Raw genomic sequence first — 115,343 nt, 5'->3', positions numbered from 1 at the left:
TCTATTACGCAGCAGGCTCCAGATTTAAAAGGAAAATGGGGAGTATTTTTATTACCTTCGTTTGAAGAAGGAGGCAACCGTGCTTCTAACTTAGGCGGAAGCAACTATGTGATTTCAGCAAATAGCCAAAAAGCAGATGAAGCGTACAAATTTATGGAATATTTCTCAACAACAGATAAAGTTCAAGAAGAAGCGATGAAGGGCGGACTATTCCCATCATTAAATACCGTATATTCTTCAAAATTATTCACTGCACAAGATGAGTACTTTAACAATCAGACGATTTGGAAAACATTCGCAGATGAAATGAAAGATATTAAGCCGGTTAATTTTACAGGCAATTACTCAGTTGCAAACAGTGAAGCAGTCAAAGCTGTGTCAGAGGTAACAAATGGTAAGGGCGTTACAGACTCGCTTGAAGCAGCTCAAAAACGCTTAGAAAACCGAATTCAAAAATAATCAAGAAGCATAGAAGGTGATTTCTAGAAAATGGCCTTCTATCTCTTCTTCTTGCGGTACTAGGAGGTCATCATGAAGACAAATAAATCATTGCCTTACTTATTTATTGCTCCAGCACTTTTGCTGTTCGCGCTGTTTACCGTCTATCCTATTTTTTCATCGTTTATTCTAAGCTTTCAGAGTATGGAAGGCGGAAAGTATGTATTTACCGGTTTATCAAACTATACACGTTTGCTCGGAGATGATATTTTCTGGAAAGCGCTTGGAAATACGGGGATTATTTTAATCGTTCAAGTACCCGTCATGATTTTATTAGCGCTTGTACTAGCTAACGCGTTAAACAGTCAGCTTTTAAGACTAAAAGGTTTTTTCCGAGTTTCATTTTTCTTGCCCGCAGTAACGTCGCTAGTTGCCTATTCTATTTTGTTTTCAATCATTCTTCAAGATGAAGGAATTATGAATACTATTTTAGGGTTTTTCGGTATCGATGCCATTCAGTGGCTGGGAGATCCTTTCTGGGCTAAAGTCTCAATCATCGTTGCGATGACTTGGAGATGGACAGGTTATAATATGGTTATTTTTCTAGCAGCTCTTCAAAGTTTATCTCATGAAGTTTACGAAGCAGCTGATTTAGACGGGGCAAATCGTATTCAAAAGTTTTTCCACGTAACGGTTCCACAATTAAAACCCGTTATCTTGTTTGCTACTATTTTATCAACAATTGGCACGCTTCAATTGTTTGACGAACCTTTTAACTTAACAAAAGGCGGCCCTGCTGATTCCACGATGACGCTAGGCTTATATATTTATCAAAATGGCTTTAAATATTTTGATTTTGGATATGCTTCAGCCATTGCGTACGTTGTTGTATTATTAGTCGGTATTTTAACGTTCTTCCAATTTAAATTTACGGGTGATAAATCATGAGTGTATTAGAGAGAGTAGAAGCAACCGCAGTAGCTACCGTGCCTAAGGTTAAAAAGAAAAGCAACATCATGCGTAAAATAGGATTATACAGCATGCTTGGGCTGTTCACGATTATCTCTATTTTTCCGTTTTACTGGATGATTATCGGCGCTACGAATGAATCGGGAAAAATGTTTACAAACCCTCCAACGCTGAAGCCTGGCGATCAATTTATGACAAATCTACAAAATTTAAATGCTTCAATTGATTTAGGGCGCGTCTTTTTTAACTCAGTATTTGTTTCAGTAGTGTATGTGATTGTAGCTTTAATGGTTTGTTCTACAGCTGCATATGCGCTATCTAAATTTGAATTTAAAGGACGAAACGCAATTTTTACGACGCTTTTATTGTCCATGATGATTCCATATCAAGCAACGCTCATTCCGCTTTTTCAGCTGATGTCGAATTTTAATTTGCTTGATACGTATTTTGCTCTTATTGTTCCGCAGCTGTGCTTTCCGTTCGCTATCTTTTTATTACGTCAGAACTTTTTAGCTTTTCCAACGGAACTGATTGAAGCAGCACGTTTGGACGGTGCTGGAGAGATGAGAATCTTTTTAACCATTGTGCTTCCTTCTATGAAGCCTGCGATGGCTGCAGCAGCTATTTTCTTATTTATGACACAGTGGAATAACTTTATGTGGCCTTTAGTTGCGACTACATCAAACGAAATGGCTACATTGCCAGTTGCTCTTTCAAGCTTAATTGGATTATCGATTATTGATTACGGTCAAGTAATGATGGGGGTAACGATTGCAACCATTCCAATCATTGTCTTCTTCCTAGCACTTCAGCGTCATTTTATTTCAGGAATGCTTGGAAGTGCAGTAAAATAAAAAGCAGCAGATGTTGAGAAAAAAGTATGTTAGTTAAAGGAGGATCCGAAAGAATCTGATTGTTGATCGAGAATCAAATTCGTTCGGATTTTTTCCTTTCTAGGATGAACGTAGATTTAATTGTAGTTAATTGCTTCTAGGTGTTGATTGGAGGGCAAGACGAAGACTCCTGCGGGAAAAGCGGAACAGGTGAGACCCCGCAGGAGCGTAAGCGACGAGGAGGCTCACCGGCCGCTCGCGGAAAGCGAAGTCTTGCACGGAAATCAACAGCTGTGTAACGAGTAATTCATACTAGTTCAATTTGTTCGTCTTTAGATTGGGTTGATTTAGCCATAGTTCAATCACTTTCTTAATGAACAGGGGGAGAGAAGATGGGAGAAATACCTGTAGGAGTACAGCTTTATACGCTGCGTGAAGAAACGAAAAAAGACTTTAAAGGAACTCTTCAAAAAGTAGCTGCTTTAGGATATCAAGGGGTAGAGTTTGCAGGGTACGAAGGATATACAGCGCAAGAAGTAAGAGCGTGGTTAATGGATTTGCAGCTGAAGGCAGCTTCTAGTCACGTGCCGCTTGAACAATTAGAAGCAAATTTAGAGCAAGTGATTCACTTTGAGCAGCAAGTTGGAAATTCACATATTGTTTGTCCTTATTTAATGCCTGAACGACAAACTGAAAAAGGATATTTCGAACTTATTGATTCTTTAAATTACATTGATGCTTATTGTAAAAAAGAAGGCATGTCGTTTAGCTATCACCATCATGATTTTGAGCTAAAAAAATTATCAACTGGAAAGTCAGCTCTCCAAACGATTCTAGAAGAAACTGGGGTAAATGTAGAGCTGGACATTTATTGGCTCACTAAAGCAGGCGAAGATCCAGTTGAGTGGATGAAGCACTATCGAAATCGTACGCCTTTTATCCATTTAAAAGATATGACAACAGACGGCGAGCAATTCTTTGCTCCTCTTGGTACCGGAGGGGTAAATGTAAAGGCTGTCATGAAAGAAGGCAATAAAGCAGGCGTAAAATGGTGGATCGTTGAACAAGATCAGTGCATAGAAAATCCTCTTAGCAGTATTAAAAAAAGCTTAGCATATATCAAATAAAAAAAACGAACAGACGCTGTCTGTTCGTTTTTTATTGATAAGCTGGAGTCCATTCAATTTCTCCGCACTTATTCGTATAATCAATATTTACTTCAAAGTTATGTTTTTCATAAAAATGAATTAATCTTTCGAGATGATCCCAGTCGCGCTCAGCGATATCTCCTTTAATGACATGAACATTTTGATCAACCGCTACTTCTTTTAAATAATTCATACATACAGAGCCATATCCCTTATTAGCGGGACCTTTAATATCACCAATAAAAATCGTGTGATTATCTTCATATACGCCATCGATGGCAAAATCCCAAGCCCCTCTATAGGCTTTTGTGCATTCATTTAGCATAATTTTACATGCGTTTCCGTCATTTTGTGCCGATACAATAACTAACTGATTATCTTCAGGCTGATCGACACCGATAACTTCGTACTTTTTAGCAATTTCTTTTAAATTATCCTGCATGCGAAATAGCTGAAACTCTAAATCATCAAGTGTTTCTTTTAGTTCTTCTGCATTCTGGTTTTTTTCTGTAAGCTGAGTAAACATTTTATACTCCTTTCCGTCTGTTTTCGGTCTAAACGCGCCTATGACAAAGAGAACACGGTGTATAAAGCGAAACTTTATTTAGCAAAGTATCTGCCTTAGTAAAAATATAAAAAGGAAAGAACCTGATTTGATTGATCGTTCATCAAAACGGCTGCTTTCCTTAACATTCACTTTTAAATTTTTCACAACGTGTATAAGGGTAACAAAGACTCATTAATTTTGTCAATAAGGTTGCAGGTCTATTTGTAAAGAAGATAACAGGACATTTTACTTATCTGGAAAGAAAAATAATGAGTGAAAAAAGAATCATTTTAAAGTAAAATCATTGGAGGAAAAGTATGGTTAAAAAGGAATTGCTTTTCATTTGGAAAAAACATACTTAAAATAAAAGTAAGAAAATATTTCATTTACTTACAAAATATTATAGAAAAATGGATGGAGTAATATGGGGTAAGTGTTAACTATATCGAACAAAGGGTGTATAAGATGGATAAATATCAAATTGCATTATTAGCTAATGTGCGTAAGCAGCTGCAAGAGTGGACTGATCAAAATAAAGAAATACCTCATGAAGAGGTGTACCGCTTTTTGCATTCAATTTCTGGAACGTCTGCGACTATTGGACTGCATTATTTAGGAGATCGTTCCCGCGCGTTAATGGAAGCTGTTGAAAAAAAACAGAAAAAAATCTGGGATTACGCGGAGTTGAATACTTTTTTATTAGATATTATTAAAATTTGTTATCAAGATGAAATTCAATCCGCAGAAGATATAAATAAACCGATAGAAATCAGTGAACAAACAGCTAGCATTTTACTTGTGGACGACGATCTTTCAATGCTGATGTATTTAAAAGAACAGTTTGAAAAGCAGGGATGGTACGTATTAGCAACTGCATCTAAAGAAAAAGCTATTACGGCTTTTTACGAATTAAAGCCGGATTGTTTTGTTGTTGATGTACATATGAAAGACTGTACAGGCTTTGACATTCTTTCATTTTTACGTGATAAAACAAAGCAACTGTTCGTCCCGATTGTCATGATGAGCGTTGATAATCAAAGAGAGACGCGTTTGAAGGCTTTTAAATTAGGGGCTGATGACTTCCTTGTTAAACCTTTCGATCTGGAAGAAAGTCTACTTCGAATTGGTCACCATATTGAACGAAAGCAAATGTTTAACTCCTATTTAATGTTTGATGAATTAACAGGAGCCTATAACCGAACGTATTTAAAAGAAATCTATAGTCAGCAGCTGTCGAGCTACGACCGCTTAAAAGATCCTTTTTGTTTAGCGATTTTAGATTTAGATTTCTTTAAAAGAATAAATGATCAGTATGGACATCTTATGGGAGACCGCGTACTGCAAGCATTTGTAGAGTATATGAAGCATGAAATTCGTCCAACAGATCACATTTTTAGATATGGAGGCGAAGAATTTATTCTTTTACTGCCAAAAACCAATATAAAAGAGGCAGAAACAGTATTAAATAGACTGTTGGATTCCTTTGTGAAAAAAGTGTTCACACATCAAAGCAATTCGTTTTATTGCAGCTTTTCCGGCGGAGTTGTAGAAGTTCATAACAATGAATGGCCGTTAGAAAAAGCGCTTCATCAAGCTGATGAAGCATTATATATAGCGAAGGAATCAGGACGTCAAAAAATTGTAGCTTCTTCTCAAAGCAAGCTGGTTAAAAAGCGAACGCTTCGTATGGCTATTATTGATGATGATTCTATCATTCGAACGATGCTGAAAGAGCTTTTAAGTAAGATTGATGTAGGAGATCGTTATGAAGTGAAAATAGAAGTGTTTAAAGACGGCATCGAGTTTTTTGAGTCCCAATGGATTCACTCTAGCGATCACTACTTTGTTATTTTAGATGGAATGATGCCTAAGATGGATGGCTTAGAAGTGCTGCAAAAATTAAGGCAGCAGAAACGTCACGATCAGTACACGGTTATTATGCTTACATCACGAAACAGCGAACAAGATATTCAAAGAGCATTAGAACTTGGGGCAGACGATTACATGACAAAGCCATTTAAGTTAATGGAGCTTGAAGCGCGCGTACGTCATTTAATGAAGAAGGTGAAATAAATGGGGATGTCAATTCAAGTGGTATATATCTTATTTGGCGGATTGCTATTGCTGTTGGTTTGTTTTCTAAGTTATTTACTTATTCAAAAAGCGCGTTTAAACGCTTTCCGGGCAAAAGTAGAATTCTATAAAGATAGTATAAAAGAATCTCTTTTTATTTATTTATACAGAAAAGATGAAGAACATCGGATAGAGCCTAAAAATAAAATAGAGCTGGCGGGTGTAGAGGAACTATTGAGCGGTTTTTCTGCAGCTGTGCAAGGTGATGACATTCGAAATAACATCACGCTCTATGCGGAGAAGGTTTTTACACCCAAATATAAAAAAGAGCTGCATCATTCTAGGTGGAGTGTCAGAATGAATGCCCTTTATGCTATTGAAGATTTTGGTCTTACTACGCTAACAGACCAATTAGTAGAAATGTATGAGAAAAAAAATAGTACAGCGGCTGAAAAAAATCAAATTTTAAAGATTTTAGTTAAGCTAAACCGTCCTGAGTTTGTTATATACATGACGAATGCCTCTAAACCGCTGTCTGAATTTATGTACCGCTCTTTGTTTGGAACTATGAACAGTGAGCAGTTTCAGCAATTTATTAATAAATTTGAAGACCTGCAAGAAGAAATTCAGCTACCACTTATCGATATGGTCGGTATCAATCATAAGTTAGAGTATATCGATTTCTTAAAAATGCACATGAAAAGTTCATCAGAAGAACTGCGAATTCGTTCGTTGAAATCACTTAACGCTTTATCTTTTCCATTAAAAGTAGAGGAGCTCACGAAACATCTTCAATCAGATATGTGGCAAGAGAGAATGATGGCTACCAAACTAGTAGGCAAAACGAGAGATGAGAAGGGATTGTCACTTCTCGAGCAGTCGCTGAAAGATTCTCATTTTCTTGTGCGCTCGAATGCTGCTCAGTCAATGATGAAAATCCCAACGGGTACAGAATACTTAGTTCATGTATATGAAACGACTGATGACAAGTTTTCGAAAGATATGGCAGCAGAATGGCTTGAAAAGGGAGGAATTACGGTTGTGGAATAGTGTTTGGCATCTTTTTTTGTCCGTTTGCGGATGGGCTGTATTTGCTTATATGATTTTTGTGCTTTGTTTTTATTTTATGATGTTTATCATCTCTGCTTTTCAACTGCGAAAGCAATATCAATTAAATGATGAAGAACCTTATGAAGATTTGCTTGCGGTTAGCTATACAACGCCGTTATCTATATTAGTTCCCGCTTATAACGAATCTGTCGGGATTATTGGAAGCGTGCGTTCGCTGCTTGGAATTGAATATCCGGAATATGAAGTAATTGTAGTAAATGACGGAATCTCAGATGATACGTTAGAAAAGCTCATCGAAGAGTTTTCTCTTGTGAAAATGAATCGAGTTGTGAGAAAGCAAGTGGAGACGAAAGAAGTAAAAGCTGTATATCGTTCTAAATTATACGATTATTTATATGTAGTCGATAAACAAAATGGAGGAAAGTCAGATGCATTAAATGCAGGAATTAATTTATCCAACTATCCTTATTTTTGTTCGATCGATGGTGATTCAGTGTTGGAAAGAGACGCTTTTTTAAAAGTTATGAAGCCAATTATTGATTCAGACGGAGAAGTAATTGCTTCAGGAGGAAGTATTCGAATTGCAAACGGATGTAAAATCGAAAACGGTGCGGTCGTATCGATTGGACTTGATACGCAGCCGCTTGTTGTGATGCAGATTATTGAATATTTACGTGCCTTTCTTATGGGGCGCATTGGTCTCAGTCGCCATAATTTATTACTTATTGTGTCAGGAGCATTTGGCGTATTTTCTAAACGCTGGGTGATTGAAGCTGGGGGTTATTCTCATACAGTCGGCGAAGACATGGAGCTTGTTGTTCGCCTCCACCGACTGATTAAACAGAAAAAAGCCAACAATCAAATTGTTTATATTCCAGATCCTGTATGCTGGACAGAGGCACCTGATGAAATCAAATATTTGCGAAGACAGCGAAACCGCTGGCACCGCGGTTTATTTGATAGTCTTTGGAAGCATAAAGAGATGCTGTTTAATCCGAAATACGGAAGTATCGGAATGATTTCTATGCCTTATTTTGTGTTTATTGAACTAATCGGGCCGGTCATGGAAATGTTAGGCTATTTGTTTATTGTTATTTCTCTAGTTGTAGGCGGGATTTATGTAGAATTTGCGTATTTGCTTTTTCTCTTAATGGTTGTATATGGTTCTCTTTATTCGATGGCGGCTGTTTTGCTAGAAGAGTGGAGCCTTCGCAAATATCCAAAAGTATCTGATATCGCTAAGCTGTTTGTCTTTTCCCTGACTGAATCCTTTTGGTATCGCCCTCTAACTGTTATATGGCGCTGTCATGGATTGTTGGACGTTATTCGCAATAAAAAAGGCTGGGGAGACATGCAGCGAAAAGGAGTTTCACAATGAAAAAATGGTTATTAATCGGCGGCATTATTTTGGTTATGGCAGTAACGGCTTCGCCATTTCTTATTTGGCAGCTAAAGAAACCAACTGATTTGAATATGCTTGTCATTGATAAAACAGTGCCAGATCAAACGTTTCGAGAGCATCAGGGCTTAATGTGGATGCTGAATCAAGCGAAAGTACGCAAAGACGGGAAGCCTTATGAAATCTCAAAAGATTATGCAGGGTTTTATCCGAATGGAGATAAAACATACAGCATTAAATCTCTGCCAAAAACAAACTCTGCAGATATGATTTATATCACGGACACGTATGGCGTATACAAAGAAGATTTAGGCGTAAAAGCTAAAAGAGGAGATCGTTCTCAGCTGGTGTATGGCGGCATGACTTCTGAAGACGTGAGCTACGTTAAGAAAGCACTGAATGGACGTACAAAAACGCTGATTGGAGAGTTTAATACATTTGGAAGTCCTACTTCTCTAGACGTTCGCAAAGAACTGTATGAATTGTACAATGTTACGTGGTCCGGCTGGATTGGTCGCTATTTTGATGAATTCGGCAGTGAAGAAGTTCCTGCTTGGGTGAAAAGTGCTTACAAAAAGCAGTACAACAAAGAGTGGAACCTTACGGGCAAAGGCTTACTGTTTGTTAATGAATCCAATAAGCTCGTTATTATAACGGAAAAAGAATTAAAAGAAAATCCAGTATGGTTTCAATATACAAAACAAGGAAAAAAAACATTTAATTTACAGGATGAATCTGCTTATCAATATTGGTTTGACGTAATTACACCCCAGCAAAAAAGTGATGTGCAGGCTCAGTTTGTCTTTCACTTGGATTCTGAAGGAAAAAACAAGCTAAAGGAAAATGGTATTCCTTTGTCCATACCAGCAGTCGTTCATCATAATAAAGAGCGATATGATACTTATTACTTTGCAGGAGATTTTGCAGATCAAGGAGAAGTACCTTCCATTTATCAAACCTCTTTTTACCCGGTGTGGAAGAAATGGACAGAGAAAATCGGAAAAGAAGATGAGTCTTCTTTTTACTGGACTGTTTATCTGCCTCTTATGAATAAGATTATAGATCAACAGCAAAATGCATCGCAGCCTGCTTCTGTTACTTTTAATGAAAATATGGAAATCTATGAAGATGCTGACCGTAAAGTAGCAGGGAAAGTAGGAAAAGATTATTTGCAAGTTTATCAAAACGGCAAGTGGAAAGATTTGCTGATTAAAGGAGTAAATATGGGCATTAGTAAGCCAGGCCATTTCCCTGGTGAGACCGCTATTTCGAAAGAAGAATATTTACGCTGGTTTAAAGAAATTGGCAAGATGAATGCAAACTCAATCCGCGTATACACTATTCACCCTCCCGGCTTTTATGAAGCGCTTGCTGAGTATAACCAAAAAGCCAAAGAACCCATTTATCTTTTTCATGGAGTATGGGTGAATGAAGAAGTTTTCTATGATTCACAAGATGCTTTTGCAAAGGAAAATACAAAAGAATTTGAAGCTGAAATGAAAAGGATTGTAAACGTTATTCATGGAAATGCAACACTGCCAAAACGGACGGGACATGCAAGCGGAACGTATACAGCAGACGTGTCTCCTTATGTTTTAGGCTGGATTATAGGAGTTGAATGGGATCCCACGGTAGCCCTTTCGACAAATGAAAAACATAAAGGAATGAAAGATTTTAAAGGGAAGTACATCTATACGGAAAAAGGCAATCCCTTTGAAATTTGGCTTGCGCAGCTTATGGAAAAAACAATTTCCTATGAGCAGGATAAATATGATTGGCAGCGGCCTATGAGCTTTACGAACTGGGTGACGACGGATTTATTGACTCATCCATATGAGCCTTCTGAAGACGAAGATAAAGTGTCTGTTAATCCTAATTTAATTCACACAACTAAAAAATTTGAGCCGGGATTATTTGCTTCTTATCATATTTATCCTTACTATCCTGATTTCTTAAACTATGAACCTCGTTATCTCGCTTATCGCGATCATCGAGGAGAGAAAAATAACTACGCAGGTTATTTGCAAAATATGAAAGAAGTTCATCATATGCCCGTGCTTGTTGCTGAATTTGGCATTCCGGCTTCGCGAGGACTCACCCATAGAAACGTATACGGATGGGATCAAGGCTTTCATACGGAACAAGAACAAGGAAAGATTCTGTCACGCTTGTACGAAGATATTGTTGAAGAAAAAATGGCTGGCGGTATGGTCTTTACATGGCAAGATGAATGGTTTAAGCGAACGTGGAATACGATGGAGTACGACAATCCGAACCGCAGGCCATTTTGGACGAATTTGCAAACGGGAGAACAGCATTTTGGCCTGTTGAGTTTTGATCCAGGAACAAAGCTGAAAGTCAAAGTAGACGGCAAATCAGATGATTGGAAAAAGCTGAACAGCAAGTCGGTATATAAGCCGTCTAAGAAGTTAAAAGCATTGAACATTACAAGTGATGAAGGTTATCTATATCTACACGTGAGTGCAAAAGAGCTGGAAGATCAAAAGCTTTATTTCTTGTTTAACACAATTAACAATCAGGGACAGTCAAAGATTCCTCAAATTCCTTCTTTAAAAACAAAAGGAATTGATTTTGTAGCAGAATTAAACGGGAAAGAAGACAGTCACTTGTGGATAGACAGCTATTACGATACGTATTATTTTTCGTATGCCCATCAGCTTCAAATGATTCCATCTGTAAAAGGAACCGATACAAAAGATAACGGCATGTTTAATCCAATCAGGCTCGCCCTTAACAAAGAGTTAGCGATTGGAGAGGGGAAAAACAAGAGAACCATTCCTTTTGACGCCTATGAAACTGGGAAGCTCCAAGAAGGAAACAGCGATCCTAATTCTTCTTCATTTGATTCGCTAGCAGATTTTAAAGTGAATGAATCAAATGGAATTGCTGAACTTCGCATTCCTTGGGCGCTTTTAAATGTAAAAGACCCGAGTCAAAAAGAAATAATGGGAGATATTTGGTCCAAAAAAGGACTGGAATCCAGCGAGAAAATGAAAGGAATTCAAGTGGGGGTCGTAGCTGTTAATAAGAAGAGCAATGACGTGGAAGATACGTTTCCGACTCAGAAAAAAGGAGAACTTTTATTAAAAGATTTTTACTTATACAAGTGGAAAAATTGGGAGTATCCAACTTTTTACGAACGAATAAAGCCGTCCTACTTCATATTGCAAAAAACGTATGGACGACTACAAGCGGAGGAATAACAATGGCAAAAATTTTATTAGCGGAAGATGAAGAAGTGCTTCGTATGTTAGTGGTAGATACGCTTGAAGATGAAGGACATGAAGTGACGGAAGCAGAAAACGGCGAAGAAGCGTTGGAATTTATTAAAGAACGTGATTTTGACTTAATTATTTTGGATTATATGATGCCCGTGTTCACCGGGCTTGAAGTCATTCAGCAGCTAAAAGAAATGAAAGATAAGCGCCATACAAAAGTATTGATGCTTTCAGCTAAGAATCAAGCTGCTGATCAAAGCCGGGTGTTAGAAGCAGGGGCTGCGTATTTTATGTCTAAACCGTTTAGTCCCCTATTGCTAGCCGAACGTGTTGAGGAAATTTTAGATGAACAATAAACTAAAACGAAAAAGTATCTCAATCCAGTTCATCTTCTTAGCAAGTATCCTTTTACTTGCTTTTGCGGCGGGTTCAACTGTACTTGTTGTACGGCAAAAAGAAATTACAGCTGATTATGCCCAGTATAGGGCACAAGTACGGGAAAAGGCACAGCTGCTATCTACAATTGATAAATCAATGAACAGAGCTTTTTTGCAGGCTCGTGGGTTTATTGCATTTGATTCAGAGGATATGTATAACGAGGCTGCAAGTCAGCAAAAAAGTATCGAAGAAAATCTTGATCGACTTTCAGGTCTAGCGGCAGATAGACGTGAACGTACGTTTGTAAATGAAGCGACGGTGATGCTAAACACGTATTTTAATCAAACGCTTCCTTATTTTAAAGATATTTACGACAAAAAAGGCATTGAAGGAGTCCGCTCTAGTCCTGAGCGGAAGGCTGCTTCTAAATCAATAGAACAAATGCAAAAAGAACTTGATGACTACCAAAATGAATTAACTAAAGACTTAAATACACAGTACGATGACACGTCGAGTGACATGCAGAAAAGTCAAACGTTCTTTATTTTATTTTTAGCGTTTACAGTGGTCATTTTATTATTGCTTACACGGGTATTGCTAAATAAGTTTGTAAAGCCGCTGAGTCAGCTAGCATATACGGCAAGCGAAATTGCTGCGGGAAAAGAAATGCCTATGACATTTGATGAACATAGAAGAGATGAAATCGGTATGCTATCTCAGGCCTTTTACAAAATGGTATCGACTTTGCAAAATAACGAACAGGAGTTAACGGCTCAAAATGAAGAGCTGATTGCACAGCAAGATGAGTTGCACAGTCAGCAAGATGAACTTCAGCACGCATTGGAATTGACAAAGGAACGAGAAGGCGAGTTAGAATTGCGCAATTTATTTGTGCATGGACTAACAAATTCTCTTCAAAAGCAAGAAGTTCTCACGAGTGCTGTCACAAACATGAGCCGAGTAATGAAAGCTGATCACGGTTTTATTATGCTAACCGATGAAAAGACACATGCTTCATTTGGTCTATCTTCATCAAGTGTTCAACAGATGATGAAAAACCTTCATAATAATTACATTGATCATGTGCAAAAGACGAAAAAATGTATGGTAGTAAAAAGAGAGTGTATAGAACATGAGCGCCTATATCATCGGCAAACGTTTTATTTGTATGATGTTATCGTACCGGTGCTGTCTTCACAGGGAGATATGCTAGCCTATATGTTTTACAGCCGCTACGCGGATGAATACACAGAACATGAATTACAGACATTTGAAATATTGGCCAAACAAATTACGATTGCTCTTGAAAAAATTTATATTTACGAAGAGTCTGAGCATGACAGACTGCTATCTCAAGATATTTTAAATTCGATTCAAGAAGGAATGCAGCTTGTAGATACAAGCGGTACGATTCTACAAGTGAATACGAAGACTAGCGAATTGTTTCAATATGAGCATCAAAGCGGGCTTCTTCAGCTTTCTCGCGATCAATGGCTAGATGCTCTCTCTCAAAAAGTCGAAAATATAGAGGAGCTAAGACAATACGTTAAAGCCATTTGTAAGGGAGAGCAAGTAGAAAAGTCTTTTGTTTATTATCTGCACACGGAAGGTAAGCGAAAAGTTATAAAAGTTTATAGCGAATACGTATATCGAAACCGTCAGATGTTTGGCGTATTGTTCGTTCATCGTGATATTACGAAAGAATTTGAAGTTGATCAGATGAAGTCGGAATTTGTAAGCACTGTGAGTCACGAGCTGCGCACACCTTTAGCAAGTGTATTAGGGTTCACTGAGCTTATGCTAAACAAAACATTAAAAGAAGAAAGACAGAAGAAGTATTTAACTACTATTTATCAGGAAGCACAGCGGTTAACTTCTTTAATCAACGATTTTTTGGATGTCCAAAGAATGGAAGCGGGGAAACAAACCTACGATAAAAAGTATCAAGACATTCTGCCGCTTATTAAGCAGGTGATTGAGGTCCAGAACATACAAACAAGTAAGCATGAATTTGATATGATTTCCGATCAAGAGCATTTTACAGTAATGGGAGATAAAGATAAGCTTCTGCAATTGTTTAATAACGTAATTAGCAATGCAGTAAAATATTCGCCCGATGGAGGGAACGTTACAGTTAAAGTGTATCAAAAGGAACACGCTGTTTATATTGATATTCAAGATGAAGGAATTGGTATACCAAGTGAAGCGCTAGGACATTTGTTTACCAAATTCTACAGAGTAGATAACTCCGATATGCGCAAAATTGGCGGAACGGGTCTAGGGTTAGCAATTGTAAAAGAAATTGTAAAAGCTCATGGTGGAGACATTACTGTACAATCAGAATGGAAAAAAGGAACAACATTCACGGTTGTTCTCCCGCTTCTACATGAAGTTCAGTACGATGAAGAAATGATGATAAGTGCGAATGATAACCGTAAAAGCGTAGTGATTGTAGAAGATGATAAAAGTTTAGCGACACTTTTACAGGTAGAATTAAAAGAAAGCGGCTTTCACGTTCGGTATTTTAATAACGGAGAAGACGCATTAAACTCTATTCATCAGCAAAAGCCTGAAGTGGTTGTTCTAGATATCATGCTAGGAGAAAATAAGTTAGACGGCTGGGATGTTTTAAGGCATCTCAAAGAAAATACAGAGACAGAAAAAATTCCTATCTTAATCTCATCTGCTTTAGACGAAAGAAGCAAAGGATTAGAGCTTGGAGTGTGTGAGTTTCTGATTAAACCCTATCAGCCTAGTAAATTATCTAAAACGATTCTCCAGCTTCTTTTGAAAAAACAAGAGCATGAAGGAGAAATTATGATTCCATCAGATAAAGAAGAGTAGAAATTTGGTGAGGCTTCGTTATATGTACGGAGTCTCATTAAACGAAAAGAAAATTAGTAAAGTAATAAAAAAACATTGAAAACGCTATCAAAATGTGGTTTTATAGAAAGTAGGCATAACATGATGACCTTAGAATTACCTTTTTCCACCTCCTTACATGCGTAAGGAGGCTTTTTTGTATAAATATAGTAAGATAAGATAACAAAACCTCATGCAGAATCGTTTATTGAATTTCAGCTCGTTAACAAACTGCTCAAGAAAGTTCGTTAGTGAAAGGAGTGAAGCTCTAGAAACGATTTCACAAAGGGAGGATAGTCTCTCCAAGAAGTGAAGGTAGTTCAATTTTTATAATCATAGTATAATAAAAAATACGGTTATAAAAGCTGTGTTTTTTATACATCTTTTATATAGAAGGCAAGATTGAATTTTATATTTTCTTAAAGGAGGTCTTTCCTTGGATATTGCGTATATAATTGCTGAAGAAAGAATTAGACAAGCAATAAAAGACGGTGACTTTGATAAGCTGCCTGGGGAAGGAAAACCATTAAAGTTAGAAGATTTATCACATATACCTGAAGAACTGCGCCAAGCGTATAGGATGTTAAAAAATGCAAATATGATAAGTGATGAACAAGAGCTAAAACGAGATATGGCTACAATAGAAGAATTGATTTCTATATGCACGGATGCTAATGAAGAACAAAGGCTAACAGAGATGCTTACGGAAAAGCGTTTGCGCTTTGAGCAGCTCGTTGACAAGAAAAAGATGACAAGTTCTGCAGCTTACAGGACGTATCAGAATAAAATTTACTCCAAATTTTTTTATTAATGAGTGTAATAGACGAGACAATTGGAGGGTGAGAACTTGCGGCTGTTAATTTTATTGATTAGTATCATATTATTTATTTCGCTTTGTTTTTATATTTTTGCCCCACAAATAAAACGAGGCGCCCAATCGAAAAATGTGCCGGTTTTATTTATTCATGGCTATTTAGGCAGTCAAAAAAGCTTAGGGAAAATGATTAAACGATTTGAACAAAACGGATGGGGAACTAAAGTAGCTTACTGCGTCGTTCAAAAAGATGGAGCTATTCAGTGGAAGCACATTATGAAAGCAAAAGAGGGAAAACTCCCGCTTATTCATATCGTCTTTAAAAAGCCAGATGCCAGTATTGCACAGCAGCAAAAATGGATTGAAGCTATTATGCAAGATGTACGTGATACATATAAAGCATCTTCTGTTGATTTAGTTGGACATAGTATGGGAGGAGTAACAGCAGCAGCAGTTAGTTTGGCTAACCCTCAATATATTCAAAAGTTAGTTACGTTAGGATCGCCGATTCAAGGATTAGATTATCAGGAATTAATGGAGATGTATCCTCATGCACGCAATCATATTGAATCTATGGGGGCTCGTGATTTAGCTTTTCACTCTATGGCGTTAAACAAGCTATACGAAAGTCGTCAAGATTTCTCAAAAGAGATCGACGTTTTTTCAGGAGCAGGAGATGTGGGAGATAAGACAGATGGAGTGGTAACAGTAGAAAGTGCATACGGACTGCAAGAGTTTACCGAACACATTCATCTCCAAACGTTTCATGAAGCACATTCGGATTTACATGAAAGCTCAGAGGTTGATAAAGCTGTTTATCAATTTTTAAAACGAGATTAAAGGGGGATTACGATGCTTTACTTAATTAGACACGGCCAAACAGATTGGAATAAAAACAAACTTATTCAAGGGCATGCTGATATTCCGCTCAACGAAACAGGAAAGCAACAAGCCAAACGCGTAGCGGAACGTTTTAAAGATATCCATATTGATGTAGTCTACACAAGCGATTTGCTTCGTGCGCAGGAGACGGCTAGGAAAATTGCAGCAGCTGCTAAAGTAGAGAAAGTCGAGGTTTGTGAGCAGCTGCGCGAGCGCTCTTTTGGAGAATTAGAATCAAAGAACGTAGAAGTTCTGCATGATCTTTTGCCAAACTATGCGACAAATTGGGGAGAAGAACCTTTATATAATATTGAAACACTCGAAGCCGCTCAAGAACGGATGGTTCGGCGTTTAACGGAAATTATGAAGGAGTCTATTGGAAAGAAAGTAGCAGTTGTTAGTCACGGGGCGGCAATTAATACATTCATTCATCATGTAACAAGCGGAGAACAAGGAACAGGGACTACTATTTTACAAAATACATCGATTACAACTTTTGCTTATGAAAGTGGAAAATGGCGTCTTGAAACAATCAATGATGCCAAACATCTTGAATAAATATACTTAAAGAGGCTGTGACAGTAGTATTTTAGTTGAGGGAGGATCCAACGATTAATCGTTCGGATTTTTTTATGGTGATGGTGAACGCAGGTTTCATATATGTAAGTACTTCTGGCTGTTGATTGGAGGGAAAGGCGAAGACTCCTATGGGAAAAGCGGAAGGGGTGAGACTCCGCATATTAATTTTATATATAAATATTTATACAATTGATTTTAATAAAAATGCATAGTAAAATAAGTTTTATTACTATTCTATTAAAGCGTTTAGTATAACTGGATTTCCTAATATTGTTTAATAAGTAACTATATTTCGGAATAAGATTAATTGATTTGTATAATTTCAAGGAGGATGTAGTATGTCTAAAGATTGGAGTCACTTATTTGAAAGAATGCCTGAATTGCTAGCACCGACAATGGCTAAAGATCATCCGAATTTGCCCGTTGTGAAAGAAGAAGGATGCTATTATTATGGATTGGATGGTAAAGAATATCTCGATTTTACTTCTGGAATCGCTACGACAAATGTAGGACACAGACATCCGAAAGTAGTAAAAGCAATTAAAGACGGAGCAGATCAATTATTGCACGGTCCTTCAGGTGTGATTATGTACGAATCGATATTAAAATTAGCCGATGAGTTAGGAAAAGTAACGCCGGGCAATTTAGACTGCTTTTTCTTTGGAAATAGTGGCACAGAAGCAATTGAAGGAGCCTTAAAATTAGCGAGGCATGTTACAAAGCGTCCGTATGTTATTTCTTTTTTAGGGTGTTTTCATGGCCGCTCGATGGGAGCTTTAAGTGTTACAACATCGAAAAGCAAATATAGACAATTTCAGCAGCCTTCGGGACTGACATATCAAATTCCATATGCCAATCCAAAAGAGTGCCCTGCGGAGCTAGACAGCGATGTATACTTTACTGAAAAGCTTGAAAAAGATTTTGAAATACTGTTTAAGCACCAAGTCACGCCTGAAGAAGTGGCGGCCGTTATTTTGGAACCAGTATTAGGAGAAGGCGGCTATATTATCCCTCCGAAAAGCTGGATGAAGAAGTTAAGAGAGATTTGTGATCGTCACGGAATATTACTTATTTTCGATGAAGTGCAAACAGGGTTTGGCCGTACCGGCGAATGGTTTGCTGGCCAAACGTTTGATGTTGTACCAGATATTATGGCTATAGCAAAAGGAATTGCTTCTGGAATTCCGCTTAGCGCAACGGTAGCTTCTCAAGAATTAATGAAGCAGTGGCCTCTTGGCACACATAGTACAACATTTGGTGGGAATCCTATCGGATGTTCAGCAGCTCTTGCAACTCTTGAAGTGATGAAAGAAGAACAGCTGCTGGATAACACGAAAAAAATGGGCGCTTATGCATTAGAAAAGCTGCATCTTTTAAAGGAAAAACATTCAGTTATTGGAGATATCCGTGGTTTAGGACTTATGATTGGAATTGAAATTGTTAATCCGCATACGGGAGAAGGAGATGGAGACGCTTTATTCGAGATTTTGGACTTAGCTTTAGAAAAAGGCGTGTTATTTTATTTTTGCGGAAATGCAAGTGAAGTTATTCGCATGGTACCTCCGCTTACTGTGACAAAAGAACAGATAGATGACGGCATTCGTATGCTAGATGAGGCTATTACTTCTTTTGAGAAAAAGTCAGCTGTAAAAGCGTAATAAAAAAATATAAAAAATTTATATATTTGTAACCTAGTTGTCATAGTAATGGTAGCGATATCATAGTTTTAGAGGGAAAACAATTTTCTGAAAAGTAGTTGACATCTGTTTGTGCAGCATGTAACATAATATTTATCTTATCAACAATTATCAACAAAATTCGACAAACTTCTTATCAAGAGAGGCGGAGGGATAGGCCCTGTGAAACCTCGGCAACGGACTTTATAGAACCGTGCCAACTCCCACAAGCAGTGCTTGAAAGATGAGAAGAGACCAGGCTTACTAACAATTGTGATCCCAACCTCTTCTTACAGGCACTTAGACACTGTAAGTGGAGGTTTTAATTTTATGACAAGAATATAACATTTAGATAAAAAACAGCAGGTGAAATTACCTGCTGTTTTTATATGCTGTAAAATGATAAATAACCTACCAGAATTCCTAGTAAAAGCATCCCGGCCGTAATACCAATAATCCACCACATCATTTTTTTCATCGTTTATTCCTCATTATCAATGGATTGTAGCTGTAGATCCGCCAGAAGCGCCGGAAGCCGTACCATAAGCGGTTTGTCTTTTGATTCCAGCATTTTTAGCTGCAACTTTCCACTGCCAGTCAATTCGCCCGTAGGCTCGATTATTTTGCACCCAAGATTTTGAGCTCTTTTTTGAAATAGACACAAGGGGGTTTACGTTTTTTGTGACCACACCTCGTACACTTTTGACTGAAGTTACTGAGGAGCTTTTTGTGTAATAATCTACATACACCGTTAGTTTTGTTGTTGTAAATCCAGCTGCTTTATAAGAAGCCGTATAAGCTGCTGTTTTGAATAAAGGTGAAGCCGTTTTTGCTCCGTATGCTGCTGTACTTGCAGCTTCGACCGTGCCGCTGCTCTCTTCAATATCCATTTTGAACAGAGATGGATCCCTTAGTGATTGTACAACTTTTTGTTTTTGTTGACGCGACAGTTTTGAAAATTCATACAGTGAACTTTTATCACCTTGCCCTTTCAAGAACTGCGTGTAAGAAGCAACCGTTAAATGAGCAGGTTTTTCACTAGCCTGAACAGAGTTTGGTACGACTAATAGACATAATAATGCACCTATCAGGGAAAAAGCAAAAAACGTTCTTTTTGTAGCCATATTCATATAAATCCTTTCTAGTACTCTATCTTTATAAATAGATAAGAAGTAATTTATCGTTTTGAAGAAGGGCTGTGTGCTGACATATTAACTGTCATCACGACACGAGCTTGCTGTACAGATTTCATAAAGCATTCGTATAGAGAAGCGAATACTTTGTCCACATCTCCTTCTAAAGCTGTTGCAAAAGGCACGGTTTCGGCAAATACTCCCTGTTGTTTAACTGCGCCAATTCCGCTTTTGATGATGTCTACATAATGCGGCGTATCTAATGGATACAAAGAAAATTGAGTGGATACAGGGAACGAAGCACAAAGCTGTTGGTTTAAAGGCATGTTTTCTTTTGAGTTTATTTTTCTTTCTTCGAAATATTCTTCGTGACGCCCTGTTGAAAACGTGGCATTCAGCACAATATGCTTTTCTGATTTTCCAGCACTTTTATAAATGGCCTGTACAACTTCAAATACGTCTTTGGCAGTTCCTTCAATAAACGTACTAACACGGTCCGTTTTTCGCTGAACTTTAGACATATCCACTTCGTTTAGTGCGCTTAAAATAATATCGATGAAGTTATCGCTCATAACGGAAAGCGTAAAACGACAGCCAACATTTATTTTTTCCAAGTTAATCACCCCTAAAATATAGATTTGTAGTTTTTTAATCATACAAATCATAAAATAACTTTTCTGTTTTGTATAGAAACAGAAGATAGATTCTTTATTTTTAGTAAATATTACATAGAAGAAACGAGAATAAATTGCATAACATGAAAATTAAGGGTGTCAAGAAAAGTCACATAGTGAAAAAGAATAAAAAAACAATGTTAGAACTTCTGACAAAAAGCTGGTATATAGACTGAAAACACCATATTATAAATACAAGATCACATTATTCTCCTGCGATTTCGTATAACCTCTTGAAAAAGGGACTTGGGATTTTATCATAAATCCAACCTCCTAGCTGTATAATCAGCTAGGAATTTTTTTTACCCAAAGTCTCTATCGCCCATGAGGTTACCTGCACTTATTCAACTCAGAGCATGCACCATATATATTTAAGACCAGTGTAAGAAAGATTGCTTGAAGATGTTAGTGTTCGGTTTGAGCTAGAAATAGATAGATGTTACGAAAGAGGGGAAAGAAGGTATGACGCACACATTAATTAAAAATGCAGAGATTATTACGATGAATGAGAAGAATGATATTATTTACGGTGACCTTTATATTGTTGGAAATCGTATTGCAGCCATCGGGAAAAATCTGCATCCGGAAAAGGTAGATAAAGTCATTGACGCAGCAAATAAAACGATTGTGCCGGGCTTTATACATACTCATATTCATTTATGTCAAACGCTTTTTAGAGGGCAAGCAGATGATTTAGAGCTGCTAGACTGGCTAAAGAAGAAAATATGGCCGCTTGAAGCTTCGCATGATGAAGAATCTATCTATTATTCAGCACTGTTAGGGGTCGGTGAACTCATTCAAAGCGGGACTACAACAATTGTCGATATGGAAACTGTTCATCATACGGACTCTGCTTTTCAAGCTATATCTAAGAGTGGAATCCGAGCTCTTGCTGGAAAAGTAATGATGGATAAAAAAGGCGACGATCTGCCAAAAGCTCTGCAGGAGACAACGGCTGACTCGATTAAAGAAAGCGTAGAGCTGCTTGAAAAATGGCATAATTCAAATAACGGTCGTATTCGATACGCATTCTCCCCAAGATTTGTGCTGTCGTGTACGGAAGATTTGCTGCGTGAAGTGAGCCATTTATCAGCTGCCTATAATGTTCATGTCCATACTCATGCTTCTGAGAATCAAGAAGAAATTCGCATTGTAGAAGCTGAAACAGGTATGAGAAATATCATGTACTTAGACCATTTAGGATTAGCCAATGAGCGCCTTATTTTAGCGCACTGTGTGTGGCTAAACGATCAAGAAAAGCAAATTATTAAGAATCAAGGAGTAAAAGTCAGTCATTGCCCAGGCTCAAACTTAAAACTTGCATCGGGAATCGCAGATGTGCCCAGTTTATTAGAGCAAGGTGTATTTTTAAGCCTTGGCGCTGATGGTGCTCCTTGTAATAATAATTTGGATATGTTCAACGAAATGAGGCTGGCCGCTACGATTCATAAACCCTCTTACGGACCAACAGCCATGAATGCAAAGCACGTGCTCGAAATGGCTACAATCGGCGGAGCGAAAGCAGTTGGGCTTGAAAAAGAAATTGGAAGTTTAGAGGTTGGGAAAAAAGCGGATCTTGCCATTTTAAATTTAAATCAGCTTCATACTTTTCCATCTTACGGCGTAGACCCTATTTCCAGAGTTGTGTATTCAGCAACGCGAGGAGATGTAGAACTAACAATGGTTGACGGTGAAATTGTGATGGAGAATCGCCAGTTAAAAACCATTGACCAAGGAATTGTGCTGAAAGAGGCAAATCATTCGATAGATCGTCTTTTAAAAAGAATTCCACTTTTAATTTCGTAAGATGTAAAACGAAGAAGAGGCTGGGATAAAAGTATTTTAACAAAAGTAAAACTCGAATTATTAATCGGAGTTATTGATTAATAATTTGAGTTTTTTGTTGTCAAGGTGAACGTAGGTTTCATCTGTTTAGTTGCTTCTAGCTGTTGATTGGAGGACAAGGCGTAGACTTCTGCGGTTATTCCATTTATTTGTCTTTAGAATGGATTTATTTAGTTATGTCTCAATCTCTTTTTTGTATAAATGAGTAAAAAGAGTACTCTTGCAACAGACTAAAAAGATAAGAGAAATAAATTTTCAAAATTCCAAACTAACGGAAGATAAAAATTTTTATAATGATAGCGTTTTCCACCTTTGCATATCTACAAATTAAGACTATAATAGGACAAAAGATTTTACTTTGAAACGTAAAATCCTCCTAAATCGTGTCCTTTTTAGGACATTTGAATAGGTAGGATTTTTTATTTTTTTTTAGAAGTAGGGAGGCGCGCGTGTTGGAGCGTAACGGAATATTAGAGCGCTTGTTTAAACTATCAGAGCGCAACACAACACCAAAACAAGAAATACTAGCAGGACTTACAACTTTTATGACGGTCAGTTATATGGTAATCGTCAATCCCATTATCATGTCTGACGCGGGTATCCCTCGAGAAGCGGCTCTTGCAGCTACCATTTATGCCATTGTATTTAGTACGTTACTGATGGCTCTATGGGCAAACTTCCCGATTGTAACCGGTCCAGGGATGGGTTTAAATGCGTTTTTTACGTATTCAGTAGTATTAGGACAAGGATTGTCATGGCAAACGGCACTTGGAGCAGTTTTTATATCCGGGGTCTTATTTTTTGTTTTAACGGTAACAGGAATACGCGGAAAGATTATTGATGCCATTCCGAACGTATTAAAGTCTTCAATAGCAGTTGGAATTGGTCTTTTTGTTGCGTTTATCGGTTTGAAAAACGCTGGATTAGTTGTGGCAAACGAGTCTACTTTTGTAGGGCTTGGAAATGTCATGGATAAAGGCCCGTTACTTGCTATTTTTGGGCTGATATTAGCAGCTGTACTGATGGCTAAAAATGTAAAAGGTGCTCTTATTATAAGTATTTTTGCTACGACAATATTAGCAATGATTGTAGGAGTACAAGCAGTTCCTCATTCTCTGAAAGACGTCTTTTCAGCTACGCCGCCAAGCGTTGGAGAAACATTCTTTCAAATGGATTTAAAGGGTGCAGTTGCCTACGGCATTTTTTCAGTTGTATTTTCTTTCACCATCGTAGAATTATTTGATACGCTAGCGACATTGATTGGACTATCTAAAAAAGCAAACTTAGTAGATAAAAACGGTAAAATTCCAGGTTTAAATCGCGCGCTTGCAGCAGATTCAATTGGTACAATGGCGAGTGCTATTTTTGGAAGTACTGCGTTAAATACGTATATTGAAAATGCAACAGGTATTGCAGAAGGAGGGCGTACCGGCTTAAAGGCATTAACGGTTGCCATCTTATTTATATTTACCTTGTTTTTTGCACCGCTTATTCAATTTATCCCAAGCGTTGCTACTGCTCCAGCACTCATTATTATTGGTTCGCTTATGCTAAGTGACATTCGAAACGTTAACTTCGACGATTTCACTGAAGTTGTTCCCGCTTTCTTAACAATTGTCATGATGCCGTTAACCTACAGCATTGCAGAAGGGTTAGCATTCGGCTTCATTTCATACACAGCGATTAAACTGTTTACAGGACGCCATCGCGAAATTCATTGGATGATGTATGTAATCACCATTGCCTTTTTTATCAATTTTTATATGAGTTCCCATTAGGAATGAAAAAAGACGTAGCATTAAGCTACGTCTTTTTTTGTAAAGGCTTGTTAAGGGAACAAACCTTTATTTCATTAAGGTTGATAAATATCCCAAGCTGTTTTTAATGAATCAACGATATAGTTAGCTACTTCTTCGATATCCAAATTATCAGTTTCAACTTTTGAATGGTGGTTTGAGTAGATAGCTTGACGGTCGTAAAATAGCTTTTCAATATCTTCTAAGCTTCTTCCTTGTAAAACAGGACGGCTATCAATGATCAAACTAATGCGTTCTTTCCAAGAATCCCAAGACAAATCTAAAAAGAATACGATGCAGTTGGATAAACAAATCTCTTGAATTTCTTCTTGTAAAAAAGCGCCTCCCCCTAAAGAAATGATTTTTAAGCGCTGCTGTGAAAGTCGACTTATTACTTCTTTTTCTTTTTGTCTGAAGAAAGTTTCACCGTGCTCTTTAAAAATCTGAGAAGTAGGCATATTAAATTCTTTTTCGATTTCTTGATCTATATCAACAAAATCTCTATACAATTTTTTGGCAACCATTTCTCCAATAGTTGTTTTTCCTACCCCCATAAAGCCGATAAACACAATACTTTTCTCTCTAAGAGATATGTCGTTATATGCCATTTTTAAGCCTCTTTCTGATTTTTAAATACAAATCGGATGTTATAGTAAATACTGAAATTATAATATAAATCCTTTAGTTTGTAAAAGCTACTATTCTTCTCTGAAATAAAGCAGAAATTATTTTTTAGGATGCATAGAAAGATACACCCGAGTATCTTTTTTGTGCTCATATTTTGGATTAGCGCTTCGCGTATATTCTTTTGACTGATGTTCTATATGGTAGTTCTGTTCAAATTGTTTGATTACTTCATTAATTTCTTCTTGTGTTCCCATTAATCTTACTTGCAGCATTGTAATGTCTCCTTCCATACACTTTGCTTTTTGACTATATCATGAAATGAAAAAGAAGTAATTTTATTTTTGTTGACGAACTTGTATATACAGGTTAGAATAAAAACATAAAACTTGTATATACAGGTTTGTGGTGAGATTTATATGGGGGATAGGAGATACAGGAGTGAAATGAAAGCGGAAACAAGGGGGAAAAGACATGAATCGAGAATCTGTTGAACGCATTGTAGAAGCCGTTGGCGGAAAAGAAAATATCTCTGCTGCAACGCACTGTGTAACGCGCCTTCGACTTGTTTTAAAAGATGAAGGTAAAGTCAATCAACGTATGCTAGATGAGCACGAATTAGTAAAAGGATCTTTTTCTACAAACGGCCAGTTTCAAGTTGTCATTGGTCAAGGCACGGTGGATAAAGTATATAAAGAAATGGTGGCGCTTACAGGTATAGGCGAGCTATCAAAAGAAGAAGTGAAAAACGAAGCGGCTAAAAACTTAAATCCGCTGCAGCGCGCAATAAAAACATTAGCTGACATTTTTATTCCTATTTTACCGGCCATCGTAACCGCGGGTTTATTGATGGGAATCAATAATGTACTAACAGGAGCCGGAATTTTTTACGATGATAAATCAATCGTAGATGTTCATACACAGTGGAAAGACTTCGCAAGCATGATTAATTTAATTGCGAATACGGCTTTTGCCTTTTTGCCAGCTCTTATTGGGTGGTCAGCTGTTACGCGTTTTGGAGGAAGTCCTTTATTTGGAATTGTCCTTGGGCTCATGCTTGTACATCCTGACTTGCTAAATGCTTGGTCTTACGGAGAAGCATTAAAAAAAGGAAGTATTGATACGTGGAATTTATTTGGCCTGCATGTTGAGAAAGTAGGCTATCAAGGACAGGTTTTACCCGTGTTAGTTGCTTCATTCGTCTTGGCAAAAATCGAATTATTCTTACGAAAACGCATACCGGATGGATTTCAACTTTTGATTGTAGCACCTGTAGCTCTTTTAGTAACAGGGTTTCTCGCTTTTATTGTAATTGGTCCAATTACATTTGCAATAGGAAATGTTATTACAGATGCAGTTGTATGGCTGTTTAAAACGGCTCCATTTATTGGAGGGCTTGTATATGGAGGTTTATACGCTCCTCTTGTTATTACAGGGATGCACCATACATTTTTGGCCGTAGATTTACAGCTGATTGGAAGCGTAGGGAGTACGTTCTTATGGCCAATGGTAGCATTATCGAATATTGCACAGGGCTCTGCGGCTTTCGCGGTAATGGTTCTTTCAAAAGATGATGAGAAATTAAAAGGATTATCTTTAACGTCAGGGGTTTCAGCGTGGCTTGGCATTACGGAACCTGCAATGTTTGGTGTGAATTTGCGTTTTAGATTTGCTTTTATTTCTGCAGTGATTGGTTCAGCTATTGCCGGTGTTGTCATATCTGTAGCCGGAGTGAAAGCAGCGTCGGTAGGAATTGGGGGTATACCAGCTCCGTTATCAATTGTTCCACAGAGCTGGCCGCCTTTTATTATTGGAATGGTTATCGTAATCGTTGTGCCGTTTCTTTTAACGTTAACGCTCGGAAAGCTTCAGAAAAAATCAACCGTTACATCAACGGTTGTGGGTACAGACTCATTTCAACATAATTCTAAGAATTAAATGGTGGTGTTAAAGATGCAAGAACCTTGGTGGAAAAAATCGGTTGTTTATCAAATTTATCCAAAAAGTTTTTATGATACGACTGGAAACGGCGTGGGTGATATAGCTGGCATTATTGAAAAGTTAGATTATTTGAAAAAGCTCGGGGTAGATGTTCTGTGGCTAACGCCAATTTATAAATCACCACAGCGGGATAATGGATATGATATAAGTGATTATTTTGTTATTCAAGAAGAATACGGAACAATGGAGGATTTTGATCTTTTAGTAACAGAAGCGCATAAGCGGGGTCTTAAAGTCATCATGGATATTGTCGTTAATCATACATCAACTGAACATGAATGGTTTCAAGAAGCTAAAAAATCGAAAGATAACCCGTACCGAGATTTTTATATTTGGAAAGATCAAAAAGAAGATGGAAGTGCTCCGACGAATTGGGTTTCAAAATTTGGGGATCCGCGTGGGAGCATGATAACCTCACAGAACAATCGTATCTGCATTTGTTTGATGTTACGCAAGCGGATTTGAACTGGGAAAACGAGCGTGTGCGCCGCAGCGTGTATGATATGATGACGTTTTGGTTTGAAAAAGGAGTAGATGGATTTCGTCTGGACGTTATTAATTTAATTTCAAAAGATCAGCGTTTTTTAGATGATGACGGTTCCGTTGCACCAGGAGATGGCCGGAAATTCTACACCGACGGTCCTCGCGTGCACGAATATATGCGGGAAATGAATCAAGAAGTTTTTTCAAAATATGATAGTATGACCGTTGGAGAAATGTCGTCCACAACCGTTGACCACTGTATTCAGTACTCTCATCCGGACCGACGCGAGCTTAGTATGACGTTTAATTTTCATCATTTGAAAGTCGATTACCCGGATGGAGAAAAGTGGGCCCTAGCAGATTTTGATTTTATTAAATTAAAAGAGATTCTATCAACTTGGCAAACGGAAATGAATAAAGGTGGGGGATGGAATGCATTATTTTGGTGCAACCATGATCAGCCTCGCGTTGTTTCACGCTATGGAGACGACGAACTCTATCATAATAAATCTGCTAAAATGCTCGCTACAACGATTCATTTGATGCAGGGAACGCCTTATATCTATCAAGGCGAAGAAATAGGTATGACAAACCCGAAGTTTTCCTCTATTGATGAATATAGAGATGTGGAGTCATTAAATGTGTATGAAATAAAACGTGCACAAGGAATGGACGAAAATGAAATTTTGGAAATTTTAAAACATAAATCAAGAGATAATTCCCGTACACCGGTGCAATGGAACGATAAGCCGAATGCAGGTTTTACAAAAGGAAAGCCATGGATTCATCCGGCCGATAACTACCGTAAAATTAATGTAGAAAAAGCGTTAGAGGATAAAGATTCAATCTTTTATTTTTATCAAAAGCTTATTGCACTGCGCAAGCAGTACGAGATTATCACCTATGGAAACTATGAATTGATTCTTGGAGAAGACGAGCAGATTTTCGCTTATATCCGAAATGGAGCAGATGAAAAGCTGCTCGTGATAAATAATTTCTACGGCAGCGAGAAAATTTTTGAACTGCCAGAAGATATAACTTTTGAAGGATATCATAGTGAAATATTGCTGTCTAACTACGAAGATTCATCAAAGGAATTCAAGCGAGTCTTACTTCGGCCGTATGAATCAATCGTGTATCATTTAAAAAAATAGAGAAAAAGTGAAAAGAACGATGGGTGACAATCTATCGTTCTTTTTATACAATTGGGTATATATAGAAAGTAAAATAGGTGATGGCAATTGAAAGAAAATAAATTTATCAGCATTTACGAACAGTTAGTCGATAAAATTAAACGCGGTGACTGGCGTCCTAATACAAAACTTCCTTCTGAAAATGAGCTTGTTGAACAGTATCAAACGTCTCGTGAAACGATACGGAAAGCGTTAAATTTACTCTCGCAAAATGGGTACATTCAAAAAATGAAAGGAAAAGGTTCTTTTGTATTAGACGTATCACGCTTTGATTTTCCAGTATCAGGACTTGTTAGCTTCAAAGAAGTCGCGGAAAAGCTAGGACATACGTCGACTACTATTGTAAAAGAGTTTGAATTAATCAAGGCTGATCAAGATTTGTGCACACAGCTTGGCGCAACGAAAAAAGATCTCATATGGAAAGTAGTTCGAGCACGTGAAATCGATGGAGAAAAAATTATTTTAGATAAAGATTTTTTTCATAAAAAATATGTTCCTCACCTCACAAAAGACATATGCAAAGGCTCTATTTATGAATACTTAGAAAAAGATCTTGGGCTGAAAATCAGCTTTGCTAAAAAAGAAATTTCCGTTGACGAGCTGACGGACGAAGATAAATGTTACTTAGATTTGAAAGACTATGAACATATTGTGGTAGTAAGAAACTATGTGTATCTAGAAGATGCAAGCCTTTTTCAGTATACGGAATCACGTCATCGTCTTGACAAGTTTCGTTTTGTGGATTTTGCTCGCAGAGGTATATAATGGTTCACTGCCCATGAGTTTTTCCTTTTTGTAGATGTTTACAAAAAACTGCTTTGGTATAAAAAACAAAGCAGTTTTCTTATGAGGAAAACTGAAAAAACGTGATCCTTTTGACGATAAAATTCTAAAAAGGTTGAATTTTTATTTAGAGTTTGTTTTAGTAGAACATAAGATTATTTTATATTTGTATAATGTTATTCATACGGTATACAGATTTATTGATTTTTTTTTATTAGATATATAAGAAAATGTTATTTGAAAATGGTAACTTCATTAGTAATTCTAATAAATCTGTCTAACTACAGCATTAAAGGGAGCTGCTCAAACAATACTAAGTAAAAAGGAGGAGACGGAATGAGTAACGATTATCGACTTTATCCTCTTGGTGATAGCGGCATTGTCGTTTCATTTGGAGACGAAATTAATTTCGGTATACATAAACGTATTCAGCAATTTACTGAGGTGCTAGAGCAATCATTATGTAAGGGAATGATTGAATATGTGCCGGCTTTTACGACGGTTACAATCTATTATGATCCTTGGATAATGAGTGAAAAAGGAAGAAGAAATCCTTACACAGCAATATCTACATATATTGAAGAACTGCTTTTCCACCAGGAAGAAAAATCTGAAGCGGTCGCTAGACAAATTGACATTCCGGTGTGTTACGGAGGAAAGTACGGCCCGGACTTAGAGAGAGTAGCTGCTTTTCATTCATTAACGCCTGATGAAGTTATCTCCATTCATACAAATGGAGAATATTTGGTGTATATGATAGGCTTTGCTCCTGGTTTTCCTTACTTAGGAGGGATGAGTGAAAAAATTGCGACTCCAAGGAAAGAATCACCGAGAAACAGCATCCCAAAAGGGTCAGTTGGCATCGCAGGAATGCAAACCGGCGTGTACCCAATTGAAACACCTGGAGGATGGCAGTTAATCGGGCGTACTCCTCTTACACTATTTAACCCAGAAAAAGACTCGCCAAGCTTACTTCAAGCAGGTGATCGTATCCGATTTGTTTCCATTTCTGAAACGGAATATGAAGCACAAAAGGAGGTGGATGAAGATGAGTATTAAAGTGATGCGTCCTGGTTTATTAACAACGATTCAAGATATCGGCAGACATGGATATCAAAAGGACGGCATGATTGTCAGCGGGGCAATGGACAAAGTTGCTTTAAGGATTGCCAACTTATTAGTAGGAAATCAAGAAAATCAGCCGGTTATTGAAATTACGTTAATGGGACCAAAAATTGAATTTCAGCAAGATGCTTTAATTGCCCTGACAGGAGGGGATTTATCGCCAACTGTTAATGGTGAAGCCGTAAAGATGTGGCGGCCTTTATATGTAAAAAAAGGGAGCGTGCTGCAGTTTGGTGTTCCGACTTTAGGTTGCCGTTCTTATTTATCGGTTTCCGGTGCCTTTAACGTTCCTGCAGTTATGGGAAGTACATCTACTTCGCTTCGCGCTCGGATAGGAGGGCTACACGGTAAAGCATTACAGTCAGGAGACGAAGTATTAAGCCATCCTCCTACAGAAATAGGGGAAGCAATTATAAAGAAACTGGTGAAAAAGCAAACGGACCGCTCTTTTCAGCAGGCTTTTTGGACCATTCATCCTAAACTTCTTCCTTCATACGAGACGCCTATTATCCGCACAATGAAAGGTGCGGAATTTGATTGGTTTACGAAAGAAAGTCAACAACATTTCTTTAATCAAGAATTTGACGTTACGCCGCAATCTGACCGAATGGGCTATAGGCTAAAAGGGAAGAAACTAGTCCTTCAGCAGGAAAAGGAACTGCTTTCTAGCGCTGTGACGTTTGGTACAATTCAAGTACCAAAAGAAGGACAGCCCATTGTTTTATTAGCAGATCATCAAACGACAGGAGGATACCCTAGAATCGGGCAGGTAGCAACTGCCGATTTTTCGGCGCTGGCACAAGTTTCTCCAGGGCAAAAGGTTTCTTTTCAATTCGTTTCACTGGATGAAGCGCAGCATTTATATATGGAGCAGGAAAAGAAAATCAATCATATTAAAAGAGCACTTCGAATGAAAATATAAGGGGGAAGAAAATGGCTACCGTTGATTTGAACTGTGACTTAGGGGAGAGCTTTGGGAACTATAGCTTAGGAAATGATAAAGAAATTTTACGCTATGTAACGTCAGCAAACATTGCCTGTGGCTTTCATGCCGGAGATCCTTCTGTTATGAGAGAAACAGTAAAGCTGGCTTTGAGTGAAAATGTGGCGATCGGCGCGCACCCCGGATTGCAAGATTTAGCTGGATTTGGACGTAGATATATGAAAATTACGCCTCGAGAAGCTTATGATTTGATGGTGTATCAAATGGGGGCTCTTTCAGCTTTTATACGTGCAGAAGGAGGGGCCCTTCATCATGTGAAACCTCATGGCGCTTTATATAATATGGCTGCAGGGGATCGAGATATAGCTAAAGCTATTGCTGAAGCTGTTTATAATGTTAGTGAGGAAGCTATTCTATATGGTCTTGCTGGAAGTGAATCGATTAAAGCTGGAAACGAAATCGGCTTGCTTACGTCTCAGGAAGTATTTGCAGATCGAACCTATCAACAGAACGGCATGCTGACGCCGAGAAACGTTGAAAACGCCGTGATTCAAGATGAGGAAGCAGCTATTTCTCAAGTAATTAAAATGGTCAAAGAAAAGAAAGTATTCACTGTGCAAAATGAAGAGATTCCGATTCAGGCAGATACCGTCTGTATTCATGGAGACGGTGCACATGCTGTTGAATTTGCCAAAGCTATTTGTGACAAGCTAAAAGAAGAACAAATCATTATTCAACCACAATGAGGTGACATCATGAAAAAAGAACGCAACTGGAGCGTGCTCCTCGGAGCAGCATTTTTAATGGCTACTTCAGCAGTGGGTCCAGGTTTTTTAACTCAAACAACGGTCTTTACACAAGCTCTCGCCGCAAGTTTTGGTTTTGTCATTTTACTGTCGATTTTATTAGACATTGGCGTTCAGCTAAACGTATGGCGTATTATTGCCGTCTCAGAAAAAAGAGCACAGGATATTGCTAACAGTGTTTTCCCAGGTCTCGGTTTATTTATTGCTATTTTAATTGTAATCGGAGGCTTAGCATTTAATATTGGAAATGTAGGAGGAGCGGGTCTTGGCTTCAATGCGCTATTTGGTATTTCTCCTAAAGTTGGTGCAGTCATTACAGCCATTGTTTCTATTGCCATCTTTTTAGTCAAAGAAGCCGGAAAATTAATGGATCGTTTTGCTCAATTAATGGGCGGAATATTAATTATTTTAATGGTGTATGTTGCGGTTTCTTCCGCTCCGCCAGTAGGAGAAGCGGTATCTAAAACATTTTGGCCGGATCACATTGACGTAATGGCGATTGTTACTCTTGTAGGAGGAACGGTAGGAGGATATATTACATTTGCAGGAGGTCACCGTTTATTAGATGCAGGAATCAAAGGAAAAGCCGCGATTCCGGAAGTAACAAGAGGAGCAGTATCCGGCATTACGATCGCTTCGATCATTCGAATTTTTCTATTTTTGGCGACATTAGGTGTGTTGAGTCAAGGGTTAAAACTGAATCCCGATAATCCACCAGCCTCTGTTTTTCAGTTAGCCGCAGGGGATATTGGCTATAAATTATTCGGTGTCGTCATGGCAGCAGCGGCTATCACTTCAGTTATTGGTTCGGCATATACATCGGTTTCCTTTATTAAATCCTTCAGCAAAAGGATTGAGAAATATGAAAACTGGATTATCATTGCATTTATTACGATTTCAACCCTGGTTTTCTTAACGATTGGTCAGCCGGTCACGCTACTCATTTTAGCTGGAGCATTAAATGGGTTAATCTTACCTATTACACTCGGTACGATGCTTATAGCGGCGTATAAAAAGAAGATAGTAGGGGATTACAAGCATCCGACTTGGCTTACCGTTTTTGGCGGTTTTGTGGTCGTTATTATGGCTGTGCTAGGAGTCTATACGCTTGTGACTCAAATGGCAAAACTGTGGTAAGAAATTCTATAACCAATTAAAAAAGGGCCTTCTGGCCCTTTTTTAATTGGTTATAGGCAATACATATAAAATGATTGCTAAAAAGTGAAGTACGGTTCCGCCAAGAACAAACATATGCCAAATCATATGGTGAAAACGAAATCCTCGCCATACGTAAAAAACGGCTCCGATTGTATACAACACGCCTCCAACTACAAGAAGGACAATTCCTTGATGGGCAATGTTTTGAGTTAACGAATCCCACGCAAACACAATCATCCATCCCATAAATACGTAAAGAATGGTGGAAATAAAAAGGAATTTCTTCACAAAAAAAGCTTTGAATACAATTCCTGCAAGAGCGATGCCCCATACAATTCCAAAAAGTGTCCAGCCGGTGGTTCCTTTTACTGCGATAAATAAAAATGGAGTGTACGTACCGGCAATAAACAAATAAATAGAAGAGTGGTCAAATATCTCAAAAAGATCTTTTACCTTACCTTCCGGAAAGCTATGGACAAGCGTAGAGGAGACATAGAGAAGCAGCATGGTTACTCCGTAAATAGTAAAACTGATAACATGCCAAGGCGTTCCTTCTAACGAAGAAAGTACGATTAAAAGCGTTAATCCCACAATGCTGAGTACGGCTCCAACGCCGTGTGTAATCGCATTTGCAATTTCTTCTCCTCTTGTAAATGTGTGTGTAGTAGCCATTTACAAAATCCTTTCTTTACACAAATTTATCTTCTATTTTCTCAGAGGATCAGTTTTGAACATACCTGCTGAGAAAAAATCCGTAACGGTCAAAAACATGAGTGAAAAGTTCATTGGTTATTTCTTTATTATAGACCATTCTTTTGATTTTATCTATTTTGACTGGAGGTCCGAAAAGAGGAAAGATGTATATGTGAATGTTCACTAGCTGTAAAAAGCATGTATAGAAGAAAAAAATGCTTTTTGAAAAAATGGCAGAAAAGTTGTCATGAAGGCATGATTTTGAAATACATATAAAATAAAACTTTTAACAGTCAAGGTTACGATTACTGCTTAGCTCATTTGCAATAGATAAGTAACAAGATTGTAAGAAGGCAGGGGGATGGAAGCAGTGAAAAAAGAAGTTATTTTTGATGAAACAGGCACATACAAATATTCTCTATTATGCAAATGGAGTGAAGTAAACGAACGTAAACTTACGTTTATCTTGTCCTTTCCAGAAAATACGTATGAATACAGCGATGATACAGCTGTATCCAAATGCATAGAACTGGCGCAAAAGTGGGGATTTGGAGTTTTAGAAATCGTTTATTTATTCAGCTATCAAACCGATCATGTTTCGTTTTTACGCATGCTTTCAAAAGAAGAAGCTGTTGGAACAAGAACAGGTGAATATATTCAAAAGGCTGTGGAAGATGCTGAACTAGTTGTGGTAGCTTGGGGTGATCATGGAAGCATTTATAACCGACAAGAGGAAGTAGAACGCTTTTTGAAACACAAGCCGGTATACTGTTTTGGAAAAACGAAGCAGCAATTTCCTCGCCATATTTTATCCGTCGTGCACCGTACAGAATTACAGAAATACGAAGTGCCGGCTAATCGTGAAGAGTCAGAAGAAGTTTCTTCGTTTATTGAAGACATAGATCAAAGTTTTGGTGGAGAGGATTATTCTCCAATTAAACAACTAACAGAAGAAGAACCGCTTATGTTTATTGAAGACATTGCCAGTATGTATCGATAAAAAGGAAAAGCGAGGTTTATATTCCTCGCTTTTTCGTTAGTATAAAACACCAAGTTTTGTCATATGGTTGTATCAAGAAGCGTGTGTGAAGGGGGAACTTTATGAAGTTGAATGAAGTACTGCACCGCATCACAACTATTTACAATGAGTTAGAAGAAGAGTGCTTTCAATATATAGGGACTGTGATCAATGAAAATGCAGAGCTGGATATTTCTCGTCTAGAAGAATTAAGTACGCTGTTAAACTTCGTATATGAATGCTCGCAGGATGTATTAGTAGGTTCTATTTTAACAAAATTGGATTATGGACAACCCATTTATCAATTTGCTATGTTAAAGCCTATTTCCCTTGAAGGAAATGAAGATAAGTTAGATATTTTATATGAAGAAAAGGTAAAAGTAGAAAGAGCGATTCTAGATGTGTATACAGCTCAGCGAAAGAAGTTATTGACTCAAGCAGCTGAAAAGAACTGCACTACGAGCTGCAGACCTACGTGTATGCTTGCAACATATAAGTGAATCTGTTGAAATAGCAAGGCATATATACAAATAAAAAGGAACATGTTAGGATAAGTAAAAAGAACTCCTAATCAAAGAGTTCTTTTTATTGTAAAATATATGATTTTGAACTAGTCAAGCATAAAGACGGTGGTAATGGCAGTTACCCTTTTCTTTGTGCTTTTTTTATCCGATTGTGTTGATGATGCTGCTTACTGCGTTAAAAAAGTTCATAAGTACCTCGTTTAGCATGTAATATGCCTCCTCTCTTACTCAATATGTACAATCAAATTATCCAATTGTGTTAATGATGCTGCTTACTGCGTTAAATAAGTTCATTAAAACGTCGTTGAACATGTTTGCAACCTCCTTTATGATAGATTCATATAGTAATACGAGAAAACATAAAGTTTGGATCACATTTTTTTAATGTTTTTTTAGAAAAATAGTTAAAAAAAGAGTTTAATGGAGGTTGAAAAAGATGAATTCGTTTACAAACGACGAAAAGCAAGCGGTATACAAAGCGATTTACGGAAGAAGAGATGTACGCACATTTTTGTCTGATGAGATTCCGAATGAAACGGTTTATAACATTCTACAGGCTGCTCACAGCGGACCTTCCGTCGGGTTTATGCAGCCTTGGAATTTTATATTAGTATCTGATACAGAAGTGAAAAATAAACTTGCCTGGGCAGCAGATAAAGAGAGAAGAGCACTGGCTATTCATTATGAAGGTGAAAAGAAAGAAGATTTTTTAGAGCTAAAGATTCAAGGATTAAAAGAAGCGCCGTTAACTATTTGCGTAACGTGTGATCCAACAAGAGGGGGCTCTCATGTTCTCGGAAGAAACTCAATTCCAGAAACTGATATGATGTCAACTGCGTGTGCGATTCAAAATATGTGGCTTGCTTCATATGCAGAAGGACTGGCAATGGGATGGGTAAGTTTTTATAAAAAAAATGATGTACGTGACATTTTACATATTCCTCCTCATATTGATCCTGTAGCGCTCATGTCAATTGGCTATACAGATAAATACCCTGAGAAACCAATCTTAGAACAAGCTAACTGGGAAAAAAGAAGGGATTTAGACAAGCTAATTTATCATAATGTATGGGAAAATGAAAAAGAATAGCGGAGAGAAAATAAAGACATACTAAAAAGCACCGAAATATAGTAAAATTTGAATATTAAATGATACACTATATATAGCGAAAGCGGATATGAGCGTCTAGCGTATCCGTTTTATTTATATGTATACAAATGACTTGGGAAAAAGAGAGATAGGAGAATTGAAGGTTTCATGAATATTGCAAGAAGTTGGCTTCACAACAAACTTACTGTTCGCATCATTACGCTTATTATTATTACAGTTTTACTTGTCAGCATTAGAAGTATGCTTCAGCTGCTGTTATTTACGTTTATTTTTACCTTTTTAATTGGTCGTCTTCAACAAACGTTAAGAAGAAAGCTTCCGCTTAATTCAACGCTTATACTCATCGTCATCTATATCGCACTGATTGGTGCTCTCGGTATTGTAGGATATGTATATATCCCGGTTATTATGACGCAAGTTACTGAGCTTGTACAGAAGCTGATGTATTTTTACAAGCACCCCCCTGATAATACATTCGTCACCTATATTATCGATAATCTAAAGAGATTTAAATCACCAGAAAATATTCAGCAGAATATTGATTTAGTATACAGCTATTTATCTAATATTGGAAAAGTAAGTGCACAAGTTTTCTTAGCACTCTTGTTAAGCCTATTCTTTTTACTTGAAAAGTCGCGGATTCACCGATTATTTGTCCAACTGGAACAATCTAGGCTGGGCTGGTTTTTCAAAGAAGCTGGCTATTTGGGGAGAAAATTTGTTAATTCCTTCGGCAAGGTAATAGAAGTTCAGTTTATTATCGCTTTTGTGAACAGCATTTTATCCGTTATTGCCCTGTGGGTGTTAGGGTTTCCTAATTTGCTTGCGCTTGGCGTTATGGTCTTTCTACTAGGGCTAGTGCCGGTTCTTGGGGTATTTGTTTCACTCATTCCGCTTTGTACAATCGCTTACAGTTTAGGAGGCGGTGTAAAAGTACTATCTGTGTTAATTATGGTGGTAGTACTTCACGCACTTGAAAGCTATGTATTAAATCCAAAGCTTATGTCATCTAAAACAAACTTGCCAACATTCATTACGTTTATCATTTTAGTATTTGGTGAACATTTCTTGGGCGTATGGGGGCTGATTCTTGGTATTCCTATTTTTATTTTCTTTTTAGATCTCGTAGGAGTAGATTCAGCACAGCAACTGTCAAAAAAAGAAGAGACTGGGACAAAATGATTTTAGACGAGGTGAAAAACGAACCATTAATCAAGATGTTTGATTAGTGGTTCGTTTCTTTTTTTAACGAGTGTATCGTTTTTTGAATGACTGGATGATCTCGATGCTTAAGTTTATAAGCAAGAAAGATCTGATTTTTTACCGCTAAATGTTCAAGTTCGATTTTCACCTTTTTTTCTTGGAGCGCTTCTTGAATCAAATAGCGGGGAAGCAGGCTGATTCCCATGTGATGCTGAATGGCTTTTAACACCGTTTGAAGATTTGGAATCACATGATGAGGCTGAATTTCAGGCCGTTTTTTAAAATGCTGTCGCCAAAAACGCCTGATAATAGGAAGTTCAAGGCCATAGCTAATCCACCGCTGATTGTATAAAAAATCCTCTATGTCTTCATTGGGTGTCATTTCAAAAGAAGGAGGGACGGTTAAGACAAACTCTTCTTCTTCAATGACCGTATATTCGACTCCTGGTATTTGCAATCTTTGGGTTGTAATCGCAATATCAATTTCGTCGCTTTGTATCTTTTCAAGTAAAACAGAAGCAATACCAAACTGGCTGTAGCAGCGGATACCTGCATCTTTTATTCTTTCTAAAGCTTGTTCGGTAAAATACTCTACGGGAGAACCAATTTTTACGACCGGCAGCGCGTCGGGAGATGAAGCGGTCATTTTTAATTCAATTGAAGCAGCTTCTAGACTTTCAATTAACGGGACAATACGCGTGTACAGTTCTTTACCTTTTTCTGTTGGAATCATCTTTCTTGGTGCACGGATAAATAAACCTTCGCCTATTTCAGCTTCTAAAGCAGCTAAGTGCTGACTCATGGCCGGCTGCGTTAATATCCTCGCTCTGGCTGCTTCAGAAACGGATCGATATTTGTAAATGCTAATAAAGCTGCGATACCATTCAAAATCAATCATTTATGCTATCCTTTCTTATAAATTTATTTATGGATATCTATTTATTTTCTAATTTGTATTATAGACAAGCTCTCTTTAAAATAAAAATAGTAAGCAAATCATTTTTAGATAAAATAATAAAAGTAACGCTAAGCAAATGATTTAAAAAGGAGAGTTAGACTGTGAAAGCATTATTATTGCAAGATAAAAATAAATGGACAGAAATGAAAGTAGAAGAAATAGAAAAACCTCTTCCAAATAAAGGAGAAGTAGTAGTTGAAGTTCACGCAGTGGGACTTAATCCAGTGGATTATAAAACGGCTACTAATGGAAATCCTCATTGGACATATCCTCACATTCTAGGTTTGGATGTAGCTGGGACAATTGATGAAGTTGGAGAAGGAGTAGTTGACTGGAAAAAAGGAGACCGCGTTGTCTATCACGGGGACTTTATGAAAAAAGGCGGATATGCTGAGTATGCGGTCACAACTGCTCATTCAATTTCGCGCATTCCTGATGCTGTTACATTTGAAGAAGCTGCTGCATTGCCTACGGCAGGTTACACGGCGTATGAAGCACTATTTCGTAAACTTCCAATGAACCATATTCAAACCATCTTAATTCACGGAGGAGCTGGAGGCGTAGGGGGCTTTGGCGTGCAGCTTGCTAAAAACGCTGGAAAAACCGTTTTCTCAACAGCTTCAGCACATAATCATGAGTATGTGAAGTCGTTAGGAGCTGATTATGTAATGGATTATCGCGAGGAAAACGTCGTAGAAAAAGTATTGGAGCTGACAAATGGTCGCGGCGTAGATGCTGTGCTTGATACGGTGAGCGCAAAGAACGCAACGGATTCTTTAGATATGATTGCCTATAGAGGACATTTAGCACATATTGCTGGTGCACCTGATTATACAAAAGTAAAGCCTTTTACAAAGGTGATTTCTTATCATGAAGTAGCTTTAAATGCTGCACACCACATTGATGACATGATGGCGCAAGCGGATTTAGCAAAAATGGGAGATGAGCTTTTAGCATTAGTAGCAGAGAAGAAAGTAGCTCCGATGATTGAGCGCATCATCTCGTTAAAAGAAGTGCCAAGTGCATTAGAAGAGCTTTCAAAACGCCATGTGAAAGGGAAAATTATTGCTAAAGTTAAATAAATAGCAGGACAGAAAAGACTCTTTTATTACAACTAATAAAAGAGTTTTTTTTCTGCTATTTTCTTTTTTTGCGTTACTTCACTTATGAACTGCATATGATAGAAGATAATCAAATATAGCAAACGGGTGCGTATAAGCTTTTTTTACTAGTAAAATTGCTTTGAAATCGTGAAATTTTGAATAGTTTGAGTTATGATGAAAGAACGTGAAATTTGTATGATTGAAAGGAGAAAAAAGGTGCAAGGGTTTATTGATTTTGTACAAAACTTAGGCATAGTGGGCATCTTTATTGCTACAGCAATCGAAGCTGCGGCAATTCCTTTTCCGTGTACGTTATCGATTTTGCTCATTGGCTCGGTTCTGCAGCTCTCAATATGGAAAATCCTTATGGTTTCAGCTGTCAATACCGTTATTTATATCGCATTCAACTATATTCCGTTCGTGATGGGATACAGGTTTGAATCTATTACCAAGCGCTGGTTTGGTGAAAAAAATATAAAGCGTGCCCAAAAGTGGTTTCATAAGTATGGAAAATGGAGTATTACGATTTCTCGGCCCATCAGTATCGCAAACTATATAACCTATTTGGCAGGCCTTAGTAAAATTAAATCTAAGGACTTTGTTTTATACAGCACATTAGGTATTTTTCCATGGTTTGTTTTTTTGCTCTATGTAGGAGGACTTGGAGATATTGAAAAAATCCAAAAATATTTGCATGATGTAGACCGTTTAATATTTGTTATTCTTATAATCGGAGTGATAGTTGGTGCAGGCTGGTGGATGAAAAAGAGAAAAAGTACATAAAAAAGACCGGACCAAATAAGTGATTCCTTAAAATAAGAGCGCTTTTATAGTAAGGTTTTTATAACTCAAAAGAGCCGCCTCTAAGTCGAAACCCTGACTTAGAGGCAGCTCTTTTATTCAACTATAAACAGCCCGCCAGCTTCTATAAGACGTAATATCCTCCGCATCTTCTGTCGCATGAGCTTCACAAAGAAAACCCGCTACTTCACTGCCGTCTTCGAGAGTGATTTTGCCTAGTCCAAGAGGAGAAGGGATAGAATCGGCAAAAGAGCCGAGTAGTGATAAGGGCATTTCCCAAAGTTCAACTTCAATTTTTTCTCCTTGTTGATGCGTTCGCAGCAGCCCCGGTTTTGCTGGAGAAGTAGGCAGTTTAAAAAGCTGGTAATAAGGAGCGGTTTGGTCTTTTCGTACGAATGAAGCTCCGTGTTCACGCATTTGAAATTCAAGTGGAAACCCGCGCATATGCAAACCGCAAACAGCTACTAAGGTTGTATCTTTTCTTGAATCAACCGTTCGTTCACCATTTAAAAACACTTCGCTAAGCCCGCAAATGAATTGTTCGCCGTCAAATGTAGAGAAAAATGAAATGCCAAACGGTAAATCAAAATATGCATCTTGAGATGGAAGAGAGACAGCGCATAAGTCGAGCAAGTTACAATGGTTTGTAAAACGCCCCATGTCACTGTTTGTTTCAATTGGATTTTCTCTTACTTGTTCCCGCGTCCACGTTCCGCCTGCTGTCGGCATAACAAGAACAGCATTTTTAAGCTGATGATATGCTTTATGTTTAAAGGATTGAAGCTTATGTGAAGCTTGAAATAAAGCAGCAGCATCATATTCTGATTTAGCTCCTGAACGAAGGACTTGCTCGGTTACAGGAAATGCTGTTTCTTCATGAGAAGTAATAAATTCTCCTAAGTCAGCCCAGCGCTCCGCTACGTATGGGCCGTCATACAATAAAGCAGCTGCTTCGCTTAAATACGAGCCGTCAATGTATTCAATGGGAATAGATAAACCTTCAATCTTTTTCACTGCTTGCTTCCAAGCTTCCTCGTACTGCTCAGCAAACGGTCCGTAAAATGAGAGCGGTTCTTTTACCATACAAATTTTTTCAGGGAGAGCCGAAGAAGCCCGAACAACAGAGCGTGACCATGGATCTTGATCGTCTACTCCTCTAATAATAGAATCTACAAGCAGTACGTCACTCCATTCATGAGCAAAAGCAGTGACGCAGTCTAAGCTTTTACACGCCGGAACTACACCTGCAGATGGCCACGCTCCGAGAGAAGGTTTATAGCCAATTAAACGGTTTAAACCGGCTGGGACGCGCCCTGAACCTGCTGTATCGGTGCCTAAAGAAAAAGCAGCATGCCCGCGAGCTACGGATACAGCTGACCCTGAGCTCGATCCGCCGCTAATGAGCTCGGACTTTAACGCATTGTGCGTTTCGCCGTAAGGGCTTCGTGTACCGACCAGCCCTGTAGCAAATTGGTCCAAGTTGGTCTTTCCAAGAGGAATAGCACCTGCATCGATAAGACGTTGAACAACCGTAGCATGTGCAGAAGGGATATACGTATATTCTTTACATCCGGCTGTCGTTGGTACATGTGCTATATCAATATTATCTTTAACGGCGAATGGAATTCCCCATAAAGGTAACGCTTCAGGGCTTAGGGTAGCTAAGCGATCGAGATAAGGTTTTAACTCACAGAGTGTAGGAGGGGTAATCCAAATGTTCATGTCTTTATCAGCTTCTACACGCGTAAGAATTTGATGTACTACATCTTCCGGAGTTAATTCTTTTTTGATATACATATCACGTAACCATTGAACCGAAAATGTTTTAGGCAAGCTCACTGTTTTCATTGTATCCACCGTCCTTAATGAGTAATTGGAGCAAAGGCTTTTATACCGGCAATCAGCTGTCCAGCTTGTACTTCATCGCCGGGTTTTACATGAATAGAACTGATATATCCATCCATAGGTGCTAGCTGTGGAAACTCCATTTTCATACTTTCTTCGATAATTAATGTATCGCCTTTTTCAACTTTTTGTCCTTCTTCAACAAGAACTTTCCATACGCTTCCCGGCATTGTACAGCGCGCGGCTTCCGTACCTTCGGGCAGTTCTTGTTCCGTAATTTCAGCCGTTTCATGTTCAGAGACGTACTCAGCTAAGCCAAGTGCTTTCCAATCTTCTCGTTCTGTTTGAAAAGCAGCCTGCTGGGTGTGACGAAAAGCAGCCGTGCTTTCTTCAATAGATGAAAGAAAATCTAAATATTCTCTAAGTTTAAACGTTGTCTCCGTAATATCTGCTTCAAATCTCCCGCGAAGAAAATCTTCGCGCAGTTTTAAAAGCTCATCTGCTTCTACTGGGTAAAATTGAATTTGATCAAAGAAACGAAGAAGCCACGGTTTTCCTGCTTCAAAACTTTCCGTTTGACGAAGTCGGTTCCACATTTGAATCGTGCGTCCCACAAATTGATAGCCGCCAGGACCTTCCATTCCGTATACGCACATATACGCACCGCCAATACCAACAGCATTTTCAGGTGTCCATGTACGAGCGGGATTATATTTCGTTGTAACTAAACGGTGACGAGGGTCTAGAGGCGTAGCAACAGGTGCGCCTAAATATACATCTCCAAGCCCCATTACAAGATAATTAGCGTCAAATACAACTCGTTTCACATCTTCAATGTGATCCAGACCGTTTACTCGGCGAATAAACTCTAGATTGCTTGGACACCAGGGAGCATCTGGGCGAACGTTTTGCTGATAGCGTTCAATAGCTAATTGAGTCGCAGGATCATCCCATGAAAGTGGAAGTTTTACAATACGAGAGGGAACTTCCATTTCTTCAAGAGGAGGAAGTGCGCGATCTATAGCTGAAATGTGCTGGCAAAGTTCAAGAATAGACATCTTTGTTGCATCAATATGAATTTGAAGAGAACGGATACCAGGCGTTAAATCTAGAACTGGTAAATCCTTACGCTTTTGAATAGCTTCCATTAAAGCATGCACTTGGAAGCGAAGCAGCAGATCCAGCTCCATTTCTCCGTACTCCACAAGTATATTTGCATCGCCTGAGCAGCGGACGGAAAATGGGAAGCGTCTATTTTCCGTTTCGTTAATCAGCAGCGGATAATCGCTTTTGAGCGGCTGTGCTACTGGATTTGTAAACACAGGAAGTGATGCAGATGTTCCGATACGCTGTAAAAAGTCTTCCTGCGTACATTTGAGTTTTTCAGCTTGTTCAAGATCAATTAATTTAAACGAAATTTTATCTCCGGGGTGAAGCTGTCCTATTTTCCAAAACTCTGCTGAAGCAGTCGTAACAGGGCAAACAAAGCCCCCGAGGCTCGGGCCGTCTGGGCCAAGTAAAATAGGCATATCTCCAGTTAAGTCTAAGGTGCCGATGGCATAGGCATTATCATGAATATTTGATGGGTGCAAACCGGCTTCTCCTCCATCTTCACGCGTCCAAAAAGGAGCGGGACCTATTAACCTAACGCCTGTTCTAGAGCTGTTAAAATGAACTTCCCATTTTGTATTTGTTAGCTGCTGCAAGTACTCTGGCTGCAAAAACTCTTCTGTACAATGAGGGCCGGGAATCACTCCGATTGTCCATTCTTTAGACATGGTTGGCTGGTAGGAAAGAGCAAGTTCATTTTCAACGTGAGCGTAGTCAGAAACACGCAGTACATCTCCCGTGCGAAGTGCTCTTCCGCCGTGTCCTCCGAAACTTCCTAGTGTAAAAGTAGAAGAACTGCCTAATATTTTAGGCATATCAAGTCCGCCGCCAATCAGTAAATACGTGCGCATTCCTTCGGTTGCTTCACCAAATGAAAGAATTTGCCCTGGCTTTGCTTGAATGGTTTTATACATGGGAATTTCAGCGCCGTCTAATGTAGCCTGCATGTTGGCACCTGTAATACAAAAAGATACATTGGCTCTAAATTTATAAGAGCCGCCTCGGAGAGTCATTTCAATTCCCGGGGCATCCGGTGAATTTCCGAGAAGTTTGTTTCCTATGCGAAAAGCAAAAGGATCCATTGGACCGCACGGTGGAACTCCTACATTCCAGTGCCCGGTGCGTCCCGGGTAATCTTGAACAGTGGACTGAACGCCGCCGTCTAATACTTCAATTGCTTGTTCGCTCGGAGTATATGAGTTAAGCATTTGAGTATACACATCGCCTGTTTTACACGCTTTTTCTTCTAACAGTCCCTGCAAGTATTGAAGATTAGTAGTAACGCCGTATAATCTTGTCTCTTTTAAAGCAGCGCTCAATTTTAGAAGAGCTTCTTCTCGTGTTTTTCCATGAACGATAATTTTAGCGAGCATAGGATCATAAAGTGATGTTACAGTAATGCCGTCTCGCATCCATGTTTCAACTCGAGCACTTTTAGAGAAAATGGCTTGGTCGATTTGCCCGCCGCTTGGACGAAAATCATTTAAGCAATCTTCGGCATAAATACGCGCTTGGATACTGTGACCTGAAGGAACAGGAAGCAAAGAAGGAAGGTTTACCAGCTCATCGCATGCTTCTTTAAGCATCCATTCTACTAAATCGATGTTTAACACTTCTTCTGTAACGCCGTGTTCTACTTGAAGACGAGTATTTACTTCTAAAAAATAAAACTTCTCCGCTTCGGCGTCATATAAAAATTCTACTGTTCCTGCACTTCGGTATCCCACTTCTTTAGCTAGTCGAGTAGCTGCTTGCAGCATATTTTCCCGTATATATGAAGGGAAGTTTGGAGCTGGACTTTCTTCAATTACTTTTTGATTTCTTCGCTGAATAGAGCAGTCGCGTTCTCCTAAAGCCACTACTTCTCCAAAAGAATTCCCGAAGATTTGAACTTCCACATGGCGAGCTTTTTGAATGTATTTCTCTAAAAAAACACCGCTGTTTTTAAAGTTTGTTTGTGCTAAATGGCAAACTGAGTCAAAAGCGGCTTGAAGCGCTTTTTCATCCTGGCAAACACGCATTCCAATTCCGCCGCCGCCAGCTGTACTTTTTAACATAACGGGATAGCCAATCTCTTCAGCAGCACGTACAGCTTCTGATACATCTGTAATAAGAGGTGTACCAGGAAGCAAAGGCACGTCCGCTTTTTGCGCAATTTCCCGAGCTGAATGTTTCAATCCGAATATTTCCATTTGCTGAGGTGTAGGACCAATAAATACAATTCCTTCAGCTCGACAGCGACGAGCAAATTCCGCGTTTTCGCTTAAAAAACCGTAGCCTGGATGAATAGCTTCCGCTCCTGTTTTCTTTGCGATATCCAGAATAAGGTCTTCGTTTAAATAACTTTCTTTGACCGGGCCGCTGCCAATTAAAATGGCTTCATCTGCTTCATCAACGTGCAGGCTGTCTTGATCAGCTTCTGTATAAACAGCCACAGATTTCACTCCAAAATGTCGTAATGTTCGCTCAATTCTAACGGCAATTGCTCCTCGGTTCGCAATTAATACTTTTGTAAACATAGATGAACACTCCTTTTTATAATGAATCCCAAATAACTAAGCGAATAGGGGTAGGGTTATAATCGTTGCACGGATTATTAAGCTGAGGGCAGTTGCTGATCAATACAAGTGTAGGATTGATCGCTTCCATTTCTACATAGTATCCAGGTGCAGACACTCCGTCATTAAACGTTAATCCGCCGCTTGGCGTCACAGGTACATTCATAAAAAAGTTTACGTTCGGTGCTAAATCTCTTTTGGTGTAGCGACTATCATATTTTGATAGCTGTAGCATAAATGTATCTCGGCAGTTATGCATCGGAAGCGTGTCATGTGCATAACGTACGGTGTTGCTTTGTGCCGAACAAGCTCCCCCTAAAGTATCGTGGCGTCCGCACGTGTCAGCTACAATTTTGACTAGTTCTTTTCCAGATTGAGAGAGCAGCACCGTGCCGGTGGATAAATAAATATTTCCTTGATTAGCAATCGTAGATACTGCACTGTAATGATCTTCTGGATTTTCTGCATCAAAGAATAACGTATCCGCTGCTTGATTTCCTTTTACATCTATTATTCTAAGCGTTTGTCCTGGTTTAAGTTCGTGCATCCAGCCATCCCCAGCCAGTACCGTTTCATCATAAATTGCGTTCTCTATTTTTCTGCTACTTTCCACTCGATTAAATACAGCCATTATAGAAGCCTCCTTCATTTTTAAATCGTTGATAATGTTTTATTTCCAAGCAATAGGTCATAAGACCATGTGTTTTCAAACGCTCGTTTATTTTCAGGTCTAAAATTTAAACAGTAGTCGTCTGAGCTTACAGGAGCTGCTTCATCTACGGTTATTTCAATCGGAACAGAAGGATACGTTTTACTTGGGTCTAAAGGGTTAGGGGTATTAGACAGTACAAAAAGCAAATCCATTTCTGTTCTAAGCGTAATAAAATCTCCTTTTTTACAATGAGAAGAAACAAAATTCATATTGCCTTCTTCGTCGCAGTATACTTTTGAAAATAAGTTAAGATTAGGGACTAAATCCCGTGTTGTTAAACCGTTGCGCAGAAGCTCCATTGAGAAGTTTTCTTCGCCATTCCTTCTCCATGCGTTTCGGGATTCTTGATAAGTAGATGCACCGTATTTTTGATGAGTTAAGCTGCGCGTAGTATAGCCTGAAATGGTATCATGCCAGCCGGTGGTGTCAGCAGTGATGCTTGCAAATGCTCTGCCGTTGTCACTCATCAGAACGTGTCCTTTTGTTAAATGAGCAGTATGCTGAGCTTTTAAGGTATCAGGCATGTTGTATCGTTCCGTTAAATCATAAGCGTTGTACAATAGTAGGGATGCGTTTGCACCGGATTCTTGTGCGGTAAACGTCACTGATTTTCCTCTCCCAATTCGTCCTGACCATTTTCCGCCCGCTGGGATGGTGTGCTTCCAGATATAACTCATAAAATAACCTCCTTAGAATAAAAAAAGGATAAAAGCTTGGGAGAGTAGTCTCCCAGGCTTTTATCCTTCCGTGTTATACAGCATAGCGCCATATCGCTCTCTCTCGGACCAGTCTTTAACGTATGTTAAACGGAACCCTAGACAGCTTTTTTGTTCTTAACATCTGTAAGAACCTTTATCCATTTGTGGCTTTCGATTAATCGTAGTATAGTATGTTTGAAAATAAGTTGACAAGCAGTTTGTTAGAATACCTGACACAAAAACTGATTTTTCAGTTTATTTTTCAGGGACCGTCACTTTTGAATGATCTCTCTTTACAAAAGGAGCCGATAGTCGAGATTTTACAAATAAATAGAGAAATCCAACCGTAAGCCAGGCGACACCAATCAAAAGAGTGTCTTTGTTTAACAGTGTGAGCAGCCATCCGATAAATGCCGCTCCTATCAAAGGGAAGATTAAATAAAGTATTGTTTCAGTAAACGATCGTTTCTTTAACTTAATATAAAAATGGGCAATGACTGATAGATTAACAAATGTAAAAGCGGTTAAGGCACCGAAACTGACAAAAGTAACGGCTGTGTTTAAATCAATAAACATTCCCAAAAACGAAAAAGCGGTAACAAGCAAGATATTCACCACGGGCGTTTTAAACGTTGGATGAATATATGAAAATACCTTCTGAGGCAGCACGGATTCACGGCCTAAAGCATATAAAAAGCGAGTCACGCTTGTGACTGAAGAAACTCCTTGAGTAAAGGTTGCGATAATTAAGACCGTAATAAATAGACTGCTTAAAAGATTTCCGCCCACTAATTTTACAAGGGTGTAGGCAGCATTATCAGGATTAGTAAATGTGAATCCCGGATAGGCAATCTGTGTAAAATACGAAATAGCGATGTACATAACAGCTGCAATACAAACAATAAGAAAAATGGCTTTTGGAATGGTCCTTTCCGGTTGAATCGTTTCTTCCGCCATTGTTGTCACGGCATCAAATCCTAAAAAGCAAAAGCAAATGAGCGCAGCTCCAGAAAAGATAGTCGTAAACGGTACATCTGAAGCCAAAAAAGGATGAAGTGAAAAAAGAGTAGAAGAACTAGCTTGACCTGTTGCAATATCTTTGATGATAAATAAACAAAACAAACTTATAAATAGAATCTGAACTACAACAGAGATGCCGCTTATACGAGCGACAGATTTAATACCAACAATATTGACTAAAGCTAAGATAATGTTCATGACAATGACCCATACGTATACAGGAATAGAAGGAAATTCCGTATGCATAAAAATACCAAATGTTAAAATAGCGATAATAGGGGAGAAAATATAGTCTAAAAGAAGTGCCCAGCCTACTAAAAAGCCAAGGCGAGGATGTATAGCTTTTTTCGTATACGTATAAGCAGATCCCGCTATTGGATATGCTTTTACCATTCGGCTATAGCTATATGCGGTAAAAAAGATAGCTAAAAAAGCAAGTAAATAAGCAAGGACCATTTGCCCTCCAGCCGCATCGTAGGCTACTCCGTAAACTGTAAAGAAAATCATCGGAGTCATCCAGGCAAGACCCAAAAATACAATTTGATATACCTTTAGCGATTTACTTAACGCTGGTTGGTTGTTCATACAAATCCCTTCTTTCCTCTATTTTATACTAGTAAAAAAGAAAAGCCTGGGAGAATGATGTCATTCTCCCAGGCTTTTATCCTTCCGTGTATACGGACCGTTCCGTACGCTCTCTCTCGGACCAGCCTTTAACATGTGTTAAACGGAACCCTAGATCGCTTTTTGTCTTCAACAGAGCGAAGACCTTTATAGATAATGTAAGTAGTTCGAAGTATAAGCAGGATTATAAGAAGATGCAACTACTGTGTTAGATAGTTTAACAAACTTTTTAAAAAAGTAAACTTTTGTAAAAGGCGAACTATATATAATTTTATTAAAAAGATTATTCGTTTATAGTTGACTTATAGAGAGACCTATAGTATATTTGTAGACAAGAAAAAGCTAAATACGGTTCACTCATATATGTTTGAGAATATGGCTCAGACGTTTCTACCTTATCACCGTAAATGATAGGACTATGAGTAAAAAGTGAATCTAGGTTCCCATTTTTACGTTAGTAGAAAGTTTGGTCCAAGCGATTCACATATTCACTTTTGAAAGGAAGTGGATATGACACCGAAGGGATAAAAGCCCAGGCGGGTAGGTTTTTGCTCATTGTATTTGAGAGACCTGCCTTTGTTTGGGCTTTTTCTTATGTGTCTATTTACAGTATAAGCGAGTAATGAAAATTTCTTGTTTGTATCTGCATTGCTTTCTGGGGAGAATAGCGATGTAAAGCATGAAATCACTCACTGAAGCTTTATCTGTAAGCCCTCATTTAACCATGGGAAGTACATTCTATCTATTTTCTAGCATTTTTTCTTTGATGAGCAGCGTGGGGACGCTGCTCCTTTTTTTGTTCTCGCTTTTTTCTCTGTAAATAAAGGCCTTTAAAGAGAAGGTGATTTGCGAAATTTGGCGAATTAATGCTTTAAACAATAAATAATAGAGAAGATAAAGCGGTCTATGAAAAATGAAGAAGTTGAAAAATTGAGGAGGGAATTATATTGCTTCACTTAATTAATGTTCGCTTGCCAATTATGCACGATCACGCTCTTTTTGAAGTGAAAATTTCAAATGGAATGTATACTTCTATCGTTTTACAAAACGGTTATCTTGAAGGTGACGAGTTTTTTCCGCTACACGCAGCCGTGTTAGGAAAAGAAACGTCACTTGATGCACAGGGTCGTGTGCTATTACCAGGATTTGTAGATATGCATATGCATTTAGACAAAGCTCATTCGCTTCCTCAAGTGCCCAATCTATCTGGAACTCTTCAAGAAGCCATTAAAAATTACAGCAGCAGCCTGCCGACATTTCCAGAAGAAGAAATTAAGCAGCGAATGTTTAAAACTGCTTTGCAGGCATTAGCTAACGGTACGACTACGATTCGAACGCATATTGATTTTGACTGCAGCATGGAAGAAGATAGCTTATTTCGAAGTTTACAAGCGGCTGTCGAAGTGAGAGATGAATTAAGCCCGTATATGGATGTGCAGGTTGTTCCGCTATTCTCTAACTTAGACATTGATGATATGCATAAGATGACTAAAATTGAACGAGCATTCGACCTTGAAATTGATGCGATTGGAGGCTGTCCTCATTTAGCTGGAAATCCAGAAAAAGAGATTGATGCTCTGTTTTCGCTGGCTCAAGCCTATAATAAACCTCTTGACTTACATGTTGATGAAAGCGATGATCCATCTGTTGATACGATAATTAATATTGCTCATAGAACAATTGAATTAAATATGGAAGGAAAAGTGGTAGTGGGGCATCTTTGTTCGCTTGCAGGAATGACTGATGCAAAAGTGAAAGAAATCTTAAACCTTTTGAAACAGGCGAAAATTGGAGTTGTCACATTACCTGCTTCTAATTTATATTTACAGGGAAGAGAAGATAAAGGAATTGTAAGACGAGGCGTAACGCGTATTCGCGACATACAAAAAGCAGCGATTCCGATTGCTACTGCATCTGATAACGTGAACGACCCCTTTCATCCGTTTGGAAAAGCAGACTTGCTGCAAGTAGGGTTACTAACTGCCTATGCTGCACATATGGGAAGTCGGGATGATCAGCGGCAGTTGCTCCGAATGATTACAAGTATACCAGCCCGGCTGATTGGAAAAGAAAAGTATGGAGTGGAAGAAGGAAACGAAGCAAACTTTGTTCTGTTAAATGTCCAGTCTGTACAGGAAATATGGACTGAACTTCCTGAAACTCGCTTTGTTTTTAACAAGCATCGCTGGCTTAGCGTAAAAGAGACGCATCAGCGGCTCGCGGATACAAACTTGACCAACCTTTGGCAGGAAAATCAAATTTTAATTGGTTAAAAATAGCTGCCTTTTAAAGGCAGCTATTTTTATAAACTCTTTTTGTAGCTTTGGCGCCCTAAAGTAGAGCCGGAGTGTACTTTTGCCACTCGAATGCCTTTTTTTAAGCGTGTTGTGCTAAGTTTTAACATTAGAAAAGCAATTCCTCCTGAAAAGATAATGATTAGAGCAATGCCTATTAGATAAGCTATAGCAGGATATGCCATTTTAAATGAAAGCAAACTAGAAGCTAGACCAGCTATGAAACCAATAAATCCGCTTCCTGCAAGTTCGTCTGCAAATACTTTAAATGAAGGAGGGAGGTTTAGTAAAGCAAATGGAATAAGCGCTATAAACAAATACACATAGGCTAAAATTGCTAAGAGAATTGAAACTCCAAAAGTAAGACGGTTCTGAGGATTGTTAGGATTGTGTTTAGCTCCAATAGTACCTAACCAAATCCCGATACTGCTAATTCCAACGGTTAAAATTCCTTTTAGCAAAATACCACCAATTATTTGTAAAGCAGACCAATGAATGAACAAGCCTAGAACAATTTCAATGGTTGATAGCAGGATGAAAGGAAGCAGCCAGCTAATCCACAGCTTACCTAGTAGGAGTTGCCAACTTGAAATCGGCAGACTTTTTATAAGTGAAGCTGTTTCTGCTTCACGCGCGATGGAAGAGGCAGACATTGATCCGTTAAAGAGAGCGTAAAAGAAGAGGAAAAAAACTTGTACGCCGAGCCATACGTTATCTTTATAAGAAATTAAATTCTCTAAAGTAGCTCCACTTTTTAAAAAACCAACGGTAGGAAAGATAAGAAAGAATACAAAAGGCATAAAAACGAGCCATTCTCGCAAATCTCTTTTTATGTTTTTCCAGTCTGTCAAACCAATAACCATAATCGGATGATGAACTTTATACTTTTTGCTTGATGAAATTTTAGCTCTCTTTTTTCCTTTTCCTTCACTTAAACGAACCCATCCAGTTCTAAAACCTTTCTCCACTAAAGAAGAAGATAAGAGAATACTTAAAAAAGCTAACACCATAATACTTAACGCCGGTACAAAAGCATGAACAGATCCTTTAGCACTTGAAGTTATCGCTATGCTTGCCCAGTGAAAAGGCGTCCATGTAGGAAATAAGGGAAGGCCTGCTATTGCTTTTTCAAAAGGTGCTCCATTAGAACTGAAATTAGGAAGTTGAAATAATACATACACAATGACACCTGATAAAGCACTCATGGCTGTCATAAGTTCGTTTGCTCTCTGTGCAGGAATGAGTTGAACCAATATAAGGTTAAGTAAATAACAAAGAGAAAGTCCAATTACCACTGTACTTAATAAAACTGCAAATGAAATAATGTAAAATAAAAAGTTAGTATGAACTCGAATACCGTATACGATAAACGGTATATAAAATAGAAAAAACATTATCAACGGTGTAGAAAGAAAACTCTTAATATATTTTACCCAAAAAAGCTGTTTTGTCGGAATGGGCAGTGTAAATAAAAAAGATAGGTCCAAAGAAGAATACAAGTTTTTAAATACCTGTGGGATCCCCATTAAGACCAGCATCCCTATTAATAATAAACAGCTATAAGAAAATAAGCTGCTCATCAACTCAAAAGAGAGAGAGGGTGCGATTCTCCATACGCCTTTTGATAAAAAATACACAATGAGAGCAATAAATAAAGTAGAAAATCCAACCGTGGCGTATGCCTGTTTTTTAGAAGATCTAAAATGATTAAGAAGTAGTTTTCCTTCTGTTTGAAGCAAGAGTTTCATCATTGAATTTCACCGGCTTTTGCAAGTTCTTCTATGATGTTTTGCTGCTCTTCATTCCCTGTTAAATTGAGGAAGATGTCTTCGAGGGTGGACTGATCATTGTTCGCTTGCTCTCTAAGCTCTTTCATGGAACCTAAAGCAATAACTTCTCCATTTAAAATAATGCCAATTCGATCACAAAGCTGTTCAGCAATTTCTAAAATATGAGTAGTGATAAAGACTGTTACGCCGCTATCGCAAAGGCTACGCAATAGATTCTTCAGCGTTCTTGCGCTTTTGGGGTCAAGTCCTACAGTTGGCTCGTCCAAAAAAATAATTTCAGGGTTATGTAAAAGCGCCCCACATAAGGCTATTTTTTGTTTCATACCGTGTGAATATCCCTCAATAAGTTCATTTGCTCGTTCTTCTAGCTGAAAAAGGCTTAGCCATTTATTGGAGCGTGTCTCGAATTCATCAGCAGATAATTTAAAAATAGAGGCAATAAACTGCAAGTATTCCATACCAGTGAGTTTTAAGTAAAGTGTAGGTTGATCAGGAACGTATGCAATTTTTCGTTTTGCTTCAATGGGCGAATCCCATACATTAATCCCACATACATCAATAGAGCCTGAAGAAGGTTCTAAGAGGCCTGTCATCATTTTAATAGTAGTTGTTTTTCCTGCACCGTTAGGACCTAAAAATCCGAATAGTTCGCCACTTTCTACAGTTAAGTTAAGATCTTTGACGGCTTTGTGCGACCCATAGCTTTTAGATACATTTGATAGTGAAATAGAGTGCATCTTCATCCTCCTCGTTTGTTTTTCTACTATCATATACGAATGAAAAAGGATAAAGTTTCATAAAATGTAATAAAAAACAAAAAAAGAGCATAAAAAGAAGCTGTCACATTAGTGACAGCTTCTTAATCAATTACTTTTGAACGTTAGCAGCTTGTGGTCCACGAGCTCCATCTTCGATTTCAAATGTAACTTCTTGACCTTCTTCAAGTGATTTGAAACCTTCGCCTTGGATAGCTGAGAAGTGTACGAATACGTCGTCTTGTCCTTCTACTTCGATGAATCCAAAACCTTTTTCTGCATTAAACCATTTTACTTTACCTTGTACCATTGTAGTACCTCCTGTGTGGAAAATCCACGAATATATTACTATCTCTGCTCAATTTCAATAAGAATCACTTTAAAGAAAGTCTTTCTATTTGTTAACACCGAACAAGAAATAATATACCTAGTATAACACTTTTTTATAAAAAAGAAACCTTTTTTCATAAAAAAGTACTCTGAGATAAAAATAAGTTGAAAATATGGGAATATTTTGAAATAGTAAATAAGCTATTGTTTTGTGGATTTTTTAGCGATCCCTAAAATCTTTTATCTCGTAAAAAAATGAATAGTGAGGTTGACAAATTGAATAATGTGTAACTATAATGGTTACAACGAGCTGAAAAGAAATAGCAGTGTTATAAAAGCTCAAATTTTTTTGTGTAATGTGTAACTATTGTGGTTACAACAAAAATAAAAGGAGAGAATAAAAATGAAAATTGGCGTTATTGGAGCAACAGGAAAAGCAGGTCAATTAATTATGGAAGAAGCAAAACAGAGAGGACATGAAGTAACAGCCATTGTTCGAAATGCTTCTAAACTAAAAAATCAAACAAACGTAATTGAAAAAGATATTTTTGTCATTACTTCAAAAGACATTGAACAGTTCGATGCTGTGGTAGACGCATTTAATGCACCTCCCGGAAGCGAACAGATGCACGTTGAGTCTATACAATCACTTATTAAAGCATTTCAAGGTGTTCAAACGCGACTCGCAGTAGTGGGCGGTGCAGGAAGTTTATTTGTAGATGAAGAAAAAACAATGCCTTTAATGAGCACAGAAGGTTTTCCAGCAGCTTATTATCCAACGGCTTCAAATATGGGCAAAGGTTTAAAAGAACTAGAAAAATCAACTATAGATTGGACTTATTTAAGCCCAGCTGCTTTTTTTGACCCAGAAGGTGCTCGCACTGGAGCCTATCAATTAGGAAAAGATCACGTGATTACAAATAGTCAAAATGAAAGCTATATTAGCTATGCTGATTATGCGATTGCTTTAATAGATGAGTTAGAGAATAAAAACTATGTAAACGAACGTTTTGCTGTAGTGGGTGAGAAAGCATAAGCTTACGTTTGAGTCATATAAAAAAACAGCTTACATTTGTTGTGAGCTGTTTTTTTATATAGAACAAAATAGATATAAAGCAACGGAAAATGGTATAGATTTTGTATTATTTCTTCGTTTTTCTTTTTAAAAACGATACAATACAACATAGATGATAAAAAGGAGATGAAAAGATGATTCGTTTTGGCGTAATAGGAACAAACTGGATAACAGATCGACTGTTAGAATCAGCTCAGTATGTAGACGACTTTCAGCTTGCAGCTGTTTATTCTCGAACCATTGAAAAAGCAGAAGCATTTGCAGGTAAATATGATATTCCTCATATATTTACTGATTTGGAGGAAATGGCAGCGAGTGCTAAAATTGATGCCGTGTATATTGCTACTCCAAATGCTTATCATGCGGAACAAGCTATCTTATTTTTGAAAAATAACAAGCATGTACTGTGTGAAAAACCGCTCGCAGCCAATGCAGCAGAAGTAACTCGCATGATTCAAGCAGCCAAGAATCACAATGTGTTACTAATGGAAGCGATGAAATCAACCCTTCTTCCTAACTTCAACGTGATTCAAGAGAACTTACATAAAATTGGTCCAATTCGAAAATACGTGGCATCTTACTGTCAGTATTCTTCTCGTTACGATAAATACAAAGAAGGTATCGTGCTTAATGCCTTTAAGCCAGAGCTTGCCAACGGTTCACTGATGGATTTAGGTGTATATTGTCTGTATCCTCTGATTACGTTGTTTGGAGGGCCTCATAAAATAAAGGCAACGGCGTTTATGCTAGAATCTGGAGTAGATGGAGAAGGGTCAGTTGCTTTAGAGTACGAAGATCGCGACGCGGTCATCATGTATTCTAAGATTACAAATTCGCATTTACCAAGTGAAATTCAAGGAGAAAAAGGCAGTATGATTATTGACAAAATACATACTGCTGAAAAGGTAGAAATTCGATACAATGACGGACGGGTAGAAGAGTTAACGGTCGATCAGCCTTACCCTGCTATGTACTACGAAATAAATGAATTCGTAGAGCTGTTAAAGCAAGGAAAGATGGAATCGGACACAAATTCTTATGAAAATTCGTATCTAACAATGCATGTGATGGATAAAGTGCGAGAGCAAATCGGTCTTGTATATCCAAATGATAAGAAATAAATAAAAGAGGCTGGACAAAAGTAGTTTAGTTGAAGGAAGATCCGAACGAGTTTGATTCTTGATGGAGAATCAAACTCGTTCGGATTTTTTTATGGGTAGGGTAAAAGCAGGTTTTAAGTAACAAGTAGTGACCCTTATTAGATGATTTATACCATTTGTTCGTCTCTAAATTGGATTTAGATCGTTATGTCTCATTCTCTTTTATTGTAGTTATAAAGAGCATAATTGAGATTTGAAATCTTGTTGCAGCACACTGCAAAAGCAAATATGTTGAAACAAGGGAAGTTTTTTAGTATCTTCTATGTTCATTCATCCCTGCATACATAGGATTAATCAAAGGAAAGAATAAAAAGAGTGAGAAATATTCGATAATCAATCCTAGATTAAAATGATTATAAAAAAGTATTGACTATAATAATAGCTCGTGTATAATAAAGAATGTAATCAATAGTTATTACTAGTTTATAATGATACTAATAATCGTTATCAAATAGTAAATAGTGCTGATTGCATTAAAAATAATACATACAAGCATAGGCTTGTTAAATACATTGTACAAGGAGAGGTTTTGACATGGCAGAACGTATGGTAGGAAAACAAGCACCACGCTTCGAAATGGAAGCTGTACTTGCAAATAAGGAATTTGGAAAAGTAAGTTTAGAAGAAAATATGAAAAACGGTAAATGGACAGTATTGTTCTTCTATCCAATGGACTTTACATTCGTATGTCCAACAGAAATTACAGCCCTATCAGATCACTACGAAGAGTTTGAGGATCTAGATGCTGAAGTGGTAGGTGTTTCTACAGATACAATTCATACTCACTTAGCTTGGATTAACACAGATCGTAAAGATAATGGGCTTGGAGATTTAAATTATCCATTAGCTGCAGATCCAACTCATGCAGTAGCACGTGATTACGGCGTATTAATTGAAGAAGAAGGCGTAGCGCTTCGCGGATTATTCATTATTAATCCAGAAGGTGAATTACAATATGCAGTTGTAAACCATAACAACATCGGCCGCAGCGTAGAAGAAACATTACGTGTACTTCAAGCACTTCAAACTGGCGGACTTTGCCCAGCTAACTGGAAACCAGGTCAAAAAACACTTTAATAAATAACGGTAGAGTAGAGGAGAACTTCCTCTACTGCTGCCATTAAAATAGAAAAGATAGTTTTCTAATTATAAAAGACGGAATATTCAGTTTTATTTATGAGGAGGATTTTAACATGAAATTACGTGAACAAATGCCTGAATTAACTGGAGCAACATCTTGGATTAACGACGAAGTGACAAAGGAAGATTTAGTAGGTGATAAAGCAACGCTTATCCACTTTTGGTCAGTAAGCTGCCATTTATGTAAAGAAGCAATGCCTGAAGTTAATGATCTTCGTGATGAGTATGATGATCAATTGAATGTTGTAGCGGTTCATATGCCTCGTTCGGAAGATGACTTAGATATGGGTGTTATTGAGGCAATGGCAATGGGACACGATATTACTCAGCCAATTTATGTAGACAGTGAGCATAAGTTAACAGACGCTTTTGAAAATAAATATGTACCAGCATATTATGTATTTGATAAAGAAGGTCAGCTTCGTCATTTCCAAGCGGGTGGAAATGGAATGCCAATGCTTCGCAAACGTATCAATCGCGTTTTAGGAGAAGAATAATCTATACATGAAGAAGAAATAAAAAGGGCCGGGATAAAAATATTTTAGCCGAAGTGAAAAACGAAACACTGATCAACATGTTTGATTAGTGTTTCGTTTTTTTTGTTATGCAGAACGTAGATTTCATCTGTTTCGTTCCTTCTAGCAGTTGTTTAGAGGGCAAGGCGAAGACTCCTGCGGGAAAAGCGGAACAGGTGAGACCCCGCAGGAGCGCCAGCGACGAGGAGGCTCAGCGGCCGCCCGCGGAAAGCGAAGTCTTGCACGGAAATCAACTGCGGTGTAATAAGCAGTCCAGCTCATGTATCCTATTTGTTCGTCTTTAGATTGGATCCATTTCGTTATGTCTCAATCTCTTTTTTTATTTTTACTGAGTCGTTTTGATTATTAATGAGCATTTCATCATATTGACATAAAAAACCTAATATAGTTAAATTTATATAAGAACAAACGTTCGTTTTGGTGTTGTTATTTTACTCTTTTCTCCCTTTTTAATAAGTATAAGAAAAAAAGGAGGAGATTTGCACAATGACTCAGCTCTATTCGCAGCAAGAAAAGCGGCATGACAAAGAATGTACCTTTCATACATTTCTTACAAACCACAGCGCAACTCTTCAGACTCATATAATGAATACATTTTTGACACCAGAACGCTATGAGCGATTACAAAAAGCGGTTGTTAAAAATGATACAAAAGAACAAAGACTTCTAAACAAAGAATTTCATCAGTTTTATAGTGAAGTTAGATTGCTTCATTATATTAACAAGCTTTGCAGACATTATTCCAGAGATGTTATGCGTGTAAAAGAAAAAGAGCGTTCATATATTCCTCTTCGCCTGCAGCAGCCGGCTGCGCTAGATGGAAATCGAACAGTTGAAGATATGCTAGGAGTACAGGACGGAGCTGTATGGGAGCATGAATTTTTAGGAAATCAACTTGAAAATCGTATTCTTCATCATGCATTTCGCCAATTAACGGCCAAGCAGCAGTGTATGTTGCACTTGATTATTGTCGAACGCTGGACTCATAAAGAAATAGCTGCTTATTTTTCTATTTCTCAGCAAGCGGTTTCTAACCATTACCAACGTGCGCTAAGCAAGTTGAAAAAAATTATGAAGGTGAGTGATAGATATGTTTGATCCTCAATGGCTTCAACTTGTTGGAAACGTAGGATTTCCCGCTGTCCTTTCTTTTTATTTATTACTGCGTGTAGAAAATAATATAAAGCGACTTGAAGAAAAAGTGGAAGAATTAACAACTGACTTAAGAAAGAAGTGAAGAAATGGAAACTCTATACGAACTTGTAAATAAAGTGAAAGCTGGAGATGAAGAGGCATCAAGGCGTTTATTAAAAAAACTGGAACCCAAAATAAATAAAGCTGTTCAAAGCTTTTCACTGCATGATAGAGACGACGTAAAGCAAGATTTAAAGGTTAAAATTCTTTCCGCTGTTAAGACCTTCGATTTTTCTCAAACGCCAGGTCTTTGGGAATTTTTACATCAAAAATAAAAAAGAGCGCTCGTTTTATCGACGCTCTTTTTTTATTTTTGTCGCAGTTCGACTACTTACATTTCAGTGGAACACTCAAAAAACAGAAAATGGATAAATATTTTAAAAAAGGTAAAAGGTGATGTGTACACATAGAGTTTAGTAGTATACTAACAAGTAGAATTTCTTATGTAAAAAGAGGGAAGTCGTTTCTTCCGTATAGAGGATTGTCTGCAACGAATATAGTATAGAAGCGTTTTATTTAATGAAGAAAAAAATAGTGCTGTTCGATAAATCAAACAGTACTAGTTATAAAAAAGCAGCTGTAAACAATATGTAAGCTAAGAAGCCTATTGTTTTTGTTTTAGCTTTTGGAAAGAGGTGAAGAATAGAGTGAGTCAACTTCTCTTTAATATCACGTTAATTATTTCTTTCTTGTTTGCTGCGAGTATAGTTCGAGAGCAAATCATTTATAGAGTAGAAGGAATAAAACGGTATAAAATGTATCGCTTAATTTATTACGGATGTTCTTATGGACTATTAGGCAGCATTTTAATGATATATACAATTAAAATAGATTCTACTATTATTCTTGACCTTCGCTTTTTAGCGGTGACAATTGTTTGTCTTTATGCAGGAATGATACCGGCTATCATTGCAGCTTGTATTATAGGAGTAATGCGTTTGCTTTTATTTGGAATTACGGAAAGCGGAATAATAGGCGCTGCTACAATTATCGTAATGGCTTTACTGTCTGGGTGGACGGTTCGCTTACCTTATCGTCCATTTATTCGTTTTCAATTAATGAATTCTATTAGCTTGCTTTGCGTATTTTTCTCATTGTCCTTTCTTTTTAAAGATATGAAGCACGCCGCTGCGACTATCGTCTATTTACTCCCTGCTTCCTTTATAGGGGGGTGTTTAGTGTATCTAGCAGGTAGATATATATATGTATCTCGCGTAACGACAAGTCAGCATAAAAAACTGTCTAAAATGTTTTCGGTTATGGTTCAAAATGCAAAGACAGGTACCATGATTGAAACGCCGGAGCGCGAAGTAGCCGTTATTAATCAAACTTTTTGTGACATGTTTGATATACCCGGGCCTCCTAATCAATATGTTGGACTGGAAAGTAATCAGCTGTTTTTATCTCACGCTCCTATGTTGAAAGATCCTGCTAGGTTTTTAAAAACGGTAGAAAGCACCGTTTATTCAAAAGAGTCAATAGTAGATGAAGAAATTACGTTTATTAACGGTAAAATTTATGCGCGTGACTACATTCCAATCTATGAAGGTCACGTGTATATTGGCCACTATTGGGAATATCGAGATATTACGGAGAAAAAGAAGGCTGAGTGTGATCTTCTCAAAGCTAATAAAAAGCTTGAAATGCTGTCCATGAAAGATGGCTTAACGGGTCTGAACAACCGCCGATCTCTTGATAAACAGCTGGAAATCGAGTGGGAATACGCGCGGAAAGAAAAAGAGGCGCTTTCTTTTCTACTATTTGATATTGATTATTTTAAAGCGTATAACGATACCTATGGCCATATTCAAGGAGACGAATGCTTAAAAGAAGTAGCGAAGATCGCTAAAAGCGTTGTCTTTGACGAATCGGCTTTTGTCGCAAGATACGGAGGAGAAGAGTTTGGTATATTGCTTCCACGAGCTAATCAATATGAAGCGATAAAAATGGCAGAAGCGATTAGACAGCAAGTGGAGCAGCGTGGAATTGTCCACCAGGCTTCTGAAGTGTTTAAGTGTGTCACAATCAGCGTTGGAATAATGACAGTCGTTCCATCCGAAAACATACGACCCATTTCAATTGTTCATCAAGCAGATCAGGCTTTATATGAAGCAAAGCGTACGGGTCGAAATCGAATTTCAGTATATTCTCACCACAAAGAAGCTGACTCAAACGTTTGAGTCAGCTTTTAAAAGAGATATAAGCCTCTTATTTAGGAGGGGCTTTTTCTTTTTCGTCTTCTTCCATAATTCCTTTTGTAGCGTTTTTAAACTCTTTTAACGTTTTTCCAGCAGCTTTGCCTAATTCCGGCAGTTTCTTTGGACCAAAAAGCAATAGAGCGACAAATACAATTAAGGCAATTTCTCCAAACCCAAGGTTCATTGTCATCGTCTCCTATTTTTTGAAAGTGTTTACAAGTTTAGTATAGCACGAAAAGAGGGGAAGTAGTACACCCTTATCCGGTGATTTTAAGGCCGATTACACCTGCTACAATACAAAAAATAAATAGAATTCGACGCATATCTTTTGCTTCGCGAAAGAAAAGCATGCCGAGAAGTACACTTCCGGCAGCGCCTACTCCCGTCCATATACCGTAAGCTGTTCCAAGAGGTATTTCCTTTAACGCTAAGGAGAGAAGATAAAAACTTCCTGCACCGAAAAGGATAAATCCAATTGAAGGAAGCAATCGCTTAAATCCATCCGAAAGTTTTAAGAAAATCACAAATCCCACTTCGCAGAAACCGGCAGCTATTAATGCAATCCAGGCCATGTTAAGATTCCTCTCTTTCTGTTTCTTCAGTAGAAATTAACTTTAAACCGATAATTCCAAAAATCATTAATCCTAAAAATAAAATCTTTCCAATATTTACGCCTTCGTCTAAAACGGTCATACCGAGTATCGCTGTACCAGCAGCTCCTATACCAGTAAACACTGCATAAGCTGTTCCCACAGCAATTTTTTTTAAGGCATTTGAAAAGAAATAAAAGCTGATGACAATTGTGACGATCGTAATGATTGTTGGAGTTAATTCAGTAAATCCGTGTGAATATTTTAAGCCGATTGCCCATACAATCTCGAGCAAACCAGCGATAATAAGGTAAATCCAAGCCATTTTAATTCCTCCTTACATAATAATAAGCCCTTTTTACAGGGCCTATTTAGCGCGTATGCCTTCCCAAAATATTGTCCAAGCATCGTGGATTTTTTGATCATAATACTCTGGTTCATAGTAAAAGCGCTGAATGAACAGTCCGTCGGTTAAACAATAAAAGCTATTGATATACAAATCAATCGGACGTTCAATTATTTCGCCTTCAGCCATTCCCTGTGTAAAAATAGCATGCAGAATTTGATCAGACAATCGTTCGCTTCTTAAAAAAATAGCTTTTACTTCCGACTGCAAATGCTCAGGTGGAAACAAAATAAGACGACGGTACATCTGGCCAAAAGAATCTTTTTCAATCATCGTGCAGAAATCTACAACAAAGCAGTGAAGCTGTTCTTTAGCAGACTTTGTTTTATGCTGTTCGTATATAACAGATAACTTTGTTAAAAATAAATTCATTAAATCATGCACGGTTAGTAAAAATAAGTCGTCTTTGTTCTTAAAATGAGCGTACAGGGAAGGTTTTTTTATGCCTACTTTTGATGAGATATCAGCAAGCGATGTTTCTGTATAGCCTTTTTCTCCAAAGAGCTCCATTGCGGTAGCTCTAATTTTTTCTACAGTTGATAATTCACTCAAAAAAAGCTCCTCCTCAATCTAACTAACGGTCGTTAGGTAAAAGATATCAAATATAAAAAAAAGAAGCAAGGGAATCGCTTCTTTTTAATGTATTTTTACTAAATGACGCTGAGTTAAAAATAAAGAAAAGATAAAAATAAGCTCAAACGTATTTGTTACGGCTGTGCTTGGTATAGGAATTGACACGGCACTTCCTACAATCATCACGGCTACTCCAATCATCATGCTGCTCCACCTGGTCTTGCGAAATAAGGAAATTCCAACAAAAAGCAAAATAATCGCCACAATAAGAACCATAAGAGGGGGACCGGATGATCCCACTAATGTATAGCGAACAATGCCATATTCACGTACAACTTCCATACGCTGACTAATCGTCTCGATTATTTCATAGCTAATTAAGGCAAACGTAGTCAGCAAAAAAACAATGCCGGCAACAGGTTTTTTAGCCCATGTAATCGTCGAATATTTCGCTACGCCATACGCAAAGAGCACCAAAGTAGGGGTAAATAAAGCGTGAAACCAAAAGCGAAGCATGCTGAGTGAACGTAAAGTATCGCCTTCACCGATAAATGAACCAATCCCAATCATTACATTATCGTAAATTAGTCCAGCTATTACTAAAGGAAGAAAGAGCATGTAAAACGGCGAAGTGTTTTTTCGTACTACATATATGCTAAAGAAAAACAGGACAATGTAGCAAAAAGAAAATAGAAAATAAAGGATTGTATCAACCATTGTTTTCCTCCTTTTGATGATACTTCTTTTTTTTATGATAACATCATATGCCAAAAAAGTGAGAAATCATGCATTTTTCTAGGCAATCTTAACGGACGAAAGCTGCCTTTATCGGTAGAAAGATTCAGAAAATATTGAAATAAAAATAGGAAAAGAGGCCATAGTCAAGAGATTTAGATTTACTGAATTGATTATTAAATAAAGGAAATCTATAAAATAACAACAAAAGCACTAGGTACATATGGAGTCTAAATGCTTATAAAATTAGAAAAAAATATTTAATGTCCTTTCTATTTAAGTAAGTTAAATGTAAGCAGAAAATGATAAATAAATGTATTTTTTTTACTTTTATATCTATCTATCATCCTCACAAGTACGGTTGTTAGACAAATTCAATTGGTATATCCATAAAAAGGAATTAATGGGATAAACTATTTTTTATTCCACCTTTATATTACAAAACGTTTTCTAAAGTTAAGAAATTTTTAATTACGTAATATTTCCGTGTGTTAATTGTAAGAGTGATGTATAAAATATTCCTGTTGTTATGGTAAAAAAAGGTATCAATGGGATTTTTCTAGGTAAATAAACTTTAGACCTATTCTGTAAATTTTAAATAAAACGATGAGTTTTTAATTCTGTAAATAGACAATCGGAATTGTAAGAATATATAACATTTGAGCTATTGACCACTAATGAGCGCAGATGATAGTTTTAGAGCTGTTGAAATTGGTACTCGAGTCCATTTTTCAAAGCAGGTGTTTTAGCAGCATGCTAGCGCTGTTAATTGATTAGCTCCCATACATATATAAAGGGAGTGAAACTATGAAATCGTATATCTATCATTATGAATCAAAAGCATTCATAACGTATCCAACAGGAGAAGTTTGGAAGGAGAAGAATGAAACATGATCTTAATTATCCTATGCTGCCTATTTTTAGTAGGGTATGGCGTTTGGGAGTATCGCAGACATTTACGCAAGCTGCATTCAATTCCTGTACGAGTGAATGTTAATGGTATTCGCGGAAAATCCACCGTTACACGATTGATTACAGGTATTGTAAAAGAAGCAGGTTACAAAACAGTAGGGAAAACGACAGGAACACAAGCGCGTATGATCTACTGGCATACAAGTGAAGAAGAACCAATTATTCGTCGTAAAGAAGGTCCGAACATTGGAGAACAGCGACGAGTGGTAAATGAAGTTGCCGATATTGGCGCGGAAGCTCTTATTTGTGAATGTATGGCGGTACAGCCTGATTATCAAATCACATTCCAAAATCAGCTGATTCAAGCCAAGGTAGGCGTTATTGTAAACGTACTAGAAGATCACATGGATGTAATGGGTCCAACTCTAGATGAAGTTGCTCAAGCGTTCACTGCTACTATTCCTTATGATGGCCACCTTGTTACAATTGAAGGTCCATATTTGGAATATTATAAAAAAATAGCCGCAGAGCGCAACACAAAGGTTATTGTAGCTGACAATGATAAAGTATCTGAAGCGTATTTACGTGAATTTGATTATATGGTTTTCCCTGATAATGCTTCCATCGGTTTAGCAGTAGCAGAAGCACTTGGCATCGATGCTGAAACAGCGATGAGAGGAATGTTAAATGCCCAGCCTGACCCAGGAGCTATGAGAATTACAACGTTTGGCGATGAAAAAAATCCAGCATTTTTAGTGAATGGATTTGCTGCCAACGACGCTTCTTCCACGCTTCGTATTTGGGAACGTGTAGATTCAATGAACTATAGTGAAAAGCTTCCTATTGTCATTATGAACTGCCGTCCGGACCGTGTAGATCGCACCGAGCAATTTGCTGAAGATGTAATGCCGTACATTGAAGCGGATGTAATGATTGCAATTGGTCAGACGACCTCACCAATCGCTGCTGCACACCAAAGAGGCGAATTGCCAACAAAAGAATTCTGGGATATGGAAGGCGCTTCTACAGAAGAAATTTTAGAGCGCATGAAGCCTTATTTAAAAGATCGTATCGTATACGGTGTCGGAAATATCCACGGTTCAGCCGAGCCGCTTGTTGAAGCTATTATTGAAATGAAAAAGATGAGAAAAGCAGTTTAATCTAGGAGGCCATTTCATGTTCGGATCAGATTTATATATTGCCCTTGTGTTAGGGGTTACATTAAGCTTAATTTTTACAGAAAAAACGGGCGTATTGCCAGCCGGTCTTATCGTACCGGGGTATTTAGCTCTTGTATTTGATCAGCCAATTACCATTTTAATGATTTTCTTAATTAGTATTTTAACGTATGTTATCGTCGTGTACGGAATCTCAAAAGTAGTTATTTTATATGGACGTCGCAAATTTACAGCGATGTTAATTACGGGTATTGTGATTAAAGTTGCATTTGATTATTTCTTCCCGATCTTGCCGTTTGAAGTGTTTGAATTACGCGGAATTGGTATCATTGTACCGGGCTTAATTGCAAATACAATGCAAAAGCAAGGTCTTCCTTTAACAGTTGGAACAACGGTTTTATTAAGTGGTGTAACATTTGGAATTATGCAAGTTTATTATTTATTTTAATACACAAACAAACCGCAGCTGGTAAAGGAAGGTGAAAGCGTTGAAAGAGAAAAAATTAAACTTTCAAGAAAAAGTATTGATGTTTATAAAGAAAACAAAGCCTACAACGGGCAAGCAAGCTCTTATCTTAACGCCAATTTTAATCGTAATTTTAGCTCTTTCAGGATGGATGGAGCGTTCGGACGCTCTTGAAAACCCTGAGACGGCTAATCCAGAGGCCAATAATGATTTAACGATGACTATGGTCGGAGACATTATGATGGGTCGCCATGTAAGAGAAGTAACTGAACGCTACGGAGAAGATTTTGTATTCCGCAACGTGGAGCCGTTCTTTAAAAATTCGGATTACGTAAGCGGGAACTACGAAACGCCGATTTTAACAAACGACGTAGATTCATATAAAGCAATGGAAAAAGGTATTCATTTATATAGTAAGCCTGCTGATCTAGCGACCGTTAAAAATGCAGGTTTCGACGTATTAAACTTAGCGAACAACCATTCAATGGACTACAGTGCAAAAGGGTTAGAAGATACGATCTCTACTTTTGAAGCAAACAAATTAGATTTTGTTGGTGCTGGCCGTAACTCTGAAGAAGCAAAGCATATTTCATATAAAGATGCTGACGGCATCCGCATTGCAACCGTAGGGTTTACGGATGTACATTCAGACGGAATGTCCGCTGGAAAAAACAACCCAGGTATTTTAAAAGCAGATCCGGATCTTATTTTCAGCACGATCCAGCAAGCGAAAGCAAATGCTGATTTAGTTGTAGTAAATGCCCACTGGGGTGAAGAATACGATGCACAGCCAAGTCCTCGTCAAGAAGGACTAGCAAAAGCGATGGTAGACGCTGGTGCGGACATTATCATCGGTCACCATCCGCACGTTCTACAGTCATATGACGTATATAAAGGTTCGGTTATTTTCTATAGCCTAGGAAACTTTATCTTTGACCAAGGGTGGTCAAGTACGAAAAATACAGCGATGGTTCAGTATCATTTAAACAAGCAGGGCCAAGCTAAAATTGATGTTATTCCAATGGTTATTAAAGCAGGTACACCAACTCCAACGGATAACCCTTGGCGCATGAAGCGTATTTATAACGATTTAAACAAGTTTTCTTCAAACCCTGAACTGTTAGAAAAAGAACGAAACAAGTTTGAATTAAACTTAGATCATTCTCGCATTATAAAACATGCAGAGGAGCGCAAAAAGAAAGAAGCACAAGCTAACTAATAGCCCGTCATACACAGAGGAGGTAAAAGATGATAAATAAACGTAATACGATTATTGTTTCCATTGTCATCTTTTCACTCATAGTAGGTGTATGTGTTTATCAATTTATGTTTCCAAAACAAGAATATGCAGTAAGTACTTCAGATCCTCGCGCCACAAAAGTAGGTATGGAAATTCTTAAACAAGGCGGTACAGCAGTTGATGCAGCTATTGCCATTTCCTACACGCTTGGTGTTGTGGAACCGTACGGATCAGGACTTGGGGGAGGCGGCGGAATGCTGATTGATCCAGCAGATGCCTCTCCAACATTTATTGACTACCGAGAAATTGCACCTAAGAATGATAAAGAAGATGAGATTGGCGTACCAGGGTTCGTCGCTGGTATGGATTATATTCAGCACCACTACGGATCTCTGTCGATGAGCAAACTAATCGACCCGGCCATTAACTATGCCGAGAAGGGGTACAAAGTGGACAAAGATTTGCACGATAGGCTGGTTTCATACAAAGGTAATGTGAATGAAGATGAAATTCCTAGCTTTTACCCAGATAAAGACGCCATTAACACAGGTGAAATTGTCAAACAGCATGAATTAGCGAACACGCTGCAAAAGATTAAGGAAGAAGGGCCAAATGCTTTTTATAGAGGGAAAATTGCAGACGATATTACAGAAGAAACGAAAGTAAGTCACAAAGACTTGCGAAAGTATGCGCCTGTTGAGCGCAAACCTCTATCAACTAATTATAAAGGTCATCAAATTATTTCAGCACCTCCTCCTTTTGCTGGTGCTACGCTCATTCAAATGTTAAAAATGACGGATCAAGAAGATATTTGGAAGCTGAAGGAATCGCATCCTAGTCTTTATTATCATTTTCTTGGTCAAATTTCAAAAGTAGCTTATCAAGACCGCTTGAAGAAAATTGCCGATCCGGCTTTTATAAAAGAAACGCCAAATGATTGGATCGACGATCACTACGTGCATTTACTTCGTAATAAATTAAATAATACTGAAACAGATCACACCAAAGTAAGCGACGTCGAAGAACATGAAAGTACCACTCATTTTGTTGTGATGGACGGTGACGGAACCGTTGTATCGACAACGAATACGCTGAGTAATTTCTTCGGCAGCGGTGAATATGTAGATGGATTCTTTTTGAATAATACGCTCAATACGTTTGGACAAGGAATTAACAAGCGTGAACCTGGTAAGCGTCCAAGAACATTTACAGCCCCTACCATTATTCGTGAAGGTGATGAATGGGTAATGTCGATTGGCACACCGGGAGGAAATCGTATTCCGCAAGTGTTAACGCAAGTAATTGGGGATTATTTTGAGGACAAAGATTCCATTAAAAAGGCAGTAGAAAACAAGCGTGTGATTTTTGATTCTCATAAGTTTTATTCAGAAGCTAAGCTTAAACAGTCAACTAAAGATGGTTTAAAAACGTACGGCTATGACTTAAAAAACAATGATAACGCGATGTTTTACGGAGGCGTTCAAGCTCTTGTGAAAGACTTAAAGAAAAATAAAATTCAAGGTGACGCTGATCCGCGCCGCCACGGTTTATGGGAAAAAAGTACAGACTAATTTAATTGGAGGAATAGAAAATGATCGCAAAACGTATCGTAGGGATTGTAGGACCAATTGCTATTGTAGCAGGAGTAGTAGCAGGACTTGGAGCTTTAAAACATCCGGCAACTCTTTCAACAGATGAACAGCAAAAAATCGAAAATAACGTAAAAATGATTGAACAAACAAAATCTGCTGCTACAGATGCAGTAAATGATGCTGCAGCAGCTTCTGGGAAATAAAACATATATAGTAATAAAAAGGCATCGTCCGGGGCGATGTCTTTTTTGTGTGCAATTTAATTTATGGATAAAAATGAAAGCGCTTCACAAAATATACATATGAGTAAAAATGGAGGGGAATGTGTGAATAAAAAATTACTGTTATTTAATATTGTTGCTGTTTTGTTGTTAATCGGGGTTATAGCCGCTTTTTTTATGACTCAATCTACAGATCTTAGTCCTAAAAAGCTGCTTAAAAAAAATAATGATCATTCTTATGGTGTGAGTTCATCGAATTCTCTGGCAGCAAATGTAGGGATGGACGTATTAAAAGAAGGCGGGAATGCAGTAGATGCGGCCATTGCTATTTCGTATGCCCTCAATGTAGTCGAACCTTTTGGATCCGGAATTGGCGGAGGTGGAGGTATGCTGATTGCCAAAAAAGATCAGCCTGCTACCTTTATCGATTACCGGGAAACCGCTCCAACTTCTATGAGCGGTAAAAACGGCGTGCCGGGATTTGTGGCTGGCATGGAATATATTCAGCAGAAGTATGGCACAAAATCAATGAGTGATTTAATTCAGCCGGCCGTTGAATACGCTGAAAAAGGGTTTGAAGTAGACTCTCTTTTATCTTCGCGATTGTATTATTCTAGAGGAAGGATGGATGTGGATGATCTATCTGCTTTTTATCCGAAGGGAGAAGCAATCGAAGAAGGAGAAACGCTGTCCCAGCCAGTGTTGGCTAAAACGTTAATTAAGATTCAGCGAGAAGGTGCATCTGCATTTTATAAAGGAGATTTGGCACAAGATCTTGCTGATGCAACGCCTATTTCTAAAAAAGACCTATCTTCCTATCAAGTGACAGAAACCAAGCCTGTCGTTTCTGCTTACAATGGAACGGAAGTGATTTCAGCGCCTCCGCCTTTTTCCGGGATTACACTGATTCAAATGTTAAAAATGGCAGAGAAAGAAAATCTTGAAACAATGCCTGACAAAGACTATTACGAAACGATGAACAGAATTAAAAAAGCAGCTTACTCCGACCGGTTAAAACAAATCGGCGATCCTGACTTTCATAATCAAAACTCAAGTGAGTTAGTTAGTGATGATTATATAACAAACCTGGTCAATCACCCGACAAGTTCTTCAGGTGAAGGGGATGAAGAACACGAAAGTACAACACATTTTGTAGTTATTGATTCAGAAGGAACCGTCGTATCAACAACCAATACGTTAAGTAACTTCTTTGGTACAGGCGAACAAGTTGACGGTTTTTTTCTTAATAACAATGCTGATACGTTTGGAAGCAAAGAACCGAATAATCGTGAGCCAGGAAAAAGAGCAAGAACCTTTACAGCTCCAACTATTATAAGAGAAAAAGGCGAGTGGGCGATGGGAATAGGTTCTCCTGGCGGAACACGGATTCCTCAAATTTTAACTCAGGTACTTTCTAAAAATCTTGAAGGAAATGAACCGCTTCAAGAAGCTGTAAATGAACCGCGATTTATTTTTGACGATTCGACTATTTATATAGAGCCTGATTTAGATACAAAAAATATCCCTTCTGCGTTTCGGATAGAAACAAAGGAAAGCGACGTCTTTTATGGAGGTATCCAAGCGTTAACCATTAATTTTCAAGATAAACAAATGGAAGGGGCGGGAGACCCTAGAAGAAATGGAGTTTGGAAAACAGGAGATTAACGAAGTAAAGATCCCTTCTCATATGCTTAGGCATAGTGAGAAGGCGTTTGAAAATATCGAATGGAATGAAATTCTTTGTCACTGGAATGAAAATGTACGTAAATGGGGGAACGATCTAAAGCAGGGTGAGCGTTGAAAAACGTGGCATCACCGTAGCGCAATGCTTTTAGTAAGTAAGGCATTTCTTGTTTGAAAATAGCATACCGTATGGCTTGAACAGACTTTTCCGTGTGTTCATTTCCAATAAATACGTATACATACAGCGTATCAACACCGTCTTTGTGGAGCCATTCGGCAAAAAGCTCATTTCGCTGTTCATTTAATTGATCAACAGCAAACTTTTCGTCGATCCAAAGAAATAAATCGTCTGTTTGTTCAGAATGGGTGAGCGTATAGCGACGCCCAATAAAAGGAAAGGTGGGCGTGCTTCCTTGCCGGTATGTGACGCTAAATTGCTGAGGATTAAAAGCAGACAAAGGGCATCTTCCTTTCACGCTTTTAAGTAGTTTATGCATAAAAAAGAGAAATTTCACACATTCGTCAAGAATTTTAAGCTGCTTTTTTTACATGCATACTTATGAAAAAGTTGTTACACTGAAGAAAAGAAATAGTGGGTGATAGAAGATGGAGCCGCTGTATATTGTTTTAACGATTTTTTTAGCAGCCATGCTATCGTATGATATTGCTAAATTTGTTCGAGGAGACCGGCCAGATTGGAAAGAGGGTCTCGTGACGGGCCTTGTGTTCGTGGGCTTTTTAGCAGCCATGCAAATGGCTTTTCACATTGTATAGCGCAGAAAGAGGCTGGGACAAACGTAGTTTAGTTGAAGGAAGATCTGAACGGTGAATTGTTCGGATCTTTTATGGTTAAGGTGAACGTAGATTTCATGTGTGTAGTTATGTCTCAATCTCTTTTTTGAGGATATGTCCGATAAGTTTAGTTCGGCAATACTAAAAAGCCCTGATATCGAATAAGCTGTTGTATACTGCATTTTTGATAAAGGGGCTTTTTACTTGTATCGAAAAAAAACACTGCTTTTGAAGCGAAGTTTAGGAGTAGCTGTGTTTCTTGCTTTGATTGCGCTGGGAATTTGGATGTTTCAATTTACATTCTTTTCTCCGAGTCATCAAGCCAAATCTGCTGTAAAAGAATTTTATACGCTAGAACAGGAAGGGAACTTTTCGGAATCATGGAACCTTTTTCATTCGTCCATGAAAAAGAAGTGGACAAAAGGTGCATACATACAAGATCGAGCACACGTATTTCTCAATCATTTCGGAGTAGACACTTTTACGTATTCCATTGAAGATGTTGAAAAAAGAAAGAGCTGGAAGATGGAAAATGATCGTAAAGCGTTTCCTGTTGTTTACGAAATGACCGTTATCCAAACGTATAAAGGGAAATATGGAAACTTTGATTTGGTGCAGAAAGTGTATGCTGTTCGTGAAAAAGGAGAATGGAAAGTCGTGTGGGATTATAAACAGTAGGAGAGCCTGCTGTTTTTTTATCTTCATAAGAAATGAGCATAATTCAGCTGGTAATATGCCTCTTTTTTAACAGAAAAAACGTTATGTTTTTTTACGAGTGGGTAAAATGAAAGAAGGAGGCGAACACAGATGAAATTTAAAACGATTTTATTTGATGCATATGGAACACTGTTTGATGTACATACCGTTATTGAAACGTGTGATAAGCTGTATCCGGAACGAGGAGAAAGTATTAGCCATTTATGGCGTTTGAAGCAAATTGAATATGCAATGCAATATCAGCTGATGGGACGATACGTTGACTTTTATACATTAACAAATCAATCCCTGAAATATGCAGCAGAAGCAAATGATATTGATTTAACGGAACATGAAGAAAAAATGCTGATGAGTGCTTACATGAAGCTGAATGTCTACGATGAGGTCAAAGAGGTGCTCGCCTATTTAAAAGAAAAAGGATATCGTCTGGCTATTTTTACGAATGGTCCTAAGCATATGATTGATCCGCTTGTTTCTTATCACAATATGAATCATTTATTTGAAGACGTTATTTCCATAGACGAAATCAAACAGTACAAGCCTACAATGGCAAGCTATCATTATGCAAAAAATAAAATGAATGCAAAAAGAGAAGAAGTATTGTTTCTGTCATCGAATACATGGGATATTGCCGGTGCTAAAAACTACGGGTTCGCAACGGCTTGGGTTAACCGAAAAGGAAATGTAGCTGAGCATAAAGAGTTGCAGCCAAACGTAATCATTAAAAGCTTAAATCAGCTTATTAAATAAAAAAAGAACGAGCATTAAGCTCGTCCTTTTTTATTTATTGCTAAATGTATCTTTTGTTTCGCCTACTGCTTTTTGAGCATTTCCTTTTGCTTTCTCAGCTTTTCCTTCACGCTGAAGATCGCGGTTATTCGTTGCATTTCCGACTTGATCTTTTACTTCACCTTTAGCTTTTGATACATTTCCTTTAACTTTATCTCCTAAACCTTTACTCATTATAATCTTCCTTTCTATTAGTGATTAAGTAGTGTTACTTGTCTATTCCACCGTTAGAAAGAAATTAAACATATTTTCTGATTTTGGCCTAAACAGAAGCTAAGCCTGCGATATTTAGAAGTACTGTTTAGTCACTATCATCATTCGGAGGTTTTAAGTTCCCACTCATCATAAATCTGAGATTCATAAGGCCATGATAATAAGCTTAAAGATTCCACTGCTTTTAGAACAAGAGGAGAAGCATTATCGATGTTAAGATCTTGCGGTGCGATCCACAATGCTTCCAAAGAATCTTGTCCTTCAAACTGGACGGGGTTGGAAAGAAGCTCACCGCCGGCAATGTCTACGTAATAAAAAACAGCAATGTGATGTACATGGGTAAATTCTTTCCACTTACAGGGATACTGAAAATCCGTTGTACCGGCTTGAGAAATAATAGTAATTTCAAAGCCAGTTTCTTCACTAAATTCTCTTTTCATCGCATCTGTTAATGTTTCGCCGTGCTCTAGCTGTCCGCCTGGCAAATCAAAGCGATGAATATACGGCCCTCTATTTTTTCGAATAACAAGCAGCTTGTCATCTCGCATACAAATTCCATATACGCCAAAGGCACGATCATAGTTTGGTTCCATCTTTTTTCACTACTTTCTATAACAGAATGGCTTGATAAAGCATCATTTGATTTCTTTATCCTACCATACATTTTGTTATAGAACCTTTTTTAATGAGGTGCTTTTACAGTAAGCGTACGGGAAACATCACTTTCGTTATGCAAACGGTCAACAGAGGTTACAACATATGTGTACGTTTGATTTTTGAGTGCGCTTTGATCTACAAATAATTGTGTTTCTCCTGTTTTCCGAACGGTTGTCAGTAAGTTTTCTGCGTTGTTGATGTCACCTCGTTTATTGCCTTGGAAGCGATAAATGGCATAATAGGCGGAATCATTCTGCTGATGATCTCGAATTTCAAACGCCGCTTCTTTTGTATGAGGGCCCGCGTTTTTTAATTTTGGTGCTTTTGGAGCCGTATCATCAAGCCAAGGCATTGCCGGAATAAGAGCAGGATGTTTATAAATATCGTTTTGCAGCTTATCTTTTATTCCTAGCGGGTTTCGGTTCAAATCTTTCAGGCTAAAATGCATGCTCCCGTGTACTTCTGGAAATTGATGATTCAGAGCAATTTGCCTTGGATACTCATCGGGATCAGACCATGCTTCCACCGCGTTGTTATTAATTTTATAAGCAGCTTGTCCAATATAAAGGTGAACTGGCTTTCCGCGAACTTCATCTCTCCACCAGTTGAGCAGCGTATCGTAAGCAGCGGGTTCAAATCCAATATTCCAATAAATTTGCGGAGTGATGTAATCAATATATCCATTTTGAATCCACGTACGCGTATCAGCATACAAATCATCGTAGTTTGTTTGTCCAGCAGTCGTCTCAGAGCCAGTTGGATCATTAGCGATGTTTCTCCACACGCCGAACGGACTGATGCCAAACTTCACGTGTGATTTTGTTTTTTTAATAGCCGTATTTAAATCTCGAACAAGCTGATTAACATTGTCTCGGCGCCAGTCTTCAATATTCGAAAACGTTTGAGCACCGTAGGTTTGATACGTTTTTTGATCTGGAAACGTTTGACCTGCAATTTTGTAAGGATAAAAATAGTCATCCATATGAACAGCATCAATATCATAGTTTCTTACGACTTCGAGCACTTCTTCAATAATAAAATTTTTTACTTCAGGAATACCTGGGTTGTAGTAGAGTTGTTTTCCATAGGAGACGACCCAATCAGGATGTTGTTTGGCAGGATGATTATCGGCAAGTTTGTTTAAATCAGTATGATTCATGGTAATGCGGTAAGGGTTAAACCATGCGTGGAATTCTAAGTTGCGCTTATGTGCTTCCTCCACCATAAAAGCTAGAGGATCGTAGCCGGGATCTTTACCTTGTGTACCCGTTAAATATTCTGACCACGGGCCATATTTCGACGGATAAAAGGAATCAGCGGTAGGTTTAATTTGAACGACCACAGCATTCATTCCCATCTTTTGTACTTCATCTAGCAAATAGGTAAACTCTTTTTTTTGCTGCTCAACCGGAAGACCAGGCTGAGAAGGCCAGTCAATATTGTATACGCTTGCAATCCAAGCCGCTCGAAGCTCCCGTTTTTGATACGTAGTAGGTACGTCTGCTTTAGCAGGTAATGTGCTCGAACAAAACAGCAGTAAAAACAAGATGCCTCCAACCCATTTTTTAATATGCATGTTCGTTCCTCCTTCTTTTTTTGGTTGAGATAAAATTTCTTTCATAATATAGCATGCGGTCGTTATATTCACAATAGATTTTAATAAAATATTCTGAAAAATAAAATAAAGTTTTAAAAATATCAGAAAAATATTGAAATTAAACTTCAGAAAAAATATAATAATGGTAATTTAAAGAATATTTTAGAAATACGTTACTTAACGATGGAGGAATTCATGCGCCAATTTTCCGTACTTACTTTAATCGATGCACAAATGAATCATTACAGTCCTGCTGAAGGAAGAGTAGCTGATTACGTGTTAGAAAATCCTACGACCACGTTGAACTTAACGACCAAACAGCTAGCTAAGCAGTGTCAGTGCAGCGAAGCTACGATTATCCGCTTTTGTCAGCGTGTAGGGATCAATAGTTTTAAAGAATTAAAGATTGAATTAGCAAAAGATGCCCATAAGGTGAATAACGAGCAGCTGCCGAATCTTCCGGTTAATTTTGAAGACGATACCGAAGCTGTGCTTGAAAAAGTCATGAGCAAAAGTATGAGCGCACTGATGAACACAAGTCGATTAGTGAGCTCTTCTGCAATTGATGCAGCTGCGGAAGCTATTCATGGAGCGAAACGAGTGTTTTTATACGGAGCAGGAGGGTCATCAGTGGTTGCACTAGATGCTCAGTATAAACTGCTTCGAATTGATATTTCAGCGCTGTTTTCATTAGACAGTCATGTTCAAATGGTGATGGCTACGAATATGACAAAAGATGATGTGCTGTTTGTAGTATCAACTTCTGGTCAAACAAAAGAAGTGGTGGAACTGATGCAAATAGCCAAAGATAAAGGAGCAGCGGTTATTTTGCTAACGCAGCACGGCTCATCGCCAGCTTCTAGATTAGCTGATATTCTGCTGACTATTTCAGTAGAAGAGCAGCATATTCGAATTGGAACGATGAGCGCTCGTATTGCTCAGTTAGCCATTGTAGATGCGATGTTTATACGGTTATGTATTCAAAAAGGCAATCAAGTGTTTGAACGCATAATCGATACACATAATGTAATTCAAAAAATAAAGAGGTAGGGGGAAACGAGAAAATGAAGGTATTGTTTGTATGTTCTGGAGGAATGTCAAGTTCAATTGTGGTAAAAGCATTAAAAACGGAAGCACAAAAGCACGGAACGGATATGGAAGTGCTGGCAATTGGGACAAATGAAGTGGCAGAGGAAATTCAAAAGGGCTGGGACGTTGTAATGGTTGCACCGCAGATTCGTCACCGGTTTAACGCAGTGAAAGCGGAAGCGGATAAAGCTTCTGTTCCATGCGGGCCCATTCCGCCGCAGGCTTATACGCCGCTTGGAGGTCCGACGCTTTATAAAACGGTTCAACAGCTCGTTAGCTGAAGAAAGCAGGTGTATTCCTGCTTTTTAAATAAATAGGGGATTTATTACACAAGGGGAGAATATAGAGGGGGAAAGGGTATATGAGCAAATTTGTGTCGTTTTTAGAGAACAATTTATCGGGACCCATGGCCAGGTTATCAGAACAGCGGCATCTTCAAGCCATTCGTGATGGTGTTATTTCCGCTTTGCCGTTTATCATTATCGGAAGTTTTTTCTTGATTCTAGCATTTCCGCCTGTGCCTCAAGATAGCACAATTGCGAAATGGGCAGCTGACAACAGCGCCAACATTTTAATACCGTATCGAGTAACGATGTTTATTATGTCTTTATATATAGCCTTTGGGATAGGGTATAACTTGTCCAAAAGCTATAATCTCGATCCGCTGTCAGGAGCACAAATTGCAGTAGCTGCACTACTTCTTACGCTGACTCCAAAGCTGATTGAAGAAGAAGGGTTTATGCTTCCAATGGCCAATCTGGGAGGTCACGGTTTATTTGTAACGATGATTGTATCGATTTTATCGGTCGAGATTCTCAGGTTTTGTAAAGCAAAAAATGTCACCATTAAAATGCCGGAACAAGTGCCGCCTTCGGTATCGAGGTCTTTCGAAGCACTAATACCGGTTGCGATTGTTGTTGTACTTATGACGATTATTACGATTGTTTTAGGTATCGATCTTCACCATTTAGTTGATAAACTAGTTGCTCCGCTTGTGGAAGCCGGAGATAGTTTAGCAGGAGTGTTAATACCGGTTTTCTTAATTACGTTTTTCTGGTCATTTGGAATACACGGCGTTTCTGTTGTTGGGACAGTGGCACGGCCTGTATGGGAAGTGTACTTAGCGAAAAATGCTGAAGCGGTGGCAGACGGAGCTTCCACACTTCCGTATATTGCACCTGAAACGTTCTTTCAGTGGTTTGTGTGGATTGGAGGATCTGGAGCAACGCTGGGCCTTGTTTTAGCGATGCTGTTTTTCTCAAAATCTAAGTATTCGAAAGCGCTTTCTAGAACATCTTTTATTCCAGCGGTTTTTAACATTAATGAACCAATTATTTTCGGTCTGCCAATTGTCTTAAATCCTATTTTAATTATTCCATTTATCATCATCCCAATTATTACAACGATTATTTCGTATGCAGCAACGGCGACAGGTCTTATTACTCCAACCTACGTAATGGTTCCTTGGACGCTACCGGCGCCAATCGGAGCTTATCTATCAACCGGAGGAGACTGGCGGGCGGTTGTGCTAGTCGTTATCAATATTGCTATTTCTGTTGTCATTTATCTTCCGTTCTTTAAAATGTACGACCGAAAAATGGTTGAAATGGAAAAAAGCGATGAAGCAACGGTTACACCATCCGATAGTTCAGTTCAAATGTAAAGAAAGAGAAGCCAACTTGTTTGGCTTCTATCTCTTTAATAGGAGTGAGGGTCAATGTTTGTTCGGTTTCGTTATAAAACAGTGTTTTTATTTCTATTAACCATGGTTCTTTGTAACGTTATTTTTACACCTCTGCTGCAGTATGCTGGTTTGTCAGCACAGCATAGTTTATTTGGCATTACAAGTCTGTCAGCAGCTTTGCTTACAACATTTATTTCTATTCGGCTTTCAACAGCAGCTTTATCTAAAACCGCTGTTTGTATACGCTTTGTTTTGCTCGGGGCAGGGTGCACAGCCGTTACATATTTAGCCGTTTTTTAACAAGGAGGGTCAAAAAATGAAAGTAGTGACAATAGGGGGAGGATCAAGCTATACACCGGAATTGGTCGAAGGGTTTATTAAACGATATAATGAGCTTCCAATTCGAGAGCTATGGCTTGTAGATGTTGAAGAAGGAAAAGAGAAGCTTGAAATTGTAGGAGCACTTGCTAGAAGAATGGTCAAAAAAGCAGGTGTTGATATGGAAATTCATTTAACGCTTGATCGAAAAAAAGCGTTAATGAATGCTGATTTTGTAACGACACAGCTTAGAGTAGGCCAGCTTGATGCGCGTATTCATGATGAACGTATTCCTCTTAAGTACGGAATGATTGGTCAAGAGACAAACGGGGCAGGAGGGTTATTTAAGGGCTTGCGAACAATCCCGGTTTTGTTGAAAATTGCCGAGGAAATACACGAAATTTGTCCAAACGCCTGGCTTATTAATTTTACAAATCCTGCTGGCATGGTAACGGAGGCGCTGCTTCGCTACGGAAAGCATTCTAAAGTAGTAGGAGTCTGTAACCTGCCTGTACATATGACAAACTCAATCGCCAGCTTGCTTCAAATCGAAAAAGAAGATGTTCACATTGAATTTGCAGGGTTAAATCACTTGGTATATGGGCTGCACGTGTATGCAAAAGGAAAGGAAGTAAAGCAAGAAGTCATTCAGCGTTTAAGTGATCCAAAGTCCCAAGTAACAATGAGAAACATAGCTCCTATTCCATGGCAACCAGACTTTTTGGAAGCTCTTGGCGTGATTTTATGTCCTTATCACCGTTATTACTACAAAACAAAAGAAATATTAGAAGAAGAGCTTGTGGCCTTTCAGTCAGGTACTACGCGCGCTGAAGTGGTCAAAGTACTGGAAGGAGAGCTTTTTGAACTCTACAAAAATCCAAATCTAGAAACTAAGCCTCCGCAGCTAGAAAAACGAGGAGGCGCTTACTACAGCGATGCCGCATGTAATTTAATTTCATCCATTTATAACGATAAAGGTGATATCCAAACATTAAATGTAAGAAACAATGGCGCTATTTCCTCACTTCCAAACGAATCTGCGGTTGAAGTAAACTGTGTTGTAACAAAGCAAGGACCAGTACCACTCACTGTCGGTGAACTTCCGGTAGAAGTGAATGGACTGGTACAGCAAATTAAATCGTTTGAACGAGTAGGAGCAGAAGCTGCGGTTACAGGATCTTACGAAAAAGCACTGGTTGCACTTACGATTAATCCGCTTGTTCCAAGTGACGAACTGGCTAAGGCGGTGTTAGATGAACTGCTTCAAGCTCATCGCAAGTATTTACCCGCTTTTTTTAAGGAAGTGAAAGCATAGTATGTATGCTGTTGGACTTATGTCGGGAACGTCACTGGACGGAATTGATGCAGCTCTTGTGGAGATTGAAGGAAGCGGCTATGAAAGTAAAGTTAAACTTCTTCAGTTCATTACCATGCCGTTTTCACCGCCGTTAAAAAAAGAAATTGAACAGGCGCTTTCTCTCGAACATTCAAATGTACAGCTGATCTGCAGCTTAAATTTTAAACTTGGCTACGCGTTTGCAGATGCAGTGAAAAGAGTGTGCCAAAAAGCCGGGTTTTCTCTTGAACAAGTAGATGTCATCGGATCGCATGGTCAAACCATTTACCATCAGCCGTATGCTTCAGGAAATACAGCGATGTCTACACTCCAAATTGGAGAGCCCGCTGTTATTGCCTATGAAACTAAAACGAAGGTAGTGGCAAACTTCAGAGTGATGGACATGGCAGCGGGCGGGCAAGGTGCTCCGTTAGTTCCTCACACCGAACGAATTTTGTACAGCCACGCTGACCGTACAAGGCTGCTTCAAAACATTGGAGGTATTGGGAATGTAACGTTGATTCCGCCAAAACACTCTCCTATACCCGTAGTAGCTTTTGATACGGGGCCGGGAAATATGATGATAGATGAAGCGTGTCAGCAGCTTTTTCATGTTTCATTTGATGAAAATGGGTGTTTAGCAGCTGGAGGAACTATTATTTCAGAGCTTTTAGAAGACTGTATGAACCATGATTACATGAATCTTTCTCCTCCTAAATCGACGGGAAGAGAGCTGTTCGGTACACAGTACACAAGGAGACTGCTAGAGAAATATAGCAACCATAAAAAAGAAGATTTGCTAGCTACGATTACCATGTTCACGGCATCATCCATTGTACATCACTATGAAACATTTATTTTTCCTGCCTATTCTATTGACGAAGTGATTATTGGAGGAGGCGGAAGTTATAACAATACGCTGATGAATATGATTAAAGCCAAGCTAGGGAAGCGCTGCAGTGTGTATACACAAGAAGAAATAGGGATGTCTTCAGAAGCAAAAGAAGCCGTAGCTTTTGCGGTGCTCGCAAATGAAACACTTGCAGGTTATCCAAGCAATGTACCAAGTGCAACTGGTGCTTTGTCTCCTGTAATATTAGGAAACATTACGCCTGCACCACTATAAAAAAGGGGATGGAAGAAATGACAGAAGCAGCAAATATGGAAAATGAAATTTTTGAACTTATTGCATACGGAGGAAATGCTAGGTCACTGGCATATGAAGCGTTAGAAGCAGCTGAAGATTATGATTTTAATAAAGCTGACGAACTTTTAAAGCAGTCTCAAGAAGAGCTCAGTCATGCTCATAAAACGCAAACTGCGCTTATTCAACGTGAATTGAACGGAAAAACAATTGAAAAGTCGCTGCTTTTAATTCACGCACAAGATCATTTAATGACGGCTATTTCAGAGCAAAAATTAATTGAACATATGATTAAGCTTATTAAAAAATTTAAAAAAGAAGGCGAAAATCAATGAAAAAGCTAGGTATTGCGATTTATCCGGAACATTCGACTGTGGAAAAAGATAAAGCGTATATAGCACTTGCGCATCAATACGGATTTACCCGCATTTTTACGTGCTTGCTTTCTGTTGAAGGCGATCAGAAAAAAGTAATGGCAAATTTTAAAGAAATCATTGAGTTTGCCAATGAGCTAGAGATGGAAGTAGTAGTGGATATCGCTCCTCGCGTATTTGGAGCGCTTGGCATTTCTTATGATGATCTATCTTTTTTTCAAGAATTAGGGGCTTATGCTATTCGTCTTGATCTAGGCTATACGGGAAATGAAGAGTCCATTATGACCTTTAATCCATACGGCTTAAAAATTGAAATTAATATGAGTAATGCAACAAAGTATGTTGATAATATTTTAAGTTACCAGCCGAATCGAAAACAGCTATTGGGGTCGCACAACTTCTATCCTCATCGATATGCGGGATTGTCGTATGATCACTTTATGAAGTGTTCAGCGTTGTTTAAAGAACATAACCTTGAAACAGCAGCGTTTATTAATTCACCAAGCGCTACTTTTGGACCGTGGCCTGTTACTGAAGGGCTTTGTACGCTTGAAATGCATCGCACGCTTCCGATCGACGTGCAGGCTAAGCATCTTTTTAAAACGGGATTAATTGATTGTGCAATCATTGCGAATGCTTATGCATCGGAAGAAGAAATGAAGGCGCTGCGTGATGTTGTTCAGCAAGAGCGCTTTACCTTTAATGTGAACCTGTATGATACGATTACCGAGCTTGAGAAAAAAATTGTGCTGGAAGAGTTTCATTTTTACCGCGGAGACGTATCGGATTATTTAATTCGCTCTACGCAAAGCCGAGTAAAATATAAAAAAGAAGAATTCAAGCCTACGCATACTCCTTCCATTCGAAGAGGCGATATTTTAATAGAAAATGAACTCTACGGTCAGTACAAAGGAGAGCTGCAAATTGCGCTGTTAGACATGGAGAACTCAGGTAAAACAAACGTAGTAGGCCGCATTGCGGAAGAGGAAATTTTCTTATTAAATGAACTGCAGCCATGGGATAAATTTGCTTTTTGTGAGCGGTGATGAAATGGACTATATTATTGGTATTGACGGCGGGGGAACAAAAACAGAAGCCGTTGTGTACAGCTTAGACGGCCAACAGCTCGCTGCTTCAAAAAGCGGTTACGGCAATTTACTCATTAATTACAACACGGCTATTACTCATATTGATGAATGTATTATGGCGTGCAAAACTGAGCTTGCTGGTCATACATGTAAAGGCATTTCACTAGGACTTGCTGGAAGTAAATCATTATCCAAAGAAGAAATAAAAAGATATTTTTATAATCGTTATCAAGTAGAAGTAGGTTTATATGATGACGCCATGATTGCACATGAAGCACTACTGCATGGAAAAGAAGGGATTTTAACCATTGCAGGAACTGGAGCTGTCAGCATTGGTAAAAAATATGGAGTGTATGAATACGGTGGAGGGTGGGGACACCTTCTTGGAGATGAAGGAAGCGGATATTGGATTGGTCTTCAAGCACTGATATTGCTGACGAAAGAGCATGATCAAAACCGTCCGTACAGCAGCCTTAGTCAGACAATCTTGCAACATGTAAAAGCAGACACCATACACGACATAAAAAAGTTTGTCTATTCATCTCCTAAATCAGAAGTTGCTTCACTCACTCCGCTTGTTGTAAATCAAGCGAGAAATTATAAACAAGAAGCAAGTGATATTCTTCAACGGGCTGGAAAGAACCTTGCAAACATGACTCTTCATTTGTATAAGAAACAGCGGTTTGAAGGGAGCTGCTTGCTGGCATGCAAAGGCAGCATTTTAATGGAAGTTCCAGAAGTGTTTGATGTTTATAAAAAAACATGTGAAAAAGAAATAAAGCATATCCAGTGGGCAACACAGCGAGTATCATCTGCTAAAGGAGCTTATCAGCTGTTCATGAAAGAGTATCAATAGAGAAAAAATGATCGTGGAAAAGGCAGGGGATCACAGTGAACTTAAATCATATCTTAACAGAAAAACGCAATCCGCAAACGTTAAACATTGATGAATTATCAAGCCTGGAAATTGTAAAAAAAATTAATGAAGAAGATCACCAAGTGCCTCAGGCAATCAATAAGGTACTGCCTGTTATTGCTCTGTTAGTAGATGAAATTGTCAGTGCTTTTAAACAAGGAGGACGTTTGATTTATATCGGAGCAGGTACAAGCGGGCGGCTAGGCGTGTTAGATGCATCTGAATGTGTACCAACATTCGGTACACCTGCCGAACAAGTAATTGGGATCATAGCCGGGGGAGACAAGGCGCTCCGGCACGCGTTAGAAGGAGCAGAAGATAATAAGAAACAAGCGATAGAAGATTTGAAAGCGATTAATTTATCAAATAAAGATATTCTTGTAGGTATAGCTGCAAGTGGAAGAACGCCTTATACACTCTCAGCGCTTGCGTATGCAAACAGCCTGGGGGCAGTAACGGGCTGCGTTGTAAATTCTCCTCAATCAGCTATGGAACAAGAAGCAAACTACGCAATAGTAGCAGAATCAGGCCCGGAAGTTGTAACAGGTTCTACCAGAATGAAAGCCGGAACTGCTCAAAAGCTTGTTCTTAATATGCTGACGACGGCTTCTATGATTCAAATTGGTAAAGTCTACAGCAATCTAATGGTAGACGTACAGCCGACTAATGATAAACTCGTCCAGCGTGCCAAAAATATTATTGCAGAACTAACAGGCGTCTCATCAGAAGAGGCAGCCGAAAGTTTACAAACATACAAAACGCCAAAAGCCGCTATCCTTGCGCTTCTTACTTCTATAGAAGGTGATGAAGTGCACCGGTTGCTTGCTAAACATGACGGACATTTAAAAAAAGCCATTGCAGAAGCAAAGGAACAGTCGACTAAAGATTAACCCCTAAAAGAAGTGCATACAGCACTTCTTTTTTTGTTGAGTACATTTTTTGCACAATGTATGTGGGTGAATTCGGTCTAATCATTTTGCGAGCAGGAATTAATAACGTATACGATAGAGCCGGGCAAAGCAAACCGGCTGTTAGCTCAGCGCTTGTTATCAAATTTACTATTGTAAAAAAGTTTATTTTCTCTAGTTAAATTAGCATGTGCGCTTTGATAATCCTTTGGTTATTTCTCCTTATGACGATGTAAACATGAATATGGTATTATCGAAAGTTAAAGGGGTATTAAAAGGTGTGTGGAAACAATGGATCGAAAAAAAGCCGCATCAGTAGCTGGAGCATTGGTCATTGCCGTAGGAATTTGGCTGTTTCAAAGCGGGAAATTTAAAAGTGAAGCCCAGGCAGATAAGTTTACGAGTACGTTTTTGGTCGATCATGAACAAACAGACAATGGATTTGAATTATTTACTTCGGATACCAATCAATATAGCATGTGGTTTCCGCTTCAGTATGTTATTCATAAATCTTCTTATAAAAGCAGTGAAGATGAAAGTGAAGTATGGACAGCATCAACGAAGGAAAATGATTCATACAATGCTGGGAAAATAACGGCTTTATTTTCTAAGAAAAAAAGCAAAGCAGCTCAAAAAAAAATGGATGCGTTTCAGCCTGATTACATGTTAAAAGGTAAAAATGCAACGATTTATGTGAAAAAACAAACAAGAGATGGAAAGCATAGCATTTATCATGCTTATGTGAATGATGATTATTCAAGCAGGTATATTTACTATACGTTTGAACTAAAAAGCAGCGAACAGACAAACAGTACAAAACAGCAGTATTGGGTAGAAAAAATTCTTCTAAATACACAGTTTCAAAAAAACTCAGCTGAATAGTCAGCTGAGTTTTTTCGTAAGGATTCATAATGCTTTTGCTTTTTTATGTAAACGGGTACAATATGAGTAAGGAGGCCTTCGTATGATTGAAAAACAAGCAGTTGGTGAAAAAGCAGCACAATTTGTTGAAGATGGAATGATTGTAGGGCTAGGAACAGGTTCAACAGCTTATTATACAATTGTCAAACTAGGTGAACGAGTAAAAAATGGATTAAACATCAAAGCGGTTCCTACTTCTCAAAAAACAGAAGAACTGGCAAGGAAACTAGGTATTCCTATTGTTACCTTAGCGGATGTTGAATATATTGATATAGCAATTGACGGAGCGGATGAAGTGGATAGCGAGCTTTCTTTAATTAAAGGAGGAGGAGGCGCGCTGCTTCGAGAAAAAATGATTGCGTACGCAGCGAAGCGATTTATCGTGATTGCGGATTCTAAGAAAATAGTGAAGACGCTAGGAGCTTTTCCTCTTCCTGTTGAAGTTATACGTTTTGGCTGGGAAATGACGGCGAAGCATATTCGCAGTGCAGGTTGTGTACCGCAGCTTAGGCTTTTAGATGATCATACGCCGTTTATCACCGATAACGGAAATTATATTCTAGACTGCCATTTTTCAGAAATTGAAAATCCTGCTTTGCTGGAAAAACAGCTTACAATGATTCCAGGCGTAGTAGAAAGCGGTTTGTTTGTAGGAATGACGGAGGAAGTCATTACCGTACAGAATCAAGAGGTTCATATCATAAAAAAATAGAAGCTTTGGCGTCGGGCCTAGGCTTCTATTTTTTAATTGGAAAGAACGTTCCAATTTTTCTCTAATTGGTATATGTATTGAGACGCGTTCAGTACATTTGGATGAACGAAGGTATCAATTGTTTTTTGTGGACAAGCAGATCCGTATAATGAAAAAATGACAAGCTTGCTATGCTCGATTGGTGATACAACGTGAGATAAACAGCGATAAGAAGGATTTATCAAGCTTTTTACCATCTCATGAATATCTTCTTTGTCGTAAAAATCGACTTCAATTTCCGTCTTTACTAAATAACGGCTTTCAATGGCGCTGCTTCTATAATAATTGTAGCGTGCTCCGATGAAGTAGGACGGATCTGATGTTGAAACGTCCAAATTCGTATATGTTTGATCCTGCTTGCTTTTATAAAAAATAGAATCATGAGTATGCTTCATGAATTCTTGATAAGTTGTTCCATCTTCCCACAGAGCTAGAATACAAGCATCTGTTTCATCTTCCACGTTCCAACCCCCTAATTGGCCAATGAAACCATTCACGTGTGCAAGAGCAGCCCAATGCTGTTGCGTATATGAAAAAGATGCTTTTTTATCAGTCGGTATGCTGCATTTCACAATTTTTGTCAACATTCTCCCATCACCTCAATTAATTACTTCGATAAATGCAGGAAAAATCCTTCTAAAAAGAGGAAAATGATAGACATATCCCCCCTTTAAAATCCATACATTTCAAATAGGACAATGTTAGGGAAAGAAGGGGAAATGAATGAAAGTTTTTCGTGCAAAAGCCTGTCAGTCTCCTACGCGAAAAGGCTGGTCAATTATGTTTCAGCATCCGTTTAAAAAAGATGAAAGAGGAAGATCGCACCCGTTTGTTAAACGGTTTATGTATACAGAGCAACACGATGAAATTGACATGTTGGTTGAAGAGATGAATGAACTGCTGAGAGTCCAGGATTTTTGGACAAGTACTGCAAAAGGAAGAGCAAAAGCAAGGTATGATGAACGAGTAGTGAATGCTTTTTATAACGATATTGAAAAAAAGACAAGCGAACAAATTGACAGCGAGTATGAGTACATTCATGTAATAGGAGAACAAGGAAGCGGCAAAACATCTTTAATCCGCCAGCTTCTTGGTATAAAAAAGGAGTGCGGCTTTCTAGGAATAGGCAGTAAAGGAGCTTATTCTGCTACGTATAAGGTGAAGGATTCTCAACACTATGAAGCTGCCGTCTCTTTTTTTACGCGAAGTGAAGTGCAAAGGCAATTGGAGAAAATCCTACTAAGAAGCGCTGAAGTGTATGCTGAAGGAGGCACGGATTATGACTTGGTCTTTGAATTATTACACGGAGATTCCTCTTTTAATCTGCGCGCTCTTTTGGGAGATATCCCATACAAAGCCCGTTATTTTAATGATGATGTTCCTTTAAGAATGAGCGACGAAAATAGTTCATTCAAACAATTTGTAGATGCAATTAAACGAGAAAGTGGAATAGTAAAAGACGCTGTTGATCAAGAAGGAAGAGATTTTGCAGAGGTATGGCATAAGCGGCTTGAATGTAGGAAGATCACTGAGCAAATGCTTCTGGCAATTGAATCTCGGTTGAGAGAATACAAGGAAGGAACGTGGAAAATAGGAGAAGACGACTGGCCAATATCCTGCCGTCTCACAGCAAAAGAGCTGTCTTTCTTTGATCCGCTAACAAATGAAGAAGAAGAAAATAACGGACGCCTTATTTATCCATTGTTTCGTAGAATTGAAGTTTTCGGCCCTTTTTCTTTTAAAAAAGGGGTAGCGATTTGCGAGCATCCATCTGTTGAATATACGGGCACCATCCACGATTCTTTTAAACAAGCAGCTTCTATTTTATACGTACATCATGGGCTTAAAGAATTAGATATTCAATTTCTTCAGCAGCTCATCGTACATGGGCACGGTGCTAAGGTAAACGTTTGTGTTACACACGGAGATTTGCTTACCTCTCCAAGCTGCCGTACGGGTTATGCTAAAAAACATGCCATGGCTAAAATTATAGATGGTGCGCTTAAAAGCGTTTCACCTCTTATGAGAAAGCAGCTTCATTACTATTTAACAGTAGGGAATACGTCTATTTTAGAATGTGTACACGAAGAATCCGAAGAGAGTCACTTTCTGTATAAAGACTTAAAGACAGCTTTAGTATCAGAAACGAGAAAAAAGCAGCAAGAGCTGCATCCTATTTATTTAAACTTGACTGTCTCGCAGGCTTTTTATGAAGCAATGGAGTCGCTGAACATTCCTTATATGGACAGAGAAACGTGTTTAAACATTTCCTTAGGAGAGAATGAAGGACCGGTACCAGCTATTGCGTCCGCCGTTATTTCATCTGTGTATGAGCATTTTTTAAGTCAGCCGTCCGGATGGTCAAGTACTTATCATTCGGTCACCGACCGACAGCAGGTTATTCAAGAGTTGGCAGGTGAGTTCGCAACCGTCGTTTATTCCTATTTTAACGAACAGCTGCTTAAAAATCCCCGTAAGGACTGGCTAGCTCTTTATAAAGAAAAAGAAGACGATCAGCCTTATAAATATAGCAGGGTAATAGAAAGTGTAATTCCTGCCAAAAACGATATCTATCAGCAGCAAATTCTTATGAGAACCGTTTATCAATTGATTAAGTATGTGGTAGAAAAGAAAGACGGGGTAATGGTTCATTAAGGAGTCCCTGTAAAAAGAGGTTTATAAATAAAAAAACAGAGCCTGATTTCAGGCTCTATTAGCGTTTAGAAATAGCAGTTAACGTATTAGGTCCGGCAATGCCGTCCACTGCTAGCTTATTGTCTTTTTGAAACTTACGCACAGCAGCTTCAGTATTGGCGCCGAAAATACCGTCCGTGCCTTTTGTATCATAGCCAAGCGCCGTTAATTTCTTTTGAAGAGCTTGAACATTGCTGCCTTTGCTTCCTTTTTTAAGCGTTTGTTTTGTGTTAATTGTTGTATCTGCTGGTGGATTTGTCGGATTTGTTGGATTTGTTGGTGTCGGGTTGGTTCCAGGGTTTCCTAAAGCTTTATACGTCGCTGGCCCGACAATACCGTCAGCCGTTAAGCCGTGGTCTTTTTGGAACTTACGCACAGCTGAATCTGTATTGGCACCGAACACACCGTCCGTACCTTTTGTGTTATAGCCAAGTGAAGTTAGCTTCTTCTGAAGTTCCTTAACTGCATTTCCTTTACTGCCTTTCTTTAAAACAGTTCCTGTAGAAGGAGCTGGAGTAGAACCTGAGTTTCCAGAAACGTTGTACCCGTTTGCTGCTGCAATGTCATTAAATGATTTAGAAGAAGTTGTAATCACAACCGGTGTACCGACGGTCACTTTACTAAATAACCATGCCACTTCTTCATCGTACATACGAACGCATCCGCTGCTTACATATTTGCCAATGGAAGCAGGATTATTATTTCCATGAATAGCATACGTTGTGCCGTATGTACCTCTTGCATTTAGACCCAGCCAGCGGTTGCCAAGAGGATTTCTAGGGTCTCCACCAGGAATGTTCCCTGAGTAATAAGGGCGATTGACAATTTTATTCACTACTTTGAAATGCCCTTCTGGTGTAAGAGACTGCGTGCGTCCTGTTGCGACTGAAAACGTTCGGACAAGTGAACCATTTTGGTAATAAGCCAGTTTATTTGTTGCTTTGTTAATGATAATTAAATGAGATGGTGTTGAAGCAGCTTCTGTTTTTGGAACGCCTACAAATAAGCAGGCTAGAGCTAGAATAGCCGCTATGAGTACGATTGTTGTTCGTGATATTCTATTTGCCATGTGCTGCGCCTCCTTAGGCTGCATTAATGAAAAACGTATGGTGCGGCAGTGCTATAAATTCTTCACTAATAAAATAAAAGACGAATAGCTGCATTTTCTATACCTGTATGTACGCGCTTAATAAGGAAATCATTAAGTAGAAAGACTTTACTAGCGGGAATTTATAATAATAAGAATAACTGAGTTTTTCTTGATGCTTTGTACAACTTTAAGAATATAAGTTTACTAATCTAGCGGATTTATATTTACATAAGCAGCACATCCTTTCCAGTTCTTCATTTTCGTGTAAAGAAATGAAAGCGCTATATGGATTGTTTTGTAATCATATTGTAACATAGTTGTATTTTTTATACCATAAAAAGACATAAAATAGTATAAAAATACTTTATATGGGTTTTATGTACAAAAAATTTAAAAGTTCAGGAGAACGAAGCTATTATTAGATATACGAAACTGGAAAAGAAGTATGCGTGGTTTTGTGGAAATAGATAAATATTCTCATTCGAATATAGGGAGGGACAGAGTAAAAAAACTACTTGCAAAGAGACAAGTAGTTTTTAAACCGTTATTTTTGAGCATACATTACAACAAAATTAAAAAATTTATAGATGCAATCCACTGTGCTGAACCCGCTTGCTGTTAACCAATTTAACTGATCATGTAAAGTTGCCATTTTATCTAACTTCGTACGTTCATGAGCAGCCTCAATTTGCTCATGAGTTAATCCGCTTGAGGCAATTCTTTCACTCCAGTCTTTTTTATATAACTCTTCAATAATAGAAGAATGGCCTAATACTTGATCGGCATTAATAAATATTCCTCCTGTATGCAGCAAATTATAAATTTGCCCATACAGCTTTTGCTTTTGTTCGTCTTCTAAATGATGAATAGCAAGTGAAGAAATCACAATGTCGAATGAATGCTCAAATTCGTAGCTTGTTATATCTGATACAAGAAATTCCATATGCTGTTCGTTTTTAAAGCGCTCCTTAGCTTTTTCAAGCATTTGATCTGACACGTCAATCAACGTGAAATGAGCATTTGGGTATTTTTCTTTTACAAAAGAAGAAAACAATCCTGTACCTGCTCCGATATCAAGTACGCGAAGCGGCTTGTTTGAAAAGTGAAGAAGAGAAACGGGAATGGAATAAAAATCAAAAAAACAAGGAATAAGTTTGCGGCGCTGCTCGTCATACTGAGAAGCATGGGCATTAAATTTTTCTTTAACGTTATTTTTCATTTTTACAGCTCCTTTATTTGGTAATATTGAGATACATATATCGTATAGAAGTTTGGTAGAAAAGAAAATAAACAAAAATAGGCAGTATTGATTCCAGTTTGTTATGAATAGAAAGAGATGGAGAGAAGAAAATGGAGATCAAATGGTTAAAAACATTCATCATAGCGGCTTCTTATGAAAATTTCAGGCAAGCGTCTGAAGATTTATTTTTAACACAGCCTGCTGTATCAAAGCATATTCAGCGACTGCAGCAAGAGCTAGGTGCTGAGCTTTTTGAAAAAAAAGGTAAATATATCACGCTGACTGAGGCAGGACGCTTTTTTTTGCCTCATGCACAAAAAATGGTGAGGGCATATGAAGAAGGAGTAGGAAATTTTGAGTTATGGAAGCAAGGATATAACCGAAAACTGACTATATCCGCTGCTCCTCAAATAGCAGCATCTGTTTTGCCGAGTCTAATCAAACAATTTGTAGAGAGATATCCCCATATTGAAGTCACGGTTAATATCACAAATTCGTTTCAAGTGGGAAAAGACATCAGCGACAGAAGGTCAGATATTGGATTAACAAGGATGCTTCCGGGTCAGGCAGACGTTTTTTATGAGTTAATACATAAAGAAAAAGCAGTCTTAGTTGCCCCGTTTTCTGCAGAGGCACGTACGGAACAGGAGCTGTTATCTTCCTACCGGCTGCTTACGAATAATCATCCTGTTTATTGGGAAGATTTACTCCTTCAAATCAAGGCTTGTTATCCTCGCATTCAGCTGCTTCCTGTGACGCAAGTAGAAATTACAAAGCGCTTTATTGAAGAAGGTTTAGGCGTATCTTATTTGCCATTTTCTATGGTGAAAAAGGAAGTTGAAAATCAAACGTTAAGCGTCATTTCACAGCAGAAAATTATCCGACCTTCTTCACATACATATATCGTAACAAAAGGTGAAACGGAAGAAACAAAGCAGTTTAAGCACTTTGTAGCTGAGACCTTAACAGAAACGAGTTGAAATGATACCATAAAAAGGAAGGGGGGATGGCAATGTATATATTAATAATACTTGTAGCAGCAGCGGTCTTAGCAGACGTTATCTTGAGAAAAGTCCTTGATATCCCTCGCAGCAAATTTTGGGGAAAATATGAGTATGAAAGTCTAGCTTTAGGCCGATGGGATAAATATGTGACGATAGCTTTTGTTCTTTGTCTGTTACTTGATATGATCTTTATGTTTGTAGAGCCTTATATCGTATCTTTCCTATTTTTAGTCGTGAATATTTTGTTAAAAAGTATAGATGAATGGAAATACAAACAAGAAACGAAAGAGTACGTAACAAGCTTTGTACAGATTGGATTCTTCTTTACAGCTTTTGTTCTATTAGTCAGCGGAATTGTATAGAAAAAAGAGCTTTACCTATGGCAAAGCTCTTTTTGTATTATTTAAAAATATGATCAATGTCTTTAATTTCAGAAGAAGTGAGCTGAACATCTAATGTTTTTAAGTTATCAAGTACTTGATCAGCGCGTTTTGCTCCTGGAATTAATACATCAATTGAATCGCGCGTTAAGTACCAAGCCAGAACAAGATGAGCTACTTCTACGCCTTTTGCGCTAGAGATTTGACGAAGACGCTCTACTTTTTCTAGATTTTGCTGAAATGCTTCGCCGATAAAATGAGGCATATCTTCGCGCAGGTCATTAAACTTTGTATTTTTATCATATTTCCCAGCAAGTAAACCAGCAGCTAGCGGAAAGTATGGAATAAATGAAATGCGGTTTGCAGCAGTATAAGGTAAAATATCGCTTTCTGCTTCTCGCTGAATTAAGTTATATTGGCCTTGGACCACGTCTACATAACCATCTTTATTTGCTTCTTTTAACTGATCTAACGAGAAGTTTGATACGCCAATAGAACGGATCTTTCCTTCATCTTTTAATTCTTTTAACGCACCGACCGCTTCGTCTTTAGGTGTGTTTTTATCTGGAAAGTGAATATAATATAAATCGATATAATCTGTTTGAAGGCGTTTTAAGCTATCTTCAACCGACTGTTTTAAAAATGCAGGAGAATTGTCTAGCAGTACTTCATCTCCAACAATTTTATGTGCTCCTTTTGTAGCGATCACCGCTTCTTCACGATTTCCGCGTTCTTTTAGCACTTCGCCAATTAATTCTTCAGAACGTTTAGGACCATAAATGAACGCTGTATCAAGTAGGTTTATGCCATTATCTAGCGCCTTATGAACAAGGTCTTTGCCGACTTCTTCGTTTAGGTTAGGATATAAGTTATGTCCTCCTACAGCGTTTGTTCCAAGTCCAATAGGATTAACATATAATTCGGATTTTCCAATCTGCACTTTTTCTGCCATGTCTAACGTCCATCTCCTTTTTTATATCTTCTTTTTTACTATAGCAAAATATACCACGAATCAAAAATAGTACGCTCATATGAAAAGCAGCTTTAAAAAAGTATGTGAACTTGAGTTACACGTAAATAAGGAGTATATTCTATATGGCTCTATTTCAATAGCAGAAATAAAAAAAGAACCTCTTTTAAATAAGAGACTCTCTTTTAGTCATGGTAATATGATAACTTTTTGACAGCTGAAATGTTTCAGCGAGCTGCCTGCGTCCTTGCGCTCCTTGTTCGCGCACATAGTCTAATTCGTTTGGTGTAAGAAGCTTCATGCTAATCAGTTTAATAGATTCGTAAGGCAAAGAGAGGCTAGCTGAAACAGAAGGAGACTGAACTCCTAGCAATACACCAATATCTCCATTTTTATTTACAAAATGAGGCGGTACGTCCAAATCCGTAAATTCAATTGAAAGAACATCATGTTTCATGAATAGTTCTAGCATATTAGGGTGAGCGGCAGCATTTTGACTCATTTGATAAAGAAGGTCAAATGCCCAGTGATCCTGGATATCCGATAAAGGTCCGCGAAGAGATTCATCATCGCATTCGATATAGAATTCTAATCCCTTTCCTTGTCTTTGGCTCTTTTCTTCAGGTAGTTGAAACGGATCGGACAAGCCGTCGCTTGCTAAAATAACCGTCTCTGTTTTTTGAACACGAATAAAAGTTTGACGTCCAGACGGCCAAGCAGGACCGCCAAAAAACATGGGATTTAACAAATGAGTTAATACGTCTCCGTCTACATGTCCAATTGTGTTCCAGTAGTCTTTTCTTTTTGAGATTGATTCCTCAAGAACACGCTCTACTTCTTTTTCCTGCTTCTTTTGCTTCCACTTTAAAAATAATGACAAGTATCCCACACCTCTTTACGACTTCATAGTACCCAATATATACCTCATTTAGGGAACTCGTAAACCATTATTTAGTGTATAAAAGTAAATTATTCCTTTAAATTATAAAATTCCCAAAGTTTTCTCGGGGGATTACAGAATTTTGTCTTTAATAAATCAGGTGAAAAATCAAATAAGCCACATAAACGGCCTGTGCGAAAAATAAAAAGCCCCAAAAGCGTGCTGAAAGATGGGTAAGCTGCTTTAAACTTGTAGCGTCACCCGCATCGTTTGGGTATTTGATGCTTAACACAAAAATAATAAAGGCGGAAAATAGAGATTCTACAAGTAACAGTGCACCAACAAACATCATGCTGTAACGCATAAGCTGTGGGTCTTGTAAATAATAAATACCACCGAGGATCAAACCGATAGAAAAAAGCCAAACAATTCCGTATCCGTTACGTACCCAAAGCAGTAAATTAATAACAACAACACTTCCTAACCCGTAAAAAAGCCAGTCGTAGTGATGGTGAATGAGCAGGTAGAAAAACAAATAAGCCATTGCTGAGCTGAACGGGTAGCCGGCTAAGGCAATAATGACGCGCGGCAGCCATCCACGGGATCCCGCGTAGGTGGCAGTCACAGCTACACCTTCATTATTGGTGTAAAGCTCAATGCGATTGACGCCTTTTCCGACAATAAGCCCCATTAACGCATGGCCATCTTCATGAAACATCGTATTTAAATTTGAAAAATAACGTCCAATATGCCGAAGCAGCTGATTAATGCTAGGAGCAAATGAACCTATAAATGGAATGCCTCTTGTTAGCACAAAAGCTAATAAAATAAATAAGAAAAGCGTAGTAGATTGTTCCATCGCGATAGTCCTTTTCGTAAAATGATATGTTTCTACTTTACTCGCAAACGTGCTAAAAGGGAAATGAAACGGCTAGTTTCTCTAGGAAAAGAGAAGTTGGGAGACTTACATAATATTAGTGTAAACAGACCTGACACATTCATTGACCAACTTATTCCAAATTTTATATTCTAAACAGATATAAGAAATGAGGAGATGGTTGAATGAAAGATACGTGGAACGCATTTGTAGACAGTGATCTTTACGTACCTCCAACGGGAACGGGGATGTTAAATAACTTGAGTTTTGCGTTAAAAGACGTATTTGATGTACAAGGACATATATCAAGTGCAGGAAATCCGGATTGGCTCGCTACGCATCAGCCTGCAAGCGAACATGCAGATGTAGTAGCTGCTCTTTTAAAAGAAGGAGCTGCACTGAAGGGAGTTACGCACACGGACGAGCTTATGTACGGACTAAATGGAGAAAACGCGCATTATGGAACACCGGTAAACCCAAAAGGCGCAGATCGAATTCCGGGAGGTTCTTCGAGCGGATCAGCGGTTGCTGTCGCAGCGGGAATAACTGATTTTGCGATTGGAACAGATACGGGAGGATCGGTTCGAATTCCGTCAAGCTACTGCGGTATTTTTGGGTATCGTCCTTCTCACGGACGCATTTCTACAAACGGTCTAATTCCACTTGCTCCAAGCTTTGATACAGTTGGTGTAATGGCTAGAGACGGCCACACTCTGCAAAAAGTAGGAGCGGTTTTATTGAACTCAACGTCGCGTGCTAGCGGTTTTACAAGACTTTATGTAGCAACAGACGTTATGGAACTTGTGGATGAACAAAGCATGCAAGCTCTTGCACCACCTATTAAGCACGCAATGAAGTCTTTTTCTACTACAGAAGAAATAGTAATTGCCCCCCAGGGTTTTTCTACATATATGGAAACTTTTCGTTTGCTGCAAGGAAAAGAAATTTGGCAAACGCACGGAGAATGGATTCAAAAAGAAAACCCAACGTTTGGAGACGATATCGGAAGCCGCTTTCAATGGGCGAGCACTCTTACCTTATTAAATATGAATTATATAGAAGAAAAGCGTCGTGAACTTCGCTATTTTATGTACTCACAGCTTGGAGAAGACGGAATATTAGTGCTTCCTACAGCTCCAGGACCCGCGCCTGTAAAAGATGCAAAAGGACCGGAGTTAGAAGACAGAAGATTGCGAACACTTCAAATGACGTGTATTGCCGGACTAAGCGGACTTCCGCAAGTTACGATACCTGCAGGAGAACTAGACGGTTTGCCAATCGGCTTATCTTTTATTGCAGGATACAACCAAGATGAAAAATTATTAAATTGGGTAAAAGAAAACAGCGATCATATCATTCAAGCATCGGTAAGGAGCGTATCATGAAGTTAGTAAATATAATAGAGCAAGGGAAAGAACAAGCAGCTATTTTAGACAATGACAGCATTCTGCTTATAGAAGATATTAATGCTAAATATTTAACAAACTGGTCTACAACAATTTGGGATCTTATTCAATATAAAGAACTTCGCCACCTTGAAACATGGTACGCCCATAATAAATTTGGTATGAACAGCTCTTTTCCCGCACTGCACTTGCAGGGCAGAAAAACAGCTCCTATCATTAGTAATCCGTCAAAATTGTTAGGCATTGGATTTAATTATGCAGCTTCTGAAGAAAAACTAAAAGACTACGACCGTGCCATTGATCCAGTTAGTTTTTTAAAACCCGCAACCGCCATTATTGGACCAGATGACAGCATTCGTATTCCAAAGCAGTCCTACAAAACAACGGCTGAAGCGGAACTAGCGGTGGTAATCGGCGAAACGTGTAAGGATATAGAGCCAGATGAAGCCATGAACGTAATTGCTGGCTATACGTCAGCCATTGACGTAACCGCAGCTGATATTCATGCGGCGAATCATCGCTACTTAATGCGAGCAAAAAGCTTTGATACATTTTGCAGTATAGGCTCAGAGTTTATCACAAAAGAAAGCATATCAAACGTGAAATCACTTCAAGTGCGCACATTGCTAAACGGAGACATGCAGCATGAAAATACCGTGTCTAATATGATTTACGACATCGCATACTGTGTTTCATTTTTCTCAAAAGTCATGACGCTGCATCCAGGTGACATCATCCTCACCGGAACGCCGGGACCGGCTGTTATTGAAGACGGGGACTGTATTGAATGTCATATTGAAGGGATGCTTCCATTAAAAAATAAAGTAAAAGATATGAAGAAAGTGCCTCAGCAAATCTAAGAAAAAAACCCGTTGCCTACACGCACGGGTTTTTGAGCAGAAACGAATATCTTCACACTCAGTTCACAATTAGTAGATATACTAATTAAAAGAGACAGCTGCGTTATCATATACTGAAAAATGAAATATTTACAAATGGAAAAGAAACGGGTACGATATCTGTAGCGACACTTAATAAAAAGGAGCTGACTGACAGTATGATTTTAGTCATCGGAGGAGCAGGCTATATCGGAAGCCACCTAGTAAAAGAATTAGTGAAAACAAATGAAGTTGTGGTACTTGATAATCTATCAACGGGTCATCGCTGGGCAATCGATGAGAAAGCGGTATTCGTAGAAGGAAATCTAGGTAATGAGGAAGATTTAGAAAGCGTATTCACAAATCATAAAATTGATGCTGTCATGCATTTTGCTGCTAATAGTTTAGTAGGGGAGTCAGTAACAGATCCTCTTAAATATTATCAAAACAACGTAGCTGCGACGTTAACCCTTTTACAAACAATGATGAAGCACAATGTGAAAAAGTTTATTTTTTCATCTACTGCTGCTACATATGGGATTCCTTCTGTAGATATCATCACAGAAGATACGGCAACAAACCCAATTAATCCGTACGGACGTTCAAAGTTAATGATCGAACAGATTTTAGCTGACTTTGCAAGTGCTTACGACATGGAATATGTTGTGCTTCGTTACTTCAACGCAGCGGGTGCTTACGAAACAGCAGAAATTGGCGAGTGCCATGATCCTGAAACTCACTTAATTCCAATCATTCTTCAGCACCTGCTCGGTGAACGTGAAAACATCTCTGTATTCGGCTCAGACTACGATACTGAAGACGGAACATGCATCCGCGATTACATTCACGTAACAGACCTAGCAAATGCTCACATTTCAGCGCTTCAGGCACTGTTAGACGGCACGAAGAAAACAGCAACGTACAATCTTGGAAACGGCCTTGGCTACTCTGTAAAAGAAGTGATCGAAACGTGTGAAAAAGTAACGGGTAAAAAAGCGAATGTTGTAATGGCAGACCGCCGCGCTGGAGATCCGGCACGCTTGGTCGCATCTTCTGATAAAATTCATGCAGAATTAGGCTGGAAAGCGCAAATTTCATTAGAAAAAATCATCGCATCAGCTTGGAAATGGCATCAAAACAGCGCAAAAGTAACAAATTAATAAAAAGTGCCTCTTTTTTCTTTAAAAGAGGCTTTTTTATTACGATTAAACTGATTTATGTTCTAAATAATCATTTTTAAAATCCAGTGTTTTAGCCCACGAACAAGCCTTCTTCTTTTCGGACATTTTCGCTAAACAAGCACGACTTTTATTCTTTTCCATATGCTATAGGTAAATATACCACTCACAACTATCTCCGTTTATAAAATAGTCCGCAAGGAGGTTATGATATGTATTACTGTGTAAGATGCTCCAAATTTCATGACGAACAGGAAAAAGAAAACATCTTTCAAAATGGTTTTTACATTGATCCCTATTTGCTTCAAAAAGTCCATCTAGGCATGTGCGTCCACAAATCCCCGTCAATCAAACAAATGAGAGCCGTAGAACGATTCGAAACGAAAAAAATGTAGAATTCACATTCACCAATAAGAAGCTAGATTTAACCAGGTCTAGTTTTTTCAGTAAATAACAGCTTTCTTCAGCTATCTTTCATGTAATATTAAGAGAAATTTAAGACAAGCCCGCTATACTAGTTAGTAGACGTATACATATGGTACGTTAAGAAATTGAAACAGCAGTCCGTTTTATAAACTAGAAAGGATGGCGTCAAATGATTTCTGAAAAACAATCACTTTTGTTGAAAGAACAAGCAAAGCTTCTCGCATTAAAAGAATATAAAGGCATTGTCAAATCCATATCGCTGAGTAAAATACTCACTCTTCCTATTTATACAGTAGACATCCTTACGTTAAACGGAGAAGAGCATAAAGTAAAAATTAACGCCCAAACCGGGAGTGTTTTGAAAGAAAAAACGATTCCTTTAACTAAAAGCCGTGCAAAAGCATACGCGTTAAGACAGCATAAAGGTATTATCGAATCGATTGTTCTCACTAACAAGCAATATGAAATTGTGATTCTTGGACTTGATGGGAAAACCCACAGCGTGAAAATTGACGCTGAAATTGATGTGCTGGCACAAGGAGAGTGAAACATTCAGTAAACGTCCTATATTATGTAATCAACCTCACTTTGTTGAAAGTGGGGTTTTCTTTATTGAGAGAAATCATTAATAAAGGTAACAATGATAAAAAAAGAAGTGATTATTTTTTTAATAGAAAGGGTAAGTGATAGTAAAAAATAACCACTTCCTAATTATGGTTCTTTAATTCGTTCTGCTTATGACTCTCCCATTATAAGTATGATAGTATCGAACATGTATAAAACATAGGTTATAACATAACTAAAAGGGTGTGCGACAATGAAAAAACGTACGAAGACCATTATTGCAGTCATTGCAGGAGCTGCTATTTTAATAGGAGGAATATGGATGATAAACGAAAGCCGATACCCAAACGTCCCTGCTTTTGATGATCACTTTACGCGTGAATTCTTAAACAAAGATAAAAAAGTGGATGACGGGTTTTATGAGTTTAAGTCGAAGACAGGGCAGTATACGATGTGGTTTCCGGAGGAGTATCAGCTTATAAAGGAGAACGAGGAAGATTATGTAATAAATGATAATTCTTATGAAAGGTGGATAGCGAAAGATGTTAATGACAAAGCTGGAGATACTGGGGGAGATTATATCGAAGTAACATTTTCAAATGCAAGAAAGGCTGAAAATGAATCATTTACTGTAGAAAATATGTTTAAAGAACAGCTAAATACCACTAAACCTAATAATTTTGAAACTGCTAGTACCAGGATCTACTATGATGCAGCTTATACATACTTTAAAGGAACACAAGAAGTAGTAAAGCATAACAGCAAAGAACATGCTCCAAACACATATATAGCATATATAGTTGATAAAAAATCCAATAATGCAATCGAATTATGGTTTGATAAAAGTAAAGGGGGCCAAAAAAATAATAAAGTAACAGAAAAAAAATGGTTGCTAACAATATTAAAAAATATCAGATTCCGTGAGGGCAATGAAAATGAGTAAAAAACCCGTGTTGGACAATAATTTAAGAAATAAGATTACTCAACTTGAGTATACGGGGTTAGCCGGTAAGGAAAAAGAAATTAAGGAAATATACAAGGAAACTACAGGGAAAGAACCTCCAAATTTTGAGATTTATAGTAGTAAAGAAATGGGTATTGGAGAAAATTCAGGGTTCGATGGTGCCGCTGTCCACTTTTATGACAAAAAAAATCACATTAACGAAGTATATTATATCTTTAGAGGAACGGAACCCTCTAAAGATTTTGGAGATGTCGTGTATGACGCATTAGGAATTGGAAGCGGAGAGAGAAATAATCAAGTTCAAGATGCAAAAGTTATGTATGAGGAAGTTGAGAAAAAAATTAAAAGCTCAAATTCAAAAATAAAAAGGTATGGGGATGGTCATTCTTTAGGGGGACATCTGATAGTGACCCTTGGACTTATAACTAAGAATTTTGTAAACATAAGAGGCTTAAATGATGCTCCAGTTAATGTCAAGCAGTTGCAAAGGTTAGATAGGAAGTTTGCGAATTATGTAGAACAACAAACTGGTAAAAGAAATGGAGTGTCTTCAAAAAAATTAGTAGTTTTAGCCAACTCCTATTATAAAAAGCAGAAAGCTACCATCAGTCATACCTGGGTAAAAGGTGAACCTATGCATGCGCAATCTTTCCCTGGCAGTTGGTATGCAGGTAATAAAGTAACCATGCTTGGAAATATGAATACAGAAGAAATGATTAATATTGGAGAATACCCTCTGAAAAGGTTAGCCAAATGGAACTTGTTTTTAAAACTTGACGAAGTCAGATATAACTCTGGAGTATCCAATATAATTGGAGGATTATCTTTGGCAAACGCCCATGTAGACGACAGTGTTCTTCTCAATATTCCATCATATGTTGATGATGTTAAGGAAAAGCCGCTTAAGCATCTTCCTGGGATTGTGCTAGGAACAGAAGGCGCATTTTTCTTGACGAAACAGGCGATAAAAAGTCCTGGAGTTTTAGTGCAAGGGATTAAAGGAATATCTCAAAGAGATCAAGCAAAACTGCACGGAATTAATTACGTTGTCAAATACACAGAAGCTAATGCTATGAAGACATATTATCAGGTTTTTGATTCAGGATCTCAGGAAGAAATCTTGCTAGATTATGAACAAATGAAGAAGTTTGTTTATTACTGTGCTAATGCCATCAAAGACAAAGAAGCAAACTTAAATGCACTAAAGCAGTATTTACATAGTGAAATTAATGAAGTCTTCGAAGCTAAGAAGAAAAAGTTAAAAATGAAAATATCCAGAGAAGAAGCTTCTCCCCAGTCATTTATGGAAAAGGCAGATAAAGACGGCGCTACCCTCGCATGGTTTGGACAAAAGCGTGTGGCTGAAAAAGTGACGTTTGACAAAACGTTTGATCAGCTAGACGATAGTGTATTTACTCCTGTTGAAGAGATCATTTCTTCTATTCAAGAGGAAGTTACATACTATCAAAAGTTTCTTGAAGCGTTCTTTCAAAATTTCGAGAAGATGATGGAAGCAGACGAATCGGTAGCTTCAGATATTAAAAGCATGAAAGAAGTAGTAGGGGGGATTTAATTGTTTGATTTTGATTTTACACACACAGGAACAACGAGCGGTAAATACACGTTTGAATTTGATGGTGATGACTTCAAAGGCAAGCAGGCAAAAAGGATTAAAGAGTTAATCAAAAAGGATCAAGAAGTAAATGAAAAGCTTTGGCATGCTAAAAGCTATTTAGAAAACCAAACGGGTGAGTTTGCGGATGCGGTTAAAAGTAAATTAGAAGCAGCTGAGCGGGGATATACGCTAAGGGCTCAGCAGTATGATACTGGAGCATTTCAGCATATTATGAGTTTTATGCATTCTGTTAAAGATATGCATAAGAGAGAGTACGAACTTCGATATAAAGAATCAATGGATGAAAGTGAATTAACATAAGGGATACTGCTATTCCTCAGACAGTGGTCTGAGGGATTTTTATATGTTGAACAATTTACATTAAGTCCCGTTTATTTCAAAAGAGTAATAAAGGGAGTGTAGGACAATGAAAAAACGTACGAAGACCCTTCCCGCAATCATTACAGGAGTCGCTATTTTAATAGGAGGAATATGGCTGATAAACGAAAGCCGCTACCCAAACGTCCCTGCTTTTGATGATCACTTTACGCGTAAATTCTTAAGCAAAGATAAAAAAGTGGACGATGGGTTTTATGAGTTTAAGTCAAAGACAGGGCAGTATACGATGTGGTTTCCCGAGGAGTATCAGCTGTTGCATGAAAATAATCAACAGTATGTAAGAGACGGTAATTTCTACGAAAGATGGAGAGCTTCATCTATTAAAAAGTATAAAGGTGAAAACCAAATAAACAATATACAAGCTACATTTTCAGAAGCAAGAAAACAAGAAAACGAAGAATTTAGTGCAGAAAGTTTATTAAGGAGACGCTTCAATGTCAGTAAACTGGAAAAGCTAGAAACAGATGAAGTTCGAATCTACTATCAATCAGCTTATATCTACTTTAGAGGGGGCAGAAAAATACGTTATAAATGATAAAAATAAGCATGCCCCTAATACATATGTGGCATATGTAGCTGATAAAAACTCTAAAAAAGTTATTCAGCTGTCTTTTAATAGTATTGGTGGGCGTTCAGATAACTCTGAGCCTATAAAAGAAGAGTGGTTTATAAAACTTTGTAAAAGTATCAATTTTAATAAGCCAAACAACGGAGATGTAAGAGGATGAAAAAACATACGAAGACTATTATTCTAGTCATTGTAGGAGCCGCTATTTTAATAGGCGGCATATGGGGCGTAAACGAAAGCCGTTATCCCAACGCCCCAGCTTTTGATGACCATTTTACACGTAAGTTCTTAAACAAAGATAAAAAAGCGGATGATGAGTTTTATGAATTTAAGTCGAAGACAGGTCAGTATACGATGTGGTTTCCCGAGGAGTATCAAATGCTACATGATGCTTCAGAGTATTACTCTGTAAATGGAAAATCATATGAAAATTGGTCTGCTTCATATAGGGAGATGGCTGGAAAAAACAAGTCAATATACTATATAAAAGCTGAATTTTTAAAGAATGATAAGAAATTTGAGCCTATTTATGTGAAGGAATTGTTCCAAGAGCAATTAAAAGATAGTAATACTAAAGAAATAGAAACTTCACGTACTCGCATATATTATGACTATGCTTATGCATATTTCAAGGGAACTGAAAGGCATGTAGTACATAACAGTAAAGTTCATTTACCTAATACCTATACAGCTTATGTGGTAGATAAAAATTCTAATAAGGTTATAGAATTTTCATACGACAGTATAGGCGAAGATACAGAAACTAGCCAAGAAAAAAGGAAGTTATGGTTTTTGACAATATTAAAAAGTATTAATTTTAGCGAGGGTAAAAGTCGTGAGTGAAAACCTTTATTAAGTAACGATATAAAAAATGAAATAACTCTGCTTGAGTACAGTGGATTATAGGGATGAAAGTGAATGAATATAAAAAGTACTGCTATTGCTCAGACAATGATTTGAGCAATTTTTATATGTTTAATAACTACAAATAGATAAGTAAGCAGTATGTAGCATACATAGCAATAGATTTAAATAAAACTATTCAAATTACATTAAATGTGGTTTATTTCAACCAATGAAGGGAGTGTGTAACCATGAAAAAATGTACCAAGGCCATTATTGCAGTTATTGCAGGAGCCGCTATTTTAATAGGAGTCATATGGCTGATAAACGAAAGCCGCTACCCAAACGCCCCAGCTTTTGATGACCACTTTACACGTAAGTTCTTGAACAAAGATAAAAAAGTGGACGATGGTTTTTATGAGTTTAAGTCAAAGACCGGGCAGTATACGATGTGGTTTCCAGAGGAGTATCAAGTTTTACATAAATATCGCGAAGATTACACTAGAAATGGCGAATCATATGAAAATTGGTCAGCCTCTTATATTAAACCCTACGAAAATGATCAACAAACGTACGCTATCAAGGCTGAATTTTCCGAGAACGACATGAAATCAGAATTAATTTATGTAGAGAGTTTATTTAAAGAACAATTAGACAGTAAAAAAACTAAACAGTTAGAAACCTCTCATACAAGAATTTATTATGATTATGCCTATACATATTTTCGTGGTACTAACCAACATATAGTACATGACAGTAAAGAAAATCCGCCCAACCTTTATGTAGCATATGTAGCAGATAAAAGCTCTGATAAGGTAATCAAATTAATATATGATAGTGTAGGGGAAAATACAGAAACAAATAAAATGGATAGAAAGAAATGGTTTTTAAAAATGTTGCAAAGTATTAAATTTGTTAAGGGAAATTAATTATAAGCAAAAGCTTTTTTTAGCATAAGGGCAACAAATCAAAATGCTAAAGACTATTCAATATATAAGGATTAAAGTTTGTTCCAAACGATAAAGTAGAGGGGACGCCGATGAAAAAACGTTCGAAAGTTATCATGATAGTTATCACAGGAGCCGCTATTTTAATAGGAGCCATATGGCTGATAAACGAAAGCAGCTACCCAAACGTCCAAGCTTTTGATGACCACTTTACACGTAAGTTCTTAAACAAAGATGAAAAAGCGGATGATGGGTTTTATGAGTTTAAGTCAAAGACCGGGCAGTATACGATGTGGTTTCCAGAGGAGTATCAAGTTTTACATAAAAATAGAGAGGATTATGCTATCAATAATGATTCTTACGAGAGCTGGTGGGCTGTCTACAATGAAGAAGTTGAAGGTAAAACACAAGCGAATTATATAAAAACTGAGTTTTTAACCAGTAATCCTGCAGATGAGAGTATTCACGTTGAGGCTTTATTTAAAAGAAGATTTGGATTAAGTGTTCCTAATAAGATTGAAAACTCACAGACGAGGATTTACTACCAATCAGCTTATATTTATTTCAAAGGAACAGAAAAGCGTGTAATAGTAGATAAGAAGAAACATATTCCTAATACATACTTGGCATATGTAGCAGATAAGCATTCTAATAAAATAGTACAGATTTCCTTCGATAGCAGCGATAAATATAAAAGCGGTGATGAAGACAAAAGACAAGAATGGTTTTTAAAAATGCTGAAAAATATTCGTTTTAATGAGGGGAAATAGTAGAGAATTTATAGAGAAGAAGAGGTAACAAGTTAGATGAAGAAAGTTATAGGATTTGCTTAGCTGTAGGTGCAATATTTTTTGTAATGTCTTGAATGGGCTGTTATCCTTGGTTTTCCAACTAGCATCTATTTATCAACATGAGCAACTTGTCTATGATTACAAACTAACGATAAGAGGTTATTGCGCTAAGTATATGATAAACGTAAACTTCACATATTAGGTGTTTCTAGCGGTTGATTGGAGGGCAAGGCGAAGACTCCTGCGGGAAAAGCGGAACAGGTGGGACCCCGCAGGAGCGTAAGCGACGAGGAGGCTCAGCGGCTGCCCGCGGAAAGCGAAGCCATGCACGGAAATCAAACGCGGTGTCCCAAGCAATCTATACTAGTCCCTTTATTTAATTTGCTCATCTTTAGATGGGGTTGAGTTGCTTATGTCTCAATCTCTTGTTTGAAACATCCTTTACAGCCTATCTATCAAAAGCATAAAAGTCTCTAAAACACTTCTTTGTTGCTATCATAAGCCTCCAGCAAGTCCCAAAATACTAAATCGCCTAATGGAATATCTTACTTTTAATGGACAATTATCTGTTTTTAGGATATATTTTTATAAGTTTAGGTTATGGAAGAAATAGTATATTGAAAACGAAAGGTGATTAAACGAAAGAATGGATGCTCATGTTTTAAAGGAACTGACGTATGAAGACTTTCAGTTTGTATATCAGCCTATTTATGCGCTGGATTCGTGGGAGACGCTAGGTTTTGAGGCTTTGCTGCGCACAGCTTTCGCAAAAGGGCAAATTGAAGAGTTGTTTTCACTGGCAAGACGCCATAATTATTTGTACAAGCTTGATACGATGGCAATTGAAGGGGCTATAAAGAACTTTCCGTTTGAGGTATTGAAATCTGAGGATTTATTTATCAATGTGTTTCCCTCTACTCTTCTCCACCCGCATTTCCAACGGTTTTTAACATTTCTGTTGAACACCTATGAAAATGCGAAACATCGTATTGTATGGGAGTTAAATGAAACGCTTCATGAAAAGATTTTATGGGAATCGCCTGCTCTTTTTGCCCGAGTAATGAGTTTGAAAGAGGCCGGTTTCAAAATTGCGATTGATGATTTTGGAGCAGGAGCCGCGGCGATGAGACAGGTAAGCATGTATGAGCCTCACTATATGAAGCTGGATCGAAGCTATGCGGAAGGACTAGCCGACTGCAAGCAAAAGAAAGATCTGATTGATTTGCTTGTTAACTATTATCCGCATACGAATCTCATTTTAGAAGGCGTTGAACGAGATAAAGATTTAGCCGCAGCGATTTCGTTAAACCTACATGCTGCTCAAGGCTATTTGCTGGGCATGCCGCAGTCGATCTCTTCCTACTTAACTTATAATAAGTACCGCAGTTTATTCAGACGAGAAAGGCTGCTGAACTCTTAAACCATACACTTCACTAAATAGATAATTTATCGTAATATAAAAGCGAGTAATTAGACCTATATGAAACATAGATGCCTTGAATTTTTATAAAATTATGTGATTTTGTGCGATTGTTAAAATATTTTAAAGGGTAAAGAAGACGTGTTGGTTTGGGAGAATGAGTGAATTGCATATCAAAACAAGACGTTTAGTGAAATTCCAAAGGCAGATGGAGGATATTTAGTATGTATAGTGAAGGGGTATTCCAATTTTATTTTATGAATATGCCGCAGCCTGTTATTTTAATTCAGCAAGAAAAACATCAGCTGTATTATAAAGAATGTAACAAAGCAGCTCAGCAATTCTTTGACAAAATGGAAGACAAGATAATCAATAAAGAAGAAAATCTGCTTTTTTACACACTTTGTGAAAAAGCCATTGCCACGAAAGAACCGATTCAATATCAATACATACAGCTTTTTCAGCCCGACCGGCATGCATATGAAGTAACTTTTACTCCTCTTTTTAATCAAGCGACAGCCCCTTCACATGTCCTTGTCATGGCTCAAGAAATTCATTATAAAAAAACACAGGAAGAGAGCACGCGTTTACTCGATGCGTTTCTAGAAAATACGGTAGACGCCATTCTAATTGCTGATTGTGATGAGAAGGTCTTAACAGTCAATGGAGCATTCGAAAAGCTATTTCAGTGGAGAAAAGAAGAAGTTATCGGAAAAAGCCGTCAAGAGATGAACATCGTGTCAAAGAAAGAGGAACAAGAAAACCTTAAATTAATCGAAGAATTAAAAAATGGTAAGACGCTGTCTCCTTATGAAACAGTCAGGTACACAAAAAGCGGCGAAGGCGTGTGTGTATCTGTCAGCTGTTCACCGATTTATGACTATCAAAATCAACTGGTCGCCTATTCAGTGATTTACCGAGATATCACAGCTATTAAAAAATTAGAATTAGAGCTCATAAAAAGCAAACAGTGGTACAAATCGCTATTTACAAACCACCACCACGCAGTTTGTATGCTGAATTTGGAAGGCACGATTTTAAATATCAACAGCGCATTCTTAGAAACGCTGCAGCTTTGTGCAAGCGATGTGCTGCATAAAAATTACCGAGACATTGCTAAAAGACTGGGAGCCTGTAATTACAAACGTTGGAATGTATATGAAGAAATTAGTTATAGTACAGAGATAACATTCCGAAGAAGCCAACATTCTATACAACATGTGTATATTACAACGATTCCTGTTAAAGTAAATAATCAAACGGTTGGCGCCTATGCAATCTTACACGATATTACGCCTCAAAAAGAAGCAGAAGAACAGCTGGCGTATACGCTGAAAGAACTTGAAAATATAAAATATGCGCTTGATGAATCAGCTAGCGTTATGATTATAAATGCAAGTGGAACTATTACCTATGTAAATGATATGTATGTACAGTATTCAGGTTATGAAAAAGAAGATTTAGTAGGGAAGTATTATCGAGATGCAGGGCTTAATCATGACCATCATGAGCTGCTTGAAACAATAAAAAGCGGAAAAGTATGGCGAGGACAGCTTGAAATGGGGACGAAGCATCATCAGTCATACTGGGTATCGAAAACAATTGTGCCGTTAAAAGATATAGACGGAAATATTAATCATTATGTATCCATTCATAATGATATTACTGAACAAAAAGCGCTAGAAAATAAACTTCATTTTGAAGCCACTCACGATAGTTTAACAGGTCTTCCCAACCGGGCGATGTTATTAAAAGAGTTAAACAAAGTAATTGAAAAAGGGCAGCAAAAAAGCGACGAGTTTTTTGCGCTTTTGTTTCTTGACTGTGATAATTTTAAGCAGATTAACGATGAATATGGCCATCATATAGGCGACGAATTTCTAAAAGCATACACGAAGAGATTAAAAAGCTGTGTACGGAAAGGTGATCGCATTTATCGTTTGGGCGGAGACGAGTTTATCATTATTTTAAACGTAACAAATGGACGAGAAATTGAACAAATTGCTAGGCGAATTCACGTATCTCTTCAGCAAAGCTGGAATGTACGGGGCTATTGTTTGCGCACCACAACTACCATCGGCGTCTCTATTTATCCAGAAGACGGGGAATCGGCTGCTTCATTATTAAAAAATGCAGATGATGCGTTATATAAAGGAAAAAGAGAAGGGAAAAATAATTATATCCTCTATCAAACGTAAAAAAAGCCTCCAAAGAGGCTTTTTTATTTTATCCATGTTTTTGCCCACTTGCTGACGGGTCCTAAGATCATACCAAGCTCTGATCCTTTTTTAGTTAAGATATATTCAATACGAACCGGACGTTCGGGAATAACGTGCCGGATTACAATTCCTTCTTCTTCTAACTCTTTCATTCGTTCGGTTAACATTCGTTTACTTAAAGAGGGAATGCTGCTGTGAATTTCACTAAAGCGTTTAGGACCGCTCATCAGGACATAAATAATTAATCCATTCCATCTTTTTCCTATTATATCAAACGTTTTCCACACTTTTGGACATAACTCATCAAATTCATTCATTCATGCCACCTACTTTATTGTATATAGGATATTAAAAGTAACCCTTATAATGTTATTATATACTAGCATTTGGATAATGAAAAGGCTATCTTTTTTTATTTTCAAAACTTTCAGTAGCTTGGAAACGCTGTATTGTAAAGTTTTAAAAAAAAGTCACAGAATCGACATATTATTATTGACGTATCAAGAAAAAAGGTCTAAGATTGGTTACATAAAGTTACCTAGTTAAATAAAAGGTACTTTAAATTTACAATTACATCAAGAGTTTGAGAAAGAAGGTTAGTATCAAATGGATATCCTTTTGGCTATTCTTCCTGCGATTTTCTGGGGAAGTATTGTCCTGTTCAACGTTAAATTGGGCGGAGGTCCTTACAGTCAAACGCTTGGGACTACAATTGGTGCGCTGATCTTTTCAGCCGTTATTTATTTCGTAGTTCATCCAGTGTTGACGCCGCTTATTTTTATTGTCGGAATCGTTTCAGGATTATTTTGGGCAGTTGGGCAAAGTAATCAGTTGAAAACGATTGATTATATTGGTGTTTCAAAAACCATGCCAATTTCAACTGGTATGCAGCTTGTGACGACATCACTGTTTGGTGTTATCGTGTTTCACGAGTGGTCAACAACAACAACCGTTATTTTAGGCGTGTTAGCTCTTATTTTTATTGTTATTGGTATCGTGCTAACATCACTAGAAAGCGAAAAAAACCCAGAGCAATCTGGACAATTCAAAAAAGGGATTATTACCCTTATTGTTTCAACAATTGGATACTTAGTGTATGTAGTTGTCGCTCGTTTATTTAATGTAGACGGCTGGTCGGCACTATTCCCACAAGCTATTGGTATGTTAATTGGTGGACTTATACTTACTTATAAACACAAACCGTTTAATAAATATGCAATTCGCAACATTATTCCAGGCCTTATTTGGGCAGCTGGTAACATGTTCTTATTTATCTCTCAACCTAAAGTAGGGGTTGCAACAAGCTTCTCATTATCACAAATGGGAATCGTTATTTCAACGCTTGGCGGTATCTTCTTACTTGGAGAAAAGAAAACAAAGCGTCAGCTTATTTCAATTACGATTGGTATTGTGCTCATCATTTTAGGTGGCGTATTCCTCGGAATGGCTAAAAGTTAACGTTTACGTAAAAGTTAATGATAGTATGTATGAATAAATGAAAACACTAGGAGGATTTTATTATGTATACAGATTTAAAAGATAAAGTAGTTGTAATTACAGGTGGATCAACAGGTTTAGGTCGCGCAATGGCTGTTCGTTTCGGTCAAGAAGAAGCAAAAGTTGTTATTAACTATTACAACAATGAAGAAGAAGCTTTAGATGCGAAAAAAGAAGTAGAAGAAGCAGGCGGACAAGCAATCATCGTTCAAGGCGACGTAACAAAAGAAGAAGACGTTGTAAATCTTGTTCAAACAGCTATTAAAGAATTCGGTACGTTAGACGTTATGATTAACAACGCTGGTGTTGAAAACCCAGTTCCTTCTCATGAGCTATCTTTAGACAACTGGAACAAAGTTATTGATACAAACTTAACAGGTGCATTCTTAGGAAGCCGTGAAGCAATTAAATATTTCGTTGAAAACGACATTAAAGGAAACGTTATTAACATGTCTAGCGTTCACGAAATGATTCCTTGGCCATTATTTGTTCACTACGCAGCAAGTAAAGGCGGTATGAAACTAATGACGGAAACATTGGCTCTTGAATATGCGCCAAAAGGTATCCGCGTAAATAACATTGGACCAGGTGCGATGAACACACCAATCAACGCTGAAAAATTCGCAGATCCTGTACAACGTGCAGACGTAGAAAGCATGATTCCAATGGGTTACATCGGTAAACCAGAAGAAGTAGCATCAGTTGCAGCATTCTTAGCATCATCACAAGCCAGCTATGTAACAGGTATTACATTATTTGCTGATGGTGGTATGACGAAATATCCTTCTTTCCAAGCAGGAAGAGGCTAATATAGTTTAGAATCGATGTAGAAAAAAGAGACATGGCAAAAAGCGCCATGTCTTTTTTTTCTATACCTAAGAGAACTTCACCCCCCTTGAGGGGTTGGTGAAATTCTCCTAGGTAAAAGCTTTTAAGAACTTTTTAAAACCTTTTTGGGAAGGTTCAAGGGAGCTTTTTGTGCTTCCCTTATAAGTTTATTGTATTAGCCAGCCATTTTTTTGTTAGACGATGGCTGGTTTTTGTCTTTTAGTTTGCTGAAGATAAAGGCTAGCACTGAGCCTGAGATGTTGTGCCAGACGCTGAAGATGGCGCTTGGGACAGCGGCTAGCGGCGAAAAGTGAGTGGAAGCGATAGTGACACCGAGCCCTGAGTTTTGCATGCCAACTTCCATTGCGACCGCTTTTTGTTTGGCTAAATCCATTCCACATAAGCGGGCAAAGAAGAAGCCGATTGTGAAACCAAGAATGTTGTGAAGCACGACTACGGCAAAAATGATACCACCCGTTTTAGCAAGCTGCGCTTGGCTTCCTGCCACAACAGCAGATACAATCAAAACAATTGCGACTACTGAAACAAGGGGAAGAGCTTTGGAACTCGCTTCTGCAGCTTTTCCAAAAAACTTTTTGATCGTAAATCCAAGAGCAAGCGGAATGATGACAACTTGTATAATGGAAATAATAAGAGACATGATATCAATATCGACCCACTTGCTTGCAAATAATAAAATAAGAAGCGGTGTAACAATCGGTGCTAAAATGGTTGAAACAGAAGCGATAGCAACTGCAAGCGCAACGTTTCCTCGAGCCAAAAAGACCATTACGTTTGATGATGTGCCGCTTGGACAGCAGCCTACTAAAATAACGCCCACTGCTATTTCTTTTGGTAAATCTAAGCCAATTGCCAAACCGAATGCGAGAAGCGGCATAATGATAAAATGTCCTACCACGCCTAGTGCTACTTCTTTCGGTCTTCGAAATACTTCGCTGAAATCAGACGCTGACAGCGTTAATCCCATTCCAAACATGACAATTCCTAAAAGCGGAACGATATACTTTCCAATCCATACAAAGTGCTCCGGGAATGAATAGGCAATAACGGAAATTAAAATAACCCAAAGCGTAAATGTTTTTCCTGCAAATGTACTGATTTTCTCTATTGTTTTCATCTGTACGATACCTCCTGCGAACTATAAGAAGAAATTATACTATTTATTCAGAAAAATGAAAACAGTATTTTTGTAAAATAGTACAGAATATTTTATCTTTTGGAGATTATTTCAGCTTATATGCAAGCATTCCTTCATTGAATACACAGAATATGTGGTAATATAAAGAAGTTAGTTTTAGAAAGTCGGAGGAGTTTAGTCATGAAATTTATCTATATTTTGTCTGTCCTTCCGTTCGTAGGCATATTAGGTTTTCTCCCTTTTGTTAATCGAGTGACTCCGTTTGTTCTCGGTATGCCGTTCAATATGTTTTGGATGGTGATATGGGTGGTGCTTACGTCCATTATTTTAGGGGTTATGTATAAGCTTGATCCCAGAAATCGGGAAGGGGAAGAAGAATGAATAGTGCACTTATTATTATTTTACTATTTTTAGTGGCAGCTATTTTTCTTGGCATACGATCAACCAAAGGCAAGGATATGAACTTGGAGCAGTGGACGGTAGGCGGACGCGGTTTCGGGGCTATTTTAGTGTTTGTGCTGATGGCCGGAGAAATCTATACAACGTTTTCGTTTCTAGGCGGAAGCGGATGGGCTTATGGAAAAGGAGCTCCTGCACTTTATGTCTTAATTTATATTAGCTTATCATATGTCTTATCATACTGGCTTCTTCCTGTTATTTGGAAGTATGCAAGAGATCATAAGCTCGTCTCGCAGCCTGATTTTTTTGTAAGCAAATATAAAAGCCCTTACCTTGGTGTGCTTGTAGCTGCTGTAGGAGTGATTGCGGTCATTCCTGTTATTGTTGTGCAGTTAAAAGGATTGGGAATTATTGTATCACAAGCATCATACGGCGCCATTTCAATGCCGGCAGCTATTTGGATGGGAGCTATCAGTTTAACGCTGTATGTGATGATATCCGGTATCCACGGTTCTGCATGGACGGCTGTTATTAAAGACATTATGATGCTTGCTGTGATTGGGTTTTTAGGTATTTATTTACCTTTTCATTATTACGGAGGATACGGTCCAATGTTTGAAGCTGTGAATACAGCGAAGCCCGGGTTTTTAAAGTTTCCTGAGCAAGGATTAAGCGTCTCGTGGTTTATTTCGACCGTTATTTTACTAGTACTTGGTTTTTATATGTGGCCGCAGGTGTTTAGCTCAAGCTATACAGCGAAAAATGCAAAGGTATTTCGTAAAAATGCAATCATTAGTCCTCTTTATACGCTGATGCTGCTTTTTGTATTTTTTGTTGGATTTGCAGCTATCTTAAAAGTTCCTGGTTTAAGCGGAGGAGACGTGGATCTTGCGCTATTAAGGATCTCAATCCAAACGTTTGATCCTTGGTTTATTGGAATTATAGGAGGAGCGGGTTTGCTGACAGCGCTTGTGCCGGGATCGATGCTGTTAATGAGTGCGTCAACGCTGCTGGCGAAAAACATATACAAACCGTTTGCGCCTCAAGCAAGCGAAGCGCGTATTGCTCGTTTAGCGAAAAGCTTTGTACCGGTTGTGGCACTCATTTCCGTTTACTTTACGCTAAACGGGGGAACGACGCTATCAACAATTATTTTGATGGGCTATAGTCTAATGACACAGCTGTTTCCATCTCTGCTTTTCAGCTTGAAGAAAAATAACTTTGTAACGAAACAAGGAGCAGCGTGGGGGATTGTTGCCGGAATTATTGTAGTAGCCTATATTACAATCAGCGGA

General features: G+C 38.1%; 114 protein-coding genes, 1 pseudogene and 4 riboswitches (2 of these 119 running past the window's edge). Of the genes and pseudogenes, 83 read left to right on the top strand and 32 right to left on the bottom strand.

What is annotated here, in order from left to right:
• The 5 genes from ACXAE4_RS23100 to ACXAE4_RS23080 all read left to right on the top strand — a co-directional run.
• On the top strand, positions 1 to 459 hold the final stretch of the coding sequence (locus ACXAE4_RS23100) for an ABC transporter substrate-binding protein (protein ID WP_028412189.1). 819 nt of this gene lie to the left of the window's left edge; 459 of the gene's 1,278 nt are visible here — the last part of the coding sequence; its start codon lies off the left edge, out of view; the stop codon is at positions 457 to 459.
• A gap of 72 nt (positions 460 to 531) precedes the next feature.
• Positions 532 to 1,386 (top strand): carbohydrate ABC transporter permease, encoded by an 855-nt coding sequence (locus ACXAE4_RS23095; RefSeq protein ID WP_475237008.1) that lies wholly within the window; start codon positions 532 to 534, stop codon positions 1,384 to 1,386.
• A gap of 68 nt (positions 1,387 to 1,454) precedes the next feature.
• Positions 1,455 to 2,261, top strand: coding sequence for a carbohydrate ABC transporter permease (locus tag ACXAE4_RS23090; RefSeq protein ID WP_013055640.1), 807 nt, complete (start codon positions 1,455 to 1,457; stop codon positions 2,259 to 2,261).
• Between the two features lie 143 nt (positions 2,262 to 2,404).
• Entirely contained in the window at positions 2,405 to 2,539 is a 135-nt protein-coding gene (locus ACXAE4_RS23085) for a hypothetical protein (protein ID WP_255293447.1), read from the top strand.
• A 93-nt stretch (positions 2,540 to 2,632) separates the two neighbouring features.
• Entirely contained in the window at positions 2,633 to 3,367 is a 735-nt protein-coding gene (locus ACXAE4_RS23080; RefSeq protein WP_098113728.1) for a sugar phosphate isomerase/epimerase family protein, read from the top strand.
• 31 nt (positions 3,368 to 3,398) lie between these two features.
• Here ACXAE4_RS23080 and ACXAE4_RS23075 read toward each other — a convergent pair whose 3' ends face one another.
• Entirely contained in the window at positions 3,399 to 3,914 is a 516-nt protein-coding gene (locus ACXAE4_RS23075; protein ID WP_013055642.1) for a GNAT family protein, read from the bottom strand.
• Between the two features lie 486 nt (positions 3,915 to 4,400).
• Here ACXAE4_RS23075 and ACXAE4_RS23070 point away from each other — a divergent pair, with 486 nt between their 5' ends.
• The 10 genes from ACXAE4_RS23070 (at position 4,401) to ACXAE4_RS23025 (ending at position 18,890) form a co-directional block, all read left to right on the top strand.
• Positions 4,401 to 6,008 (top strand): GGDEF domain-containing response regulator, encoded by a 1,608-nt coding sequence (locus ACXAE4_RS23070; protein WP_028412191.1) that lies wholly within the window; start codon positions 4,401 to 4,403, stop codon positions 6,006 to 6,008.
• Complete coding sequence (locus tag ACXAE4_RS23065) at positions 6,009 to 7,058, top strand: HEAT repeat domain-containing protein (protein WP_028412192.1); 1,050 nt, start codon at positions 6,009 to 6,011, stop codon at positions 7,056 to 7,058.
• On the top strand, positions 7,048 to 8,457 hold the full coding sequence (locus ACXAE4_RS23060; RefSeq protein ID WP_475237005.1) for a glycosyltransferase family 2 protein: 1,410 nt from the start codon (positions 7,048 to 7,050) through the stop codon (positions 8,455 to 8,457). The genes ACXAE4_RS23065 and ACXAE4_RS23060 overlap by 11 nt, the downstream gene beginning before the upstream one ends.
• Complete coding sequence (locus ACXAE4_RS23055) at positions 8,454 to 11,702, top strand: hypothetical protein (RefSeq protein ID WP_289578734.1); 3,249 nt, start codon at positions 8,454 to 8,456, stop codon at positions 11,700 to 11,702. The genes ACXAE4_RS23060 and ACXAE4_RS23055 overlap by 4 nt, the downstream gene beginning before the upstream one ends.
• 2 nt (positions 11,703 to 11,704) lie before the next feature.
• Entirely contained in the window at positions 11,705 to 12,073 is a 369-nt protein-coding gene (locus ACXAE4_RS23050; protein WP_028412195.1) for a response regulator transcription factor, read from the top strand.
• Entirely contained in the window at positions 12,063 to 14,939 is a 2,877-nt protein-coding gene (locus ACXAE4_RS23045; protein WP_098113730.1) for an ATP-binding protein, read from the top strand. The genes ACXAE4_RS23050 and ACXAE4_RS23045 overlap by 11 nt, the downstream gene beginning before the upstream one ends.
• Before the next feature lie 454 nt (positions 14,940 to 15,393).
• Entirely contained in the window at positions 15,394 to 15,768 is a 375-nt protein-coding gene (locus tag ACXAE4_RS23040) for a DnaJ family domain-containing protein (protein ID WP_014461362.1), read from the top strand.
• A 36-nt stretch (positions 15,769 to 15,804) separates the two neighbouring features.
• Positions 15,805 to 16,611: an alpha/beta fold hydrolase gene (locus tag ACXAE4_RS23035; protein WP_028412197.1), complete on the top strand. Its 807-nt coding sequence runs from the start codon at positions 15,805 to 15,807 to the stop codon at positions 16,609 to 16,611.
• 12 nt (positions 16,612 to 16,623) lie between these two features.
• Positions 16,624 to 17,211, top strand: a complete 588-nt coding sequence (locus ACXAE4_RS23030; protein WP_028412198.1) for a histidine phosphatase family protein — start codon at positions 16,624 to 16,626, stop codon at positions 17,209 to 17,211.
• A 359-nt stretch (positions 17,212 to 17,570) separates the two neighbouring features.
• A complete protein-coding gene (locus tag ACXAE4_RS23025; protein WP_028412199.1) occupies positions 17,571 to 18,890 on the top strand; it encodes an aspartate aminotransferase family protein in 1,320 nt (439 codons plus the stop codon).
• Positions 18,891 to 19,059: 169 nt separating this feature from the next.
• Positions 19,060 to 19,159: riboswitch (SAM riboswitch) on the top strand.
• A 243-nt stretch (positions 19,160 to 19,402) separates the two neighbouring features.
• On the opposite strand, the gene ACXAE4_RS23020 is transcribed toward ACXAE4_RS23025, so the two are convergent.
• Positions 19,403 to 20,032: a hypothetical protein gene (locus ACXAE4_RS23020; protein WP_028412200.1), complete on the bottom strand. Its 630-nt coding sequence runs from the start codon at positions 20,030 to 20,032 to the stop codon at positions 19,403 to 19,405.
• 53 nt (positions 20,033 to 20,085) lie between these two features.
• A complete protein-coding gene (locus ACXAE4_RS23015) occupies positions 20,086 to 20,664 on the bottom strand; it encodes a YkoF family thiamine/hydroxymethylpyrimidine-binding protein (protein ID WP_235907397.1) in 579 nt (192 codons plus the stop codon).
• Positions 20,665 to 21,177: 513 nt separating this feature from the next.
• On the opposite strand from ACXAE4_RS23015, the gene ACXAE4_RS23010 reads away from it, so the two are divergent.
• Both ACXAE4_RS23010 and ACXAE4_RS23005 read left to right on the top strand, forming a co-directional pair.
• Positions 21,178 to 22,521: a 5'-deoxyadenosine deaminase gene (locus ACXAE4_RS23010; RefSeq protein WP_098113731.1), complete on the top strand. Its 1,344-nt coding sequence runs from the start codon at positions 21,178 to 21,180 to the stop codon at positions 22,519 to 22,521.
• Between the two features lie 491 nt (positions 22,522 to 23,012).
• Positions 23,013 to 24,338, top strand: a complete 1,326-nt coding sequence (locus tag ACXAE4_RS23005) for an NCS2 family permease (RefSeq protein WP_016763224.1) — start codon at positions 23,013 to 23,015, stop codon at positions 24,336 to 24,338.
• Positions 24,339 to 24,412: 74 nt separating this feature from the next.
• Here the strand turns inward: ACXAE4_RS23005 and ACXAE4_RS23000 are convergent, their stop codons facing one another.
• Positions 24,413 to 24,964 carry a shikimate kinase gene (locus ACXAE4_RS23000; protein ID WP_033578182.1) on the bottom strand — a complete coding sequence of 184 codons (552 nt, stop codon included), beginning with the start codon at positions 24,962 to 24,964 and terminating at the stop codon, positions 24,413 to 24,415.
• A gap of 117 nt (positions 24,965 to 25,081) precedes the next feature.
• Positions 25,082 to 25,255, bottom strand: coding sequence for a YvzF family protein (locus ACXAE4_RS22995; protein ID WP_080963424.1), 174 nt, complete (start codon positions 25,253 to 25,255; stop codon positions 25,082 to 25,084).
• A 199-nt stretch (positions 25,256 to 25,454) separates the two neighbouring features.
• On the opposite strand from ACXAE4_RS22995, the gene treP reads away from it, so the two are divergent.
• From treP to ACXAE4_RS22960, 7 genes and pseudogenes are all read left to right on the top strand, one after another.
• The gene (gene treP, locus ACXAE4_RS22990) at positions 25,455 to 26,918 is read left to right on the top strand and encodes a PTS system trehalose-specific EIIBC component (protein WP_098999774.1); all 1,464 of its coding nucleotides are present in this window, start codon (positions 25,455 to 25,457) and stop codon (positions 26,916 to 26,918) included.
• A gap of 15 nt (positions 26,919 to 26,933) precedes the next feature.
• A pseudogene (treC, locus tag ACXAE4_RS22985) lies at positions 26,934 to 28,618 on the top strand (alpha,alpha-phosphotrehalase).
• 87 nt (positions 28,619 to 28,705) lie between these two features.
• Positions 28,706 to 29,422 carry a trehalose operon repressor gene (treR, locus tag ACXAE4_RS22980; protein WP_028412210.1) on the top strand — a complete coding sequence of 239 codons (717 nt, stop codon included), beginning with the start codon at positions 28,706 to 28,708 and terminating at the stop codon, positions 29,420 to 29,422.
• A 354-nt stretch (positions 29,423 to 29,776) separates the two neighbouring features.
• Positions 29,777 to 30,499: a 5-oxoprolinase subunit PxpB gene (pxpB, locus tag ACXAE4_RS22975; RefSeq protein ID WP_033578185.1), complete on the top strand. Its 723-nt coding sequence runs from the start codon at positions 29,777 to 29,779 to the stop codon at positions 30,497 to 30,499.
• Positions 30,489 to 31,487 (top strand): 5-oxoprolinase subunit C family protein, encoded by a 999-nt coding sequence (locus ACXAE4_RS22970; protein ID WP_034269752.1) that lies wholly within the window; start codon positions 30,489 to 30,491, stop codon positions 31,485 to 31,487. The genes pxpB and ACXAE4_RS22970 overlap by 11 nt, the downstream gene beginning before the upstream one ends.
• An 11-nt stretch (positions 31,488 to 31,498) precedes the next feature.
• Positions 31,499 to 32,254: a LamB/YcsF family protein gene (locus ACXAE4_RS22965; RefSeq protein ID WP_108674418.1), complete on the top strand. Its 756-nt coding sequence runs from the start codon at positions 31,499 to 31,501 to the stop codon at positions 32,252 to 32,254.
• Positions 32,255 to 32,263: 9 nt separating this feature from the next.
• Positions 32,264 to 33,451, top strand: coding sequence for an NRAMP family divalent metal transporter (locus tag ACXAE4_RS22960; protein ID WP_108674419.1), 1,188 nt, complete (start codon positions 32,264 to 32,266; stop codon positions 33,449 to 33,451).
• Between the two features lie 42 nt (positions 33,452 to 33,493).
• Here the strand turns inward: ACXAE4_RS22960 and trhA are convergent, their stop codons facing one another.
• The gene (trhA, locus tag ACXAE4_RS22955; protein WP_013055671.1) at positions 33,494 to 34,144 is read right to left on the bottom strand and encodes a PAQR family membrane homeostasis protein TrhA; all 651 of its coding nucleotides are present in this window, start codon (positions 34,142 to 34,144) and stop codon (positions 33,494 to 33,496) included.
• A 382-nt stretch (positions 34,145 to 34,526) separates the two neighbouring features.
• Between trhA and ACXAE4_RS22950 the strand changes: the two genes are divergently transcribed.
• The 4 genes from ACXAE4_RS22950 (at position 34,527) to ACXAE4_RS22935 (ending at position 38,000) form a co-directional block, all read left to right on the top strand.
• Positions 34,527 to 35,165, top strand: a complete 639-nt coding sequence (locus ACXAE4_RS22950; protein WP_217916040.1) for a DUF1643 domain-containing protein — start codon at positions 34,527 to 34,529, stop codon at positions 35,163 to 35,165.
• Positions 35,166 to 35,266: 101 nt separating this feature from the next.
• The gene (locus ACXAE4_RS22945) at positions 35,267 to 35,683 is read left to right on the top strand and encodes a hypothetical protein (protein ID WP_475236999.1); all 417 of its coding nucleotides are present in this window, start codon (positions 35,267 to 35,269) and stop codon (positions 35,681 to 35,683) included.
• 460 nt (positions 35,684 to 36,143) lie between these two features.
• The gene (bluB, locus tag ACXAE4_RS22940) at positions 36,144 to 36,797 is read left to right on the top strand and encodes a 5,6-dimethylbenzimidazole synthase (RefSeq protein ID WP_013055676.1); all 654 of its coding nucleotides are present in this window, start codon (positions 36,144 to 36,146) and stop codon (positions 36,795 to 36,797) included.
• Positions 36,798 to 36,965: 168 nt separating this feature from the next.
• Entirely contained in the window at positions 36,966 to 38,000 is a 1,035-nt protein-coding gene (locus tag ACXAE4_RS22935) for an AI-2E family transporter (protein ID WP_028412216.1), read from the top strand.
• Between the two features lie 43 nt (positions 38,001 to 38,043).
• Here ACXAE4_RS22935 and ACXAE4_RS22930 read toward each other — a convergent pair whose 3' ends face one another.
• Positions 38,044 to 38,919, bottom strand: a complete 876-nt coding sequence (locus ACXAE4_RS22930) for a LysR family transcriptional regulator (protein ID WP_098999768.1) — start codon at positions 38,917 to 38,919, stop codon at positions 38,044 to 38,046.
• A gap of 161 nt (positions 38,920 to 39,080) precedes the next feature.
• On the opposite strand from ACXAE4_RS22930, the gene ACXAE4_RS22925 reads away from it, so the two are divergent.
• Both ACXAE4_RS22925 and ACXAE4_RS22920 read left to right on the top strand, forming a co-directional pair.
• Positions 39,081 to 40,061, top strand: coding sequence for a zinc-binding dehydrogenase (locus ACXAE4_RS22925; protein ID WP_154989500.1), 981 nt, complete (start codon positions 39,081 to 39,083; stop codon positions 40,059 to 40,061).
• Between the two features lie 237 nt (positions 40,062 to 40,298).
• Positions 40,299 to 40,865 carry a DedA family protein gene (locus ACXAE4_RS22920; protein ID WP_223546326.1) on the top strand — a complete coding sequence of 189 codons (567 nt, stop codon included), beginning with the start codon at positions 40,299 to 40,301 and terminating at the stop codon, positions 40,863 to 40,865.
• Between the two features lie 117 nt (positions 40,866 to 40,982).
• Here the strand turns inward: ACXAE4_RS22920 and atzF are convergent, their stop codons facing one another.
• The 5 genes from atzF to ACXAE4_RS22895 form a co-directional block, all read right to left on the bottom strand.
• Complete coding sequence (gene atzF / locus ACXAE4_RS22915) at positions 40,983 to 42,731, bottom strand: allophanate hydrolase (RefSeq protein ID WP_475236996.1); 1,749 nt, start codon at positions 42,729 to 42,731, stop codon at positions 40,983 to 40,985.
• Between the two features lie 14 nt (positions 42,732 to 42,745).
• Positions 42,746 to 46,357, bottom strand: a complete 3,612-nt coding sequence (gene uca, locus ACXAE4_RS22910; RefSeq protein WP_475236994.1) for an urea carboxylase — start codon at positions 46,355 to 46,357, stop codon at positions 42,746 to 42,748.
• Positions 46,358 to 46,373: 16 nt separating this feature from the next.
• Positions 46,374 to 47,027, bottom strand: coding sequence for an urea amidolyase associated protein UAAP2 (locus tag ACXAE4_RS22905; protein WP_047751562.1), 654 nt, complete (start codon positions 47,025 to 47,027; stop codon positions 46,374 to 46,376).
• Between the two features lie 20 nt (positions 47,028 to 47,047).
• Positions 47,048 to 47,785, bottom strand: a complete 738-nt coding sequence (locus ACXAE4_RS22900; protein ID WP_154989493.1) for an urea amidolyase associated protein UAAP1 — start codon at positions 47,783 to 47,785, stop codon at positions 47,048 to 47,050.
• Between the two features lie 47 nt (positions 47,786 to 47,832).
• A riboswitch (guanidine-I (ykkC/yxkD leader) is annotated at positions 47,833 to 47,937 on the bottom strand.
• A gap of 124 nt (positions 47,938 to 48,061) precedes the next feature.
• On the bottom strand, positions 48,062 to 49,411 hold the full coding sequence (locus ACXAE4_RS22895) for an APC family permease (protein WP_049163081.1): 1,350 nt from the start codon (positions 49,409 to 49,411) through the stop codon (positions 48,062 to 48,064).
• A gap of 63 nt (positions 49,412 to 49,474) precedes the next feature.
• A riboswitch (guanidine-I (ykkC/yxkD leader) is annotated at positions 49,475 to 49,576 on the bottom strand.
• Between the two features lie 211 nt (positions 49,577 to 49,787).
• A riboswitch (purine riboswitch) is annotated at positions 49,788 to 49,889 on the top strand.
• 508 nt (positions 49,890 to 50,397) lie between these two features.
• On the opposite strand from ACXAE4_RS22895, the gene ACXAE4_RS22890 reads away from it, so the two are divergent.
• Positions 50,398 to 51,723: an amidohydrolase family protein gene (locus ACXAE4_RS22890; protein ID WP_258524431.1), complete on the top strand. Its 1,326-nt coding sequence runs from the start codon at positions 50,398 to 50,400 to the stop codon at positions 51,721 to 51,723.
• A gap of 29 nt (positions 51,724 to 51,752) precedes the next feature.
• On the opposite strand, the gene ACXAE4_RS22885 is transcribed toward ACXAE4_RS22890, so the two are convergent.
• The 3 genes from ACXAE4_RS22885 to ACXAE4_RS22875 form a co-directional block, all read right to left on the bottom strand.
• On the bottom strand, positions 51,753 to 53,495 hold the full coding sequence (locus ACXAE4_RS22885; protein WP_154989491.1) for a putative ABC transporter permease subunit: 1,743 nt from the start codon (positions 53,493 to 53,495) through the stop codon (positions 51,753 to 51,755).
• Positions 53,492 to 54,271, bottom strand: a complete 780-nt coding sequence (locus ACXAE4_RS22880) for an ABC transporter ATP-binding protein (RefSeq protein WP_315942894.1) — start codon at positions 54,269 to 54,271, stop codon at positions 53,492 to 53,494. The genes ACXAE4_RS22885 and ACXAE4_RS22880 overlap by 4 nt, the downstream gene beginning before the upstream one ends.
• A 130-nt stretch (positions 54,272 to 54,401) precedes the next feature.
• Complete coding sequence (locus tag ACXAE4_RS22875; RefSeq protein WP_013055689.1) at positions 54,402 to 54,599, bottom strand: cold-shock protein; 198 nt, start codon at positions 54,597 to 54,599, stop codon at positions 54,402 to 54,404.
• 423 nt (positions 54,600 to 55,022) lie between these two features.
• Here ACXAE4_RS22875 and ACXAE4_RS22870 point away from each other — a divergent pair, with 423 nt between their 5' ends.
• From ACXAE4_RS22870 to ACXAE4_RS22830, 9 genes are all read left to right on the top strand, one after another.
• Positions 55,023 to 55,655: an NAD(P)-dependent oxidoreductase gene (locus ACXAE4_RS22870; protein WP_033578197.1), complete on the top strand. Its 633-nt coding sequence runs from the start codon at positions 55,023 to 55,025 to the stop codon at positions 55,653 to 55,655.
• Positions 55,656 to 55,828: 173 nt separating this feature from the next.
• Complete coding sequence (locus ACXAE4_RS22865; protein WP_049163085.1) at positions 55,829 to 56,815, top strand: Gfo/Idh/MocA family protein; 987 nt, start codon at positions 55,829 to 55,831, stop codon at positions 56,813 to 56,815.
• A gap of 573 nt (positions 56,816 to 57,388) precedes the next feature.
• Positions 57,389 to 57,931 (top strand): peroxiredoxin, encoded by a 543-nt coding sequence (locus ACXAE4_RS22860; RefSeq protein WP_014461319.1) that lies wholly within the window; start codon positions 57,389 to 57,391, stop codon positions 57,929 to 57,931.
• 116 nt (positions 57,932 to 58,047) lie between these two features.
• A complete protein-coding gene (locus ACXAE4_RS22855; protein ID WP_013055693.1) occupies positions 58,048 to 58,491 on the top strand; it encodes a TlpA family protein disulfide reductase in 444 nt (147 codons plus the stop codon).
• Between the two features lie 148 nt (positions 58,492 to 58,639).
• On the top strand, positions 58,640 to 58,774 hold the full coding sequence (locus ACXAE4_RS22850) for a hypothetical protein (protein ID WP_261765784.1): 135 nt from the start codon (positions 58,640 to 58,642) through the stop codon (positions 58,772 to 58,774).
• A gap of 242 nt (positions 58,775 to 59,016) precedes the next feature.
• The gene (locus ACXAE4_RS22845) at positions 59,017 to 59,628 is read left to right on the top strand and encodes a sigma-70 family RNA polymerase sigma factor (protein ID WP_048020133.1); all 612 of its coding nucleotides are present in this window, start codon (positions 59,017 to 59,019) and stop codon (positions 59,626 to 59,628) included.
• A complete protein-coding gene (locus tag ACXAE4_RS22840) occupies positions 59,621 to 59,767 on the top strand; it encodes a YvrJ family protein (RefSeq protein ID WP_013055696.1) in 147 nt (48 codons plus the stop codon). The genes ACXAE4_RS22845 and ACXAE4_RS22840 overlap by 8 nt, the downstream gene beginning before the upstream one ends.
• A gap of 4 nt (positions 59,768 to 59,771) precedes the next feature.
• Positions 59,772 to 59,999: a helix-turn-helix domain-containing protein gene (locus ACXAE4_RS22835; RefSeq protein WP_014461317.1), complete on the top strand. Its 228-nt coding sequence runs from the start codon at positions 59,772 to 59,774 to the stop codon at positions 59,997 to 59,999.
• A gap of 372 nt (positions 60,000 to 60,371) precedes the next feature.
• The gene (locus ACXAE4_RS22830) at positions 60,372 to 61,904 is read left to right on the top strand and encodes a diguanylate cyclase domain-containing protein (protein ID WP_261765783.1); all 1,533 of its coding nucleotides are present in this window, start codon (positions 60,372 to 60,374) and stop codon (positions 61,902 to 61,904) included.
• A gap of 28 nt (positions 61,905 to 61,932) precedes the next feature.
• Here ACXAE4_RS22830 and ACXAE4_RS22825 read toward each other — a convergent pair whose 3' ends face one another.
• The 5 genes from ACXAE4_RS22825 to ACXAE4_RS22805 all read right to left on the bottom strand — a co-directional run bounded on the left by ACXAE4_RS22825 (position 61,933) and on the right by ACXAE4_RS22805 (position 64,208).
• Complete coding sequence (locus tag ACXAE4_RS22825) at positions 61,933 to 62,106, bottom strand: twin-arginine translocase TatA/TatE family subunit (protein WP_013055701.1); 174 nt, start codon at positions 62,104 to 62,106, stop codon at positions 61,933 to 61,935.
• Between the two features lie 73 nt (positions 62,107 to 62,179).
• Positions 62,180 to 62,494: a DMT family transporter gene (locus tag ACXAE4_RS22820; RefSeq protein WP_033578200.1), complete on the bottom strand. Its 315-nt coding sequence runs from the start codon at positions 62,492 to 62,494 to the stop codon at positions 62,180 to 62,182.
• 1 nt (position 62,495) lies between these two features.
• Positions 62,496 to 62,837, bottom strand: coding sequence for a quaternary ammonium compound efflux SMR transporter SugE (sugE, locus tag ACXAE4_RS22815; protein ID WP_028412237.1), 342 nt, complete (start codon positions 62,835 to 62,837; stop codon positions 62,496 to 62,498).
• 42 nt (positions 62,838 to 62,879) lie between these two features.
• Complete coding sequence (locus ACXAE4_RS22810) at positions 62,880 to 63,470, bottom strand: TetR/AcrR family transcriptional regulator (protein WP_154989489.1); 591 nt, start codon at positions 63,468 to 63,470, stop codon at positions 62,880 to 62,882.
• An 84-nt stretch (positions 63,471 to 63,554) separates the two neighbouring features.
• Positions 63,555 to 64,208, bottom strand: coding sequence for a hypothetical protein (locus ACXAE4_RS22805; RefSeq protein ID WP_034269809.1), 654 nt, complete (start codon positions 64,206 to 64,208; stop codon positions 63,555 to 63,557).
• Between the two features lie 908 nt (positions 64,209 to 65,116).
• Here ACXAE4_RS22805 and pgsB point away from each other — a divergent pair.
• The 6 genes from pgsB to ACXAE4_RS22775 all read left to right on the top strand — a co-directional run bounded on the left by pgsB (position 65,117) and on the right by ACXAE4_RS22775 (position 71,500).
• Positions 65,117 to 66,298, top strand: coding sequence for a poly-gamma-glutamate synthase PgsB (pgsB, locus tag ACXAE4_RS22800; protein WP_014461310.1), 1,182 nt, complete (start codon positions 65,117 to 65,119; stop codon positions 66,296 to 66,298).
• A 16-nt stretch (positions 66,299 to 66,314) separates the two neighbouring features.
• Entirely contained in the window at positions 66,315 to 66,764 is a 450-nt protein-coding gene (gene pgsC, locus ACXAE4_RS22795) for a poly-gamma-glutamate biosynthesis protein PgsC (RefSeq protein WP_013055707.1), read from the top strand.
• 40 nt (positions 66,765 to 66,804) lie between these two features.
• Positions 66,805 to 68,001 carry a CapA family protein gene (locus ACXAE4_RS22790; protein WP_028412240.1) on the top strand — a complete coding sequence of 399 codons (1,197 nt, stop codon included), beginning with the start codon at positions 66,805 to 66,807 and terminating at the stop codon, positions 67,999 to 68,001.
• Positions 68,002 to 68,030: 29 nt separating this feature from the next.
• Positions 68,031 to 69,593, top strand: a complete 1,563-nt coding sequence (locus ACXAE4_RS22785; RefSeq protein WP_028412241.1) for a gamma-glutamyltransferase family protein — start codon at positions 68,031 to 68,033, stop codon at positions 69,591 to 69,593.
• A 20-nt stretch (positions 69,594 to 69,613) separates the two neighbouring features.
• Positions 69,614 to 69,817, top strand: a complete 204-nt coding sequence (locus ACXAE4_RS22780) for a CapE family protein (RefSeq protein WP_014461308.1) — start codon at positions 69,614 to 69,616, stop codon at positions 69,815 to 69,817.
• A 123-nt stretch (positions 69,818 to 69,940) separates the two neighbouring features.
• On the top strand, positions 69,941 to 71,500 hold the full coding sequence (locus ACXAE4_RS22775; protein ID WP_154973452.1) for a gamma-glutamyltransferase family protein: 1,560 nt from the start codon (positions 69,941 to 69,943) through the stop codon (positions 71,498 to 71,500).
• A 26-nt stretch (positions 71,501 to 71,526) separates the two neighbouring features.
• Here ACXAE4_RS22775 and ACXAE4_RS22770 read toward each other — a convergent pair whose 3' ends face one another.
• Positions 71,527 to 71,976 (bottom strand): staygreen family protein, encoded by a 450-nt coding sequence (locus ACXAE4_RS22770; protein WP_028412243.1) that lies wholly within the window; start codon positions 71,974 to 71,976, stop codon positions 71,527 to 71,529.
• A 148-nt stretch (positions 71,977 to 72,124) separates the two neighbouring features.
• On the opposite strand from ACXAE4_RS22770, the gene ACXAE4_RS22765 reads away from it, so the two are divergent.
• From ACXAE4_RS22765 to ACXAE4_RS22755, 3 genes are all read left to right on the top strand, one after another.
• Positions 72,125 to 72,292, top strand: a complete 168-nt coding sequence (locus ACXAE4_RS22765) for a hypothetical protein (protein ID WP_014461305.1) — start codon at positions 72,125 to 72,127, stop codon at positions 72,290 to 72,292.
• 222 nt (positions 72,293 to 72,514) lie between these two features.
• A complete protein-coding gene (locus tag ACXAE4_RS22760) occupies positions 72,515 to 72,988 on the top strand; it encodes a hypothetical protein (RefSeq protein WP_028412244.1) in 474 nt (157 codons plus the stop codon).
• A gap of 129 nt (positions 72,989 to 73,117) precedes the next feature.
• Positions 73,118 to 73,777, top strand: coding sequence for a haloacid dehalogenase type II (locus ACXAE4_RS22755; protein ID WP_028412245.1), 660 nt, complete (start codon positions 73,118 to 73,120; stop codon positions 73,775 to 73,777).
• 30 nt (positions 73,778 to 73,807) lie between these two features.
• Here the strand turns inward: ACXAE4_RS22755 and ACXAE4_RS22750 are convergent, their stop codons facing one another.
• The 3 genes from ACXAE4_RS22750 to ACXAE4_RS22740 all read right to left on the bottom strand — a co-directional run bounded on the left by ACXAE4_RS22750 (position 73,808) and on the right by ACXAE4_RS22740 (position 76,262).
• A complete protein-coding gene (locus ACXAE4_RS22750) occupies positions 73,808 to 73,990 on the bottom strand; it encodes a CsbD family protein (protein ID WP_014461302.1) in 183 nt (60 codons plus the stop codon).
• 140 nt (positions 73,991 to 74,130) lie between these two features.
• Positions 74,131 to 74,622, bottom strand: coding sequence for an NUDIX hydrolase (locus tag ACXAE4_RS22745; protein ID WP_028412246.1), 492 nt, complete (start codon positions 74,620 to 74,622; stop codon positions 74,131 to 74,133).
• Positions 74,623 to 74,711: 89 nt separating this feature from the next.
• Positions 74,712 to 76,262 (bottom strand): glycoside hydrolase family 10-like protein, encoded by a 1,551-nt coding sequence (locus ACXAE4_RS22740; RefSeq protein WP_154989487.1) that lies wholly within the window; start codon positions 76,260 to 76,262, stop codon positions 74,712 to 74,714.
• A gap of 216 nt (positions 76,263 to 76,478) precedes the next feature.
• Here ACXAE4_RS22740 and ACXAE4_RS22735 point away from each other — a divergent pair, with 216 nt between their 5' ends.
• From ACXAE4_RS22735 to rpiA, 12 genes are all read left to right on the top strand, one after another.
• Positions 76,479 to 77,333: a MurR/RpiR family transcriptional regulator gene (locus ACXAE4_RS22735; RefSeq protein WP_014461299.1), complete on the top strand. Its 855-nt coding sequence runs from the start codon at positions 76,479 to 76,481 to the stop codon at positions 77,331 to 77,333.
• A 14-nt stretch (positions 77,334 to 77,347) separates the two neighbouring features.
• The gene (locus tag ACXAE4_RS22730) at positions 77,348 to 77,653 is read left to right on the top strand and encodes a PTS sugar transporter subunit IIB (protein ID WP_013082023.1); all 306 of its coding nucleotides are present in this window, start codon (positions 77,348 to 77,350) and stop codon (positions 77,651 to 77,653) included.
• An 80-nt stretch (positions 77,654 to 77,733) separates the two neighbouring features.
• Positions 77,734 to 79,035, top strand: coding sequence for a PTS sugar transporter subunit IIC (locus ACXAE4_RS22725; protein ID WP_014461298.1), 1,302 nt, complete (start codon positions 77,734 to 77,736; stop codon positions 79,033 to 79,035).
• Positions 79,036 to 79,089: 54 nt separating this feature from the next.
• Positions 79,090 to 79,356 carry a hypothetical protein gene (locus tag ACXAE4_RS22720; RefSeq protein WP_014461297.1) on the top strand — a complete coding sequence of 89 codons (267 nt, stop codon included), beginning with the start codon at positions 79,090 to 79,092 and terminating at the stop codon, positions 79,354 to 79,356.
• 16 nt (positions 79,357 to 79,372) lie between these two features.
• Positions 79,373 to 80,689 (top strand): 6-phospho-beta-glucosidase, encoded by a 1,317-nt coding sequence (locus tag ACXAE4_RS22715; RefSeq protein ID WP_154989485.1) that lies wholly within the window; start codon positions 79,373 to 79,375, stop codon positions 80,687 to 80,689.
• Position 80,690: 1 nt separating this feature from the next.
• Positions 80,691 to 81,836, top strand: a complete 1,146-nt coding sequence (anmK, locus tag ACXAE4_RS22710) for an anhydro-N-acetylmuramic acid kinase AnmK (protein WP_063248237.1) — start codon at positions 80,691 to 80,693, stop codon at positions 81,834 to 81,836.
• Between the two features lie 17 nt (positions 81,837 to 81,853).
• Entirely contained in the window at positions 81,854 to 82,189 is a 336-nt protein-coding gene (locus tag ACXAE4_RS22705; protein ID WP_013055725.1) for a PTS lactose/cellobiose transporter subunit IIA, read from the top strand.
• Positions 82,186 to 83,274, top strand: coding sequence for a DUF871 domain-containing protein (locus ACXAE4_RS22700; RefSeq protein WP_098626058.1), 1,089 nt, complete (start codon positions 82,186 to 82,188; stop codon positions 83,272 to 83,274). The genes ACXAE4_RS22705 and ACXAE4_RS22700 overlap by 4 nt, the downstream gene beginning before the upstream one ends.
• Positions 83,275 to 83,278: 4 nt before the next feature.
• The gene (locus ACXAE4_RS22695; protein WP_154989483.1) at positions 83,279 to 84,172 is read left to right on the top strand and encodes a BadF/BadG/BcrA/BcrD ATPase family protein; all 894 of its coding nucleotides are present in this window, start codon (positions 83,279 to 83,281) and stop codon (positions 84,170 to 84,172) included.
• A gap of 35 nt (positions 84,173 to 84,207) precedes the next feature.
• On the top strand, positions 84,208 to 85,122 hold the full coding sequence (gene murQ, locus ACXAE4_RS22690) for an N-acetylmuramic acid 6-phosphate etherase (RefSeq protein ID WP_028412256.1): 915 nt from the start codon (positions 84,208 to 84,210) through the stop codon (positions 85,120 to 85,122).
• Between the two features lie 309 nt (positions 85,123 to 85,431).
• Positions 85,432 to 86,022, top strand: a complete 591-nt coding sequence (locus tag ACXAE4_RS22685; RefSeq protein WP_098113749.1) for a hypothetical protein — start codon at positions 85,432 to 85,434, stop codon at positions 86,020 to 86,022.
• A gap of 82 nt (positions 86,023 to 86,104) precedes the next feature.
• Complete coding sequence (gene rpiA / locus ACXAE4_RS22680; RefSeq protein ID WP_033578214.1) at positions 86,105 to 86,773, top strand: ribose-5-phosphate isomerase RpiA; 669 nt, start codon at positions 86,105 to 86,107, stop codon at positions 86,771 to 86,773.
• Positions 86,774 to 86,805: 32 nt separating this feature from the next.
• Here rpiA and ACXAE4_RS22675 read toward each other — a convergent pair whose 3' ends face one another.
• Positions 86,806 to 87,399, bottom strand: coding sequence for a YdbC family protein (locus ACXAE4_RS22675; protein ID WP_013055735.1), 594 nt, complete (start codon positions 87,397 to 87,399; stop codon positions 86,806 to 86,808).
• A 136-nt stretch (positions 87,400 to 87,535) separates the two neighbouring features.
• Here ACXAE4_RS22675 and ACXAE4_RS22670 point away from each other — a divergent pair, with 136 nt between their 5' ends.
• Positions 87,536 to 89,467 carry a hypothetical protein gene (locus ACXAE4_RS22670; protein WP_154989481.1) on the top strand — a complete coding sequence of 644 codons (1,932 nt, stop codon included), beginning with the start codon at positions 87,536 to 87,538 and terminating at the stop codon, positions 89,465 to 89,467.
• A gap of 58 nt (positions 89,468 to 89,525) precedes the next feature.
• Here the strand turns inward: ACXAE4_RS22670 and ACXAE4_RS22665 are convergent, their stop codons facing one another.
• Positions 89,526 to 90,575, bottom strand: a complete 1,050-nt coding sequence (locus ACXAE4_RS22665; RefSeq protein WP_154989479.1) for a L,D-transpeptidase family protein — start codon at positions 90,573 to 90,575, stop codon at positions 89,526 to 89,528.
• A gap of 565 nt (positions 90,576 to 91,140) precedes the next feature.
• Complete coding sequence (locus ACXAE4_RS22660) at positions 91,141 to 91,815, bottom strand: class I SAM-dependent methyltransferase (RefSeq protein ID WP_154989476.1); 675 nt, start codon at positions 91,813 to 91,815, stop codon at positions 91,141 to 91,143.
• Positions 91,816 to 91,946: 131 nt separating this feature from the next.
• On the opposite strand from ACXAE4_RS22660, the gene ACXAE4_RS22655 reads away from it, so the two are divergent.
• Complete coding sequence (locus ACXAE4_RS22655; protein ID WP_154989474.1) at positions 91,947 to 92,816, top strand: LysR family transcriptional regulator; 870 nt, start codon at positions 91,947 to 91,949, stop codon at positions 92,814 to 92,816.
• A 32-nt stretch (positions 92,817 to 92,848) separates the two neighbouring features.
• A complete protein-coding gene (locus ACXAE4_RS22650) occupies positions 92,849 to 93,202 on the top strand; it encodes a DUF4181 domain-containing protein (RefSeq protein WP_289578738.1) in 354 nt (117 codons plus the stop codon).
• Positions 93,203 to 93,239: 37 nt separating this feature from the next.
• Here ACXAE4_RS22650 and ACXAE4_RS22645 read toward each other — a convergent pair whose 3' ends face one another.
• The 3 genes from ACXAE4_RS22645 to ACXAE4_RS22635 form a co-directional block, all read right to left on the bottom strand.
• A complete protein-coding gene (locus ACXAE4_RS22645) occupies positions 93,240 to 94,172 on the bottom strand; it encodes an aldo/keto reductase (RefSeq protein ID WP_028412263.1) in 933 nt (310 codons plus the stop codon).
• Between the two features lie 184 nt (positions 94,173 to 94,356).
• Positions 94,357 to 95,079 (bottom strand): suppressor of fused domain protein, encoded by a 723-nt coding sequence (locus ACXAE4_RS22640; protein WP_230683440.1) that lies wholly within the window; start codon positions 95,077 to 95,079, stop codon positions 94,357 to 94,359.
• 139 nt (positions 95,080 to 95,218) lie between these two features.
• Positions 95,219 to 95,929: a M50 family metallopeptidase gene (locus tag ACXAE4_RS22635; protein ID WP_088048726.1), complete on the bottom strand. Its 711-nt coding sequence runs from the start codon at positions 95,927 to 95,929 to the stop codon at positions 95,219 to 95,221.
• 203 nt (positions 95,930 to 96,132) lie between these two features.
• On the opposite strand from ACXAE4_RS22635, the gene ACXAE4_RS22630 reads away from it, so the two are divergent.
• The 15 genes from ACXAE4_RS22630 to ACXAE4_RS22560 all read left to right on the top strand — a co-directional run bounded on the left by ACXAE4_RS22630 (position 96,133) and on the right by ACXAE4_RS22560 (position 110,144).
• A complete protein-coding gene (locus ACXAE4_RS22630) occupies positions 96,133 to 97,332 on the top strand; it encodes an amidase (RefSeq protein WP_098999742.1) in 1,200 nt (399 codons plus the stop codon).
• On the top strand, positions 97,329 to 98,213 hold the full coding sequence (locus ACXAE4_RS22625; RefSeq protein WP_028412267.1) for a fumarylacetoacetate hydrolase family protein: 885 nt from the start codon (positions 97,329 to 97,331) through the stop codon (positions 98,211 to 98,213). Before ACXAE4_RS22630 ends, ACXAE4_RS22625 begins: the two co-directional genes overlap by 4 nt.
• Positions 98,214 to 98,410: 197 nt before the next feature.
• On the top strand, positions 98,411 to 99,391 hold the full coding sequence (galE, locus tag ACXAE4_RS22620; RefSeq protein WP_205663897.1) for a UDP-glucose 4-epimerase GalE: 981 nt from the start codon (positions 98,411 to 98,413) through the stop codon (positions 99,389 to 99,391).
• A 230-nt stretch (positions 99,392 to 99,621) separates the two neighbouring features.
• Entirely contained in the window at positions 99,622 to 99,804 is a 183-nt protein-coding gene (locus ACXAE4_RS22615; protein WP_013055747.1) for a DUF3973 domain-containing protein, read from the top strand.
• A 200-nt stretch (positions 99,805 to 100,004) separates the two neighbouring features.
• The gene (locus ACXAE4_RS22610; protein WP_228307520.1) at positions 100,005 to 100,382 is read left to right on the top strand and encodes a PepSY domain-containing protein; all 378 of its coding nucleotides are present in this window, start codon (positions 100,005 to 100,007) and stop codon (positions 100,380 to 100,382) included.
• 270 nt (positions 100,383 to 100,652) lie between these two features.
• Positions 100,653 to 101,342 (top strand): hypothetical protein, encoded by a 690-nt coding sequence (locus ACXAE4_RS22605; protein ID WP_098999739.1) that lies wholly within the window; start codon positions 100,653 to 100,655, stop codon positions 101,340 to 101,342.
• Complete coding sequence (locus ACXAE4_RS22600) at positions 101,335 to 102,936, top strand: DUF6792 domain-containing protein (RefSeq protein WP_289578739.1); 1,602 nt, start codon at positions 101,335 to 101,337, stop codon at positions 102,934 to 102,936. The genes ACXAE4_RS22605 and ACXAE4_RS22600 overlap by 8 nt, the downstream gene beginning before the upstream one ends.
• The gene (locus ACXAE4_RS22595) at positions 102,937 to 103,299 is read left to right on the top strand and encodes a hypothetical protein (protein ID WP_289578740.1); all 363 of its coding nucleotides are present in this window, start codon (positions 102,937 to 102,939) and stop codon (positions 103,297 to 103,299) included.
• A 106-nt stretch (positions 103,300 to 103,405) separates the two neighbouring features.
• Complete coding sequence (locus ACXAE4_RS22590; RefSeq protein ID WP_353479627.1) at positions 103,406 to 103,912, top strand: hypothetical protein; 507 nt, start codon at positions 103,406 to 103,408, stop codon at positions 103,910 to 103,912.
• Positions 103,913 to 104,101: 189 nt separating this feature from the next.
• Complete coding sequence (locus ACXAE4_RS22585; RefSeq protein WP_289578741.1) at positions 104,102 to 104,788, top strand: hypothetical protein; 687 nt, start codon at positions 104,102 to 104,104, stop codon at positions 104,786 to 104,788.
• Positions 104,789 to 105,039: 251 nt separating this feature from the next.
• A complete protein-coding gene (locus ACXAE4_RS22580; RefSeq protein WP_289578742.1) occupies positions 105,040 to 105,717 on the top strand; it encodes a hypothetical protein in 678 nt (225 codons plus the stop codon).
• A gap of 110 nt (positions 105,718 to 105,827) precedes the next feature.
• Positions 105,828 to 106,505 carry a hypothetical protein gene (locus tag ACXAE4_RS22575; protein WP_098999731.1) on the top strand — a complete coding sequence of 226 codons (678 nt, stop codon included), beginning with the start codon at positions 105,828 to 105,830 and terminating at the stop codon, positions 106,503 to 106,505.
• Positions 106,506 to 106,741: 236 nt separating this feature from the next.
• Positions 106,742 to 106,906, top strand: a complete 165-nt coding sequence (locus ACXAE4_RS22570; protein ID WP_289578743.1) for a hypothetical protein — start codon at positions 106,742 to 106,744, stop codon at positions 106,904 to 106,906.
• A 266-nt stretch (positions 106,907 to 107,172) separates the two neighbouring features.
• Positions 107,173 to 107,946 carry an EAL domain-containing protein gene (locus ACXAE4_RS22565; RefSeq protein ID WP_047751527.1) on the top strand — a complete coding sequence of 258 codons (774 nt, stop codon included), beginning with the start codon at positions 107,173 to 107,175 and terminating at the stop codon, positions 107,944 to 107,946.
• Between the two features lie 224 nt (positions 107,947 to 108,170).
• Positions 108,171 to 110,144 carry a sensor domain-containing diguanylate cyclase gene (locus tag ACXAE4_RS22560; RefSeq protein ID WP_228307527.1) on the top strand — a complete coding sequence of 658 codons (1,974 nt, stop codon included), beginning with the start codon at positions 108,171 to 108,173 and terminating at the stop codon, positions 110,142 to 110,144.
• A 23-nt stretch (positions 110,145 to 110,167) separates the two neighbouring features.
• On the opposite strand, the gene ACXAE4_RS22555 is transcribed toward ACXAE4_RS22560, so the two are convergent.
• Positions 110,168 to 110,482, bottom strand: coding sequence for a winged helix-turn-helix transcriptional regulator (locus tag ACXAE4_RS22555; RefSeq protein ID WP_013055757.1), 315 nt, complete (start codon positions 110,480 to 110,482; stop codon positions 110,168 to 110,170).
• 289 nt (positions 110,483 to 110,771) lie between these two features.
• Between ACXAE4_RS22555 and ACXAE4_RS22550 the strand changes: the two genes are divergently transcribed.
• Both ACXAE4_RS22550 and gdh read left to right on the top strand, forming a co-directional pair.
• Positions 110,772 to 111,623: a GRP family sugar transporter gene (locus tag ACXAE4_RS22550; protein ID WP_028412283.1), complete on the top strand. Its 852-nt coding sequence runs from the start codon at positions 110,772 to 110,774 to the stop codon at positions 111,621 to 111,623.
• Positions 111,624 to 111,685: 62 nt separating this feature from the next.
• A complete protein-coding gene (gene gdh, locus ACXAE4_RS22545) occupies positions 111,686 to 112,471 on the top strand; it encodes a glucose 1-dehydrogenase (RefSeq protein WP_014461262.1) in 786 nt (261 codons plus the stop codon).
• A 194-nt stretch (positions 112,472 to 112,665) separates the two neighbouring features.
• On the opposite strand, the gene ACXAE4_RS22540 is transcribed toward gdh, so the two are convergent.
• Positions 112,666 to 113,628 carry a bile acid:sodium symporter family protein gene (locus tag ACXAE4_RS22540; protein WP_013055760.1) on the bottom strand — a complete coding sequence of 321 codons (963 nt, stop codon included), beginning with the start codon at positions 113,626 to 113,628 and terminating at the stop codon, positions 112,666 to 112,668.
• A gap of 201 nt (positions 113,629 to 113,829) precedes the next feature.
• Between ACXAE4_RS22540 and ACXAE4_RS22535 the strand changes: the two genes are divergently transcribed.
• Both ACXAE4_RS22535 and ACXAE4_RS22530 read left to right on the top strand, forming a co-directional pair.
• Positions 113,830 to 114,030 (top strand): DUF3311 domain-containing protein, encoded by a 201-nt coding sequence (locus tag ACXAE4_RS22535; RefSeq protein WP_013055761.1) that lies wholly within the window; start codon positions 113,830 to 113,832, stop codon positions 114,028 to 114,030.
• A protein-coding gene (locus ACXAE4_RS22530) for a sodium:solute symporter family protein (RefSeq protein WP_028412714.1) crosses the window boundary here: on the top strand, positions 114,027 to 115,343 show its 5' portion. Its footprint extends 147 nt past the window's final position; 1,317 of the gene's 1,464 nt are visible here — the first part of the coding sequence; its start codon is at positions 114,027 to 114,029; its stop codon lies beyond the right edge, outside the window. Before ACXAE4_RS22535 ends, ACXAE4_RS22530 begins: the two co-directional genes overlap by 4 nt.

The organism is Priestia sp. ABM2_011 (assembly GCF_056158845.1).
Note: the sequence above shows the minus strand (reverse complement) of the source record. Positions and strands in the feature narration are given on the sequence as shown.

What these genes read in the sequence shown, in the direction of transcription:
- ACXAE4_RS22740 (WP_154989487.1), bottom strand. Translation starts at nt 76,262, where the DNA reads ATGCATATTAAAAAATGGGTTGGAGGCATCTTGTTTTTACTGCTGTTT.
- trhA (WP_013055671.1), bottom strand. Translation starts at nt 34,144, where the DNA reads ATGGCTACTACACACACATTTACAAGAGGAGAAGAAATTGCAAATGCG.
- ACXAE4_RS22880 (WP_315942894.1), bottom strand. Translation starts at nt 54,271, where the DNA reads ATGCACTCTATTTCACTATCAAATGTATCTAAAAGCTATGGGTCGCAC.
- ACXAE4_RS22945 (WP_475236999.1), top strand. Translation starts at nt 35,267, where the DNA reads ATGAAGTTGAATGAAGTACTGCACCGCATCACAACTATTTACAATGAG.
- ACXAE4_RS23070 (WP_028412191.1), top strand. Translation starts at nt 4,401, where the DNA reads ATGGATAAATATCAAATTGCATTATTAGCTAATGTGCGTAAGCAGCTG.
- bluB (WP_013055676.1), top strand. Translation starts at nt 36,144, where the DNA reads ATGAATTCGTTTACAAACGACGAAAAGCAAGCGGTATACAAAGCGATT.
- pgsC (WP_013055707.1), top strand. Translation starts at nt 66,315, where the DNA reads ATGTTCGGATCAGATTTATATATTGCCCTTGTGTTAGGGGTTACATTA.
- ACXAE4_RS23000 (WP_033578182.1), bottom strand. Translation starts at nt 24,964, where the DNA reads ATGGCATATAACGACATATCTCTTAGAGAGAAAAGTATTGTGTTTATC.
- ACXAE4_RS22930 (WP_098999768.1), bottom strand. Translation starts at nt 38,919, where the DNA reads ATGATTGATTTTGAATGGTATCGCAGCTTTATTAGCATTTACAAATAT.
- ACXAE4_RS22655 (WP_154989474.1), top strand. Translation starts at nt 91,947, where the DNA reads ATGGAGATCAAATGGTTAAAAACATTCATCATAGCGGCTTCTTATGAA.
- ACXAE4_RS22665 (WP_154989479.1), bottom strand. Translation starts at nt 90,575, where the DNA reads ATGGCAAATAGAATATCACGAACAACAATCGTACTCATAGCGGCTATT.
- ACXAE4_RS22995 (WP_080963424.1), bottom strand. Translation starts at nt 25,255, where the DNA reads ATGCTGCAAGTAAGATTAATGGGAACACAAGAAGAAATTAATGAAGTA.
- ACXAE4_RS22575 (WP_098999731.1), top strand. Translation starts at nt 105,828, where the DNA reads ATGAAAAAACGTTCGAAAGTTATCATGATAGTTATCACAGGAGCCGCT.
- uca (WP_475236994.1), bottom strand. Translation starts at nt 46,357, where the DNA reads ATGTTTACAAAAGTATTAATTGCGAACCGAGGAGCAATTGCCGTTAGA.
- ACXAE4_RS22855 (WP_013055693.1), top strand. Translation starts at nt 58,048, where the DNA reads ATGAAATTACGTGAACAAATGCCTGAATTAACTGGAGCAACATCTTGG.
- rpiA (WP_033578214.1), top strand. Translation starts at nt 86,105, where the DNA reads ATGATTGAAAAACAAGCAGTTGGTGAAAAAGCAGCACAATTTGTTGAA.
- ACXAE4_RS22585 (WP_289578741.1), top strand. Translation starts at nt 104,102, where the DNA reads ATGAAAAAACATACGAAGACTATTATTCTAGTCATTGTAGGAGCCGCT.
- ACXAE4_RS23010 (WP_098113731.1), top strand. Translation starts at nt 21,178, where the DNA reads ATGACGCACACATTAATTAAAAATGCAGAGATTATTACGATGAATGAG.
- ACXAE4_RS22565 (WP_047751527.1), top strand. Translation starts at nt 107,173, where the DNA reads ATGGATGCTCATGTTTTAAAGGAACTGACGTATGAAGACTTTCAGTTT.
- ACXAE4_RS23075 (WP_013055642.1), bottom strand. Translation starts at nt 3,914, where the DNA reads ATGTTTACTCAGCTTACAGAAAAAAACCAGAATGCAGAAGAACTAAAA.
- anmK (WP_063248237.1), top strand. Translation starts at nt 80,691, where the DNA reads ATGTATGCTGTTGGACTTATGTCGGGAACGTCACTGGACGGAATTGAT.
- ACXAE4_RS22705 (WP_013055725.1), top strand. Translation starts at nt 81,854, where the DNA reads ATGACAGAAGCAGCAAATATGGAAAATGAAATTTTTGAACTTATTGCA.
- ACXAE4_RS22750 (WP_014461302.1), bottom strand. Translation starts at nt 73,990, where the DNA reads ATGAGTAAAGGTTTAGGAGATAAAGTTAAAGGAAATGTATCAAAAGCT.
- ACXAE4_RS22805 (WP_034269809.1), bottom strand. Translation starts at nt 64,208, where the DNA reads ATGGTTGATACAATCCTTTATTTTCTATTTTCTTTTTGCTACATTGTC.
- ACXAE4_RS23065 (WP_028412192.1), top strand. Translation starts at nt 6,009, where the DNA reads ATGGGGATGTCAATTCAAGTGGTATATATCTTATTTGGCGGATTGCTA.
- treP (WP_098999774.1), top strand. Translation starts at nt 25,455, where the DNA reads ATGAATCGAGAATCTGTTGAACGCATTGTAGAAGCCGTTGGCGGAAAA.
- ACXAE4_RS22870 (WP_033578197.1), top strand. Translation starts at nt 55,023, where the DNA reads ATGAAAATTGGCGTTATTGGAGCAACAGGAAAAGCAGGTCAATTAATT.
- ACXAE4_RS22970 (WP_034269752.1), top strand. Translation starts at nt 30,489, where the DNA reads ATGAGTATTAAAGTGATGCGTCCTGGTTTATTAACAACGATTCAAGAT.
- ACXAE4_RS22605 (WP_098999739.1), top strand. Translation starts at nt 100,653, where the DNA reads ATGAAAAAACGTACGAAGACCATTATTGCAGTCATTGCAGGAGCTGCT.
- ACXAE4_RS22720 (WP_014461297.1), top strand. Translation starts at nt 79,090, where the DNA reads ATGTTTGTTCGGTTTCGTTATAAAACAGTGTTTTTATTTCTATTAACC.
- ACXAE4_RS22900 (WP_154989493.1), bottom strand. Translation starts at nt 47,785, where the DNA reads ATGAGTTATATCTGGAAGCACACCATCCCAGCGGGCGGAAAATGGTCA.
- ACXAE4_RS22675 (WP_013055735.1), bottom strand. Translation starts at nt 87,399, where the DNA reads ATGTTGACAAAAATTGTGAAATGCAGCATACCGACTGATAAAAAAGCA.
- ACXAE4_RS22885 (WP_154989491.1), bottom strand. Translation starts at nt 53,495, where the DNA reads ATGATGAAACTCTTGCTTCAAACAGAAGGAAAACTACTTCTTAATCAT.
- ACXAE4_RS22820 (WP_033578200.1), bottom strand. Translation starts at nt 62,494, where the DNA reads ATGGCCTGGATTGCATTAATAGCTGCCGGTTTCTGCGAAGTGGGATTT.
- ACXAE4_RS23030 (WP_028412198.1), top strand. Translation starts at nt 16,624, where the DNA reads ATGCTTTACTTAATTAGACACGGCCAAACAGATTGGAATAAAAACAAA.
- ACXAE4_RS23090 (WP_013055640.1), top strand. Translation starts at nt 1,455, where the DNA reads ATGCGTAAAATAGGATTATACAGCATGCTTGGGCTGTTCACGATTATC.
- ACXAE4_RS22960 (WP_108674419.1), top strand. Translation starts at nt 32,264, where the DNA reads ATGAAAAAAGAACGCAACTGGAGCGTGCTCCTCGGAGCAGCATTTTTA.
- ACXAE4_RS22865 (WP_049163085.1), top strand. Translation starts at nt 55,829, where the DNA reads ATGATTCGTTTTGGCGTAATAGGAACAAACTGGATAACAGATCGACTG.
- ACXAE4_RS22755 (WP_028412245.1), top strand. Translation starts at nt 73,118, where the DNA reads ATGAAATTTAAAACGATTTTATTTGATGCATATGGAACACTGTTTGAT.
- ACXAE4_RS22700 (WP_098626058.1), top strand. Translation starts at nt 82,186, where the DNA reads ATGAAAAAGCTAGGTATTGCGATTTATCCGGAACATTCGACTGTGGAA.
- ACXAE4_RS22780 (WP_014461308.1), top strand. Translation starts at nt 69,614, where the DNA reads ATGATCGCAAAACGTATCGTAGGGATTGTAGGACCAATTGCTATTGTA.
- ACXAE4_RS22590 (WP_353479627.1), top strand. Translation starts at nt 103,406, where the DNA reads ATGAAAAAACGTACGAAGACCCTTCCCGCAATCATTACAGGAGTCGCT.
- ACXAE4_RS22540 (WP_013055760.1), bottom strand. Translation starts at nt 113,628, where the DNA reads ATGAAAACAATAGAGAAAATCAGTACATTTGCAGGAAAAACATTTACG.
- ACXAE4_RS22785 (WP_028412241.1), top strand. Translation starts at nt 68,031, where the DNA reads ATGATAAATAAACGTAATACGATTATTGTTTCCATTGTCATCTTTTCA.
- ACXAE4_RS22630 (WP_098999742.1), top strand. Translation starts at nt 96,133, where the DNA reads ATGAAAGATACGTGGAACGCATTTGTAGACAGTGATCTTTACGTACCT.
- galE (WP_205663897.1), top strand. Translation starts at nt 98,411, where the DNA reads ATGATTTTAGTCATCGGAGGAGCAGGCTATATCGGAAGCCACCTAGTA.
- ACXAE4_RS22730 (WP_013082023.1), top strand. Translation starts at nt 77,348, where the DNA reads ATGAAGGTATTGTTTGTATGTTCTGGAGGAATGTCAAGTTCAATTGTG.
- gdh (WP_014461262.1), top strand. Translation starts at nt 111,686, where the DNA reads ATGTATACAGATTTAAAAGATAAAGTAGTTGTAATTACAGGTGGATCA.
- ACXAE4_RS22905 (WP_047751562.1), bottom strand. Translation starts at nt 47,027, where the DNA reads ATGGCTGTATTTAATCGAGTGGAAAGTAGCAGAAAAATAGAGAACGCA.
- ACXAE4_RS22625 (WP_028412267.1), top strand. Translation starts at nt 97,329, where the DNA reads ATGAAGTTAGTAAATATAATAGAGCAAGGGAAAGAACAAGCAGCTATT.
- ACXAE4_RS22825 (WP_013055701.1), bottom strand. Translation starts at nt 62,106, where the DNA reads ATGAACCTTGGGTTTGGAGAAATTGCCTTAATTGTATTTGTCGCTCTA.
- ACXAE4_RS22555 (WP_013055757.1), bottom strand. Translation starts at nt 110,482, where the DNA reads ATGAATGAATTTGATGAGTTATGTCCAAAAGTGTGGAAAACGTTTGAT.
- ACXAE4_RS22600 (WP_289578739.1), top strand. Translation starts at nt 101,335, where the DNA reads ATGAGTAAAAAACCCGTGTTGGACAATAATTTAAGAAATAAGATTACT.
- ACXAE4_RS22535 (WP_013055761.1), top strand. Translation starts at nt 113,830, where the DNA reads ATGAAATTTATCTATATTTTGTCTGTCCTTCCGTTCGTAGGCATATTA.
- ACXAE4_RS23045 (WP_098113730.1), top strand. Translation starts at nt 12,063, where the DNA reads ATGAACAATAAACTAAAACGAAAAAGTATCTCAATCCAGTTCATCTTC.
- ACXAE4_RS23095 (WP_475237008.1), top strand. Translation starts at nt 532, where the DNA reads ATGAAGACAAATAAATCATTGCCTTACTTATTTATTGCTCCAGCACTT.
- pxpB (WP_033578185.1), top strand. Translation starts at nt 29,777, where the DNA reads ATGAGTAACGATTATCGACTTTATCCTCTTGGTGATAGCGGCATTGTC.
- ACXAE4_RS22560 (WP_228307527.1), top strand. Translation starts at nt 108,171, where the DNA reads ATGTATAGTGAAGGGGTATTCCAATTTTATTTTATGAATATGCCGCAG.
- ACXAE4_RS22725 (WP_014461298.1), top strand. Translation starts at nt 77,734, where the DNA reads ATGAGCAAATTTGTGTCGTTTTTAGAGAACAATTTATCGGGACCCATG.
- ACXAE4_RS22650 (WP_289578738.1), top strand. Translation starts at nt 92,849, where the DNA reads ATGTATATATTAATAATACTTGTAGCAGCAGCGGTCTTAGCAGACGTT.
- ACXAE4_RS22635 (WP_088048726.1), bottom strand. Translation starts at nt 95,929, where the DNA reads ATGGAACAATCTACTACGCTTTTCTTATTTATTTTATTAGCTTTTGTG.
- ACXAE4_RS22745 (WP_028412246.1), bottom strand. Translation starts at nt 74,622, where the DNA reads ATGGAACCAAACTATGATCGTGCCTTTGGCGTATATGGAATTTGTATG.
- ACXAE4_RS22645 (WP_028412263.1), bottom strand. Translation starts at nt 94,172, where the DNA reads ATGGCAGAAAAAGTGCAGATTGGAAAATCCGAATTATATGTTAATCCT.
- ACXAE4_RS23025 (WP_028412199.1), top strand. Translation starts at nt 17,571, where the DNA reads ATGTCTAAAGATTGGAGTCACTTATTTGAAAGAATGCCTGAATTGCTA.
- ACXAE4_RS22580 (WP_289578742.1), top strand. Translation starts at nt 105,040, where the DNA reads ATGAAAAAATGTACCAAGGCCATTATTGCAGTTATTGCAGGAGCCGCT.
- ACXAE4_RS22550 (WP_028412283.1), top strand. Translation starts at nt 110,772, where the DNA reads ATGGATATCCTTTTGGCTATTCTTCCTGCGATTTTCTGGGGAAGTATT.
- ACXAE4_RS23080 (WP_098113728.1), top strand. Translation starts at nt 2,633, where the DNA reads ATGGGAGAAATACCTGTAGGAGTACAGCTTTATACGCTGCGTGAAGAA.
- ACXAE4_RS22875 (WP_013055689.1), bottom strand. Translation starts at nt 54,599, where the DNA reads ATGGTACAAGGTAAAGTAAAATGGTTTAATGCAGAAAAAGGTTTTGGA.
- ACXAE4_RS22840 (WP_013055696.1), top strand. Translation starts at nt 59,621, where the DNA reads ATGTTTGATCCTCAATGGCTTCAACTTGTTGGAAACGTAGGATTTCCC.
- ACXAE4_RS23055 (WP_289578734.1), top strand. Translation starts at nt 8,454, where the DNA reads ATGAAAAAATGGTTATTAATCGGCGGCATTATTTTGGTTATGGCAGTA.
- ACXAE4_RS22610 (WP_228307520.1), top strand. Translation starts at nt 100,005, where the DNA reads ATGATTTCTGAAAAACAATCACTTTTGTTGAAAGAACAAGCAAAGCTT.
- ACXAE4_RS22685 (WP_098113749.1), top strand. Translation starts at nt 85,432, where the DNA reads ATGGATCGAAAAAAAGCCGCATCAGTAGCTGGAGCATTGGTCATTGCC.
- ACXAE4_RS22860 (WP_014461319.1), top strand. Translation starts at nt 57,389, where the DNA reads ATGGCAGAACGTATGGTAGGAAAACAAGCACCACGCTTCGAAATGGAA.
- ACXAE4_RS23050 (WP_028412195.1), top strand. Translation starts at nt 11,705, where the DNA reads ATGGCAAAAATTTTATTAGCGGAAGATGAAGAAGTGCTTCGTATGTTA.
- ACXAE4_RS23020 (WP_028412200.1), bottom strand. Translation starts at nt 20,032, where the DNA reads ATGGCTACAAAAAGAACGTTTTTTGCTTTTTCCCTGATAGGTGCATTA.
- ACXAE4_RS22835 (WP_014461317.1), top strand. Translation starts at nt 59,772, where the DNA reads ATGGAAACTCTATACGAACTTGTAAATAAAGTGAAAGCTGGAGATGAA.
- atzF (WP_475236996.1), bottom strand. Translation starts at nt 42,731, where the DNA reads ATGAAAACAGTGAGCTTGCCTAAAACATTTTCGGTTCAATGGTTACGT.
- ACXAE4_RS22695 (WP_154989483.1), top strand. Translation starts at nt 83,279, where the DNA reads ATGGACTATATTATTGGTATTGACGGCGGGGGAACAAAAACAGAAGCC.
- ACXAE4_RS22735 (WP_014461299.1), top strand. Translation starts at nt 76,479, where the DNA reads ATGCGCCAATTTTCCGTACTTACTTTAATCGATGCACAAATGAATCAT.
- ACXAE4_RS22935 (WP_028412216.1), top strand. Translation starts at nt 36,966, where the DNA reads ATGAATATTGCAAGAAGTTGGCTTCACAACAAACTTACTGTTCGCATC.
- pgsB (WP_014461310.1), top strand. Translation starts at nt 65,117, where the DNA reads ATGATCTTAATTATCCTATGCTGCCTATTTTTAGTAGGGTATGGCGTT.
- ACXAE4_RS22670 (WP_154989481.1), top strand. Translation starts at nt 87,536, where the DNA reads ATGAAAGTTTTTCGTGCAAAAGCCTGTCAGTCTCCTACGCGAAAAGGC.
- ACXAE4_RS22765 (WP_014461305.1), top strand. Translation starts at nt 72,125, where the DNA reads ATGGAGCCGCTGTATATTGTTTTAACGATTTTTTTAGCAGCCATGCTA.
- ACXAE4_RS22965 (WP_108674418.1), top strand. Translation starts at nt 31,499, where the DNA reads ATGGCTACCGTTGATTTGAACTGTGACTTAGGGGAGAGCTTTGGGAAC.
- ACXAE4_RS22950 (WP_217916040.1), top strand. Translation starts at nt 34,527, where the DNA reads ATGGAAGCAGTGAAAAAAGAAGTTATTTTTGATGAAACAGGCACATAC.
- ACXAE4_RS22895 (WP_049163081.1), bottom strand. Translation starts at nt 49,411, where the DNA reads ATGAACAACCAACCAGCGTTAAGTAAATCGCTAAAGGTATATCAAATT.
- ACXAE4_RS22715 (WP_154989485.1), top strand. Translation starts at nt 79,373, where the DNA reads ATGAAAGTAGTGACAATAGGGGGAGGATCAAGCTATACACCGGAATTG.
- sugE (WP_028412237.1), bottom strand. Translation starts at nt 62,837, where the DNA reads ATGGCTTGGATTTACCTTATTATCGCTGGTTTGCTCGAGATTGTATGG.
- ACXAE4_RS22845 (WP_048020133.1), top strand. Translation starts at nt 59,017, where the DNA reads ATGACTCAGCTCTATTCGCAGCAAGAAAAGCGGCATGACAAAGAATGT.
- ACXAE4_RS22615 (WP_013055747.1), top strand. Translation starts at nt 99,622, where the DNA reads ATGTATTACTGTGTAAGATGCTCCAAATTTCATGACGAACAGGAAAAA.
- ACXAE4_RS22660 (WP_154989476.1), bottom strand. Translation starts at nt 91,815, where the DNA reads ATGAAAAATAACGTTAAAGAAAAATTTAATGCCCATGCTTCTCAGTAT.